101 protein-coding genes (2 of these 101 running past the window's edge) are annotated in these 115,343 nt (G+C 63.9%); 63 read left to right on the top strand and 38 right to left on the bottom strand.

The features are described 5' to 3' along the window. From CSQ92_RS17750 to CSQ92_RS17715, 8 genes are all read left to right on the top strand, one after another. Positions 1–396, top strand: partial view of an amidohydrolase gene (locus CSQ92_RS17750; RefSeq protein WP_099394929.1) — the end only. Its footprint begins 1,278 nt before the window's first position; the window shows 396 of its 1,674 coding nt (coding positions 1,279–1,674); its start codon lies off the left edge, out of view; its stop codon occupies positions 394–396. 106 nt (positions 397–502) lie between these two features. Continuing rightward, a complete protein-coding gene (gene hutU, locus CSQ92_RS17745; protein WP_034780490.1) occupies positions 503–2,206 on the top strand; it encodes a urocanate hydratase in 1,704 nt (567 codons plus the stop codon). Between the two features lie 19 nt (positions 2,207–2,225). After that, the gene (gene hutH, locus CSQ92_RS17740) at positions 2,226–3,785 is read left to right on the top strand and encodes a histidine ammonia-lyase (RefSeq protein ID WP_099394928.1); all 1,560 of its coding nucleotides are present in this window, start codon (positions 2,226–2,228) and stop codon (positions 3,783–3,785) included. A gap of 20 nt (positions 3,786–3,805) precedes the next feature. After that, positions 3,806–4,594: an N-formylglutamate deformylase gene (gene hutG / locus CSQ92_RS17735; protein WP_099394927.1), complete on the top strand. Its 789-nt coding sequence runs from the start codon at positions 3,806–3,808 to the stop codon at positions 4,592–4,594. Next, on the top strand, positions 4,579–5,955 hold the full coding sequence (locus tag CSQ92_RS17730; RefSeq protein WP_099394926.1) for a formimidoylglutamate deiminase: 1,377 nt from the start codon (positions 4,579–4,581) through the stop codon (positions 5,953–5,955). The genes hutG and CSQ92_RS17730 overlap by 16 nt, the downstream gene beginning before the upstream one ends. Continuing rightward, positions 5,955–6,530, top strand: coding sequence for a HutD/Ves family protein (locus CSQ92_RS17725; RefSeq protein ID WP_099394925.1), 576 nt, complete (start codon positions 5,955–5,957; stop codon positions 6,528–6,530). Before CSQ92_RS17730 ends, CSQ92_RS17725 begins: the two co-directional genes overlap by 1 nt. A 12-nt stretch (positions 6,531–6,542) precedes the next feature. Beyond that, positions 6,543–7,769: an imidazolonepropionase gene (gene hutI / locus CSQ92_RS17720; RefSeq protein WP_099394924.1), complete on the top strand. Its 1,227-nt coding sequence runs from the start codon at positions 6,543–6,545 to the stop codon at positions 7,767–7,769. Positions 7,770–7,859: 90 nt separating this feature from the next. After that, on the top strand, positions 7,860–9,290 hold the full coding sequence (locus CSQ92_RS17715; protein ID WP_099395101.1) for a glycine betaine ABC transporter substrate-binding protein: 1,431 nt from the start codon (positions 7,860–7,862) through the stop codon (positions 9,288–9,290). Positions 9,291–9,301: 11 nt separating this feature from the next. Here the strand turns inward: CSQ92_RS17715 and CSQ92_RS17710 are convergent, their stop codons facing one another. After that, the gene (locus tag CSQ92_RS17710; RefSeq protein WP_034746290.1) at positions 9,302–9,481 is read right to left on the bottom strand and encodes a hypothetical protein; all 180 of its coding nucleotides are present in this window, start codon (positions 9,479–9,481) and stop codon (positions 9,302–9,304) included. 218 nt (positions 9,482–9,699) lie between these two features. Between CSQ92_RS17710 and CSQ92_RS29085 the strand changes: the two genes are divergently transcribed. Further along, complete coding sequence (locus tag CSQ92_RS29085) at positions 9,700–9,837, top strand: hypothetical protein (RefSeq protein ID WP_157751284.1); 138 nt, start codon at positions 9,700–9,702, stop codon at positions 9,835–9,837. Positions 9,838–10,158: 321 nt separating this feature from the next. Here CSQ92_RS29085 and CSQ92_RS17705 read toward each other — a convergent pair whose 3' ends face one another. From CSQ92_RS17705 to CSQ92_RS17690, 4 genes are all read right to left on the bottom strand, one after another. Next, entirely contained in the window at positions 10,159–10,665 is a 507-nt protein-coding gene (locus CSQ92_RS17705) for a GNAT family N-acetyltransferase (RefSeq protein WP_034780453.1), read from the bottom strand. After that, positions 10,662–11,606, bottom strand: coding sequence for a DMT family transporter (locus tag CSQ92_RS17700; RefSeq protein WP_070254602.1), 945 nt, complete (start codon positions 11,604–11,606; stop codon positions 10,662–10,664). Before CSQ92_RS17700 ends, CSQ92_RS17705 begins: the two co-directional genes overlap by 4 nt. A gap of 320 nt (positions 11,607–11,926) precedes the next feature. Next, positions 11,927–12,376 carry a glycine zipper 2TM domain-containing protein gene (locus CSQ92_RS17695; protein WP_034780449.1) on the bottom strand — a complete coding sequence of 150 codons (450 nt, stop codon included), beginning with the start codon at positions 12,374–12,376 and terminating at the stop codon, positions 11,927–11,929. Between the two features lie 153 nt (positions 12,377–12,529). After that, positions 12,530–12,958 carry an Mpo1 family 2-hydroxy fatty acid dioxygenase gene (locus CSQ92_RS17690; RefSeq protein WP_034780447.1) on the bottom strand — a complete coding sequence of 143 codons (429 nt, stop codon included), beginning with the start codon at positions 12,956–12,958 and terminating at the stop codon, positions 12,530–12,532. A gap of 95 nt (positions 12,959–13,053) precedes the next feature. Between CSQ92_RS17690 and CSQ92_RS17685 the strand changes: the two genes are divergently transcribed. Further along, positions 13,054–13,575 (top strand): DNA-deoxyinosine glycosylase, encoded by a 522-nt coding sequence (locus CSQ92_RS17685; protein ID WP_099394923.1) that lies wholly within the window; start codon positions 13,054–13,056, stop codon positions 13,573–13,575. A 9-nt stretch (positions 13,576–13,584) separates the two neighbouring features. On the opposite strand, the gene CSQ92_RS17680 is transcribed toward CSQ92_RS17685, so the two are convergent. From CSQ92_RS17680 to CSQ92_RS17670, 3 genes are all read right to left on the bottom strand, one after another. Further along, positions 13,585–14,247, bottom strand: coding sequence for a hypothetical protein (locus CSQ92_RS17680; RefSeq protein WP_099394922.1), 663 nt, complete (start codon positions 14,245–14,247; stop codon positions 13,585–13,587). 103 nt (positions 14,248–14,350) lie between these two features. Continuing rightward, positions 14,351–15,559: a hypothetical protein gene (locus CSQ92_RS17675; protein ID WP_099395100.1), complete on the bottom strand. Its 1,209-nt coding sequence runs from the start codon at positions 15,557–15,559 to the stop codon at positions 14,351–14,353. 106 nt (positions 15,560–15,665) lie between these two features. Next, positions 15,666–16,532, bottom strand: coding sequence for an HDOD domain-containing protein (locus tag CSQ92_RS17670; protein ID WP_034780441.1), 867 nt, complete (start codon positions 16,530–16,532; stop codon positions 15,666–15,668). A 290-nt stretch (positions 16,533–16,822) separates the two neighbouring features. Between CSQ92_RS17670 and CSQ92_RS17665 the strand changes: the two genes are divergently transcribed. Next, positions 16,823–17,401 carry a DNA-3-methyladenine glycosylase gene (locus CSQ92_RS17665; protein WP_099394921.1) on the top strand — a complete coding sequence of 193 codons (579 nt, stop codon included), beginning with the start codon at positions 16,823–16,825 and terminating at the stop codon, positions 17,399–17,401. Here CSQ92_RS17665 and CSQ92_RS17660 read toward each other — a convergent pair. Both CSQ92_RS17660 and CSQ92_RS17655 read right to left on the bottom strand, forming a co-directional pair. Then, positions 17,398–19,092: a methyl-accepting chemotaxis protein gene (locus CSQ92_RS17660; RefSeq protein ID WP_099394920.1), complete on the bottom strand. Its 1,695-nt coding sequence runs from the start codon at positions 19,090–19,092 to the stop codon at positions 17,398–17,400. The two genes, CSQ92_RS17665 and CSQ92_RS17660, sit on opposite strands and share 4 nt — an antisense overlap. Before the next feature lie 69 nt (positions 19,093–19,161). Beyond that, positions 19,162–19,620, bottom strand: coding sequence for a cache domain-containing protein (locus CSQ92_RS17655; RefSeq protein ID WP_034780434.1), 459 nt, complete (start codon positions 19,618–19,620; stop codon positions 19,162–19,164). Positions 19,621–19,902: 282 nt separating this feature from the next. On the opposite strand from CSQ92_RS17655, the gene CSQ92_RS17650 reads away from it, so the two are divergent. From CSQ92_RS17650 to CSQ92_RS17630, 5 genes are all read left to right on the top strand, one after another. Then, positions 19,903–21,267, top strand: a complete 1,365-nt coding sequence (locus CSQ92_RS17650; protein WP_257219259.1) for a KamA family radical SAM protein — start codon at positions 19,903–19,905, stop codon at positions 21,265–21,267. A gap of 2 nt (positions 21,268–21,269) precedes the next feature. Next, positions 21,270–22,610 carry an MFS transporter gene (locus CSQ92_RS17645; protein WP_257219258.1) on the top strand — a complete coding sequence of 447 codons (1,341 nt, stop codon included), beginning with the start codon at positions 21,270–21,272 and terminating at the stop codon, positions 22,608–22,610. Beyond that, positions 22,555–23,403, top strand: a complete 849-nt coding sequence (locus CSQ92_RS17640) for a fumarylacetoacetate hydrolase family protein (RefSeq protein ID WP_034746323.1) — start codon at positions 22,555–22,557, stop codon at positions 23,401–23,403. Before CSQ92_RS17645 ends, CSQ92_RS17640 begins: the two co-directional genes overlap by 56 nt. Continuing rightward, complete coding sequence (locus tag CSQ92_RS17635; RefSeq protein ID WP_099394918.1) at positions 23,403–23,969, top strand: carboxymuconolactone decarboxylase family protein; 567 nt, start codon at positions 23,403–23,405, stop codon at positions 23,967–23,969. Before CSQ92_RS17640 ends, CSQ92_RS17635 begins: the two co-directional genes overlap by 1 nt. 95 nt (positions 23,970–24,064) lie before the next feature. Continuing rightward, a complete protein-coding gene (locus CSQ92_RS17630; RefSeq protein WP_225317427.1) occupies positions 24,065–25,618 on the top strand; it encodes a S1C family serine protease in 1,554 nt (517 codons plus the stop codon). A 56-nt stretch (positions 25,619–25,674) separates the two neighbouring features. Here CSQ92_RS17630 and CSQ92_RS17625 read toward each other — a convergent pair whose 3' ends face one another. From CSQ92_RS17625 to yjgA, 3 genes are all read right to left on the bottom strand, one after another. Next, positions 25,675–26,343, bottom strand: coding sequence for an alpha/beta hydrolase (locus CSQ92_RS17625; protein ID WP_099394916.1), 669 nt, complete (start codon positions 26,341–26,343; stop codon positions 25,675–25,677). Then, positions 26,340–26,969: a molybdopterin adenylyltransferase gene (gene mog, locus CSQ92_RS17620; protein ID WP_099394915.1), complete on the bottom strand. Its 630-nt coding sequence runs from the start codon at positions 26,967–26,969 to the stop codon at positions 26,340–26,342. The genes CSQ92_RS17625 and mog overlap by 4 nt, the downstream gene beginning before the upstream one ends. Before the next feature lie 73 nt (positions 26,970–27,042). Continuing rightward, positions 27,043–27,642, bottom strand: coding sequence for a ribosome biogenesis factor YjgA (yjgA, locus tag CSQ92_RS17615; protein WP_092607599.1), 600 nt, complete (start codon positions 27,640–27,642; stop codon positions 27,043–27,045). A gap of 92 nt (positions 27,643–27,734) precedes the next feature. Here yjgA and pmbA point away from each other — a divergent pair, with 92 nt between their 5' ends. Next, complete coding sequence (gene pmbA, locus CSQ92_RS17610) at positions 27,735–29,087, top strand: metalloprotease PmbA (RefSeq protein WP_099394914.1); 1,353 nt, start codon at positions 27,735–27,737, stop codon at positions 29,085–29,087. A gap of 66 nt (positions 29,088–29,153) precedes the next feature. Here the strand turns inward: pmbA and CSQ92_RS17605 are convergent, their stop codons facing one another. Further along, complete coding sequence (locus CSQ92_RS17605) at positions 29,154–30,155, bottom strand: hypothetical protein (RefSeq protein WP_143450383.1); 1,002 nt, start codon at positions 30,153–30,155, stop codon at positions 29,154–29,156. 398 nt (positions 30,156–30,553) lie between these two features. On the opposite strand from CSQ92_RS17605, the gene CSQ92_RS17600 reads away from it, so the two are divergent. Both CSQ92_RS17600 and CSQ92_RS17595 read left to right on the top strand, forming a co-directional pair. Further along, a complete protein-coding gene (locus tag CSQ92_RS17600; RefSeq protein ID WP_218964077.1) occupies positions 30,554–32,965 on the top strand; it encodes a TonB-dependent receptor plug domain-containing protein in 2,412 nt (803 codons plus the stop codon). 11 nt (positions 32,966–32,976) lie between these two features. Next, positions 32,977–34,290, top strand: coding sequence for an aminotransferase class V-fold PLP-dependent enzyme (locus CSQ92_RS17595; protein ID WP_099395097.1), 1,314 nt, complete (start codon positions 32,977–32,979; stop codon positions 34,288–34,290). A 51-nt stretch (positions 34,291–34,341) separates the two neighbouring features. Here the strand turns inward: CSQ92_RS17595 and CSQ92_RS17590 are convergent, their stop codons facing one another. Further along, on the bottom strand, positions 34,342–35,466 hold the full coding sequence (locus tag CSQ92_RS17590) for a M14 family metallopeptidase (protein ID WP_099394912.1): 1,125 nt from the start codon (positions 35,464–35,466) through the stop codon (positions 34,342–34,344). 141 nt (positions 35,467–35,607) lie between these two features. Here CSQ92_RS17590 and CSQ92_RS17585 point away from each other — a divergent pair, with 141 nt between their 5' ends. Next, complete coding sequence (locus CSQ92_RS17585) at positions 35,608–35,868, top strand: hypothetical protein (protein ID WP_034780410.1); 261 nt, start codon at positions 35,608–35,610, stop codon at positions 35,866–35,868. A 111-nt stretch (positions 35,869–35,979) separates the two neighbouring features. Here the strand turns inward: CSQ92_RS17585 and paaX are convergent, their stop codons facing one another. Then, positions 35,980–36,909, bottom strand: coding sequence for a phenylacetic acid degradation operon negative regulatory protein PaaX (gene paaX / locus CSQ92_RS17580; protein ID WP_034780406.1), 930 nt, complete (start codon positions 36,907–36,909; stop codon positions 35,980–35,982). Between the two features lie 267 nt (positions 36,910–37,176). Between paaX and paaA the strand changes: the two genes are divergently transcribed. The 20 genes from paaA (at position 37,177) to CSQ92_RS17480 (ending at position 57,583) form a co-directional block, all read left to right on the top strand. Further along, positions 37,177–38,166: a 1,2-phenylacetyl-CoA epoxidase subunit PaaA gene (gene paaA, locus CSQ92_RS17575; RefSeq protein WP_058048221.1), complete on the top strand. Its 990-nt coding sequence runs from the start codon at positions 37,177–37,179 to the stop codon at positions 38,164–38,166. Positions 38,167–38,194: 28 nt separating this feature from the next. Continuing rightward, positions 38,195–38,479, top strand: coding sequence for a 1,2-phenylacetyl-CoA epoxidase subunit PaaB (gene paaB, locus CSQ92_RS17570; protein WP_034746356.1), 285 nt, complete (start codon positions 38,195–38,197; stop codon positions 38,477–38,479). Between the two features lie 14 nt (positions 38,480–38,493). After that, a complete protein-coding gene (gene paaC / locus CSQ92_RS17565) occupies positions 38,494–39,261 on the top strand; it encodes a 1,2-phenylacetyl-CoA epoxidase subunit PaaC (protein WP_099394911.1) in 768 nt (255 codons plus the stop codon). Beyond that, complete coding sequence (gene paaD / locus CSQ92_RS17560; RefSeq protein ID WP_070281626.1) at positions 39,261–39,794, top strand: 1,2-phenylacetyl-CoA epoxidase subunit PaaD; 534 nt, start codon at positions 39,261–39,263, stop codon at positions 39,792–39,794. The genes paaC and paaD overlap by 1 nt, the downstream gene beginning before the upstream one ends. A gap of 40 nt (positions 39,795–39,834) precedes the next feature. Continuing rightward, on the top strand, positions 39,835–40,914 hold the full coding sequence (gene paaE / locus CSQ92_RS17555; RefSeq protein WP_099394910.1) for a 1,2-phenylacetyl-CoA epoxidase subunit PaaE: 1,080 nt from the start codon (positions 39,835–39,837) through the stop codon (positions 40,912–40,914). Between the two features lie 50 nt (positions 40,915–40,964). After that, the gene (paaG, locus tag CSQ92_RS17550) at positions 40,965–41,756 is read left to right on the top strand and encodes a 2-(1,2-epoxy-1,2-dihydrophenyl)acetyl-CoA isomerase PaaG (protein WP_034780396.1); all 792 of its coding nucleotides are present in this window, start codon (positions 40,965–40,967) and stop codon (positions 41,754–41,756) included. Between the two features lies 1 nt (position 41,757). After that, entirely contained in the window at positions 41,758–43,326 is a 1,569-nt protein-coding gene (gene paaH / locus CSQ92_RS17545; protein ID WP_099394909.1) for a 3-hydroxyacyl-CoA dehydrogenase PaaH, read from the top strand. A 10-nt stretch (positions 43,327–43,336) separates the two neighbouring features. Further along, entirely contained in the window at positions 43,337–43,762 is a 426-nt protein-coding gene (gene paaI, locus CSQ92_RS17540) for a hydroxyphenylacetyl-CoA thioesterase PaaI (RefSeq protein WP_370385414.1), read from the top strand. A 68-nt stretch (positions 43,763–43,830) separates the two neighbouring features. After that, positions 43,831–45,159 carry a phenylacetate--CoA ligase PaaK gene (gene paaK / locus CSQ92_RS17535; protein ID WP_070254579.1) on the top strand — a complete coding sequence of 443 codons (1,329 nt, stop codon included), beginning with the start codon at positions 43,831–43,833 and terminating at the stop codon, positions 45,157–45,159. Between the two features lie 26 nt (positions 45,160–45,185). After that, a complete protein-coding gene (pcaF, locus tag CSQ92_RS17530; RefSeq protein WP_099394908.1) occupies positions 45,186–46,391 on the top strand; it encodes a 3-oxoadipyl-CoA thiolase in 1,206 nt (401 codons plus the stop codon). 73 nt (positions 46,392–46,464) lie between these two features. Further along, positions 46,465–47,616, top strand: coding sequence for an ABC transporter substrate-binding protein (locus tag CSQ92_RS17525; RefSeq protein WP_034780388.1), 1,152 nt, complete (start codon positions 46,465–46,467; stop codon positions 47,614–47,616). Between the two features lie 72 nt (positions 47,617–47,688). Beyond that, entirely contained in the window at positions 47,689–48,567 is an 879-nt protein-coding gene (locus CSQ92_RS17520; protein WP_034780386.1) for a branched-chain amino acid ABC transporter permease, read from the top strand. Beyond that, positions 48,564–49,568 (top strand): branched-chain amino acid ABC transporter permease, encoded by a 1,005-nt coding sequence (locus tag CSQ92_RS17515; protein WP_099394907.1) that lies wholly within the window; start codon positions 48,564–48,566, stop codon positions 49,566–49,568. The genes CSQ92_RS17520 and CSQ92_RS17515 overlap by 4 nt, the downstream gene beginning before the upstream one ends. Position 49,569: 1 nt before the next feature. Continuing rightward, the gene (locus CSQ92_RS17510; RefSeq protein WP_099394906.1) at positions 49,570–50,325 is read left to right on the top strand and encodes an ABC transporter ATP-binding protein; all 756 of its coding nucleotides are present in this window, start codon (positions 49,570–49,572) and stop codon (positions 50,323–50,325) included. Beyond that, on the top strand, positions 50,325–51,056 hold the full coding sequence (locus CSQ92_RS17505; protein WP_099394905.1) for an ABC transporter ATP-binding protein: 732 nt from the start codon (positions 50,325–50,327) through the stop codon (positions 51,054–51,056). The genes CSQ92_RS17510 and CSQ92_RS17505 overlap by 1 nt, the downstream gene beginning before the upstream one ends. Before the next feature lie 102 nt (positions 51,057–51,158). Further along, entirely contained in the window at positions 51,159–51,773 is a 615-nt protein-coding gene (paaY, locus tag CSQ92_RS17500; protein ID WP_099394904.1) for a phenylacetic acid degradation protein PaaY, read from the top strand. A gap of 32 nt (positions 51,774–51,805) precedes the next feature. Continuing rightward, a complete protein-coding gene (gene paaZ / locus CSQ92_RS17495; RefSeq protein WP_099394903.1) occupies positions 51,806–53,857 on the top strand; it encodes a phenylacetic acid degradation bifunctional protein PaaZ in 2,052 nt (683 codons plus the stop codon). Positions 53,858–54,262: 405 nt separating this feature from the next. After that, a complete protein-coding gene (locus tag CSQ92_RS17490) occupies positions 54,263–55,525 on the top strand; it encodes a hypothetical protein (RefSeq protein WP_099394902.1) in 1,263 nt (420 codons plus the stop codon). Positions 55,526–55,535: 10 nt separating this feature from the next. After that, positions 55,536–55,943 carry a hypothetical protein gene (locus CSQ92_RS17485; protein ID WP_070281618.1) on the top strand — a complete coding sequence of 136 codons (408 nt, stop codon included), beginning with the start codon at positions 55,536–55,538 and terminating at the stop codon, positions 55,941–55,943. A gap of 65 nt (positions 55,944–56,008) precedes the next feature. Further along, positions 56,009–57,583, top strand: coding sequence for a methyl-accepting chemotaxis protein (locus CSQ92_RS17480; protein ID WP_092607645.1), 1,575 nt, complete (start codon positions 56,009–56,011; stop codon positions 57,581–57,583). A gap of 70 nt (positions 57,584–57,653) precedes the next feature. On the opposite strand, the gene CSQ92_RS17475 is transcribed toward CSQ92_RS17480, so the two are convergent. From CSQ92_RS17475 to CSQ92_RS17420, 12 genes are all read right to left on the bottom strand, one after another. Continuing rightward, on the bottom strand, positions 57,654–58,877 hold the full coding sequence (locus CSQ92_RS17475) for a M24 family metallopeptidase (RefSeq protein WP_099394901.1): 1,224 nt from the start codon (positions 58,875–58,877) through the stop codon (positions 57,654–57,656). A gap of 45 nt (positions 58,878–58,922) precedes the next feature. Next, positions 58,923–59,459, bottom strand: coding sequence for a type II secretion system protein (locus tag CSQ92_RS17470; RefSeq protein WP_244517464.1), 537 nt, complete (start codon positions 59,457–59,459; stop codon positions 58,923–58,925). Next, positions 59,446–59,829, bottom strand: a complete 384-nt coding sequence (locus CSQ92_RS17465; protein ID WP_099389305.1) for a type II secretion system protein — start codon at positions 59,827–59,829, stop codon at positions 59,446–59,448. The genes CSQ92_RS17470 and CSQ92_RS17465 overlap by 14 nt, the downstream gene beginning before the upstream one ends. A gap of 5 nt (positions 59,830–59,834) precedes the next feature. Beyond that, entirely contained in the window at positions 59,835–60,305 is a 471-nt protein-coding gene (locus CSQ92_RS17460) for a type II secretion system protein (protein WP_257219256.1), read from the bottom strand. Continuing rightward, positions 60,302–62,185 carry a secretin and TonB N-terminal domain-containing protein gene (locus tag CSQ92_RS17455; RefSeq protein ID WP_099394900.1) on the bottom strand — a complete coding sequence of 628 codons (1,884 nt, stop codon included), beginning with the start codon at positions 62,183–62,185 and terminating at the stop codon, positions 60,302–60,304. The genes CSQ92_RS17460 and CSQ92_RS17455 overlap by 4 nt, the downstream gene beginning before the upstream one ends. Positions 62,186–62,202: 17 nt before the next feature. After that, a complete protein-coding gene (locus CSQ92_RS17450; protein WP_099394899.1) occupies positions 62,203–62,739 on the bottom strand; it encodes a hypothetical protein in 537 nt (178 codons plus the stop codon). Then, positions 62,736–63,356: a type 4a pilus biogenesis protein PilO gene (pilO, locus tag CSQ92_RS17445; RefSeq protein ID WP_099394898.1), complete on the bottom strand. Its 621-nt coding sequence runs from the start codon at positions 63,354–63,356 to the stop codon at positions 62,736–62,738. Before pilO ends, CSQ92_RS17450 begins: the two co-directional genes overlap by 4 nt. Then, entirely contained in the window at positions 63,344–63,886 is a 543-nt protein-coding gene (locus CSQ92_RS17440) for a hypothetical protein (protein ID WP_034780361.1), read from the bottom strand. The genes pilO and CSQ92_RS17440 overlap by 13 nt, the downstream gene beginning before the upstream one ends. After that, a complete protein-coding gene (locus tag CSQ92_RS17435; protein ID WP_099394897.1) occupies positions 63,877–64,665 on the bottom strand; it encodes a hypothetical protein in 789 nt (262 codons plus the stop codon). The genes CSQ92_RS17440 and CSQ92_RS17435 overlap by 10 nt, the downstream gene beginning before the upstream one ends. Next, entirely contained in the window at positions 64,652–66,349 is a 1,698-nt protein-coding gene (locus tag CSQ92_RS17430; RefSeq protein WP_099395095.1) for a GspE/PulE family protein, read from the bottom strand. The genes CSQ92_RS17435 and CSQ92_RS17430 overlap by 14 nt, the downstream gene beginning before the upstream one ends. Before the next feature lie 25 nt (positions 66,350–66,374). Further along, on the bottom strand, positions 66,375–67,568 hold the full coding sequence (locus tag CSQ92_RS17425; RefSeq protein WP_099394896.1) for a type II secretion system F family protein: 1,194 nt from the start codon (positions 67,566–67,568) through the stop codon (positions 66,375–66,377). A gap of 250 nt (positions 67,569–67,818) precedes the next feature. Further along, positions 67,819–70,350: a M4 family metallopeptidase gene (locus CSQ92_RS17420; protein ID WP_099394895.1), complete on the bottom strand. Its 2,532-nt coding sequence runs from the start codon at positions 70,348–70,350 to the stop codon at positions 67,819–67,821. A gap of 671 nt (positions 70,351–71,021) precedes the next feature. Here CSQ92_RS17420 and CSQ92_RS17415 point away from each other — a divergent pair. Further along, a complete protein-coding gene (locus tag CSQ92_RS17415; RefSeq protein WP_034780353.1) occupies positions 71,022–71,678 on the top strand; it encodes a hypothetical protein in 657 nt (218 codons plus the stop codon). 51 nt (positions 71,679–71,729) lie between these two features. On the opposite strand, the gene argH is transcribed toward CSQ92_RS17415, so the two are convergent. Further along, positions 71,730–73,127, bottom strand: a complete 1,398-nt coding sequence (gene argH, locus CSQ92_RS17410) for an argininosuccinate lyase (protein WP_099394894.1) — start codon at positions 73,125–73,127, stop codon at positions 71,730–71,732. A gap of 273 nt (positions 73,128–73,400) precedes the next feature. Between argH and CSQ92_RS17405 the strand changes: the two genes are divergently transcribed. Both CSQ92_RS17405 and CSQ92_RS17400 read left to right on the top strand, forming a co-directional pair. Beyond that, a complete protein-coding gene (locus CSQ92_RS17405; protein ID WP_092607672.1) occupies positions 73,401–73,607 on the top strand; it encodes a hypothetical protein in 207 nt (68 codons plus the stop codon). 183 nt (positions 73,608–73,790) lie between these two features. Continuing rightward, positions 73,791–74,216, top strand: coding sequence for a GNAT family N-acetyltransferase (locus tag CSQ92_RS17400; RefSeq protein ID WP_099395094.1), 426 nt, complete (start codon positions 73,791–73,793; stop codon positions 74,214–74,216). Positions 74,217–74,221: 5 nt separating this feature from the next. Here the strand turns inward: CSQ92_RS17400 and CSQ92_RS17395 are convergent, their stop codons facing one another. Together CSQ92_RS17395 and CSQ92_RS17390 are read right to left on the bottom strand one after the other, a co-directional pair. Beyond that, the gene (locus tag CSQ92_RS17395) at positions 74,222–75,610 is read right to left on the bottom strand and encodes a YfcC family protein (protein ID WP_083299835.1); all 1,389 of its coding nucleotides are present in this window, start codon (positions 75,608–75,610) and stop codon (positions 74,222–74,224) included. A gap of 17 nt (positions 75,611–75,627) precedes the next feature. Next, a complete protein-coding gene (locus CSQ92_RS17390) occupies positions 75,628–76,764 on the bottom strand; it encodes a succinylglutamate desuccinylase/aspartoacylase family protein (RefSeq protein ID WP_099395093.1) in 1,137 nt (378 codons plus the stop codon). A gap of 201 nt (positions 76,765–76,965) precedes the next feature. Between CSQ92_RS17390 and CSQ92_RS17385 the strand changes: the two genes are divergently transcribed. The 3 genes from CSQ92_RS17385 (at position 76,966) to CSQ92_RS17375 (ending at position 82,222) form a co-directional block, all read left to right on the top strand. Further along, positions 76,966–77,967: a MurR/RpiR family transcriptional regulator gene (locus CSQ92_RS17385; protein WP_070281602.1), complete on the top strand. Its 1,002-nt coding sequence runs from the start codon at positions 76,966–76,968 to the stop codon at positions 77,965–77,967. 31 nt (positions 77,968–77,998) lie between these two features. After that, a complete protein-coding gene (locus CSQ92_RS17380; protein WP_099394893.1) occupies positions 77,999–80,791 on the top strand; it encodes a TonB-dependent receptor in 2,793 nt (930 codons plus the stop codon). A gap of 177 nt (positions 80,792–80,968) precedes the next feature. Continuing rightward, positions 80,969–82,222, top strand: a complete 1,254-nt coding sequence (locus tag CSQ92_RS17375; RefSeq protein ID WP_034780338.1) for a cyanophycinase — start codon at positions 80,969–80,971, stop codon at positions 82,220–82,222. A gap of 144 nt (positions 82,223–82,366) precedes the next feature. On the opposite strand, the gene CSQ92_RS17370 is transcribed toward CSQ92_RS17375, so the two are convergent. Beyond that, positions 82,367–83,575: a DUF418 domain-containing protein gene (locus CSQ92_RS17370; protein ID WP_180277045.1), complete on the bottom strand. Its 1,209-nt coding sequence runs from the start codon at positions 83,573–83,575 to the stop codon at positions 82,367–82,369. An 8-nt stretch (positions 83,576–83,583) separates the two neighbouring features. Beyond that, positions 83,584–84,186, bottom strand: coding sequence for a TetR/AcrR family transcriptional regulator (locus CSQ92_RS17365; protein WP_099394891.1), 603 nt, complete (start codon positions 84,184–84,186; stop codon positions 83,584–83,586). Positions 84,187–84,395: 209 nt separating this feature from the next. Here CSQ92_RS17365 and CSQ92_RS17360 point away from each other — a divergent pair, with 209 nt between their 5' ends. The 13 genes from CSQ92_RS17360 (at position 84,396) to CSQ92_RS17305 (ending at position 102,169) form a co-directional block, all read left to right on the top strand. Continuing rightward, on the top strand, positions 84,396–85,838 hold the full coding sequence (locus CSQ92_RS17360) for an IgA Peptidase M64 (RefSeq protein WP_099394890.1): 1,443 nt from the start codon (positions 84,396–84,398) through the stop codon (positions 85,836–85,838). A gap of 428 nt (positions 85,839–86,266) precedes the next feature. Continuing rightward, entirely contained in the window at positions 86,267–86,452 is a 186-nt protein-coding gene (locus tag CSQ92_RS28795) for a hypothetical protein (protein WP_139144132.1), read from the top strand. Next, positions 86,449–87,234 carry an enoyl-ACP reductase FabI gene (gene fabI, locus CSQ92_RS17355; RefSeq protein WP_170846361.1) on the top strand — a complete coding sequence of 262 codons (786 nt, stop codon included), beginning with the start codon at positions 86,449–86,451 and terminating at the stop codon, positions 87,232–87,234. Before CSQ92_RS28795 ends, fabI begins: the two co-directional genes overlap by 4 nt. Positions 87,235–87,244: 10 nt before the next feature. Continuing rightward, positions 87,245–88,693 (top strand): efflux transporter outer membrane subunit, encoded by a 1,449-nt coding sequence (locus CSQ92_RS17350; protein WP_099395092.1) that lies wholly within the window; start codon positions 87,245–87,247, stop codon positions 88,691–88,693. An 18-nt stretch (positions 88,694–88,711) separates the two neighbouring features. After that, complete coding sequence (locus CSQ92_RS17345; protein WP_099394889.1) at positions 88,712–89,785, top strand: HlyD family secretion protein; 1,074 nt, start codon at positions 88,712–88,714, stop codon at positions 89,783–89,785. A gap of 2 nt (positions 89,786–89,787) precedes the next feature. Further along, positions 89,788–92,532, top strand: coding sequence for a ribosome-associated ATPase/putative transporter RbbA (gene rbbA, locus CSQ92_RS17340; RefSeq protein ID WP_099394888.1), 2,745 nt, complete (start codon positions 89,788–89,790; stop codon positions 92,530–92,532). A 1-nt stretch (position 92,533) separates the two neighbouring features. Next, positions 92,534–93,658, top strand: coding sequence for an ABC transporter permease (locus CSQ92_RS17335; RefSeq protein WP_034780330.1), 1,125 nt, complete (start codon positions 92,534–92,536; stop codon positions 93,656–93,658). Between the two features lie 47 nt (positions 93,659–93,705). Further along, positions 93,706–95,970 carry a DUF3141 domain-containing protein gene (locus tag CSQ92_RS17330; protein ID WP_099394887.1) on the top strand — a complete coding sequence of 755 codons (2,265 nt, stop codon included), beginning with the start codon at positions 93,706–93,708 and terminating at the stop codon, positions 95,968–95,970. A gap of 9 nt (positions 95,971–95,979) precedes the next feature. Further along, on the top strand, positions 95,980–97,395 hold the full coding sequence (locus tag CSQ92_RS17325; RefSeq protein ID WP_099394886.1) for a bifunctional enoyl-CoA hydratase/phosphate acetyltransferase: 1,416 nt from the start codon (positions 95,980–95,982) through the stop codon (positions 97,393–97,395). Beyond that, the gene (locus CSQ92_RS17320) at positions 97,392–98,609 is read left to right on the top strand and encodes an acetate/propionate family kinase (protein ID WP_099394885.1); all 1,218 of its coding nucleotides are present in this window, start codon (positions 97,392–97,394) and stop codon (positions 98,607–98,609) included. Before CSQ92_RS17325 ends, CSQ92_RS17320 begins: the two co-directional genes overlap by 4 nt. Before the next feature lie 215 nt (positions 98,610–98,824). Beyond that, entirely contained in the window at positions 98,825–99,301 is a 477-nt protein-coding gene (locus tag CSQ92_RS17315) for a hypothetical protein (protein WP_034780321.1), read from the top strand. 166 nt (positions 99,302–99,467) lie between these two features. Continuing rightward, positions 99,468–101,789 (top strand): M43 family zinc metalloprotease, encoded by a 2,322-nt coding sequence (locus tag CSQ92_RS17310; protein WP_218964076.1) that lies wholly within the window; start codon positions 99,468–99,470, stop codon positions 101,787–101,789. Positions 101,790–101,815: 26 nt separating this feature from the next. Continuing rightward, the gene (locus CSQ92_RS17305) at positions 101,816–102,169 is read left to right on the top strand and encodes a hypothetical protein (RefSeq protein WP_139179220.1); all 354 of its coding nucleotides are present in this window, start codon (positions 101,816–101,818) and stop codon (positions 102,167–102,169) included. On the opposite strand, the gene CSQ92_RS17300 is transcribed toward CSQ92_RS17305, so the two are convergent. The 5 genes from CSQ92_RS17300 to CSQ92_RS17280 all read right to left on the bottom strand — a co-directional run bounded on the left by CSQ92_RS17300 (position 102,160) and on the right by CSQ92_RS17280 (position 110,472). Then, positions 102,160–102,348, bottom strand: a complete 189-nt coding sequence (locus CSQ92_RS17300) for a helix-turn-helix domain-containing protein (protein ID WP_099394884.1) — start codon at positions 102,346–102,348, stop codon at positions 102,160–102,162. The two genes, CSQ92_RS17305 and CSQ92_RS17300, sit on opposite strands and share 10 nt — an antisense overlap. A gap of 199 nt (positions 102,349–102,547) precedes the next feature. Beyond that, positions 102,548–104,902, bottom strand: a complete 2,355-nt coding sequence (gene parC, locus CSQ92_RS17295) for a DNA topoisomerase IV subunit A (RefSeq protein WP_034780316.1) — start codon at positions 104,900–104,902, stop codon at positions 102,548–102,550. A gap of 48 nt (positions 104,903–104,950) precedes the next feature. After that, positions 104,951–106,753, bottom strand: a complete 1,803-nt coding sequence (locus CSQ92_RS17290; RefSeq protein WP_143450382.1) for a J domain-containing protein — start codon at positions 106,751–106,753, stop codon at positions 104,951–104,953. Between the two features lie 12 nt (positions 106,754–106,765). Continuing rightward, entirely contained in the window at positions 106,766–108,475 is a 1,710-nt protein-coding gene (locus tag CSQ92_RS17285) for a molecular chaperone HscC (RefSeq protein WP_034780312.1), read from the bottom strand. Next, complete coding sequence (locus tag CSQ92_RS17280; protein WP_034780309.1) at positions 108,475–110,472, bottom strand: DNA topoisomerase IV subunit B; 1,998 nt, start codon at positions 110,470–110,472, stop codon at positions 108,475–108,477. Before CSQ92_RS17280 ends, CSQ92_RS17285 begins: the two co-directional genes overlap by 1 nt. 462 nt (positions 110,473–110,934) lie before the next feature. On the opposite strand from CSQ92_RS17280, the gene kdpF reads away from it, so the two are divergent. The 4 genes in view from kdpF to kdpC are tightly spaced (at most 10 nt apart) and all read left to right on the top strand, a layout consistent with a single transcriptional unit that may run on beyond the window. Further along, positions 110,935–111,024, top strand: a complete 90-nt coding sequence (gene kdpF / locus CSQ92_RS17275) for a K(+)-transporting ATPase subunit F (protein ID WP_034746483.1) — start codon at positions 110,935–110,937, stop codon at positions 111,022–111,024. Continuing rightward, complete coding sequence (gene kdpA, locus CSQ92_RS17270; protein WP_099394882.1) at positions 111,024–112,829, top strand: potassium-transporting ATPase subunit KdpA; 1,806 nt, start codon at positions 111,024–111,026, stop codon at positions 112,827–112,829. Before kdpF ends, kdpA begins: the two co-directional genes overlap by 1 nt. A gap of 9 nt (positions 112,830–112,838) precedes the next feature. Further along, positions 112,839–114,917, top strand: a complete 2,079-nt coding sequence (kdpB, locus tag CSQ92_RS17265; RefSeq protein ID WP_099394881.1) for a potassium-transporting ATPase subunit KdpB — start codon at positions 112,839–112,841, stop codon at positions 114,915–114,917. 10 nt (positions 114,918–114,927) lie between these two features. Further along, positions 114,928–115,343: the 5' portion of a potassium-transporting ATPase subunit KdpC gene (gene kdpC / locus CSQ92_RS17260; RefSeq protein ID WP_099394880.1), read on the top strand. It continues 160 nt past the right edge of the window; the window shows 416 of its 576 coding nt (coding positions 1–416); its start codon is at positions 114,928–114,930; the stop codon falls past the right edge of the window.

Below are 115,343 nucleotides of genomic sequence, written 5' to 3'. Positions count from 1 at the left end.
CGCGTGGGCCACGAGCGCATCAAGGGCGCGTATGCGTGGCGCACCTTCCTCAAGCAGGGCTCGCGCATCGCCTGCGGTTCCGATTTCCCCATCGAGTCGCCGAACCCGTTCGAGGGCATCCACGCGGCCGTGACGCGGCAGAATAGCGAAGGCTTCCCTGCCGGTGGCTGGTACCCGCAGCAAGCGATGACGGTGACGGAAGCGCTGCGCTGCTTCACCCTCGACGCGGCTTGGGCGGCGCACCAGGAAAAGGTCATCGGCACCCTGGAAGCGGGAAAGTGGGCGGATTTCGTCGTCGTCGACCAGGACCTGTTCAAGGTCGAACCCAAGGCCATCGGCAAGACGCAGGTGCTGCAAACGTGGGTGGCGGGCAAGCGCGTGTTCGAGAAAAAATAGCGACATTGGGCCTGCAAAAATCTGTTGACTTGGTTGTATAGACAACCTATGCTGGTAGCACCAGAGCGGGCCAAGTACGCCCGCTCGCACCCTACGAGGAGACAGCATGAACAGCACAATGGACACCGATCCACGCTTTGATGCCAGCCGTACCATCCGCGCCCCGCGCGGCACGGTCATGGCTTGCAAGAGTTGGCAGGCCGAGGCGGCCTACCGCATGTTGCAAAACAACCTGGACCCGGAAGTGGCGGAAAATCCGCAGCACCTGGTCGTCTATGGCGGCATCGGTCGCGCCGCCCGCAACTGGGCCTGTTTCGACCAGATCCTCGCCTCCTTGCGCGAGCTGGAAGACGACCAGACCTTGCTGATCCAGTCCGGCAAGCCGGTGGGCGTGTTCCAGACCCACGCGGATGCGCCGCGCGTACTGATCGCGAACTCCAACCTGGTGCCGAAATGGGCCAACTGGGAACATTTCAACGAACTCGATCGCCAGGGCCTGTTCATGTACGGCCAGATGACGGCCGGCAGCTGGATCTATATCGGCACGCAGGGCATCGTGCAGGGCACGTATGAAACCTTCGCCGAAGCGGGCCGCCAGCATTTCGGCGGCGACTGGGGCGGGCGCTGGATCCTGACGGCGGGCCTGGGCGGCATGGGCGGCGCGCAGCCGCTGGCCGCCACCATGGCGGGCGCCGTGTCGCTCAATATCGAATGCCAGCAAAGCAGCATCGATTTCCGTTTGCGCACGCGCTACCTGGACAAGCAGGCGGCCAGCCTGGACGAAGCCCTGGAGCTGGTCAAGTACCATACGGAGCGCAAGGAAGCCATTTCCATCGGCTTGCTGGGTAACGCGGCCGAAGTGCTGCCGGAACTGGTGCGCCGCGCGAAAGCGGGCGGCCTGGTGCCGGACCTGGTGACGGACCAGACGTCCGCGCACGACCTGGTCAACGGTTACCTGCCGCGCGGCTGGAGCGTGTCGGACTGGAAGGCGGCGCAGCAGGACCCGCAGCGCCATGCGCGCCTGACGGTGGCCGCCGCCGATTCCTGCGCCGCCCACGTGCAAGCCATGCTCGATTTCCACGCCATGGGCGTGCACACCGTCGACTATGGCAACAATATCCGCCAGGTGGCGTTCGACCAGGGCGTGCAGAACGCGTTTGATTTCCCTGGCTTCGTGCCCGCGTATATCCGCCCGCAGTTCTGCGAGGGACGCGGCCCATTCCGCTGGGTGGCCCTGTCGGGCGACCCGGAAGACATCTACAAAACGGATGCGAAGATCAAGGAGCTGTTCCCGCACCATAAACAGGTGCACCACTGGCTGGACATGGCGCGCGAGCGCATCGCCTTCCAGGGCCTGCCGGCGCGCATCTGCTGGCTGGGACTGGGCGAGCGCCACATCGCCGGCCTGGCCTTCAACGAGATGGTGCGCACGGGCGAGCTGAAGGCGCCCATCGTCATCGGCCGCGACCACCTGGACACGGGTTCCGTCGCCAGCCCGAACCGCGAGACGGAAAGCATGAAGGACGGCACAGACGCCGTTTCCGACTGGCCGCTGCTGAACGCCATGCTGAACACGGCCGGCGGCGCCACCTGGGTTTCGCTGCACCATGGCGGCGGCGTGGGAATGGGGTATTCTCAGCATGCGGGCATGGTCATCGTGGCCGACGGCAGCGAAGCGGCGGCGAAACGCCTGGCCAGGGTACTGGTCAACGACAGCGGCTCTGGCGTGATGCGCCATGCCGATGCCGGCTACGAAACAGCGGCCGCCTGCGCCAAGCGCAACGGCCTGATTCTTCCCATGCTTCCTTGAGACTTAGACGCGAATGACTATGACACAGCACTCCAAAAGTTGGACGTTAAAACCCGGCGCGATGACCCTGGCCGACCTGCGCGCCGTCTGGGCCGCGCCGGCAAAATTGACCCTCGCCGCCGAGGCCTATCCCGTCATCGAAGCGTCGGCCGCCGCCGTGCAAGCCATCGTCGCCAAGGGCGATGCGGCGTATGGCATCAACACGGGTTTCGGCTTGCTCGCCAAGACGCGCATCCCCGATGAAAAGCTCGAGCAATTGCAGCGCAACCTGATCCTGTCGCACTCCGTCGGCACGGGAGAACTGCTGTCGGATGCCGTCGTGCGCCTGATCATGCTGATGAAGATCGGCAGCCTGGCGCGCGGTTTTTCCGGCGTGCGCCCGCTGATCGTCGATACCCTGATCGCCCTGTACAACGCGGGCATCATGCCGGCCATTCCCGCCAAGGGTTCCGTCGGCGCCTCGGGCGACCTGGCGCCGCTGTCGCACATGACGCTGGCCATGCTGGGCGTGGGCGATGTGCGCGTCAACGGTGAATTGATGGCGGCTCCCGAAGCGCTGGCGCAGGCGGGCATCGCGCCCGTGGTGCTGGCGGCGAAAGAGGGCCTGGCGCTGATCAACGGCACGCAAGTGTCGAACGCGCTGGCGCTGCATGGCCTGTTCATGGCCGAGCGCCTGCTGGAAGCGGCCATGGTGACGGGCGCGCTGTCGCTCGACGCGGCCAAGGGCAGCGATGCGCCGTTCGACGCGCGCGTGCATGCCGTGCGAGGGCAGCCGGGCCAGATACTGGCCGCGCAGATGTACCGCCAACTGGTGGCGCACAGCGCGATCCGCGCCTCGCACCTGGAAGGCGACGAGCGCGTGCAGGACCCTTACAGCCTGCGCTGCCAGCCGCAAGTCATGGGCGCCTGCCTCGATTTGATCGTCAACGTCGGCCGCACCCTGCTGATCGAAGCCAATGCCGTCACGGACAATCCGCTGATCTTCCAGGATGGTCCCAACGGACAGGCGGAAATCGTCTCGGGCGGGAACTTCCACGCCGAGCCGGTGGCCTTTGCCGCCGACACCCTGGCGCTGGCGATTTCCGAAATCGGCGCGCTGGCCGAGCGCCGCATCGCGCTGCTGATCGACGCCACCCTGTCCGGCCTGCCGCCCTTCCTCGTGCGCGACCCGGGCGTCAATTCCGGCTTCATGATCGCCCACGTGACGGCTGCCGCGCTGGCATCGGAAAACAAGTCGCTTGCCCATCCGGCCAGCGTCGACAGCCTGCCGACTTCCGCCAACCAGGAAGACCATGTGAGCATGGCCACGTTCGCCGGGCGCCGCCTGGACGACATGGCGCACAACACGGCCGTCATCGTTGGCATCGAGCTGCTGGCCGCCGCGCAGGGCATCGATTTCCACCGTCCGCTGAAAACCTCGCCGCACCTCGAGCATGTCCACCAGCAGCTGCGCCAGAGGGTGCCGTTCTTCGACGCCGACCGTTTCTTCGCGCCCGATATCGAAGCGGCCAAGCAGATGGTGCTGCAGGGTGAGTTGAGCAGCACGTGCAAGAATTTGTTCGCCCCGCTGTACGCCTGAGCGGGAGCAAGGAGACAAGCATGGATTTTCGCTTCAACGAAGGCAGCATCCCGCTGCTCGTGTCGATGCCCCACGTGGGCACCGACATACCGGACGATATCGCCGCGCGCATGACGCCGCAGGCCTTGATCAAGGCCGACACGGACTGGCATCTGCGCGAGCTGTATGGCTTTTTGCAGGAGATGGATGCGTCCGTGCTGTCGGCGCGCTGGTCGCGCTACACCATCGACTTGAACCGCCCGCAGGAAGACACGAATCTGTATCCGGGCCAGGATACGACGGGCTTGCTGCCCAACGATACCTTTCACCGCGAGCCGCTGTACCTGGCTGGCCGCGAACCCGATGCGCAGGATGTGCGGCAGCGCTTGCAGCGCTACTGGGCGCCGTATCATGCGCAGCTGCGCGCGGAACTGGACCGTCTGCTGCGCGTGCATGGCGCCGTGGTGCTGTGGGATGCCCATTCCATCGCCTCGCGCGTGCCGCGCTTCTTTGACGGCAAGCTGCCCGACCTGAACTTCGGCACGGCCGATGGCGCCAGCTGCGATGCGGGCCTGACCTCCGCCGTGGTCGATATCGCGCGCGCGCAGGATGCCTTTACCGTGGCGCTGAACGGCCGCTTCAAGGGCGGCCATATCACGCGCCATTACGGCCAGCCGGCAAGCCGCGTGCATGCGATCCAGCTGGAGATGTGCCAGTGCCTGTACATGGATGAGGCAGCGCCATTTGGCTACCGGCCCGACCTGGCGGCGCAAGTGCAGCCGCTGCTGCGCCAGATGATGGAAGCGGCCGTGGCATGGGTGGCGCGTTGAGCGGCTGGCTGTTCGCGCGCCACGCGCTGCTGCCGCAGGGCTGGCGCCGCGACGTGCTGCTGGAGTGGGACGCGGCCGGCGATTTGACGGCGGTGGCGGAAAACGCCGCGTCGCCTGCCGGCGCCGAAGTGGCCGAATATGTCTTGCCCGGCATGGTCAACCTGCATTCGCATGCCTTCCAGCGGGCGCTGGGCGGCATGACGGAAGTCGCGGGGGATGGGCCGGACAGTTTCTGGACCTGGCGCGACCTGATGTACCGTTTCGCGCGCCACATCACGCCGGAGCAGATGGAAAGCATCGCCGCGCAACTGTTTGCCGAATGCCTGCGCCATGGCTACACGGCGGTGTGCGAATTCCACTACCTGCAGCGCGATATGGCCGGTGTGCTGTATGCGCGTCCCGCCGAAACGGCAGAACGGGTGCTGGCCGCGGCACGCATCAGCGGCATCGGCATGACCATGTTGCCCGTGCTGTACAGCCATGCAGGCTTCGGCGAACAGGCGTTGAACGCGGAGCAGGCGCGCTTCCGCACCGATGCGCAAGATGTGCTGCGCATCGTCGAAGCGCTGGCGCCGCAGCGCGGCGGGCAGGTGGAGGTGGGCTTTGCGCCGCACTCGCTGCGGGCCGCTGGCGTGGCGCAGATCCGCGAAGTGGCGCAAGCGCTGCCCGCGGATCGCCCCATCCACATCCACATCGCCGAACAGCAGGGCGAAGTGCGCCAGAGTCTCGATTACAGCGGCCGGCGTCCGGTGCAGTACTTGTACGATCAGGTCGACGTCGATGCGCGCTGGTGCCTCGTGCATGCCACGCATGTGCAGCCCGATGAAGTGGCGCTGATGGCTACGAGCGGCGCCGTGGCGGGCCTGTGCCCGACGACGGAAGCAAACCTGGGCGACGGCCTGTTCCCGCTGGCCGAATTCATCGCCGCCGGCGGGCGGTTCGGCGTTGGCAGCGACAGCCATGTATCGCAGTCGCCCGTCGAGGAATTGCGCTGGCTCGAATATGGCCAGCGCTTGCAGCGCCAGCAGCGCAATGTGGCCGCCACGCCGGACCAGCGCCATGTGGGCGACTACCTGTGGCAGGCGGCCTTGCAGGGCGGCGCGCAGGCGGCCGGGCGCAAGCTCGGTGCCCTGGCGCCGGGCTGCCGCGCCGACTTGCTGGTGCTCGACGAGACGCATGTGAACCTGTGCGGCGTGGCCATCGAAAATGTGCTGGGCGGCGTGCTTTTCTGCGGCAACGACAACCTGGTGCGCGACGTGCTGTGCGGCGGCCAATGGCAGGTGCGCGACGGGCGTCATGTGGCGCAGGACGCCATCGCGGCCGGCTACAAGCGCACCCTGGCGCAACTGAGGGCGCTCTGATGGCGACCTTCATCCCGCAGGAATGCCTGCGCGCCGCGCCGTGGAAAAATGGCGGCGGCAGCACGATGGAAATCGCCATTTCGCCGCCCGGTGCCGGTCTGATGGAATTTGACTGGCGTATCAGCCTGGCGACGATCACGGCCAGCGGGCCATTTTCCAGCTTTCCCGGCATCGACCGCAGCCTGATGCTGGTCGATGGCGACAGCGTGCAGCTGACGCTCGATGGCGCGCGCAAGGTGACCTTGAGCGCGGCGCAACCGATGCTGTGGTTTCCCGGCGAAGCGGCCGTGCTTGCGCAGGTCAGGGGGACGACGACGGATTTCAATGTGATGACGCGGCGCGACCGCTGCCGCCACCAGCTGGAAAAGATCACGGCGCCGGGCAAACTGGCGCGCCGCAGCGCGGCGACCCTGCTGTTTGTCGCCGGCGAAGGCCACGTGCTGGCGCGCGGTGGCGAGCAGCAGTTCGCGCTGGCCCGCCACGATGCGCTGCTGCTGGACGCCGACGATGCGCAGGAATGGCGGCTCGACGCCTTGCAGCGTTCGGCCGTCTTGTGCGTCGACCTGTTTACCTAGGGAGGGAAAGCGATGCAAGACTGGGATCTGGTCATCCACAACGTCCATTTGGCCACCATGGAGCAGGGCTATGGCGAGCTGCTGGACGCGGCCATTGCCGTCAAGGATGGCCGCATCGCGTGGTTCGGCCCCGGCGACGAGCTGCCGGCCAGTAGCGCCGTGCTGCACGACGGCCAGGGCTGCTGGCTCACGCCCGGCCTGATCGACTGCCATACGCACATCGTCCACGCGGGCAACCGCAGCGACGAATTCGAGGCGCGCCTGAATGGCGCCAGCTATGAAGACATCAGCCGTGCCGGCGGCGGCATCATGTCCACCGTACGCGCCACGCGCGCGGCCAGCGACGATGAATTGCTGCGGCAAAGCCTGCCCCGCGTGCTGGCGCTGCTGGCCGAGGGCGTGACCACCCTGGAGATCAAGTCCGGCTATGGTCTCGACGCGGACAGCGAGGCGAAGATGCTGCGCGTGGCACGCCGCATCGGGCAAGAGCTGCCCGTGTCCGTGCGCACCACCTTCCTCGGCGCGCACGCGCTGCCGCCCGAATATGCGGGCCAGGCCGACGCCTACATCGAGCTGCTGTGCGCGCAGATGCTGCCCCAGCTGGCTGGCGATGGACTGGTCGACGCCGTCGATGCGTTCTGCGAGCGCATCGGCTTTACGCCGGCGCAAACGCAGCGCATGTTTGACGCGGCGAGGGCGCTGGGCCTGCCCGTCAAGCTGCATGCGGAGCAGCTGTCGGACCTGGGCGGTGCTGCGCTGGTGGCGCGCTACGGCGGCCTGTCGGCCGACCACCTGGAATTCCTGTCGGACGAGGGCATCGCCGCCATGGCGCAACATGGCACGGTGGCCGTGCTGCTGCCTGGCGCGTACTACTTTTTGCGCGAGACGCAGCCGCCGCCTGTCGCGGCATTGCGCGCGGCCGGCGTGCCGATGGCCGTGTCCACCGATTGCAACCCGGGCACGTCGCCCATGACGTCCCTGCTGCTGGCGATGAACATGGCGTGCACCCTGTGGCGTCTCACGCCGCAGGAAGCGCTGGCTGGTGCTACCTGCCACGCGGCGCGCGCGCTGGGCTTGCAGGACCAGACGGGCAGCCTGGTGGTGGGCAAGCGCGCCGATTTCGCCCTGTGGCGCATCGCGCGCCCGGCCGACCTGGCGTATGCGCTGGGACTGAACCCGTGCGCGGGCGTGGTGCATGGCGGTGTCTGGCGCGCGCCGGTGGTAAGCTTGCCGGATTGATCATCCGTCCTGGAGCGCCGCGTGCGTGCTGCTTGTTTGCTGTTTTATCTGCTGTTGTCGCTCCTCTTCGCCGCCGCGCCTGCGCATGCCATGGATGGGGGCACCTTGAAGGTGGGCTCGAAGCGCTTCACGGAATCGTATATTCTCGGCGAAATCCTCCAGCAGAGCGCCGCGCCGCACGTCAAGGCGCAGCACCGCCAGGGCCTGGGCAACACGGCCATCGTGCTCGCTGCGCTGCAGGCGGGCAGCATCGACGTATATGCCGAATACATGGGCACCATCGCCAGCGAAATCCTCAAGCACGACAAGGCCATCGATCTGGCGCAGATGCGGCGCGAGCTGGCGGCGCTGGGGCTGGGCGTGGCCGTGCCGCTGGGCTTTAACAATACGTATGCGCTGGCCATGCGCGCTGATGAAAAATCCATCGCCAGCCTGGGACAGCTGGCGCAACATCCGGCCCTGACATTCGGCCTGTCGCATGAATTCATCGGCCGGGTCGATGGCTGGCCGGGCCTGGCCGCGCGCTATGGCTTGCCGCAGCGCCCGCGCGGCCTCGATCACGGCATTGCCTATGAAGCGCTGGCGCAGCGCCAGGTGGACGTGATCGACATTTATTCCACGGACGCGAAGATCCGCCAGTACGGCTTGCGCGTGCTGGCCGACACGCAGCAGTATTTCCCCCGCTACGACGCCATGCTCCTGTACCGGCTCGACGTGCCGCAGCGTTTTCCCTCCGCTTGGCAGGCTTTGCTGCGGCTGCAGGGACGCATCAGCGAGGGCGACATGATCGCCATGAATGCGGCCGTGGAAATCGATGGCAAGACTTTCTCTGACGTGGCGCGGCAGTGGCTGGCATCCGGCACGCAGGCGAACAAACCGGCCGCCGCGCGCAGCAATCTGCTCGATAAAATCATCGGCGACGACTTGTGGACCCTGACGCGCCAGCATCTGACCCTGGTGCTGCTGTCGGTGGCATTGGCGTGCGTGATCGGCATTCCGCTGGGCGTGCTGGCGGCGTTTTCGGCGCCGCTGCGGCAAACGGTGCTGGCCTTCGTCGGCGTGCTGCAGACGGTGCCGTCGCTGGCCCTGCTGGCGATATTGATCCCCGTGCTGGGCATGATCGGCACCGTACCGGCGCTGGTGGCCCTATTCGTGTATGCCTTGCTGCCCATCGTGCGCAACACGTGCACGGGCATCCTGCAGGTGCCGCAAGGCTTGCGCATGGCGGCGCTGGCGCTGGGCTTGAACAAGCGCGACCGCCTGCTGCACGTGGACTTGCCGCTGGCCTTGCCGGTGATGCTGGCGGGCGTGAAAACGGCGGCCGTGATGAGCGTGGGCACGGCCACCATCGCCGCCTTCATCGGCGCGGGCGGTTATGGCGAGCGCATCACCATCGGCCTGGCGCTGAATGACAACGACATGCTGCTGGCCGGCGCGATCCCCGCAGCCGTGCTGGCCCTGCTGACGCAAGGCTTGTTCGAGCTGGTGGAGCGCTGGGCCGTGGCCGGCCGGCAGCACTGACGGCATCACGGTTACAGCGAGTGCAGTTTGGAGCGCACCGAGACGACGGCCTGGTGCAGGATGCGTTCAGCCTGGAAATCGTTCTCGCGCTGTTCGGCGATGGCTTGCAAGTCGCGCGTATAGCGTTCCAGGCGGGAGCGCAGGTAGGCGCGGTAGATTTTCATGACGAGCGGTTTGGCAGAGACATTCATGATGTGGCTCCCAGGTGCGTAATGATGCGTTCATTTTGTGTGAGCGGAATGCCGCCACTTTGCGCCATATCAAATGCCATGACCTCGTCAAATTGGCGCGTTTGACATTGCACAATGCCCCCCAGACCTAAGATGCCACACTGAATCTTCCCTGCTCGCCTGGTCATCATCAGTCGTCGCAGGCCCTGATTCCCTCAAGCATACTCAAGGAGCGTCGCATGGTCATTTTTGCCGTGGTTGCTGGCTGCATCGCCTGTTTGACAGTGTACCAAATCTATAAAAATGCGCAGGGTGGCAGTGGGGTTGCGCAACAACATATCGGTTTGCACGGCACATTGATTGAACCACGGAAATAATCAGTGTCTTTCAAGCGACACTCGGTGACACTTGGTTGGCAGATTTAAGTCAAATGTAAGGCCCGGTAAGCAAATGTAAAGGTCGGCGTGTTGGCAAGCGGCAGCGTTTATATTGATAACCGTTGATTGCATTCTCCCCCCTCCCACTTGACAATGGGTTCACCCCGCGGTGCCGCTAGCCCGCGGGGATTTTTTTGGAACTTACTGCGCGGCGCGCCTTGCGGCCTGCGATGCTCACTGTACCTCGCGTACAGTTCCGCTTCTCGGCCACAAATCGCATCCGCTCGCTACAGTTCCCCTTCCTTGCAGTTCCCGCTCCAATCAGGCCGGCTTTGGCGTACCTGCCGACAATTGCGTCAAGGCATCGCCAGCGACCCGGCAGATCCGCCAGTCCGGCATCACGTCCGCGCCCATGCCCTTGTAGAAGTTGATCGCGTTTTCATTCCAGTCCAGCACCGACCATTCGAAGCGGCCGCAATCGCGTTCGACGGCCAGTTGCGCCAGCGCCACCAGCATCTGCTTGCCATAGCCCTTGCCGCGCACCGATTGCTTCACATACAGGTCTTCCAGGTACAAACCCTTGCGGCACAGGAAGGTGGAAAAATTATGGAAGAACAGGGCGAAGGTCACCACTTCACCATTTTCTTCGCCGACCAGCGCTTCGCATGCGGGATGGGCGCCGAACAGGCTGTCGTGCAGCATGGATTCCCTGGCGATCATCATGTGTTCGAGTTTTTCAAACACGGCCAGTTCATGGATCATGCCAAAGATGGCAGCCACGTCGGATGCGGTCGCGGGACGAATGGCGAGGGAGGAAGAGGTGCTCATGTTGCCTTTGTTGGTGAAGTGGTGGAAAGGGAAGCAATGGTACTTGTCTTGCGCGCGCCCGACGTCAGGGCCCAGGCCACGCTGGACAGGCACAGCACCATGCCCGCCCATTCGATGGCGGCGGGCCGGTAGTGTTCGAACTGCACCGACAGCAGTACGGAAATGACGGGCGTGACGACGCCGATGTACACGGTCTTTTGCGTGCCGATGCGGGCGATTAACGTGAAATAGGCGCTGAAGGCGATCACCGAGCCGAAGATGGCCAGGTACAACAATCCCATCCAGTAACTGGGGCGCGCGGGCAACTGCCAGGACTGCCCCGTGGCGATGGCCCAGACGGCCACCATCAAGGTGCCCCACAGCATGGTCCAGGCCATGGTCAGCATCACGTTGCCGGAATGTTCGCGCACTTTCATGACGAGGGCGTTGCCCACCGTGCTAGACACGGTGGCCACCAGGGCCAGCATGAAACCGAGCAGGAAATGGCCATTCCCGCCGCCCAGAATATCGTGCAGCGCCGCGCCGATGGACTGGTAAAACAGCAGCACGATGCCGCAGATGGCGACAAATGCCGCGCAGCAGGTACTCCAGGTGATGGGCGTGCCGAAGGCGATGCGGTTGAGCAATGGCGTCCAGAAGACCATCAGGGCAAACAGCACGCTGACGAGGGCCGACACCAGGTATTGCTCCGAGCTGTACGTGCACACATAGCTGAGGGCAAACGAGGCCAGTCCCTGCAGCAGCATCCATTGCTGCGCGCGCCAAGGCAGGCGCAAGCGGTCGCCGCGCAAGGCGCACCAGGCAAACAGGGTGGCGGACGCGAGGCCGAAGCGGTAGACCACGGAAACGGCGGGGGCGACATCGCCCAGCTGCAAGGTGATGGCCCAGAAGGTGGAGCCCCAGATCAGGCAGGCAATGATGAACAGGAGAGGAGAGGACATCGCGCAAGTATACGGATATCGCGCGGGGATGGCGAGTCCCGGCCGGGCTTGCCCAATGTGCCATCAGGAGACACGCGGGATTGAGCCAGCGCAGTGCTTCTGGAAAATATTGAATTTATGAAAATATTTACATTAATATCAAGTAAATATTTTCTGAATTGCATCTTTGAAGGGGAGACGCCATGCCAGCCTCACTGCAGATCAAAGTATGGAGCGTGCTTGTGTATGTCGTCGTGACCGCTGTGCTTGCCATCTGGCTGCACCCTTCCGCCTTGCTCGCTGCCGGCGCATTCGGCTGAGCGCATGCGCCGGCAAGCAGATCAATGCGTGACGCGGGTCTTGCGGCCATCGGACAGCAGGCGCACGCGCTCGCCCGGGCGGAACAGTTCGTCGGCATCTTGCACGATGGCGCGCATGTCGCCATTGTCCAGGCGCACGGTGATTTCCAGGCCGGGTTTGTTCGAGGCATTCGCTTCGATGCTCTTGCCGGCCATGCCGCCCGCGACGGCGCCGAGGATGCTGGCCGCGATGGCGCCCTTGCCGCCACCGACGGTCGAGCCAGCCACGCCGCCCAGCGCCGCGCCGGCCAGCACGCCCGTGCCCGTTTCACCCTTGTCGATGGTTACCTGGCGCACGGATTCAACCGTACCCATGCGAACCGATTGTTCATTCTGCGCCTGGCGCGCATTGTAGACATTTGCCGAGTTCGGTTGTACGGCGCAGCCGGCCAGGGTGGCGAGCAATGCCACTGCAATAATTGGTGCTTTCATATGGGACTCCCTTGGACAAAAGTTGGTTGCCGATTGCGTCGACCGGCAGATGATGACTTATCATAAGGACACTTGCCTCAGATAACTAGTTGCGAATAGTAAAAATCTGTTACCGGCGCAGCGTAACCACATGACTACATGAGCACTTGCCGCTCAATACGCCAGCCGCAGGCGCCGGTACAAAAATCCCAGCACGAACAGCGGCCCCACCAGTAAAAAGCGCAAGTCGTCCAGAAACGACGGTTTCTTGCCTTCGATCTGGTGGCCGATGAACTGGCCTATCCAGGCCAGCACGAACAGCGCCAGCGACACGGGCAGGATGGTCAGCGCCGGCATGAGCAGCAGCAGGCCCAGCATGGCGGCCAGCATCGCCAGCATGCCCGCAGCAAACGGACGTGACAGCTTGTAATAATAGTATAAGGCCAGAATACTGCCGAGCAGCGCCACGCTGGGGTGTATGCTCCACAGCAGCCCCAGCAGGCTGAAAACGATCAGCGGCACGCACACGATGTGCACCCATTCATTGACATGGTTGCGGTGGCTTTCGCCATACTGGGCCAGCAGGGTGTCGATGGTGCGCATGGGCGGTCTCTTGTATAGGGATGGTTGTCCGGGAATTCTACACCGTCGCGTGGCCGGGTAAAATGGCCCTTCATTTCCCCTTCCGGACCGCTCATTTGAATAGCCCAGCCTTCTTGCCAGACGTGGCCGCCGACCCGCGCAAGCGCTGTTTCGATCCCGTCGTCGACGCCGATACGCGCTTGCTGATACTGGGCAGCCTGCCCGGAGAAAAATCGCTGGCGCACAGCCAATACTATGCGCATCCGCAAAACAAGTTCTGGAGGTTGCTGGGCGAAGTGCTGGGCGTGGATCTGACCAGCCTGCCTTACGCAGTTCGCTTGAGTACCTTATTGGCGCGCGGCGTGGGCCTGTGGGACGTGGTGGCGCAGGCGCAGCGCACGGGCAGCCTGGACAGCAATATCCGCGCCCGCGACGACAACGACCTGGTGGCCCTGGCCGCCAGCCTGCCGCAATTGGACACGATCGCCTTCAACGGCGGCACGGCCGCCAAGCTGGGCATCAAGGTGCTGGGCGAGCACGCGCAGCGCTACCGCATCGTCAGTTTGCCGTCGAGCAGCCCCGCCTACACCTTGGCGTATGCGCAGAAATTGCAGGCGTGGCTGGTTTTGCGCCGGTGAGATGGCATGTCAGGCGGCAAGCCTATGCATGAGGCGCTGCGCCTGTTCCTGCCGGTACTGGCGCCGCCAGAACCAGGCGATGCAGATCAAGCCCAGCAGGGATGGCGCCAGCTGCGTCCAGGGCTGGCCCATGCGCAGCAGGTTGCCCGCGGCGGCCGAAAGCATGGCGAACAGCGAGGCGAGCAGCTTGTAGATATGTTCATAGCGCCACAACATGCCATGCCAGCGGCGGGGAAAGAGCCAGCGCGCGCTGTCGTAGACGAGGATGGTGGCCAGGCCGCCCAGCGATGACAGCACGACGATGGTTTGCTGTCCGGAAGCATCGTGCTGCAGGCGCAAGAGGATCATCCCGCCCGCCGCCAGCGCGGCTGCCGTCATCGCGCCATCGACGGCTTGCGGACCGGCATCGCGCGTGTACACGGCGCGCCAGCCGCTCAGCAGCTGGTACAGCACCAGCACCGTCAGCACGGCAAAGACGGGGCGATAGTCAAACAGCAGATTGCCGATGGCGGCCGTGGCGCAGACCAGCAAGGTCAGCCACGCGAACAGCCTGCCGCGGCGGCGGTGCTGCGGCGTGCCCTTGGCCGTGGTCAGCAGGAACAGGCCCAGGCCGATGGCGGCGCTGCCGGCCAGCACATGGGTGACAATATTGATCAGTTGCGGCTGGGGCATGCGCATCTCCGGAAGGTGCGCCAGGCTGGCGCGCGCTCGCGGAGATGGTATCTTGATAATTGCCGCTTGCCAAGATGGCAGGCGACGGGGGAGGCGACGGGACTTATGCCGGCGCGTACGGCTGCGCTTCCAGCGGCTGTCCCTTGGCGTCGAATTTCAGCGCCACGGACAAGCGGGTCACGCCGATAGTGGCCAGCGCATCGCAGATGTCGTCGACTTCGTCCTGCAGGTCGGCGGCCAGGTCCAGCGGCTTGTCGGCGCTGTGCAGCAGCTCGCCGCCCGCCGTGCTGACGTTGACGCGCAGCAGCATTTCGCCGTGTTCATCGGCCGGGCCGACGACCACCGAGACGTCGCCGGCATCCACGTTGTTTTCCGCCAAGGCATGGTTGATGCCGGACATCATCTGCAGCATCGCATACTCGCTCATGCCTTGTTCCTTACCGCCGTGGAACAGATCCTGATAGAGGAAACTCACTTCCAGGGCGTTGCCGGCCGGCGCCAGGCAGCGTTTCACCAGATCACCCACTTCCGTCGTCCATTGCTGGTAGCGGGCCATGCGCGCATCGAACCAGGCGTCGAGCGCCGCTTCGTCCTTCGGTTCCGCATAGAACGGGTCGTCCACGCGTTTCAAGGCAAAGCCCAGCAGGAAGCGCAGCTCGACGGCCGTGTCCTGCGGGCCGAAGGCCGTCTCGCTCCAGCCGACGATGCTGCTTTCCAGGCCCGGCGTGGCGACGATCTTCTTGTCTGTCATCGACGCGTAGGCATCGCGCACCATCTCGTGCAAATGGCTATAGGTGATGCGGTCGATTTCATCGAGGTCGTAGGCATGGCTCATCAAGACGACCTTGGCCTTGGCGCTTTCCAGTTCTGCCTGCTGGAAACTCTTCACTAGCGCTTCGAAAGCGTCCTGGTCCTGGAAGCTGTCCGCTTCCGTCAGGCCGCCCGTGCTTTGCACCAGCAGGGGCACGACAAAGGCGTTGATTTCCATGGCCGGGGCATTCTCGCGGCGGATCACGGAAATGGACGCCGCTTCCTCGATATGGCTGCGCAAATACTGGTAGGCGCCCACGTCTTCGTACTTGGCGCGCTCGATGGCGTCATACAGGATTTCATCCTTCTTTTGATTCAAGGCCTTGCGGATCAGGCGGCCGAACTCGACGGCTTGCTCGGCCAGCACCGTGCCTTGCGATTCGCTGTCTTCCTGCTCCGCCAGGTTCAGGGCCATCGTGCACAGCATGCGCGTGACGGACTCGTCCTTGTCTTCAGGCGTGTTGGCGGATTTACGGGGGACAGGGCGCTTATTTTTGGGCATGGCGATCAACAGGTTAAGAAATACGGGTCAGGCAAACGGAAACGGGCGCCAGGGCTATGCCAGACGCCGGAGCAGATCATACAGGCGGCCGCGGCCGCCCGATACATCAATGGTCGGTATCGAACATCTCGTGCAGTTCGTCGAGCAGGTCGGCAGCTTCTTCCTGCGACAGGCCGAGATGCTGGCAGGCAAGTTCTCCGCCCTTGTCCCACTCCAGCGAGGTACTGTTGCCATGGTAGCGCTGAATGCCCTTTTCGGCCAGCAGCGACAGGGCGACGAGCGAGCGGATGGCGTCGTCCGTGGACGGGTCGGCCAGCACCGTGTAGTCGTGGTGGTGCAGGATGGCCCACGAGACGTCCGAGGACAGGCCCCAGTTGCGTGCCAGCAAGCAGCCGATGGCCGCGTGGTTGGTCTGGTGGCGCGCGTCTTCCAGGGTCGTAAAACAATTGTGTGCATCGTTGGCCGCCGCCGCGTAGGTATTGACGTAGTCGGGAAAACGGTTCATCAGCAGGGGCACGCCGATGTCGCAGAACAGGCCGAAGGTATGGGCGATGTCGGGCGGGGCGATGCGCAGCTTGCGCGAGGTAAATACCAGCGCGCGCGCGCGTTTGGCCGACACATCCCAGAAGTTGGTCAGTTCCACGCCTTCCGCTTCCAGCGCCTGGCGTGCCAGCAAGCCCGTCATCATGGCGCTGCACTGGTTGATGCCGAGAAAGTTGATGCCTTGCTCGACGGACTTGGCCTTGCGCGCGGCGCCATAGAAGGGCGAGTTGGCCAGTTTCAGCAGGGCGCCGGACATGCCGACATCGTCGGCGATGATGCGCGCGATGCGGCGCGGCGACGGGTCTTGCTCCGCCAGTTCGCGCTGCAAGTCGACCAGCAGGCTGGGACGCGGCGGGATGCGGATGGAACGCATCAAGGCGTCAACCGGATCTTCCTGCTCTACCTGCTTTTGCGCTGCCGCTCTCATCATCACGCTTTCATCATCATTTTTGTGCCCGGTGCTTATTCTGTCGTGCGCTGCCGCTGCCCGCTTCATGAGCGTCTGGCGCAGTGCCCGACGATTATCGCTGTTTATGCATGGCAATAGTTCATATCTGCAATATATTGTCGCAAAAATTCCCGTTTTGGCCTGGACTCGCCGCCATTTTCGTCATTTTACGACGCTGCCCATCCTGATATTCATGATGAAAAGATCAAGTTGTATTTGTTTTCAAGGCGGGGCAAGGCGTGCGGCGGGATGTGCGGCAGTACAATTGCCGGATGAAAAAAATCCTTGCGGGTATCGATTTTGCGGACGATTCCAGCAGCGTGGCGCGCCAGTTGATCGGCGTGACCGTTCTGGTCGACGGCGTCGGCGGGCGTATCGTGGAAACGGAAGCGTATGACCGGCTGGACCCCGCTTCGCACACGTATGGCGGCATGACGCCGCGCAATGCGGCCATGTTCGGCCCGCCCGCGCACGCCTATGTCTACCGCTCGTACGGCATCCACTGGTGCCTGAATTTCGTGTGCCGCGAAGCAGGGCATGGGGCGGGCGTGCTGATACGCGCGATTGAACCCGTGGCGGGACTCGATGCCATGCGCGAGCGGCGCGGCGTCGAGGATGCGCGGCTGTTGTGCTCGGGGCCGGGCAAGGTGTGCCAGGCGCTCGGCGTGAGCTATCTGCAAAACCGCCTGGCGCTCGATGCCCCGCCGTTCATGCTGCTGGCCCGCGAAGAAGAGGTGACGGTGCAGGCGGGCTCGCGTATCGGCATTTCCAAGGCGATGGAGACGCCGTGGCGTTTCGTGCTGGCCGGTTCGCGCTATCTGAGTAAACCGATGCGCGTGCCCGCCATCTAGCTGCGCTGGCGCCGCGAGGCATCCTTGGCGGCACGTAGGCCGGGCATGCGGCGTAGCGGGCTATGCAGTGCGCGCCGCTCCTGTTGCGCACTGGCAGGTTGCCGGAACGCTTCTTCTTCGGTATGGCCGCTCGGCGCGGCCGGGCGCTCGTCCAGGGTGAACACGGCCACGGCCGCCGACAATTTGACGGCCTGGTCCTGCAAGCTGGCCGCCGCCGCTGCCGCCTGCTCCACCAGGGCCGCATTTTGCTGGGTGACGTCATCCATTTGCGCGACGGCCTGATTCACTTCCGTGATGCCCGAGGCCTGCTCGGCGCTGGCCTCTTTCACGCGCTGGATGATCTCGTTGACTTGCTGCACCGAGGCCACGATGGCGTCCATGCTGTCGCCCGCCTGCTGCACGGCTACGCTGCCGCCATCGATGGTGGTGACCGAGGTGGCGATCAGGGTCTTGATTTCCTTGGCCGCCTGGGCCGAGCGCTGCGCCAGGGTGCGCACTTCGGACGCCACCACGGCAAAGCCGCGGCCCTGTTCGCCCGCGCGCGCCGCTTCTACCGCCGCATTCAGCGCGAGGATATTGGTCTGGAAGGAAATACCATCGATCACGCCGATAATGTCCACGATCTGGTGCGAATTGGCCCGTATTGTCGCCATCGTCGTCACGGCTTGCTGCATCGACGCGCCCCCTTGCACGGCCAGGGTCGATGCTTGCCCCGCCAGCTCGCAGGCCAGCTGGGCGTTGTCGGCGTTGTCATTCACGGCTTGCGTCAGCGTTTCCATGGCGCTCGACGTTTCTTCCAGCGAACTGGCCTGCATTTCCGTGCGCGCCGACAGATCCAGGTTGCCGGTGGCAATTTCGCGCGAGGCCGTGTCGATCGATTGCACGGCGCCCATGATGGTGCGCAAGGTCTGGTTCAGGTGGGCGATGGTCTGGTCCAGCACGCGCGACGTGGCGGCGATTTCATCATTGCCTTGCTTGGGCGCACCGGCCATCAGCTTGCCCGCCGCCAGGTCTTGCACGGCGTCGGCAATGCCGCGGATTTCCACCAGCATGGCGCGCCGCACCAGCATGGTCACCACGATGGAGACGAGGATCGACAGCAGCACCGTCAACAGCAGGCTCCAGCCCAAGGTGCGGAACTCGGCGCTGGCCGTCGCATGGGCCTGGCTGCTGAGCGTCGTTTCCAGCGCGGACAGTTGTGTCAGCTGCGTATTGAACTGGACGAATTGGGTTTCCGCCTTGAGCATGGAATTGGTGGCGATCGACTGGTCCATCTGCGCCATTTCCATGGTTTCCAGCACCGCCTTGCGATAGCCGGCCAGGGCCGTGATGGCCGCATCGACCAGGGTGCGTTCGGCGCCCGTGGCCGTGGCGCGCAGCGTGGCCAGCTGGGTGCCGATGGCCGCATGGCGCGCCTTGATCTGTTGCTCCAGCGTATCGAGGCGGGCCTTGGCGAAGCTGCCATTCGTCCACGACAGCAACTGGTACATATTGCCGTGCACATGCCTGGCCTCGCCTAGTACGTCGGCGGCCGCCTTCAAATGCGTGATGCGTACCCGTACCATGTTTTCCAGTGAGGCATTTTGCCGCACCATGCCATACCAGGCGCCGGTCGAGCTGAGTATCAGCAGCAGCAGGACCAGGGTGGGCGCCAGCAATAATTTTGGTCCGATGCGTAATCGATTGAGCATGCTTGACTCCCTGGCTATGGCTGTTCCAACCGCAGGCGGCGCGCGGCGTTCGTGCGCGCCGCCCTTGCCCTATTTCTTGTAGATCCCCGCTTCCAGCACCACATCGTTGACGCGCAGGATGTACGTGGTCTTCGGCTCGATCTTGCCGCTGGTGGGATTCTTGTACTGGTAGTCGACCCAGCCCTTGCCCTGCTTTTGCGCCAGCTCGATGATTTCACGGCGATATTTCTTGCCATTCGCGTCAGGGACATCCGTCAAATCCTTGCCCACGATGGAAGGATTGATGGGGTGGGCCAGCACGATGCCCGTCTTGATGTCGCGCATGTCCACATACAGCGAGCCCTGCACGAAGTCCGGGTCTTTCGCCGTGATTTTCTTCATCATTTCTTCCTTGCCATGCGCCTTCATGAAGGCGGCGCCCCGTTCGGCCATGGCGATGGCGTCTTTTTCCGTTGGTTCGACCGCGGCGCTGACGCTGCCGCCGGCAAATGCCAGGCACAGCAGGCTACCCGTGAATAAGCGTTTCATGAAAGCTCCTTGTGGTATCGAGGGATGTGTTGCCAAGTCGTAATTTACGTCGCCGGCGGTCCCATCAAATTGCGATGGAACAAACTACGGTGTTGCTTGTCGGCAGCATGCAACGTATCGACGGCTTGTTGATATGTAGCAATTTGGTTCCAGGCAGCAAGAACTATGATGACTTTCACAGCATGCCGAGCTGGCCGGGTATGGGGGAGGAAGAAGCTGGAATTGGCCGATATGGGGCTGGTTTCATGAAAGTTATCGCTATTTACAGGCAAGGAGCAGATCGTGTCCGCACCCATTACCGAGCCGTTTTCACCCAAGTTCAAGCCGTATACGCGGCACACCATTCAACAGGCGCGGCAGTGGGAATGGCTGCCGGAAGAGCAGCGCGAAGCCGTGCAAGTGGTGTCGCACGTCTTGCCATTTCGCACCAATGCCTATGTGCTCGATCAGTTGATCGACTGGAACAACATCCCGGACGACCCCATCTACCGCCTCGTCTTCCCCCACCGCGACATGCTGCCGCCCGAGCAGTACGCGCACTTGCGCGAGCTGGTGCTGGTGCAGCGCGACAAGGCGGCCATCGACGCCTATGTGCATGGTTTGCGCCTGGGCATGAATCCCCATCCAGCCGGCCAGATGACGCACAACGTGCCTCGGGTCAACGATGCGCCCGTGCGCGGTTTGCAGCATAAATATGCGCAAACGGTGCTGTTTTTTCCCAGCGCGGGACAGACGTGCCACGCGTATTGCACCTTCTGCTTCCGCTGGCCCCAGTTCGTCGGCATGGACGACATGAAGTTCGATGCGCACGAGTCGCATGAACTGGCCGCCTACCTGCAACTGCATCCGGAAGTGACGGACGTGCTGATCACGGGCGGCGACCCGATGATCATGAATACGCGGCAACTGGCCGCCTACCTGGAGCCGCTGCTGGCGCCGGGCCTGGAACACATCCAGAACATCCGCATCGGCACCAAGGCGGTGGCGTATTGGCCGCAGCGCTTTGTCTCGGACCGCGATGCGGACGACTTGATGCGCCTGTTCGAGCGCATCGTCAAGGCGGGCAAGAACTTGGCCGTGATGGGCCATTACAGCCATGCCGTCGAGTTGCGCCAGGACATCGCCCAGCAAGCCGTGAAACGCATCGTCTCCACGGGGGCCACCTTGCGCATGCAGGGGCCGCTGATCCGCCACATCAACGAAGACCCGGCAAGCTGGGCCGAGCTGTGGCAGACGGGCACGCGCCTGGGGGCGATTCCGTATTACATGTTTGTCGAACGGGACACGGGCCCGCGCGCCTATTTCGAGTTGCCCCTGGCGAAGGCGCACGAGATTTTCCAGGCCGCCTACCAGATGGTGTCCGGCCTGTCGCGCACGGTGCGCGGACCGTCCATGAGCGCCTTCCCCGGCAAGATCGTCATCGACGGCATCGTCACCATCCATGGCGAAAAACTGTTTGCCCTGCAATTTTTGCAGGCGCGCAACCCGGACTGGGTGCGCCGGCCGTTTTATGCCAAGTTCGATGCGGAAGCGACGTGGATGGACGATTTGAAGCCAGCCTTTGGCCAGGAGAAATTCTTCTTCGAAACGGATGAACCCATGCCGCACGTGCCGCATAAAATCATCCGCCTGGCACAGGCCGCCTGAGCATGCACGGCGCCGGCGGCTCTTCCCGCTCCGGCGTGGCCGTGTTTTGCCTCGTGTTCCTGCCGTTCGCGCTCGGGCACTACCTGTCGTGCCTGTTGCGCGGCGTCAATGCCGTGCTGACGGCGGAATTACTGGGCGCCATCGCCCTGACGCCAGCCCAGCTAGGCCTGCTGACCAGCGCCTTCTTTCTCGCCTTTGCTCTGGTGCAATTGCCAGTTGGCATGGCGCTCGACCGCTACGGCCCCCGCACGGTGCAACTGTGGCTGCTGGCGCTGGCCGCCCTGGGCGTGTGGCTGTTCAGCCGGGGCCACAGCTTTGCCGAACTGATGTGGGCGCGCGCCCTGATGGGGGCGGGCCTGGGCGGCTGTTTCATGGCGGCCGTGAAGGCGATCTCGTGCGCCATCGCGCCATCGCGTCTGCCTTCCGTGCATGGCTACCTGATCGCCGTGGGCGGCCTGGGCGCGGCCACGGCCACCATGCCCGTCAAGCTGGCCCTGCACTACACGGACTGGCGCGGCGTCTTCCTGGGCCTGGCGCTGGCGGCGCTGGCCATCGGCTTGCTGATCCGTCTGCTGTCGCCGGCCCTGCCCCTGCCTGCCGTGGCCATGAGCAAGGTCAGCGTGTGGAGTGTCTACCGTGACCGGGCCTTTCGCCGCACCATCGCGCTGATCCTGTTGCCGCACACGGTGTTCTTTGGCGTGCAAGGCTTGTGGGTGGGGCGCTGGCTGGCCGACGTGGGCGGCATGTCCGATGACAGCGTGGCATATCTGTTGTACCTGGGCATGGCGGCCGTCATCTTCGGCGCCATCGGCATGGGCATGCTGACGGAGTGGGCCGGGCGGCGCGGTATTGCACCCATGCAAGTGGCGGGCGTGGGCATCGTCCTGTTTGTCGCCGTGCAAGTGGCGATGGCATGCAATGTGGTGCCCAGCCTGCCTTTGCTATCCGTGCTGTTTACCCTGCTGGGCACGGTGACAGGGCTCGAGTATGCGATCGTCGCGCAAAGCATGCCGGCCAGCTTGACGGGCAGGGCGGCCACCTGCCTCAATTTGCTCATTTTCACGGGCGCCTTCCTGGTGCAGGCGGGCTTTGGCTTGATCCTCGGCTGCTGGCCACTGAACAGCCAGCAGCAGTATCCGCCGCAGGCTTACCAGGCGGCGTTTGGTGTGCTGGCGGCCTTGCAACTGCCGGGACTTGCGATGTTTTTCATTCACCGCTACAGGCGTGCCGGACCATCCGGTAAAATGGCAGCCTGCACAGCGGCAATGATCAACTCCAAGGAAGACTATGAAACTCGTTCGTTATGGACGTCCAGGCAAGGAAAAACCGGGCCTGATCGATGAAGAAGGCAAACTGCGCGACCTGTCCGGCGTGATTGCCGATATTGACGGCGCGCAACTGTCCGACAAGGCACTGCGCAAGCTGGCCAAGCTGGACGAAAAGACGCTGCCCCTGGTGCGCGGCAATCCACGCTTCGGCGTGCCGCTGGCGAAAGTCGGCAAGTTCATCGGCATCGGCCTCAATTACGCGGATCACGCGGCCGAGTCCGGCATGGCTATCCCGGCCGAGCCCATCGTCTTCATGAAGGCCATTACTTGCCTGAATGGCCCGGACGACAATGTCGTGCTGCCGAAAGGCTCGAAAAAGACGGACTGGGAAGTGGAGCTGGGCGTAATCATCGGCACGCGCGCGCAATACGTGAGCGAAGAGGATGCCCTGAAATACGTGGCCGGTTACTGCGTCGTCAACGACATTTCCGAGCGCTCGTTCCAGCTGGAACGGGGCGGCCAGTGGGACAAAGGCAAGGGCTGCGACACCTTCGGCCCCGTCGGCCCGTGGCTGGTGACGCGCGATGAAGTCATCGACGAGCAGGATCTGGACCTGTACCTGGAAGTCAATGGCAAGCGCATGCAGACGGGCAATACGCAAACCATGATCTTCACGGTGGCGCAGATCGTCAGCTACCTGTCGCAATTCATGACCCTGGAACCGGGCGACGTCATCGCCACGGGCACGCCGCCGGGCGTGGGCCAGGGCCGCAAGCCGCAGCGCTTCCTCAAAAAAGGCGACAGCATGCGCCTGGGTATCGCCGGCCTCGGCGAACAGCAACAGGACGTGGTCGCCTGGACTGCCTGATGGCCGGTAGCGATATCGACCGTTTGCCGCCGCTGCCGCTGAACCAGCTCGACGCCCAGCAGCGCGCGGCCGCGCAAGCCATCATCGATGGTCCGCGCGGCGCCCTGTACGGCCCCTTCGTGCCGCTGATCCGCAGTCCCGAACTGATGGAAACGGCGCAGCGCATGGGCGAATATTTGCGCTACCGCAGCGCCATCGGCACGCGGCTGTCGGAACTGGCGATTCTGGTGACGGCGCGCCAGTGGGACCAGCAAGTCGAGTGGGCCATCCACGCGCCGCTGGCCGTGCAGAACGGCATCGCGCAAGCGGCCGTGGACGCCATTGCCGCGCGGCGCATGCCGCTTGCCCTGAAAGAAGATGAGCAAGCCGTGCACGACTTCTGCGTCGAGTTGCAGCAGAACAAGCGCGTCAGCGATGCCACGTATGCGCGGGCGCTGGCGCTGTTTGGCGAGCATGGCGTGGTCGACTTGATGGGTATCAATGGCTACTACACCTTCCTGGCCATGGTGATGAATGGCGCGCAGACGGCCGTGCCGGCATTGGGCGTGCCGCCCATGCCCGCCTGATGAGAGGAGTTTTTCTGGCAAAGATGGACAAAGTGTAATGAAGTTGCAATTATTCAATATATAATTTTACTTCCCTTCCATTGCCAACAAGCTCAATGAAAACTCGTCCGTGCTTCACCCTGATGGGCCGCGCCTTCCTGGCGCTGGCCCTTTCTTTTTGTCCCTTGATGACGGTGCGTGCGCTTGCCGCCGAGACGGCCGCCAGCGCCAGCGCTTCCGCCCTGGAAAATTCCGTCGTCAAGGTGTTTTCCACCCTGCGCGGGCCCGATCCGTATAAACCGTGGAGCAAGGCGGCGCCGCAAGAAGTGACGGGCTCCGGCGTCGTCATCGAAGGCCGCCGCATCCTCACCAATGCGCATGTGGTCGGCTATGCCAGCCAGGTGCAGATTCAGGCGAATGGCGCGGGCGACAAGATCCCGGCGACCGTGCTGGCCATCTCGCGCGGCATGGACCTGGCCTTGCTGAAAATCGATGACGACAGTTTTTTCGCCAGCCACAAAGCGGTGCCGCGCGCCAATGTCTTGCCGGACGTGCGCGATGCCGTGCTGGCGTATGGCTATCCGACGGGCGGCACGTCCTTGTCGATCACCAAGGGCATCGTCTCGCGCATCGAATTCGTGCGCTACAACTTTCCTGTCTCCGGCCTGCGCATCCAGATCGATGCGGCCATCAACCCGGGCAATAGCGGCGGCCCCGTGATTGCCGGCGACAAGATGATCGGCCTGGCCTTTGCCGGCATGCTCAATGCGCAAAACATCGGCTACATCATCCCCAACGAGGAAATCGAGCTGTTCCTGCGCGACCAGGACAGTGGCGCGCCCAAGGGCAAGCCGGCCATGCGCGACGTGACGCAAACGCTGGAAAACCCGGCGCTGCGCACCTACCTGAAGCTGGCCAAGGGCGTCGAGGGCGCCGTCGTGATGTCGCCGGCCAGCAAGGATGCCGCCTATCCGCTCAAGGAGTGGGATGTCATCACGCATATCGGCGATTTTCCCATCGATAACCAGGGCATGGTCAAGCTGAATGCCAACAGCCGCGTGCGTTTCCAGTACCGGGTGCAGCAACTGGCGAAAGATGGCGAACTGCCGTTGACGGTGGTGCGCCAGGGCGCGCCCCTGAAAATCAAGGTGCCCGTCTCTGCCGCGCACCCGATGCTCATTGCCGGCCTGCAGGGCAATTACCCATCCTATTTCATCTTCGGCCCCATGGTGTTTTCGCGCGCCACCACGGAATTCATGGCGGCGCCGAATGGCAACCCAACGATTTTGGGCGGCATGGCGTTTGCCGGCAATCCGCTGGCCACGCGGCGCGGCGATGCGCCCGATAGCGAGCGCGAAGAGCTGGTGGTGATTGCCGCGCCGTTCTTCCCGCACAAGCTGATGAATGGCTACAGCACCCGTTTCTTCTCGGTCGTCGATTCCGTCAATGGCGTGCGCGTGCGCAGCCTGGCGCACCTGGTGGCCTTGCTGCGCGACCAGACGGATGAGTTGCTGACGTTCCGTTTCCAGCAGCGCGATGCGGAATTGGTCGTCGTGCCCCGCAAGGACATGCTGGCAGCGACGGAATCGATACTGACGGATAACGGCATCCGTTCGGAAGCCTCGCCCGACATGCTGAAAATCTGGAATGAAAAAACGCCGGCGAACTGATCGTTCCCGGCGTTTGGCAAGACAACAGGCGCGGCGCATACCGCGCCTGTTTTGTTTTATGCCAGCACTTTTTTCAGCCACGCGCCGATGGCGTCGATCTCTTCCTGGCACAGCGAGTGCTGCATCATGTACTCGTGCCATTCCAACTTGTAACCCATGCCTGTCAGCAAGTCGCGCGACTGCTGCGCGCGGGCGATCGGTACCACGGGATCGGCCGTGCCGTGCGCCATGAAGATCGGCGTCTGCAGGCTCGCCGGCGTACGTTCGGTCGCCGTCTTGTCGGCCAGCGGCAGGTAGCCTGACAGGCACATCAGGCCAGCCAGCGGTTCCGCGTGGCGCAAGCCCGTTTGCAAGGTCATGGCGCAGCCTTGCGAGAAGCCGGCCAGGATGATGCGGCTGGCGGGAATGCCGCGCGCCTTTTCGCGCGCGATCAGCGCTTCGACCTGTGCCTGCGAGGCGCGCAAGCCGCCTTCATCTTCGCGGCGCACGAGGTCGCTCACGAGGATGTCGTACCAGGCGCGCATCACATAGCCGTTGTTAATGGTGACGGGCATGGTGCCGGCGCTGGGGAAGATGAAGCGGATGGCGGGGCAGCCGCGCAAATCGAGTTCCTTCACCAGGGGCACGAAGTCGTTACCGTCCGCGCCCAGGCCGTGCATCCAGATGATGGAGACGGTGGGATTCGGTGCGCTGTCGAGTTCTATGGTTTCCAGCAAGGTGCTCATGTATTTTCCTCAGGTAAAGGTTGCGCCGGACGCAGCGCCGATTTGGGACGGAAGGCCTTGCAGATGGCCGGGTCGGTTTCCATGTAGGGGCCGCCGATGAGGTCGATGCAATATGGCACGGCGGCAAAGATACCGTTGACCAGTTGCACGCCGTCGGCATCCTTCAAGCCTTCCAGGGTTTCCTTGATGGCTTTCGGCTGGCCCGGCAAGTTCATGATCAGGGCGGCACGCTCTGGCGTCTCGCGGATCACGGCCACCTGGCGCGAGAGGATCGCCGTCGGCACGAAGCGCAGGCTGATCTGGCGCATCTGTTCGCCGAAACCGGGCATTTCCTTGGTCCCGACGCTGAGCGTGGCATCCGGCGTCACATCGCGGCGCGCCGGGCCCGTGCCGCCCGTCGTCAGGATCAGATGGCAGTGGCTCAGATCGACCATGTCGATCAGGGTGTTTTCAATTTGCGAGCGCTCGTCCGGGATCAGCCGTTTTTCCAGGCGGAATGGCGTGCGGATGGCGGCGGACAGCCAGCTTTCCAGGGCCGGGATGCCCAGGTCTTCATACACGCCGCCGCTGGCGCGGTCCGAGATCGACACAAGGCCGATAATCAATTCGTCTTCTATCGTGGTCATGGGGCACCTGTCTATGTCGTAAAAAAACCGGGCTGATCCCGGTTTTTGTCAACCCAAGCCCTGGAGCTGGGGTTTATTCGTCGTCTTCTTGCTCAACGTCATCTTCATCGGCATCTTTCTTGCCGCTGTTGTTCTTCTTGGCGATCTCTTTCAAGATCTGGAAGATTTCACGGTAAGCTTTTGGTGGCTTGTTCTCGGCCTGCTCCTTGCGGGCATTGCGGATCAGGGTGCGCAGGTGCTGCACGTCCAGTTCCGGGTTTTCCGACAGCAAGACGGTCAATGCCTTGTCATCCGTCAAGAGTTTGTCGCGGCGGCGCTCCATCGCGTGCATATTGGCCGTGTCGGCTTTCGACAAGCCTTTCCAGCTATCGATGGTGCGTTGGATGGCGGCAACTTCTTCTTCATCCAGGGTACGCATCTTCTTGCCCACGTATTGCAGCTGGCGGCGGCGGCCTTCGTGGTCCTTGATTTGCTGGCATTCGAGAATGGCGTCGCGCACGTCTTCCGGCATCGGGACGCGCTTGACGCGGTCACGTGCCTCATTGACGAGTTCTTCGCCCAGCTTTTGCAGGACGGTCATCTGGCGCTTGAGTTCCGACTTCGAAGGACGTTCATATTCCTGTTCGAATTCGGTCGATTGGAAGCCGCAAGCTCCCCGGTTTGGATTTGGCATGATAAGGCGGGATTGGCCGCGTAGGCCGCACCTGTAAACTGTAAACGACTGCTATGATAACCTTTTTAGCGGCTTTCCGAAGAAAACAGCGCATGAACGACTCCGTATTTACCCATAGTCAAGAGCAATTGCAGCAACTAGCCCGTGATGTGTTGTCTTTTGCGCGGGAAGCGGGCGGCACCGACGCTGCCGTCGAAGTCAGCGAAGGCGGTGGCCTCTCCGTTTCTGTCCGAAAAGGCAAGATCGAAACGATCGAGCAAAACAAGGACAAGGGCATGGGCGTGACCGTGTTTGTGGGCAAGAAGCGCGGCAATGCCAGTACCTCCGATTTCTCGCCGTCCGCCCTGCGCGCCACGGTGGACGCCGCCTACAACATCGCCCGTTTCACGGCCGAGGACGATTGCGCGGGACTGGCCGACGCCGACATGCTGGAAATGGCCCCCCGCGATTTGCAACTGTTCTATCCCTGGCTCATTTCCGCCGAGGAAGCCGTCGTGCTGGCCCAGCGGGCCGAAGCGGCCGCGTTTGCCGTCGATCCGCGCATCACGAACAGCGAAGGCGCCGGGGTGCACGTGCAGCAATCGCACTTTGTGTCCGCCAATTCGCGCGGCTTCATCGGCGGCTACCCGTTTTCGCGCCACACCCTGTCCGTGGCGCCCATCGCCGGCAAGGGCGCCAAGATGCAGCGCGACGACTGGTATTCGTCCGTGCGCGACGCCTCCAAGATGTCGAGCCCGGAAGCCATCGGCCGCTACGCCGCCGAGCGCGCCCTGTCGCGCCTGAACGCGCGCAAGCTGGGCACGCGCACCTGTCCCGTGCTGTTCGAGGCGCCGCTGGCGGCCGGTTTGCTCGGTACCTACGTGCAAGCGACCTCGGGCGGCGCCCTGTACCGCAAGTCCACTTTCCTGAACGATTCCCTGGGCACGCAAGTGCTGCCGTCGCACGTGCAGATCTTCGAAGACCCGCACGTGATCGGCGGCGTCGGTTCGGCCCCGTTCGACGAGGAGGGCGTGAAAACCGTCAGCCGCGACGTCGTCAAGGATGGCGTGGTGCAAGGCTATTTCCTGTCGACTTACACGGCCCGCAAGCTGGGCATGCAGACGACGGGGAACTCGGGCGGCTCGCACAATCTGTACCTGACCTCGAAGCAGACGGCTGCCAGCGACGATTTTAGTGCCATGCTGAAAAAGCTGGGTACGGGCTTGCTGGTGACGGAACTGATGGGACAAGGAACCAATTACGTGACGGGCGACTATTCGCGCGGCGCGGCCGGTTTCTGGGTGGAAAACGGCGTGATCCAGTATCCGGTGGAAGAAATCACCATCGCCGGCAACATGAAGGACATGCTGCGCAACATCGTGGCCGTGGGCGCAGACGCCTTGCGCCGCGGCACCAAGGAAACCGGCTCCATCCTCATCGAGAGCATGGTGGTGGCGGGCGGTTAAGCCCCGCCCTGACACACCCCGGCCAGCGGCATGGTTGCTGGCAGGCCGGGGGACTACCTTACCGTTCTACGTCGTTTTGACGTTGACGCACATCCACGCAATATTCGAGGCGTCCCAGGTGGCTTTCCAGTTAATTGCCGTCTGGTCCCTGCATGCTTGCTCGGATGCAAATTTGCTATCCTGGTAGCGCTGGTAGACATAGCCGTCTTGCGGACGCCATACGGCGCCGTACCAATAGTTGTTGGCATCGACGGCGGTTCCCAATTGTTCCACCGGTTTATTCAGGACCGTGTTCTTGTAGTCGATCGCGACACTGCCGTCCTCGTTGTAAAGTCGGACCCATGCGGAATTATTCTGCGTGCCGGCCGCATCGACTGGAACGCACATCCGCGTCTTGGTCTTGGACATGCTGCCAGGCATGGTCAGGCAGAAATAGGGATTTGGCGAACCTGCCGCAACCGACCATTCCACATTGGTGGTCGTGGTGGCGCTGGGGTCGCAGTAATTCGCGTACTTCCCGGCTTTGAAACCTTCGACATACGCCGACGTTTGCACGCCCGAAAAATACGTGCCGGATGCATTGCTGAGAGCGGGCAATGCTTCGTGGCCCGTGACGGACATGCACGCTTTGTAGCCGGCATCGGCATAGCCGAGTGCCATGCCGATGGGCTGCATGTTTGCGTCCAGATGCAGTTTCCAGGTGTTCCGGTATAGCAGCTTGCCGCTGGCATTGCTGCGCAGCAGTGAAATGACTTTGACGGACGCTGCTTGTTGCGATACGCCATTGGTAATGAATGGTGCAGGCTGTCCGAATTCCTGGCTGACGATTAACGTCGCCGACCCCAGATAGCCATCATTGGAGGCCAGATTCGAGATGGTCAGGTCGCTGCCCAGGAATTTCTTTAATGCATCTGCGGCATTGATGGATGCCAGCACCGGTGTCGGCGGCACCACCGGTTTAGGATCCGGATTGCTGCCATTCCCGCCGCTACCTCCGCTACCGCCGCCGCCGCAAGCGGAGAGGGTGAGCAGGCTGACGAGCGCGCACAGTATGGTTTGTTTCTTCATCTTCACAACCTAATATAGCGACAAGCATGCGTGTCGTTGCGCGGTCGCATTATAGGGAGTGTTGATTGTAGGAAATCTATCGAATTGTCTCGTTGTTGCCCCCATTTCTCCTCTCGCTGCCACCGCATGTTTCTCTCTGCGCGCGAATGCAAACTGGCGGTCAGGGGAATGCCAGTCGCCGCCGGCCGCCGGGGCAGTGTGCATGCGGCGGCTTGGTAGTAGTGATCAGCTCGTCATACGGATGAAATATTGCCTTCGTATGATGTCGCCATCTGACGTTATCTGCGCTATTTAGATGCTTTTAATGTAAGTAAGCCGAACTTCGTGATATTTCATGCAAGATGCGAGTCTTGCCGTGACGCGTTGTTGTTGATCCAACCTGCATAGTGACCCTCTCCATGACCTACTCCCGTACCCGCATCGCCCGCGCGGTGGCCCTGTTGTGTGCCATGAACGCCCTGTTCGCCCATCCGGCCCAAGCCCATGGTGCCGCGCCCGCTGCGCCAGCTTCCGCCAGCGACGCCAGTGAAGCCCCGCAAGCCGTCATCGTCACGGGCACGCGCGGCAGCAACCGCACGCAGTTCGACACCATGGCGCCCGTGGATGTGTTCAACCGCGAAGATATCGGCGCCGTTGAATCGTCGGACTTGAACGATGTGCTGGCGCAACTCGTGCCTTCATATGTGGTGCAGCGTCTGCCGATGGCTGACGGGCAAGTGTTCGTGCGTCCCGCCACCTTGCGCGGCCTGTCGCCGGACCAGACCCTGGTGCTGGTCAATGGCAAGCGTTTCCACCGCAGCGCCTTGCTCGGCGCGCGTGGCGCGCAGGCGCCGGACCTGGCGCAGATTCCCGCCTCCGCCATCAAGCGCATCGAGGTGCTGCGCGACGGCGCCTCTGCCCAGTACGGCTCCGACGCGATTGCCGGCGTGATCAACATCATTCTCGACGATACGCTCGGCACGGAGGTCTCCTTGCACCATTCGCAATATTCGGAAGGCGACGGCAAGGGCAATGAAGTGAACCTGAAGACGGGCTTTGCCTTTGGCGAGACGGGCAAGGCGACGATTTTCGGCGCGCTGGCCAAGTCCGACCCCACGTCGCGCACGCGCCAGCGGGCCGACGCCATCGCTTTCCAGAATGCGCATCCGGAACTGAAGGTGCCGAATCCCGTGCAGCGCTGGGGCCAGCCTGAACTCGACAGCAAGCGCATCGGCTTCAACGCCAGCATGGCCCTGTCCGACACGACGGAACTGTACGGTTTCGGCCTGTTCAGCCGCAGTGACGGCACCTCGGATTTCAACTGGCGCAACCCGGACACGAGCACGGGCGCGTATAAAACCAGCAGCCTGTTCCCTGGCTGGGACTTGCGCAGCATCTATCCGCTGGGCTTCAGCCCCAGCTATTCGAACGAGCAGGATGATGTACAGGTGGTGGCCGGCGTGCGCGGCCATTTCAACGACCGCTTCGGCTGGGACGTGAGCGCTTCCTGGGGCCGCAACCGCATCGATTACAACCTGGCCAATTCCATCAACGCCTCGATGGGACCGGGCAGCCCGACATCGTTTTACCTGGGCCAGTTGTCGCAGGTGGAAAAGATTCTCAACGCCAACTTCAACTATGAATTGCCCGTAGCGTCCCTGCCGCAACCGGTCAACATCGCCTTCGGCGCGGAGGCGCGCAATGAAACCTATGGCGTGAAGGCGGGCGACGTGGCGTCCTGGACGGTGGGGCCGGGCGCTGCCATCGGCCTCGACGCGAATGCGAATGGCGCGCCAGGCTTCAGCGACCGCCAGGCGGGCAGCTGGGGCCAGGACAGCTATGCGGCCTACCTGGACGTGGAAGTGCCCGTCACGAAGGCCCTGAGCCTGGGCGGCGCGGCCCGCTATGAACATTTCTCGGAATTCGGCAGCACCGTCAACGGCAAGTTGTCGGCCCGCTATGCCTTGAGCGAAGACATGGCCTTGCGCGGTTCCTACTCGACAGGTTTCCGTGCGCCAACGCCGGGCCAGTCGAACACCAACAGCACGAATCAAGGCCTCGACACCAAGACCCTGCTGCTGTTTACCAGCGGCCGCCTGGCCAACAACGATCCGCTGGCCATCCTGCTGGGCGCCAAGGCATTGAAGCCGGAAAAATCGAAAAACCTGTCGCTGGGCTTTACGTGGAAAACGCCGGCGGGCTTCTCCGGTTCCGTCGACGTATATGACATCAAGGTCAGCGACCGCTTCAGCACGTCCGCCGCGTTTGCCGTGCCGGCCGGCGTGGTCAATCCGCTGCGCTACACCTCGGTCAGCTACTTCACGAATGACTTCGACACCACCACGCGCGGCATCGATATCGTCGGCAGCCACCTGAGCCGTATCGGCGACGGCAAGCTGAACCTGACCCTGGCCTACAACTACAACACGACGAAAGTCGACGACGGCAAGTCCAGCCTGGTGACGAATGCGGCCCAGCGCCAGGTCTTCGAGGAGCGCTTGCCGCGCCAGAAAGCCACCATCAGCGGCAACTATGACCTGGGCAACTGGAATACCCTGGCCCGCGTGCGCTATTACGGCGCGTGGACGGACAATTCCGGCAATGCCACGGGCGATATCTTCCAGCGTTTTGGCGCCATGCAATTCCTCGACCTGGCGGCCAGCTACAAGATCAGCGACAAGCAGTCCGTGCGCGTGGGTATCGACAACGTGCTGGACAAGTATCCTGACGAAGCAACCTTCCAGGCCAGCCGCGGTCTGATCTATTCGCGCAATGCGCCGTACGACACGGACGGGCGTAACCTGTACGTCGAGTACAAAGTGAAATTCTAAGGGAGATGACGATGAATCCACAACGCCGCGCCCTGTTGCGCGCGGGTTCGCTGGCGGCAGCGCTGCCCATGGCGGCGGGCGCAGGATCGGCTGCGGCAGCATCTGCCGCCCTGCCTCCGTCCTTGCCATCGGTGCCGGCCGGCACCACGCCGGATGCCCTGGCCAGCAACCAGGCTTACTGGCAGGCCGTGGCCGCGCAGTACGACACGACCGATGCCATCGTGCAACTCGACAATGCTTTCTGGGGTTCGATGGCCAGGCCCGTGCTGCGCCACTACGAGCAGCAGCTGGCCATGGTCAACCGCGACAACGCCTGGTATGCGCGCATGCGCTTTCCGGCCGATTTCGAGGCGGCGCGCGCGGCGGCGGCCAGGGCGCTGGGCGTGGGCATCGATGAAATCGTGCTGACGCGCGGTGCCACGGAAGCGCTGCAAGTCCTGATCGCCGGCTACAACCGCCTGCGTCCCGGCGACACGGTGCTGTACGCGGATATCGATTACGACAATATGATCACCGTCACGCGCTGGTTGCAGCAGCGGCGCGGCGCCCAGGTCGTGTCGATTGCCATGCCGGAACCGTTTACGCATGATGGCGTCATCGCCGCCTATGTTGCTGCCATGGAACGCCATCCGACCTTGAAACTGATGCTGCTCACGCACGTCAATCACCGCAACGGCATGGTCTTGCCCGTGGCCGAGATCAGCCGCCTGGCACGCGCACGGGGTATCGACGTGATCGTCGATACGGCGCACGGCTTCGGCCAGCTGGACATGACGATTCCTGACCTGCAGGCGGATTTTGCCGGCATCAACCTGCATAAATGGATAGGCGCGCCTGTTGGCGTGGGTGCTGCGTATATCAAGCGGGGCAGGGTGGTTGATATCGACGCATATATGGGAGAAAAGACGGGCGACGATATCCGCACGCGCGTGCACACGGGCACGGTCAATTTCGCTGCCTATCTGAGTTTGCCGGTGGCGCTGGACTTGCATGCGCAGATCGGCGTGGCCAACAAGCAGGCGCGGCTGCGACTGCTGCGCAACCGCTGGGTGGAAGCGGCGCGCGCCATCGAGGGCATCGAGGTGCTGGCATCGGCCGATCCGCGCCTGACGAGCGCCATCGCTTCGTTCCGCCTGAAGGGCAAGACGAGCGTGGCCGACAGCTATGCGCTGTCGAAAAAGCTGGTACAGGAACACGGCATCTTGGCCGTGCCGCGCGACGGCCTTGCCAGTGGCGCGTGCGTGCGCGTCACGCCGGGCATCTTTACGCCCGAGTCGCATCTGGACCGGCTGGTGGAAGCCTTGCGCAAGGTAGCCAAGGGCTGAGAGAAAAGCACGGCCCGCCTGCGAGGTCGGGCCGCGTGACTGCGGTAAGGCTTAAGCGCGCAAGGTGGCCAGGATCGGTTGCAATACGGCAACGCCCAGGGCGGCGCTGCGGGCGCCGCTCCAGCCCGTTTGCGGGTCGGGATCGTTGGCGTTGTCCTTGAACGGCAGTTCCAGGGTCAGCGACAGGCAGCCGAAGGCGTGGGTGATATGGGGCGAACCCATGGTCAGCACTTCCGGCGTGAACGGGCCGTCTTCATAGCCGTGTTCATCCTGGAAGTCGGGGCTGGCCACCTTGAAGTCGGCGATGAAGCGGTCTTGCTCGGCCTTTTGTGCCGGCGTGAAATTTTCCAGCGCATCGCTGCCAGCCACGAAGACGTAAGGCAAGCCTTCGTCGCCATGCACGTCGAGGAACAGGTCGCAGCCGATTTCATGCATTTTTTGTTTCACCAGGAACACTTCCGGGCTGCGTTCCATGGTAGGCGTCATCCATTCGCGGTTCAGGTTGGCGCCGGCCGCGTTGGTGCGCAGGTTGCCATGCACGGAACCGTCCGGGTTCATGTTCGGCACCACATAGAAGACGGCGTCCTGCAGGCACTGGCGGGCAAACGGATTGGCCTGGTCCAGCAAGGCTTCGAGCATGCCTTCAACAAACCATTCGGCCATCGTTTCACCGGGATGCTGACGCGCGATGACCCAGACTTTCTTCTCTGCATCGGCGTCACCGACCACCAGCAGGTTCATGTCGCGGCCTTCCACGGTGCTGCCCAGGTCGATCAAGCGCACCAGCGGCGACGCTTGCGCGCTGTCGATCAGGGCCAAGTGGCGGTCCCATGGATATGGCTCGAAGTAGGCGTAGTACACGCTTTCTTCTTCCGGCGTGTGTTCGATAGTCATCACGGTGCCATCAAAGCTGGTGGGCACGCGGAACCAGGTTTCGCGGTCGTAGCTGGCCACGGCCTGGTAATCTTTCCAGCCGTCCGGATAGGCCGATTTTCCGGCATTCATGAAGCGGATCGTGCACGCCTCGCCTTGCGCGCCTTGCAGGCGGAAGTAAAACCACTGCGTGATGTCGGCGTGGGAATCCTTGCGGATGTTCAGCTCGATGGATTGGGCATCGTCGGCGCGCAGCACCTCGATCGCGCCGGCATCGAATTGCTGGCTGATTTTAATGGTCATGTGTGTTCCTGATAAAAACGTATGGGTTTTGCATCGTGTGCAATGGCGCGATGATACCTGTTTTGCAGTAGTCTTTGTGCTGGCGCAAACGACGATGGACGCGCTTTGCTAACGTGATAGCTTCAATACGGGGAGAGCATCATGGATGACAACGGCAAACACATACGCGAACTGGAAAAGAAAGTCAGCGCCCTCAGCGATGCCCTGGCGCACCTGGGCAAGGGCACGACCTTGCAGGAATTGCTGCGCATCATACGTTTCCCCGGCTATACCACGCCGGCCGAATTCACCTTCAATGCCGCCATCCTCGACACCATGCTGGTGCAGGCCAATGCGCTGGAAAAGCTGGGGCAGGATTTGTTGGCGGGGGCCAAGCAGGTCGTCGCCATGAACAAGCAGTGAACGCAGTAGTGAGCAAATCCTGAACGCCTGAAAAATGGCCAGGGCAAGGTGCAGGGCCGCAGGCAGTACGAACGTACGCCCAGGCCCTGCAACGCCGCCATGGACGTTTTGTCAGGTGTTCAGTCCGCCGAAACGTTCAAAAAACCATGGCTCGACAGATGCCGCCTGCTCATCCTCGCGCCGCAGGGTGGCCAGGATATGTTCCTCTGCCGCCGCGTAGGTAAGGCGGTAGAGGTCGCGGGCCAGCGCATACGCTTGCGTGCCGGGCCACGGCTCGGGCAGCAGTTCGACGGGCAGTTGCGGGTCGTGCAACTGCACACGGCGGTAGGCGTGCGTCAGCAGCGAGCGGATGACGAACGCTTGCTCCGCATCGAACACGGGCGCTTCTTGCAGCAGGGTCAGCAGCGGCTGGAAGCTGGCGATGAATTTTTCGTAGCCAGCCATCACTTCCGACAAGTCCCAGCAGTCGCCCACCATGTCGCGCAGGGGACGCGTGCTGACGCCCGGCAACTCTGTTGTGTGGCAAACATACAGCTTGCCCTGCACCTCATTGCGCACGAGGATATCTTCCAGCGCCTCCGTATTGCTGGCAGGGTGGCCAAAGATACCCGGTGAAATCAGGCCATAGCCGGCCCATAATAATTCCTTGCGCAGCGCCCCCCGCTCGGCAGCGCCGATGCTGCCGGCCGGCCCGATCACCAGAGTCCAGCTGCCATCCCAGTGCACGACCAGCGGCGCATAGATGCGGCGGTAGGCGCGTTCGAAGCGGGCCAGCGCCTCCGGGCGTATCGTATAGGCGCTGCGGCGGCCATCGCGCTGCGAGCTGAGCCAACCTTCCTGCGCCAGGCGGAACACGCTGGTACGCAATAAACGGTCATTGACGCCGAATGGCGCCAGCAGTTCGATCAGGCTGCCCAGCCAGATGGCGCCGCCGCGCGGCACGATGGCGTCGCCAAAGATGGTCATCACCAGGGACTTCGAGCGCGGTGGGTCGCTTTCCAGGAAATCGGCTATCCATGCCGTGCAGCGGGTGTTCTTCATGTGGTTCCGGTCTGGCCGTGTTGCGGTCGAATCAATAAAAGCAGCAGTTTACTTGGCTGCGCGGGTAGCGCGGCAATAATTTGCCGGAAGCGCTGGTGGCGCTCTGTAGTGTTTTCTCATAAGCAATATCATACGCACAAAAAAGCTGCACAAGATACGAATTTTTAAAATGATTCATATCAAGTGTATGCAAATCGTTTTTTGTATCGTATTATCTGTTCATCGCACCGCGTTGCTGCGCAAAATCAAAGACATGGGAGACAGATCATGTACGCACAAATGGTTGAAACCGGCCTCAAGAACGTCCGTTCCCTCGACGACATGGGCCAGGAAGAGCGCGCTTTCCAGGCACGCATCGACGAAGGCATCAAGATCGAGGCCAAGGACTGGATGCCGGACGCCTACCGCAAGACCCTGATCCGCCAGATTTCGCAGCACGCGCACTCGGAAATCGTCGGCCAATTGCCAGAAGGTAACTGGGTCACGCGCGCGCCGACCCTGAAACGCAAGTCCATCCTGCTGGCCAAGATCCAGGACGAAGCGGGCCACGGCCTGTACCTGTACAGCGCCGCGGAAACCCTGGGCGTGTCGCGCGACGACTTGCTGGCCGCCTTGCACTCGGGCAAAGCCAAGTATTCCAGCATCTTTAATTATCCGACCCTGTCGTGGGCCGACATGGGCGCCATCGGCTGGCTGGTCGACGGTTCCGCCATCATCAACCAGATTCCCCTGTGCCGCTGCTCGTATGGGCCGTATGCGCGCGCCATGATCCGCGTCTGCAAGGAGGAATCGTTCCATGCACGCCAGGGCTACGACATCATGATGTCGCTGTGCAAGGGCACGCCGGCGCAGAAAGCCATGGCGCAGGATGCGCTGAACCGCTGGTGGTGGCCATCGCTGATGATGTTCGGCCCGTCCGACGCCGCCTCCGTCAACAGCGCCCAATCGGCGCAATGGCGCATCAAGCTGTTCTCGAACGATGAATTGCGCCAGCGAATGGTCGACCAGACCGTGCCGCAAATCGAATACCTGGGCCTGACGGTGCCCGATCCTGACCTGAAATTCAATGCGGAAACGGGCCACTATGAATTCGGCGAGATCGACTGGTCCGAGTTCAACAATGTCCTGAAGGGCAATGGCCCATGCAACCGCGAACGCCTGCAAACGCGCGTGAAAGCGTATGAAGACGGCGCATGGTTCCGCGATGCCTTGGTCGCGTATGCAGACAAGCAAGCTGCTAACAAAGCGGCAGCGTAAATACATAAGACAGATAGGGGATAGCAACATGAGCAAAGAATGGCCTTTGTGGGAAGTTTTCATCCGCAGCCAGCACGGCCTGGCGCACAAGCATGTGGGCAGCCTGCACGCTTCCGACGCCACCATGGCGGTCAACCATGCGCGCGACGTCTACACGCGCCGCAATGAAGGCGTGAGCATCTGGGTGGTACGCGCGGCCGATATCGTCGCCAGCAGCCCCGGCGACAAGGGCGCCCTGTTCGAGCCGTCGAACAGCAAGGTGTACCGCCATCCCACCTTCTTCCCGATGCCGGAAGAAGTCAAGAACCTGTGATGGGAGCGCCTGCAATGGATGACAAGGTCACTCAACAAAAGTTCGATTACCTGCTGCGCCTGGGCGACAATGCCCTGATCCTCAGTCAGCAGCTGTCGCAGCTGTGCGGCAAGGGTCCGGCGCTGGAAGAAGACATGGCGCTGACCAACGTGGCGCTGGACTTGCTGGGCCAGACGCGCTTGTGGTTCAGCTACGCGGCCGAACTGGAAAACGCGGGCCGCGACGAGGACGATATCGCCTTCCTGCGCGACGCCCACGATTTCAAGAACTGCCTGCTGGTCGAACAGCCGAACGGCAATTATGCCGACACCATGATGCGCCAGTTCTTCTTCGACAGCTGGCACTACTTCCAGCTGCTGGAACTGACGAAATCGACGGATGCGCGCATCGTCGAGGTGGCGCAAAAGTCGATCAAGGAAGTGACCTATCACCTGCGCCGCAGCGGTGACCTGATCGTGCGCCTCGGCGACGGCACGGCCGACAGCCATGCCAAGACGCAGGCTGCCGCCGACAAGCTGTGGATGTACACGGGCGAGATGTTCCAGTACGACGCCGTCGACCAGGCCATGGTCGCCGCCGGCATCGCGCCGCCATCGGACGTGCTGCGCCGGGCTTTCCTGGAGCACGTGGCCGAGATCTTCGCCGAGGCGACGCTTGTCATGCCGGCGCCCGACGCCTGGATGCAAAAGGGCGGCAAGCAGGGCACGCACACGGAGCACCTGGGGTTTATCCTGGCCGAGATGCAGTTCCTGCAGCGCGCCTATCCCGGGGCGGAGTGGTAATGAACACGGCCGCTGGCGCTGCGGCGCTGGACGCCGCCCAGGTCTGGGCCTGGCTCGGCGACGTCGCGGACCCGGAAATCCCCGTCATTTCGGTGGTGGACCTGGGCATCGTGCGCGCCGTCGAAGTCACGGATGGCGACGCATGCATCGTGACGATCACGCCCACGTATTCGGGCTGCCCGGCCATGCAAGTGATCGCCGACGCCGTCACGGATGCCTTGCGCAGCCATGGCGTGGCCAAGGTGACCCTGGTGAACCAGCTGGCGCCCGCATGGACCACGGACTGGATGAGCGAAGCGGGCAAGGCCAAGCTGAAAGGCTATGGCATCGCCCCGCCGCAGCAGCAGGTGATCGACATCAGCGGCTTGAAGGGTGGCGTAAAACGTCAAGCGATGCCAAAGCTGGACGTGATCTGCCCGAACTGCGGCTCGACGCATACGCAACTGACCAGCCAGTTCGGCTCCACGCCGTGCAAGGCCCTGTACAAGTGCCTGGCTTGCCGCGAACCGTTTGACTACTTCAAGTGCCACTAAAAAAATCAGGCACACGTTCCGAAGAAACTGGAGATGAAGCATGAGTAAATTTTATCCGCTGTGCGTAGCGAATGTGCGCAACGAAACGCGCGACACCATCGCCGTCACGTTCGACGTGCCAGCCGAGCTGCAGCAGCAGTTCCGCTTCCAGCAGGGCCAGCACCTGACCCTGCGCGCCAATATCAATGCGGAAGACGTGCGCCGCTCGTATTCCATCTGCTCGGCGGTGCAGGACGGCACCCTGCGCGTGGCCATCAAGCGCACGCCGGGCGGCGCGTTCTCCACCTGGGCGAACGATACCCTGAAAGCCGGCGCCACCATCGAGGTGATGCCGCCCATGGGCCACTTCAACGTGCCGCTCGACTGCGTCAACCGCAAGCACTACCTGGCGTTTGCGGCCGGCAGCGGCATCACGCCTATCCTCTCCATCATCAAGACCACCCTGCTGACGGAACCCCTGAGCCGCTTCACCCTGTTCTACGGTAACCGCGCCTCGTCGTCCGTCATCTTCAAGGAAGAATTGACGGACTTGAAGGACTTGTACCTGGAGCGTTTGAACCTGGTCTACGTGATGAGCCGCGAGCAGCAGGACATCGAATTGTTCAACGGCCGCATCACGCAGGAAAAATGCGAGCAATTCCTGCAGCACTGGATCAAAGTCGAAGACTACGACAACGCCTTCATCTGCGGCCCGGAAGACATGATGCTCGGTGTCTCCGCTGCCCTGCAGGCTGCCGGCATGCCCAAGCAGAATATCAAGATTGAACTGTTCGCCGCCAGCATCCCGAAAAACGCCCACAAGCCGCGCGCGCAGCTCGACGCGGGCGTGGTGCAGGAAACGGAAGTGACCGTCATCATGGATGGCAACCACACCACCTTCACCATGGACAAGGACAAGGAATCCATCCTCGACGCGGGCCTGCGGCAGGGCATCGACATGCGCTACTCCTGCAAGGGCGGCGTGTGCTCCACCTGCCGCTGCAAGATCCTCGACGGCAAGGTTGAAATGGACGTCAACTACGCGCTGGAAGACTACGAAGTGGCGCGCGGCTTTGTCCTCAGTTGCCAGAGTTTTCCTCTCACAGACAAGGTCGTGGTCGACTTCGACCAGGCTGAATAAGCTGGTGCAGGGCACGGGCCCTGCCTTACCTATTACACAAGCGAGACGCCATGACCTACCAAAACATCCTCTTCACCATCGAGCAGGGCATCGCCACGCTGACCCTGAACCGTCCCGACAAACTCAATAGTTTTACGCAAGCCATGCACGAGGAAGTGCGCGACGCGATTGCGAAAGTCAATGCCGACAGCACCGTGCGCGTCTTCGTGCTGACGGGCGCGGGCCGCGGCTTTTGCGCGGGCCAGGATTTGTCCGACCGCGCCGTGGAACCCGGCTCGAAGGGCGTGGACCTGGGCGAGTCGGTGGAAAAGAACTATGCGCCGCTGGTGCTGGCCCTGAAAGCGCTGCCGATGCCCGTGATCTGCGCCGTCAACGGCGTGGCCGCTGGCGCGGGCGCCAACCTGGCGCTGGCTTGCGACATCGTCATCGCCGGCAAGTCGGCCAGCTTCGTCGAAGTATTCTGCAAGCTGGGCCTGATCCCGGACACGGGCGGCACCTTTTTCCTGCCACGCCTGATCGGTTCCGCGCGCGCCATGGGCCTGGCCATGCTCGGTGAAAAACTGACGGCGGAAAAAGCGGAAGACTGGGGCTTGATCTGGAAATGCGTCGAGGATGCCCAACTGGCGGAAGAAACGCGCAAGCTGGCCGTGCACTTTTCCACGGCGCCGACCAAGGGCCTGGCCTACACCAAGCAGGCACTGGCCGCCAGCGGCGCCAATACCTTGCCGCAGCAGCTGGCGCTGGAAGCGCGCATGATGAGCGATCTCGGTAACAGCGACGATTACCGCGAAGGCGTTGCCGCCTTCATGGAAAAGCGCGCACCGCAATTCAAGGGACATTGATATGGCAGCTTTGGACAACAACAGTATCGTCGCCGTCATCGGCAGCGGCGCCATGGGCGCCGGCATCGCGCAGGTGGCCGCCGCCGCCGGTTACCGCGTAAAACTGTACGACACGCGCGCAGAAGCCGTCAGCAAGGCGCTGGCCGATATCGGCAAGATGTATGCGAAGCTGGCCGAGAAGGGCCGCATGACGTTTGACGAAGCTACTGCCGCCACGGCGCGCCTGCAGGCGGCTGGCAGCCTGGCCGATGTGAGCGATGCATCCCTGGTGGTGGAAGCCATCGTGGAAAATCTCGACGTCAAGCGCGGTCTGTTCGCGGAACTGGAAGCGCTGGTCGGCGACGACTGCATCCTGGCGACGAACACGTCGTCGATTTCCGTCACGGCCATCGCCGCCAAGCTGCGCCGCCCGGAACGCCTGGTCGGCATGCATTTCTTTAATCCCGTACCCCTGATGGCGCTGGTCGAAGTGATCAGTGGCCTGGCCACCAGTGAGCAAGTGGCCGCCACCGTGTATGACACGTCGATTGCCTGGGGCAAGAACCCCGTGCATGCAAAATCGACGCCCGGATTCATCGTCAACCGTGTCGCCCGTCCCTTCTATGCGGAAGGCTGGCGCCTGCTGAACGAACAGGCGGGCGACGCCGCCACCATCGACGCCGTGCTGCGCGAAGCGGGCGGTTTCCGCATGGGGCCATTCGAGCTGATGGACCTGATCGGCCACGACGTCAATTTCTCCGTCACGCAATCCGTGTTCGGCGCCTATTTCAACGATCCGCGCTTCACGCCGTCCGTGCTGCAGCAGGAAATGGTCAACGCCGGTTTCCTCGGCCGTAAATCGGGCCGCGGTTTTTACCTGTATGGCGAAGGCGCCGTTGCCCCCGTGGCGCAGGCGGAAGGCGCGCAGGCCAAGCCCGAATTCGTCGCCCTGTCGGCCGCCATCGGTGGCGATGGCCGTGGCCACAGCGGCATCATCCACAGCCTGGTGCAGCGCCTGGAGCAGGCGGGCATCACCGTCAGCCGCCGCGTGACGCAGGAAGGCCAGGCGCACGACGAGGCGCCGGCCCTGCATTGCCATGGCGCCGCGATTTACCTGACCGATGGCCGCAGCGCCACCCAGCGCGCGCACGACAACCAGCATCCGGACACGGTGCTGTTCGACCTGGCGCTCGATTACGCCGGTGCCCGGCGCATTGCCGTGGCCCGTGCGGACCAGTGCAGCGACGCCGCCTATGCGGCTGTCGTCGGCCTGTTCCAGGCGGCCGGTTTCATCGTCACGCGCCTGGACGACGTGCCTGGCCTGGCCGTCATGCGCACTGTCGCCATGCTGGCCAACGAGGCGGCCGACGCCGTCAACCAGGGCGTGTGCACGGTGGCCGCCGTCGATATCGCCATGCAGAAGGGCGTCAATTACCCGCGTGGCCCGCTGGCCTGGGCCGATGCCGTCGGCGTCCAGCACATCGTGTCGGTGCTGCACCACCTGGCGCAAGGCTATGGCGAAGACCGCTACCGGGTCTCGCCGCTGCTGCGCCGCAAACTTGCCAATGGAGATCGCTTCCATGCCGAATGAAGACCATAACATGACCGCACAAGCCCTGGCCGAAGCGGCCGCTGCCTCCATGCTGTCGCGCGATAACGCCACCGCCGCCATGGGCATCGCCCTGGCCGAAGTGGGACCCGGCCATGCGCGCATGACGATGACGGTGCGCCCGGACATGCTCAATGGCCACCAGACCTGCCATGGCGGTTTTATCTTTGCCCTGGCCGACAGCGCCTTCGCGTTTGCCTGCAACAGCTACAACATGAACACCGTGGGAGCCGGCTGCACCATCGATTACCTGGCGCCGGGCCGCGAAGGCGACGTGCTGACGGCGCACGCCGTCGAGCAGGCGCTGGCCGGCAAGAGCGGCGTCTACGACGTCAAGGTCAGCAACCAGGAAGGGCGCGCCATTGCGCTCTTCCGTGGCAAGTCGATTCGCGTGGCGGGTGAAGTCATCAGCAATTGAAGGTACAAGAGCAGGCTTGAACTGCCGGAACGAATTACATAGTTATAGAACCGAATCAGGAGACAGAGATGGTCCAGAGAACCCCAGCACCGAATGACCTCGAGCCGATCGAGCGCGCCAGCAAGGATGAACTGCAGGCGCTGCAGCTCGAACGCATGAAATGGACGCTCAAGCACGCGTATGACAACGTGCCCCATTACCGCGCCGCTTTTGACGAAGCGGGCGTGCATCCGGACGACCTGAAATCGCTGTCCGACCTGGCCAAATTCCCGTTCACCGATAAAAAGGTCTTGCGCGACAATTACCCGTTCGGCCTGTTCGCCGTGCCGCGCGAGCAAGTGGTGCGCATCCACGCGTCCAGCGGCACCACGGGCAAGGCCACGGTGGTCGGCTACACGCAGAACGACATCGATACCTGGGCCAACGTGGTGGCGCGCTCGATCCGCGCCGGCGGCGGCCGCGCGGGCGACATGGTGCATATCTCCTACGGCTATGGCCTGTTCACGGGCGGCCTGGGCGCGCATTACGGCGCCGAGCGCCTGGGCTGCACGGTCATTCCGATGTCCGGCGGGCAGACGGAAAAGCAGGTGCAACTGATCCAGGATTTCAAGCCGTCGATCATCATGGTTACGCCATCGTACATGCTCAACATCATCGAGGAATTCACGCGCCAGGGTCTGGACCCGGCCGAATCGTCGCTGAAGGTGGGCATCTTCGGCGCCGAGCCATGGACGGACGCCATGCGCTCGGAAATCGAGGCGCGTGCCGGCATCGACGCCGTCGACATCTACGGCCTGTCCGAAGTGATGGGCCCTGGCGTGGCATCCGAATGCATCGAAAGCAAGGACGGTCCCGTCATCTGGGAAGACCATTTTTACCCGGAAATCATCGATCCGGAAACGGGCGAAGTGCTGCCGGACGGCGAAGAGGGCGAGCTGGTGTTTACCTCGCTGTCGAAGGAAGCGCTGCCCATCATCCGCTACCGCACGCGCGACCTGACCCGCTTGCTGCCGCCGACATCGCGCTCGATGCGCCGCATCGGCAAGATCACGGGCCGCTCGGACGACATGCTGATCATCCGCGGCGTGAACGTCTTCCCCACGCAGATCGAAGAGCTGATCCTCAAAATGCCGAAGCTGGCGCCACAGTATCAATTGGTGGTCACGCGCGACGGCCACCTCGACAAGCTGGAAGTGGTCGCCGAGCTGCGTATCGACCTCACTGCCACCATCTCGGCCAGTGAAACGGACGCGCTGGCGCGCGAGCTGGAACACCGCATCAAGACACACGTGGGCGTGAGCACGCGCGTGCGCCTCGTGGCCGCCGCCGGCATCGAACGCACCCTCACGGGCAAGGCCCGCCGCGTGGTTGACCAGCGCCCGAAGATTTTTTCCTGATAGCCCGCCCGAACAAGGAACCAGACATGAATGACGCTTTTATCTGTGACGCCGTACGCACTCCGTTTGGCCGCTATGGCGGCGCGCTGTCCAGCGTGCGCGCGGACGACCTGGGTGCGCTGCCGATTGCCGCGCTGATCGCCCGCAACCCGTCCGTCGACTGGGCCGCCATCGACGACGTGTTCTACGGCTGCGCCAATCAGGCGGGCGAGGACAACCGCAACGTGGGCCGCATGGCTGCGCTGCTGGCCGGCTTGCCGGCGGCAGTGCCCGCCAATACCATCAACCGCCTGTGCGGCTCCAGCCTGGATGCCGTCGGCATGGCTGCCCGTTCCATCAAGGCGGGCGAGGCGGAACTGATCATCGCCGGTGGCGTGGAAAGCATGACGCGCGCGCCTTTCGTGATGGGCAAGGCCGACAGCGCGTTTTCGCGCGCGGCGAAAATCGAAGACACGACCTTGGGCTGGCGTTTTGTGAACGGCAAGATGAAGGCGCAGTACGGCATCGACACCATGCCGGAAACGGCGGAAAACGTGGCCGTGGAATTTGGCATCAGCCGCGCCGACCAGGATGCGCTGGCCCTGCGCAGCCAGCAGCGCTGGGCGTCCGCCCACGCGGCAGGCGTGTTCGAGCGCGAAATCGTGCCCGTCGCCGTGCCGCAAAAAAAGGGTGAGCCGAAGATGGTCACCAGCGACGAACATCCGCGCCCCGACACCTCGCTGGACATGCTGGCAAAGCTCAAGGGCGTGGTCAAGCCGGACGGCACGGTCACGGCCGGCAATGCCTCGGGCTTGAACGATGGCGCCTGCGCCATCCTGCTGGCGTCCGCCGCCGCCGTCGACAAATACAAACTGACGCCGCGCGCAAAGGTACTGGGCATGGCCACGGCCGGCCTGGCGCCGCGCATCATGGGTTTTGGTCCATCGCCCGCGTCGCGCAAGGTGCTGGCGCAAACGGGATTGAGCATCGAGCAGATGGACGTGATCGAACTCAATGAAGCGTTTGCGGCGCAGGCACTGGCGGTGACGCGCGACTTGGGGCTGGCGGACGATGCGGCCCACGTAAATCCGAATGGCGGTGCGATCGCCATCGGCCACCCGCTGGGCGCATCGGGCGCGCGCCTGGTGATGGCGGCCCTGAACCAGCTGGAACGCACGGGCGGGCGTTATGCGCTGTGCACCATGTGCATCGGCGTGGGGCAGGGTATTGCCGTCGTTATTGAACGCGTATAAAAGCAGTATATAAAACAAGGTGCAAGATAGCACCACCCAATTTGACCGTAGTGCCAACCTGGTGGAGACCACAATGATTGCCAATATCTTCAAGAAAACCCTGATCGCCGGCGTGCTGGCCATGTCCGCCGTGGGCGCGTATGCGGCCGATAACATCAAGATCGGTTCCGTGCTGTCCGTCACCGGGCCTGCCGCCTTCCTGGGCGACCCGGAACTGAAAACCCTGCAGCTGTATATCGAGAAGATCAACGCGGCCGGCGGCGTCCTGGGACGCAAGCTGGAACTCGTGCATTACGATGACGGCAGCGATGCCGCCAAGGCCAACGGTTTTACCAAGCGCCTGATCGAGTCCGACAAGGTCGATGTACTGATCGGCGGCACCACCACCGGCGCGACGATGGCGATGGCGCCGCTGGTGGAGCGCGCCAGCATGCCGTTCATCTCGCTGGCCGGCGCCGTGGTCATCATCGATCCGGTCAAGAAATGGGTGTTCAAGACGCCGCATACGGATCGCATGGCGGCAGAGAAGGTGTTCGAGGACATGAAGAAGCGCGGTATCAGCAAGGTGGGCCTGCTGTCGGAAACGAGCGGCTTTGGCGCTTCGGGCCGCAAGGAATCGCAAATCGTCGCCTCGAAATACGGCATCACGCTGGTGGCCGATGAAACCTACGGCCCGAAAGACACGGACATCACGGCGCAGCTCACGCGCATCAAGAATACTGCTGGCGTGCAAGCCGTCTTCGTCTTCGGCCTGGGCCAGGGCCCGGCGGTCGTGACCAAGAACTATGGCCAGCTGGGGATGGCCGCGCTGCCGCTGTACCAGTCGCATGGCGTGGCGTCCGACGAATACCTGAAACTGTCGGGCAAGGCCGCCGAAGGCGTGCGTCTGCCGACGCCAGCCCTCCTGATCGGCGCCATGCTGCCGGACAGCGACGCGCAAAAGGCGATCGTCGTCGGCTACGACAAGACGTATAAGGACCGCTACAAGATCGACCCATCGACCTTTGGCGGCTATGCGCTCGACGCCCTGAACCTGTCGGTCGACGCCATCAAGCGCGCCGGCGGCACGGACCGCGACAAAGTGCGGGCGGCGCTGGAGTCGACCAAGGGTTTTGTCGGCACCACCGGCGTCTTCAACATGTCGGCCAAAGACCACATGGGCCTGGATCTGTCGGCTTTCCGCATGGTCGAAGTGAAGAACGGCGAATGGCAATTGTCGAAATGATGTAAGCCAGAAGTACCTGCGCGGGCCGCCCTCGAAGGCGGTCCGCGCATAGCCGAACATAATGGAGACACCATGGAAGTCGCACAATTTCTACAATTTCTGTATTCCGGGATGACGGTCGGTTCCGCCTACGCGCTGGCGGCGCTGGGCTTCACCATCATCTACAACACCAGCGGCGTGATCAATTTCGCCCAGGGCGAATTCATCATGCTGGGCGGGATGCTGGCTGCCGTGATGTCGGCCGCCGGCGTGCCGCTGCCGCTGGCCATCATCCTGGCCGTCATCGCCACCGGTATCGTTGGCCTGCTGATGGAAAAAACCGTGATCGAACCGGCGCAAAATGCACAGGTCATCACGCTCCTGATCATCACCATTGGCGCCTCGCTCGTGCTGCGCGGCCTGGTGCAAATCTGGCTGGGCAAGGACACGCATTCGCTGCCCGCGTTTTCCGGCGACGCGCCGATCGAATTCCTGGGTGCCAGCCTGCTGCCGCAAAGCCTGTGGGTGCTGGGCGTCACCGTCGTCATCGTGCTGGTGCTGGGCTGGTTCTTCGGCCGCACGCTGATGGGCAAGGCCATGCTGGCCACCTCCCACAACAAGCTGGCCGCGCAACTGGTGGGCATCAACACGCGCAAGGTGCTGCTGTTCTCGTTCGGCCTGTCGGCCCTGCTGGGCGCTGCCGGCGGCATCCTCGTTGCACCGATCACGTACACCTCGTATGACGCGGGCATCATGCTGGGCCTGAAAGGCTTTGTCGCCGCCGTCCTCGGTGGCCTGGGCGGTGGCGCGGGCGCGATTGCCGGTGGCCTGATCCTCGGCATCGCCGAAGCCATGACGGCCGGCTACATCTCGTCGGCTTATAAAGATGCCGTCCCCTTTGTGCTGATTTTATTGATCCTGTTCTTCCTGCCGCAAGGCTTGTTTGGCGCTAAAAATTCGGAGCGTGTATGAAGAGTTTCTTTGCCCGCTCACGCCACGGTGGCCTGTTGTTGCTGGCCCTGGTGCTGGCCATCCTGCCCCTGTTCCTCACCAATGCGTTCTACTATGACGTGGCGATTCGCATTGCCCTGAACGCCATCGTTGTCATCGGCCTGAACCTGCTGATGGGCTATACGGGCCAGATCAGCCTGGGCCACGCCGGTTTCTACGGCCTGGGCGCGTATGCGTCTGCCGTGCTGACCACGCACTACAACTGGCCGCCGCTGGCCGCGCTGGCCGCAGGAGCGGTTGCCACGGGCTTGCTTGCCCTGCTGCTGGCGCGTCCCGTGCTGAAACTCAAGGGCCACACCCTGGCCATGGCGACCCTGGGCCTGGGCATCATCATTTCCATCGTCATCAACAACGAGACGCAGTGGACGGGCGGCCCGGACGGCATCGGCGTGTCCGCCTTCTCGGTCGCCGGGCTAGAAATCGCCGGCGAAAAATCGTGGTACATCCTGTGCGCCGTGCTGCTGTTGCTGGTGACGTGGCTGGCCCTGAACCTGATCGATTCGCCTGTCGGCCGCGCGCTGCAGGCCATCCACGGTTCGGAAGTGGCGGCCCGCGTGGTCGGCGTCGATACGACCCGCTTCAAGGTACGCGTGTTCGTGCTGTCGGCCGTCATTGCCAGCATCGCGGGCAGCATCAGTGCCCATTACATCGGTTTCATCACGCCCAACCTGGCGGGCTTCTTCCACTCGATCGAGCTGGTGACGATGGTGGTTGTGGGCGGCATGGCGTCGATCTTCGGTTCCATCATCGGCGCGGCCCTGCTGACGATCCTGCCGCAGCTGCTGTCCAGTTTTGAAGGCTGGGAAACGGTGGTGTTTGGCGTGATCCTGATGGCGACCATGATCTTCATGCCGAAAGGCCTGGTGCCCAGCCTGGCCAGCCGTTCGCGCAAACGGGCAGGGGTGCCGCAGGCGCCCAGGGCCCCCGAAGGCGCGGCAAAACCACCGGCGCAGGAGGTATGAGATGTTGACGATTAACAATCTGAGCAAGAGCTTCGGCGGCGTGCACGCGGTGCAGGATGTGAGCTTTACCGTCAAGGAGGGTAATATCCACTCCGTCATCGGGCCCAATGGCGCCGGCAAGACGACCCTGTTCAACCTGATCACGGGCGTCTACACGCCGAGCAAGGGCGAAATCCTGCTCAATGGCGAGAACGTGGCCGCCATGCCGCCCGATGCGCTGGCGCGGCGCGGCATGAGCCGCACCTTCCAGAACCTGCAAGTGTGCATGAACATGACGGCCATCGACAATGTGATGGTGGGCGCGCATCTGCGCCTGAACCAGAATCTGTTCGCTTCCATGCTGCGTTTGCCGTCCGTGCGCCGCGCGGATGCGGCTTGCCGCGACGAGGCGGCGGGCCTGATGGAATTCGTCGGCGTGGGTCGGCATATCGATGACGAGGGGGGACAGATGTCGTATGGCGCCTTGAAGCGCCTGGAAATTGCCCGCGCGCTGGCGGCCAAGCCGAAAGTGCTGCTGCTCGATGAACCGGCCGCGGGCCTGAACCACACGGAAACGGGCGAGATCGAAGCGCTGATCCGCAAGGTGGCACAATCGGGCGTGACGGTGGTGCTGGTCGAGCATGACATGAAACTGGTGATGAATCTGTCGGACCATATCCTGGTGCTCGACTATGGCAAGAAGCTGGCCGAAGGGACCGCCGCCGAAGTGCGCGCCAATCCCGACGTGGTGGCGGCATATCTGGGGGTGGCGGCATGATGACAATGGAAAAACCTCAGACTCCGCTGGTGCTCGATATCGCCGGCCTGACCAGTCATTATGGCCGCATCCAGGCCTTGCACGGCATCGACCTGCAAGTTCGTCAGGGCCAGCTGGTGGCGCTGGTGGGCGCGAATGGCGCAGGCAAGACAACCCTGCTGCGGGCGATCTCCGGCGTGCAGCCGATCAGCGCCGGCAGCATCGCCTTCGCCGGCCAGGACGTCAGCCGCATGAGCGCCGACAAGCGCGTGCGCGCCGGCATCTGCCAGGTGCCGGAAGGGCGGCAAGTGTTCGGCCCCATGACGGTGGAAGACAACCTGCGCCTGGGGGCTTTTACACGCCCACCGCAGGACGTGGCCGGTGACATGGAGCGCATGTACGGCCTGTTCCCGATCCTGAAGGAAAAGCGCTTGCTGCTGGCCGGGACGTTATCGGGCGGACAGCAGCAGATGCTGGCCATGGCGCGCGCGCTGATGGGCCGCCCGCAACTGCTGCTGCTCGATGAGCCGAGCATGGGCCTGGCGCCGCTCCTGATCGCGGAGATATTCCGCATCGTGGCCGAGCTGCGCGACCAGGGCATCACCATCTTCCTCGTCGAGCAGAACGCGCACGCCGCCCTGTCGATCGCCGACGTGGGCTATGTGATCGAGACGGGCGCCATCACGCTGTCCGGTCCGGGGCCTGAATTGCTGCATAACGAGCAGGTACAAAGTGCCTATCTGGGCATGTGAAAATCCGGGGTCAGACCCATCGGGACCCGGCGTCCCCGTCTGACCCCAGCTCTACGTTGCGTTTAGAAATAGCTTGCGCAACATGTGTATTGGAAAGTGAGTATGGTCAAAGTCTACGAAATCAACGGCGTCACCCCCGTCGTCCACCCCAGCGCCTATGTGCACCCATCGGCCGTGCTGATCGGTGACGTGATCGTCGGTCCGCGCTGCTATATCGGTCCGCTGGCCTCGATCCGCGGCGACTTCGGCCGCCTGATCCTGGAGGAGGGCGCGAACCTGCAGGACACCTGCGTCATGCACGGCTTCCCCGGCTGCGACACGGTGGTCGAAGTCGACGGCCATGTCGGCCATGGTGCCGTGCTGCATGGCTGCCGCATCGGCCGCAATGCGCTCGTCGGCATGAACGCCGTGGTGATGGATAACGCCGTCATCGGCGAGGAATCCATCGTCGCGGCCATGAGTTTTGTGAAGGCGGGCATGATCGTCGCGCCGCGCAGCATGGTGGTGGGCACGCCGGCCAAGATCATCCGCGCGCTGACCGACGATGAAATCAAATGGAAAAGCTCGGGCACGGGCCAATATCACGAACTGGCCGTGCGTTCCATGCAGACGATGCGCGAGGTGGAGGCCCTGACGGAAGTCGAGGCCGGCCGCCAGCGCCTGAATTTCGAATCCGCCTTGCCGCTGCATTTGCACAAGAACGCAGCAGCGCAGTAAGCACGCAGTAAACCAACATAGGAGTAAACCACATGGCTCATATATCCACCCTGCAAAGCCTGATCGCCGGCCGCTGGCTGGGCGAAGGCGCTGCCGTGCCCTTGCACAGCGCCTTGAACAACCGCGTCATCTATCACACGCATGCGGAAAAGATCGACTTCGACGAAGCCGTCACGTATGCCCGCAAGACGGGCGTGCCGGGCCTGATGGCGCTGGACTTCCAGCAGCGCGCCGCGCGCCTGAAGGCGCTGGCCCTGTATCTGGTCGAGCGCAAGGAAGAACTGTATGCGATTTCGCACCTGTCGGGCGCCACGCGTGCCGACAGCTGGGTCGATATAGAAGGGGGCACGGGTACCCTGTTCGCCTACGCCAGCATGGGCAGCCACGAGTTGCCGTCGTCGAACGTGCTGCACGAAGGCCCGGCCATCGCGCTCGGTAAAAAAGGCGGTTTCGCCGGCACGCACATCCTGGTGCCGCGCGGCGGCCTGGCCGTGCACATCAACGCCTTCAATTTCCCCATCTGGGGTTTGCTGGAAAAATTCGCGCCCAGCTTCCTGGCGGCCATGCCCTGCATCGCCAAGCCGGCCACGGCGACCAGTTACCTGACGCAGGCCGTCGTGCGCATGATGCATGAATCGGGCTTGCTGCCGGCTGGCAGTTTGCAGCTGGTGATCGGTTCCACGGGCGACTTGCTGGACCGCCTGAATGGCCAGGATTTCGTGACATTCACGGGATCGGCCGCCACGGCCGCCAAGCTGCGCACGAATCCGAACCTGATCGCCCAATCCGTGCCCTTCAACGGCGAAGCCGATTCGCTCAATTGCGCCATCCTGGCTCCGGACGTCACGCCAGACGACGTGGAATTCGACCTGTTCGTTAAGGAAGTCGTGCGCGAGATGACGGGAAAATCGGGCCAGAAGTGCACGGCCATCCGCCGCATCATCGTGCCCGAGCACCTGATGGACGCCGTCGGCACGCGCCTGCGCGAACGCCTGGCCAAGGTGGTGGTGGGCGATCCGTCCATCGAGGGCGTGCGCATGGGCGCGCTGGCGTCAAAGGAACAGCAGAACGACGTGGTTGAACGGGTCGCCACCCTGTCGCAGGGTAATGAAGTGGTGTTCGGCGCGGCCGACGGTTTTAGTCCTTTGGGCGATGGTGCCCTTGACGGCAGCTTCTTCTCGCCGACCCTGCTGCTGTGCCGCGACGCCTTCGGCAACGATGCCGTGCATGACGTGGAAGCGTTCGGCCCCGTCAGCACCATGATGGGCTATAAGGACATCGATGAAGCGCTGGCCCTGGCCGCGCGCGGCAAGGGCAGCCTGGTGAGCACCCTGGTGACGCGCGATCCGAAGATCGCCGCGCGCGTGGTGCCGCAAGTGGCGGCCACGCATGGCCGCGTGCATGTGCTCGAGCGCGTGGCGTCCGTCGATTCGACGGGCCATGGCTCGCCGCTGCCGCAACTGAAGCACGGCGGCCCTGGCCGCGCGGGCGGCGGCGAAGAGCTGGGCGGCGTGCGCGCCGTGCGCCACTACCTGCAACGGGCGGCCGTGCAAGGCTCGCCGACCATGCTGGCGGCCATCACCGGCGAATACGTGCGCGGCGCGGACGTCAATGAAAGCCCGATCCACCCGTTCCGCAAGCACTTCGAGGACTTGAAGACGGGCGACTCGCTGCTCACGCACCGCCGCACCGTCAGCGAAGCGGACATCGTCGCCTTCGGCGGCATTTCGGGCGACTTCTTCTACATGCACTTCGATGAAATCGCGGCCAAGGAATCGCAGTTCGGCAAGCGCATCGCCCACGGCTACTTTGTGCTGTCGGCCGCCGCCGGCCTGTTCGTCTCGCCAGGCGTCGGTCCTGTGCTGGCCAACTATGGCCTGGACAACCTGCGCTTCGTCGCGCCGGTGGCGATTGGCGACACCATCCGCGCCCGCCTGACGTGCAAGCGCAAGGTCGACCGCAACCGCAAGGACGTGTTTGGCGTGGGCCAGGGCGTGGTCGCGTGGGACGTGCAGGTGACGAACCAGAACGAGGAACTGGTGGCCAGCTACGACATTCTGACCCTGGTGTCGAAGCGCGAGTAAGTCCGAGAGTAAGCGTCTCTGGCAGGATTGGTTTGAACGGCGCCGCCCGCGATCATCGCGCGGGCGGCGCTTTTTTTTATGCGGATTCTTTTCGTCTTGAATTATCCATAAGTGTATGAAAAATATAGCCTAAGTGTGGTTTTGCACGGCGTGCTATTTAGATAAACTCCTCTAGAACGCGTGCTTTTTTCATGGAAATGGGCGAATTCGCTCATTGCCTCAAGAAAACTTTCCAACGTAAAACCTTTTCTCTGTAGCATGGTTTTACTCACTGGTCACGCCGCCATGGACGCCCAAGGCGATGGCGGCGCGAAAAAAACGGACCCGGCCTTTTACGGCCGGTGAGCCATCGACCGCGAGTCCCATTCCACGATTAACGTTCACCGCTACGGGTATTTAATTACTATGAATAAACACGTCCTGATTTTCCTGCTGGCCATGCCCCTGGCCATCAGCCATGCCTATGCCGAAGAGGCCCCTGGTCCCGCGGTCAAGATCAGCGGTTACGGCACCGGCGCCATGACCATGGCCGATACCGACAGCGCGCAGTTCGCGCGCCCGAACCAGGCTGCCGGCGCAGGCCGCACCGCCCGCACAGGCGTCGATTCCAACCTGGGCTTGCAGGCCAATGTCACCGTCAATCCCTGGCTGTCGGCCACCGTGCAAGGGCTGGCGCGCAAGGATGGCGAAGACGATTTTGGCGCCGAACTGGCGTGGGCCTTTGCCAAGGCCAAGGTATCGGACAGCTTCAGCGTGCGCGTCGGCCGCATGGGCCTGCCTGTCTTCATGATTTCCGATTACCGTAACGTCGGCTATGCCAACACCATGCTGCGTCCGCCCGGCGAAATGTATTCGCAGGTTCCCCTGAACAGCATCGACGGCATCGATGGCACCTACCAGTTCAGCGCGGGCGACACCAGCATCACCACGCAGCTGGCGCTGGGCCGCACCAAGGCCACCCTGGCCACGGGGCCTGATTCGACCGTGCAGGTGGAAGGCAAGTCCATCGTCGCCCTTAACGTGGTGGCCGAACATGGTCCCGTCACCGTGCGTTTCGGCCGGGCCGAGACCAAGCTGACGATCAACGATTCGCCCAGCCTGAATACCTTGATGGGCAGCTTGCGTGCGGCCGGCAGCGGCTACAGGATCGCCCAGTTGGGCGCCCTGGCCGATGCGCTGGAAGTCAAGGACAAGAAGGCATCGTTTACGTCCGTGGGCCTGGGCCTGGACTGGAACAATGTGCTGCTGCAGTCCGAATATGCGAAGCGCAAGACGGACAGCTATGTCAGCGACAGCACCTCGTGGTACGTGATGGGCGGCTACCGCATCGGCGCCTTCCTGCCGTACTACAGCCACGCCAGCCTGAAGGCCGATGGCCGCGTGAACAACACCGTGCCCGCATCCTGTCCTGCCGGTTATCCAGCCGCCTGCACGCCGACCTTGCGCGCCCTGTCGGCCGGCGTCGACACCCTCGCATATATGCGCAATCAGCTGGAGCAATCGACGGACAGCATCGGCGTGCGCTGGGACTTTCACCGTTCGGCCGCGCTGAAAGTGCAGATCGACCGCATCAAGCCGAAGAATGGCCCGGGCCTGTTCGTGCAAGCCAAGCCGGGTTTCCATGGCCCCGTCACGGTGGCTGCCGCCGCCATCGATTTCGTTTTCTAAGGAGCGCCGCATGAAACCATTGATCTTGAATGTGGCTGCCTTGCTGGCGCTGTCGACCGCTGTTCCCGCCATGGCCGAAGTGGTCGTGGTGGTCAATCCGAAGAGCGCCGCCGGCGCCATGACGAACGAACAGGTGGCGCAATTCTTCCTCGGTAAATCGACGGCCATGACGCCGGTCGACCAGCCGGAAAGCGCCCCCGTGCGCGCGGAGTTCTACAAGAAGGTGACGGACAAGGAGCCGTCGCAGGCGAAGGCCCTGTGGTCCAAGCTGGTTTTCACGGGCAAGGCGACCTTGCCGAAGGAAGTGGCCAATAGCGCCGACGTGAAGAAGGCCGTGGCCGCCGATCCGAAAGCCATCGGCTATATCGAGAAGAGTGCCGTCGACGGCACCGTCAAAGTGGTGCTGACGACGCCATAAGGCCGCCATGACGGCATGCGGCGACGCATGCCGTCTTTTGCACGAGATAACATCAGGAGACAGCAATGAGCATCAAACGCAAGATATGGGCGCTGCCTGTCGTCTCGGCCGTGATTTTCGGGCTGGGGCTGGCCGTCAGCGCCTACCTGTCCACGGCCACGCTCAATTCCATCCACGCCACGGAAAGTGCCGACTATCCCGTGCTCGACATGGCCAAGTCGCTGACCCTGGACGTGGCCGCCGTCGGCGACGCCCTGCGCGATGCCGTCAGTGAAGGCGACAAGGAGCGTATCGGGCAAGTCGGCGGCCAGGCTGTCAAGCTGCGCGCCAGGCTGGGCGACTTCGCGGCGATCCCTGGCCAGCGCGAGCAGGGCCTGCGCCTGGCCAGGGAATTCGATGCCTACTATGCGCCGGCCCTGAGTGCGGCGCGCATCATGCTGGAAATGGAAGAGGGCGACCCGCAGGCGACCGTGGCGCGCATGCAGGGGGCGCTGGCGGTGCTCAACACGGACCTGGCAAAGACCAACGAACAGGCGCAATTGCAATTCAAACAGGGCATCGAACGCAGTGCGGCCAATGTGCGCAATGCGCTCAATACCAGCATCGCCGTGGCGCTGGCCGTCATCGTCTGCCTGGTGGCCGTGTCGCATTTCGTCGTGCGCGCCATCTGGCAGCAGCTGGGCGGCGAACCCGAATATGCGCGCCAGATCGCGCGTGCCGTGGCCGATGGCGACCTGTCGATGGAGATCGCCACCGAGGCGGGCGACCAGGCCAGTCTGCTGGCGGCATTGAAGGAGATGCGCGGCCGGCTGGCCGGCATGGTGTCCGGTATCAAGGCGTCGGCCGAAACCATCCAGGTGGCCAGTGCCGAAATCGCCCAGGGCAATGCGGACCTGGCCGCGCGCACGGAATCGCAGGCGGGCAGCCTGGATCAGACGGCGCGCAGCATGGACAGCCTGACCTCCACCGTGCGCGACAACGCCGCCAACGCGGGCCAGGCGCATGAACTGGTGGTGTCGGCATCTTCGGTTGCTGTGAAGGGCGGGCAGGTGGTCAGTCAGGTAGTCACCACCATGGGCGAGATCAACGATTCGTCCAAGCGCATCGTCGACATCATCGGCGTCATCGACGGCATCGCCTTCCAGACGAATATCCTGGCCTTGAATGCGGCCGTGGAAGCGGCGCGCGCGGGCGAGCAGGGGCGCGGCTTTGCCGTGGTGGCGTCCGAAGTGCGCAACCTGGCGCAGCGCAGCGCGGCAGCGGCGCGGGAAATCAAGCAATTGATCGGCGATTCGGTGGCCAAGGTGAATGTCGGCTCGAAGCTGGTCGACGAGGCGGGGCTGACCATGGGCCAGATCGTCGACTCCGTGAAAAAGGTGGCCGACATCATGGCCGAGATCAGTACCGCCAGCCAGGCGCAAAGCGCCGGCATCGGCGATATCGGCGTGGCCATTGGCAGCATGGACCAGATGACGCAGCAAAACTCCGCGCTGGTGGAAGAGGCGTCGGCGGCCGCCGAATCGCTGCAGGAACAGGCCGTGCAGCTGGGCACGGCGCTGGCCGTGTTCAAGCTGGCGCAGGGAAGCGCTGTGTCGGATTACGCGCAGGGCGCTGATCCGACCTGCCTGGCATTGCGGTGATACCAGCTTGACCTGCCTGGCATGGCGTAGGTTGGATTAGCGCAGCGTAATCCAACCCAAGGGCATCTGCTTACGCGTGCAAGCCGAACGGATCATCGATGCTGTGCGCCGGCTGCGTGAACCAGCGCGGACCGTCATCCGTCATGTAGAAATGGTCTTCATGGCGGATGCCGAATTCGCCGGGGATGCAGATCATCGGCTCGTTCGAGAAGCACATGCCCACGTCGAGCGGCGTCGTGTCATTGCCCACCAGGTAAGGCCACTCGTGGATATCGAGGCCGATGCCGTGGCCCGTGCGGTGCGGCAGGCCGGGCAGCTTGTAGCCGGGGCCGAAGCCATCCGCCTCCAGCGAGACGCGCGCGGCGCGATCCACGTCGCCGCAGGGCACGCCCAGCTGCGCGGCCGCGAATGCGGCGGCCTGCGCCGCCTTTTCGCTGTTCCATACGGAGCGCTGGCGCTCGCTGATGGCGCCAAACACATAGGTGCGCGTGATGTCGGAGATGTAGTTCATCACCTGGCAGCCCGTATCGATCAGCACCGTATCGCCCATTTTCAAGGTTTGTACGTAGTTGACGCCATGCGGGTAGGCCGTCGCTTCGCCGAACAGCACGATGCAAAAATACGAGCGGGGCGCGCCCACCTTGCGGTGCGCGCGCTGGATGAATTCTTCCACTTCCACCGTCGTGATGCCTTCGTACAGCATGCTGGCCGTGGCCACGTGCACGGCCAGGGTCATGTCCATTACGCGCTGCATCAGGGCGATTTCCGCCGGTGACTTGCGGCTGCGGCAGTACGCGGTGACGGCGCGCGCGTTTTCCAGCGCGTAGCCGGGAGCCAGCGGCTTGATGCCGTCGTAGATGAAGAAGGCGGCGCTTTCGCAGATGCCCACGCGCGGCGGCGCAGCTTCATCCTGAGCTATCCCCATGCGCGCCAGCACGTCGACGAACAGCTGGTACGGGCTTTCATGCTCTTCCCAGCAATTGACCTTGCCTTCGATGAGCATGAAGCCTTGCAAGGTGCTTTTCTCGAAGGCGGGGGCGATGTATTCGATCTCTCCGCTGGCCGGCAGGATGGCGCCCACCATGCGTTCGCTGGCATACCATTTGGTGCCAGTGAAATAGGTGAGATTGGCGCCCGCGTTCAGGTAGACGGCGGCGATGCCCTGTGCGCGCATGAATGCCTGCGCCTTGGCGATGCGTTGCGCATGTTCGTCCTTGCCGATGGCAACCATGCCGCCCGTCATGTCCGACAGCGATGCCAATGCCTGTTCGATGGAAGTGCCACCTATGCTCATGCCTGCTCCTTTGCTCGATGCTGAATATGGAATGCGGGCATGATATCAGTTTGCGCCTTTCGGCTTGAGCCCGGGCGCGCCGCCGGCGGCATCGGGCGGGGCCAGCACCAGGTCGTGCGGATACGTGAAGTGCCAGTCCGCGTAGCGCTGCTTGCGGCGCAGGCTGGCGTCTTCGTCGAGAAAATTGTCCTGCTTGATGGGGAGCTGTGGCGACAGCGAATGGATGCCGACGATGCGTCCCTCCTGCCGCAGCACTCCCCATTCCGCCTTGCCCGTGACAGGGTCCGCATACAGGCGGCGCAAGTGCCGCCGGGCGTTGGCAAAGCGCGGGTCGCGCAGCAGTTCCTGCAAGGTCAAGGGATAGCGGGGCCGCCCGTCGCCCGGCGTGCTGTCGTAGTAGCGGCCCAGCGCGTTGCGGAATTCATGGCCGATGAACAGCAGCTCACGCTCCTTGTCGCGCCGCGCTGCCGTGGCAAACAGTTCGCTGGCCAGCACCAGGCCCACGCCCATGAAAGCGACCAGCATCAGGGTCCAGATATACGCGAAGCCCCGTGCGCGGCGTTGAAAATCAGAGCTGCTCAAAGGGGATGCCCTCGCGCGTCTTGCCCTTGGCGCCGCTGCGCACGTCGGCCACGCCGCCGATCTCGCCATTGGGCGAAGGGATCAATTGCCAGGTGGCGCTGGACTCCGTGACGGGGTCCAGCGGCACGCTGCGGAAGTAATGGTGGGTCACGAGGTCGTCCAGGGCGGCCGGATACTCGCCCTTGTCGGCATAGTATTTATCCAGGCCGCTCCTGAGCACTTGCAGGTTTTCCTTCAGGGCGACTTCCTTCGACTTTTCCACGGAACCGAAATAGCGGGGAATGGCGATCGTCAGCAGCAGCGAGATGATCGCCAGCACCACCAGCAGTTCGACCAAAGTAAAGCCGCGGCGTGAGATAGAAGCGGGCATCAAGTTCACCATTGATTGAGCGGCACGCCGTTCAGGCCCACCTTGGTCGAGCGCGAGGCGACGTCGAACACGTCCTCGCCTTCGCTGGGATTGTCGGGCGGCGAGGCATAGGCGCGCTTGCTCCAGCTGTCGGCGGCGCTGCCTTCTTCCCTGGGCTGGAACGGGTCGCGTGGCAGACGGCGCAAAAAATAGATGTTCTGCTTCGAGACGCTGCGCTGATCGGGCACCCCCTCGACCAGTTCCTCGAGTTTTTTCGGATAGCCAGATCCTCCCAGCGACAGCTTGATGCGGCCATTGTCCGAAGCGCGCTTGTAGGCATCGATGGCCTCGCGCATCTCGATCAGGGCGCTGCGCAATTGCTGTTCCTTCGCCCGTTGCAAGGCCACCTGCGCCATCGGCACGGCCACCGTGGCCAGGGTCGCCATGATGGCCAGGGTGATCATCAGCTCGATGAAGGTAAAGCCCCGCTCTTTCACTGGCCACCCTTGACAGTGGCCTTGTCGCCGGCGGCAGGCGCTTCGTCGCCACCCGTCATGGGCGAGCCGGTGCGCGGCGCGGCCTGTTCTGGCGCGGCGATGGCCTCGGGGGAGCCGCCCACGCTGGCGCGGCCGCCCACGGATGTCTCGGTGCCGGAATTGAATTCGGCCGTCGTCAGGTCCGGGCGGCGGATGCTGCGCAGCAGGCGCGGCGTGATCGACAGTACGATCTCGCTGCGCATGGCGTCGTCCTTCTGGCTGCCGAACAGGCGGTTCAGCACGGGCAGCTCGCCCACGCCGGGCACCTTGTTGGCCGTACCCCGGTCTTCGTCGCTGATCAGGCCGGCCAGCACCTGTGTCTCGCCATCCTTCAGGCGCAGCACCGTGGAAGCGCTGCGCGTGCCGATCTGGTAAGCCTGCGTGCCCGTCTTGCTGATCACTTCCTTGACGACGTTCGACACTTCCAGGTTGATCTTGATGGCAACTTCGTCGTCCAGGTAGACGTTCGGTTCGACGTCGAGCTTCAAACCCACGTCGATGTAGTTGACGCTGTCGGAACTGACACCGTTATTCGTCGTGACGGTAATGACGGGCACGCGGTCGCCGATGAGGATCTTCGCCTTTTCCTTGTTGCGCACGCGGATGCGCGGATTGGCCAGGATATTGCTGTCGCTGTCCGTCTTGTTGGCGTTCAGGGTGACGCCGCCGATGCCCAGGTTGATATTGTCGCCATTGATGCGGTGCAGGTCGGCCACTTTCAAGCCACCGAGTCCTCCCGTGCTACCTGCGACGCCGGCCAGTGTCAGGCTGGCCTGGTCCGGCCAGCGCACGCCCAGTTCCATCAGGCGCGTGCGCTTGACTTCCAGCACCTCGACTTCCAGCATCACTTCCGGGTCGGCAAGGTCTTGCACGTTGATGATGCGTTCGGCCATGCGCACCATTTCCGGTGTATCGCGCAGCATGATGATGCCCAGGCGTTCATCGGTGACGACGTCCTTGGCCTTGAGCAGGGTCTTGATGGAGAACGCCACCGTCTTGACGTCGGCATTGGCGAGGAAGAAGGTGCGCACCACGAGCTGCTGGTAATCCTTCACCTTTTGCGGCGTGTTCGGGTAGATCGTGATCGACTTGTCGCTGGTGACGCTTTGTTCCAGCTGGTTGGCGCCCAGCAGCATGGCAATCGCCTCTTCGATGCTGGTGTCGCGCACGGAAATGGTGGCGCGCAGGGCGGGATCGACTTCCTTGTCGAAGACGAAGTTCAGGCCCGACACCTTGCTGATGAAATCGAACACGGAACGCAGCGGCGCGTCGCGAAATTCCAGGGTGACTGGTTTCCTGTAGGCGGCCGCCAGCTTGCCGCCGGCCGGCAGACTTTTGGATTGCGCCTCGCCGATGCGGCTTTTCAGGGCCAGCGCCTCGCGCTGTGCGGGGCGCTCCTGCAGCACCTGGCGCAGGGCTTCCTGCGCCTGCGCGATATTCGCTTCGCCGCCGCGCTGGTAGCTGGCCTGCGCTTCCTGCACCAGCTTGCGGTGCCGTTCATCCTGTGCCACGCCGGCCAGGCCCCGCTGCGCCACGTCGTTGCTGGCGTCCAGCGCGAGCGCCTGCTGGTACAACGCCTGCGCTTCGGGCAGCTTGCCCTGCTGGCGCAGCGCCTCCGCAGCGCCATTCAGCTTGTTCAGCGCGCGCATCCTGCCATTCGTGACGGCAATACGGTACTTGGCGTTGGTCGGCTCGGCCTGCGCCGCCTGTTCCAGCAGGGCCAGCCCCTGTTCCGTGCGGCCCGCGCCCAGCATGGCCTGGCCATCGTTATAGGCCTGGTTGCCGGCGCAGGCGGCCAGCAGGGACAGCACCGGCAGCAAGGTGAGGATAGTACGAGACATACGTGCGGCGCGTCGTTTCAATTTAGGTCCCCTACGGCGAGTGTCTGTTTCAGGTTGAGCGGCAGATAGGTAAATTGCAGAGAACCCTGCACCACGCCATCGAAGCGATAGCGCTCTTCGAGCGTGTCGCCGGGGCGCGCCACCACGTTGCGTTCGCCCGCCTGCAGGAAGTAGGCGGCCTTGCCTTCGTCGATAAAGCGGCCCAGGAATTGAAATGGCAGCGGTGGCGGCGCGTTTGCATCCACGCGGGCTGCGGGTAGTGCCGCCTGGGCTGCCTGCTGGTCGAGCATGATCTTCTTCGGCGTCTCCGGCTGCCAGCTCTGCTTGGCGAACAGGGTCGCTGCTTCGTCGTCATCGAGCCCCCGGCGCGGTTCGATGGCCAGCGCACGATTGGTTTGCGCAACGGCGGCTGCGGCGAGGGGGGCTGGTGCCACCCGCTCCACCTGGCGCGTGGTGGCCGTGGCCGGTCCCACGATGCTGCCTTCATCCTCGGGCGCGAAGAGGGCGGCCAGCAAGGTCGCCACGGCGGCGCCTCCCAGTACGGCTTTTTTCATCGGCGCACCTCCGCCTTTTTCACCAGCAGGATGAACTGGATGCGCGCGTCGATCTCGCCCGCCTCGATCTGCTCGCGCTTGAACAGCACGGAGTCGAGCGTCAGGGTGGGCAGCGCCTGCAGGGCATCGACGATAAAGGTCTGCAGCTGCGCGTATTCGGCTTTGACGGGCAGCGTGATCTGGTAGCGCAGGAAGGCCGTGTTGCCATCTTCCTGCGGCTTGTAGTCGGCCTTGGCCAGGGTGACACCGCTCTTTTGCGCCACTTCCAGCAAGGCCTTCAATTGGTCGGGAATGCTGTCATGCGCGGGCAGGTAGGCGTGAAAGGCGGCCAGGCTGTCCGCATCGGCATCGAGCGTGATGGGTGCCGGCGGCAGCGCCGACTGTCTGGCAGCAGCGGCCAGTTGCGCCGCCAATTGCTGCTGGCGTGCGGCCAGCGCATCGCCCTGCTGCATGGCGAAAGCGGCCAGCGCCAGGCAGGCCGCGCCGAGGGCGCTGGGCCAGCCGAGGGTGCGCCACAGCCGTTGCGCTTCCCACGCCAGGCGCGGCGGCATGCGCAGCTGCAGGCGCGCGCGGGCCACGGGCGTGCTGGCGTTGAATACGGGTTTTATTGCCGCCATTGCGCCTCCAGCTGAAAACGGTAAGGGTGTTCGGGGGCGTTCGCGTTCATTTCATGCTTGAGCAGATACACGGAGCTGAACATGGGCTGCTGGTTCAGGAAAGCCAGGTAGTTGAGCATGTCCTGCGGCGTTTCCGCCTCGGCGGCGATTTTCAGGACGCTGGCGCCATCCTGTCCCTGCTGCGCGTTCAGGTCCAGCCCCAGCAAGGCCACGCGCACATCGCGCGGCGCCTGCACGGTTTTGACCAGGCGGGTGACGGGCAGGTTAAGCTGGCGCACGGCGGCGGCCACCTGTTTCAGTTCGATGTCGCGTTCGCGCTGCTGGCTGGCGGACAAGGGCGCGCGCACGGGACGCGCGGGCTGCAGCTGCGCCAGCTGCGCTTCCAGGCGCCGCGTTTCCTGCGCCTGCACCAGCCAGTACACGGCGGCAGGCAGCAGCAGCAAGCCGCCCGCCAGGCACAGGGCCAGGCGCCAGCCCTTGAACGTCTGCACTGCGCCGGGCGCCAGCAATTCCAGGCGGCTCAGGCCCATGCGGCCTCCCGCATCAGGTGAGCGGCGCCGGCCACGGGAAGGGACTGGAAGCGCGCCGGCAGCTCGTCCTGCGGCATGCCGCTCAAGTCGAGCAGCGCCACGTGTTCGATCGCGTCCAGCTGTGGTGCGCGCAAGTTCCAGCGCCGCCACGCCCGATCCAGTTCGTCGCCCCAGGCGGCGCCGCAGGACTGGCTATGCAGACCCGTGATGCGCCCGCCGCTCGTCGTTGCCAGCAGCAGCCGTCCCGCTTCCACCAAGGCGAAGGCGGAAGGTTTGCCGCCGGCGATGCTGCGCCAGGCCGGCCCGACGATGGGTTCGAGGGACAGGCAGCGCCGTCCATGCGCGGCCGCCGCATCCTGCACGCCTTGCAGCAGGGCCGCATCGATGCCGCAGGCCAGGCGTGGCTTGCCATAGGGCGCATCGTCGGCAGCCAGGCGCCAGGCGCGCGCGCCATCGCCGTAGACGGCAGCGAACTGGCTATGCAGGAAGCGCTGCGCGCTGGTTCGGTCGAGCAGGGCGCCGCTCCACGGCACCATCAGCATGGCGCACCAGCGGCTGGCCAGGCTGACGGCCAACGGCAGTTTTTTTTCATTGTGCTGTTCCAGCCAGCCGCGCAGGGCGGCCAGCGCCACTTCCCAGCTGGCGTCGGGGTTCGCAATGGGCAGGTGGAAGGCGCTGTCGGGCACGGGACGGCCGGCGCGGCGCAGCACGCCGTGCAGCCCGTGCGGCGCCAGGTGCAGGCACAGGGTGGCGCGGGTAAGGCGTTCAATAAGTGACACGATTGAGCTCCGCTAAAGTGGTTTCGCCGCGCCGCACCAGGTCCAGGCCCGCTTCGCGCGCCAGGCGAAAGCCGTTGCGCGCCGCTTCTTCCTTCATCTGGCTCAAGGGCGCCCGCGTGCAGATCATTTCGCGCATGGCGTCGCTGAGCATCAGCACTTCGGCGACGGCCTTGCGGCCCTTGTAGCCGGTGCCGCGGCAGTGGCCGCAGCCCTTGCCGGCCATGAAATGCCAGTCCTGCACCTGGTGCAGGGCCAGGCCGCTGTCGCGCAGCTGCTGCGCATCGGCCAGCACCTCGGCGCTGGCATCGACGGCGCAATGGGCGCAATTGAGGCGCAGCAGGCGCTGCGCCACGATGCCGTTCAGGGCCGCCGCAAAGCTGTAGGCATCGACGCCCATGTGCAGGAAGCGCCCGACCACATCAAAGACGTTATTCGCGTGCACGGTGGTAAACACCAGGTGGCCCGTGAGTGCGGCCTGCACGGCGATCTGCGCCGTCTCGTCGTCGCGGATTTCGCCGATCATGATCTTGTCGGGATCGTGGCGCAGGATGGAGCGCAGGCCGCGCGCGAACGTCAGCCCCTTCTTTTCATTGACGGGGATCTGCAGCACGCGCGGCAAGCGGTATTCGACGGGGTCTTCGATGGTGACGATCTTGTCGCGGCCCGTATTGATTTCCGTGATGGCCGCATACAGCGTGGTGGTCTTGCCGGAACCGGTGGGCCCGGTCACCAGCAGCATGCCGTGCGGCTTGGCGGCCAGGCGGCGTATCTGCTCGATGGCGTCCTCGTTCAGGCCCAGGCTTTCCAGGCGCAGCGCTTGCGCCGCTTCCGTCAGCGCGCGCCGGTCCAGCAGGCGCAGCACGGCGTCCTCGCCAAAGATATTCGGCATGATGGAGACGCGAAAGTCGATCTCCGCCCCTTTCACGCGCACCTTGAAGCGGCCGTCCTGCGGGATGCGGCGCTCGGCGATGTCGAGATCGGCCATGACCTTGATGCGCGAGATGATCTGCTCGGCCATCGCCAGTCCCTGTACCTGGCCCGCCTGCACCAGCACGCCGTCGACGCGGTATTTGATGACCAGGCTGGCCACGTCGCATTCGAGGTGGATGTCGCTGGCCTGGAATTTCAGGGCATCGTAGATGGTGGAGTTCACCAGTTTCACCACCGGGCTGCTGTCTTCGCTGATGCGGATCAGCGAGATATCCTCGATACTCTGGTCCAGGCCCGGCACGTCATCCCCATGCTGCATTTCCTGCATCGCCTGCTGCACGCTTTCCTGCTGCAGCAGATAGGCGGCCAGGTCGTCCGGCTGCGCCAGCGCCACCGTGAAGGGCGTGGACAGGGCGAAGTCGGCCCACTGCAGCAGGTCTTCCGCAAACGGGTTGCCGACGACGAGCACGGGCGGCGCGCCGGGCACGCCCGGCTGCAGCAGCACGCAGTCGCGCTGGGCGCAATCCGTGTAGGGCAGCAGGGCAAAGGCGGGCAAGGCGGCTTGCAGCTCGGCCATCGTCCAGGCCGGGTAGCGAAACAGGGCGGCCAGCTGGCGCAAAAAGACTTCGGGCGGCAAGGCCGCCGTTTCCTGCAGCACGGCCATCCGCGGGCGGCCCTGTTCCAGCGCGCTGGCGTGGGCCCGGCGCAGCATGGCAGCATCAAGCACGGCCCGTTCTTCGTCGCGCGCGTTCATGGCAGGCACCACATGGTAAAAACCGTCACGATAAGCTCCCGGCCAGTTCAAAGATCGGCATGTACATCAGCACCACGACGCCGCCGATGACGACGCCGATGATGGTCATCAAGAGCGGTTCGAGCAGACGCGAGGCCCAGTCCACCCAGCGGGCGAATTCCTCGTCGTGGAATTTGGCCGAGCGTTCCAGCATGTCGCCCAGGCGGCCCGTGTTCTCGCCCACTTTCAGCAGCGATTGCGCCACCGGCGTGGCCATGCCGGCGTGTTCCAGCGCGGTGGAAAACGGCATGCCCTCCTGCACCGCGCGGCGCGCCTGCGCCAACTGCTCCTGCTGCGCCGGCAGCAGCATGGGCGCGACCATGGCCAGCGCCTTGTGCAGGGGGATGCCCGCATGCAGCAGCAGGCTGAGAGCCCGGTAGAAGCGGGCCAGGCGGAATTCGGCAGCCTTCTCCGCCAGCACGGGCAGGCGCAGCAGGCGCAAGACCAGGGCCTGGCGCGCGCCGGCATTGGCGATGCCGAAGACCACGGCGGCCACCACGGCGGCCAGCGCGCTGGCGCACAGCAGCGGATGCGCGGCCAGGGTCTGGCCAAAGCCGAGCAGCATTTGCGACATCCAGGGAATCTCGCGGCCCGAGCTTTCGTAGACGACGCTGAATTTGGGCACCACGTAGCCGAGCAGGAACAGGGTCACCAGGCCGCCGACGACGAGCAGCATGCACGGGTAGATGGCGGCGGAAATGAGTTTCTTGCGGATGGCGTCGAACTGCAGCTGGTAGCCGACGAAGCGCGCCAGCGCCTCGGGCAGGTTGCCCGAGCGTTCGGCCGCATGCACGGTGGCGATGTAAATGTCGGGGAAGATGTCGGGGAAACCGGCCAGGGTGTCGGAAAAGCTTTGCCCTTGCTGCAGGGTGAGCACGATGGCGGCCAGCGTGGCCTTTGCGCTTGGCCGCGTTTCCTTGTTATGCAGGGTGGCCATGGCCTCGCCCAGGTTCAGGCCCGCTTCGAGCAGGGCCAGCAGCTCCTGGCTGAATTGCAGCAGAGGCAGGCCCTGTTTGCCGGGACGCAGCGCGACGCCCGTCTCCTGCGCAGCGCCAGCGTCGACGGCCAGCACGCGCCAGCCGCCGCGCACGGCCGCGCGGATCGCTTCGGCCTCGCTGGCGGCGTCGATGGCCAGCGCCTGGCTGCCCGCCGGGCCCTGCACCTGAAGGTGGAACTGCATCGTCGGCTCAGGCGAGCATGGCGAGGGCCTGGGGCGTGAAAATGGGGTAAGCGGAAGAAGGGAATGCGCGTGCGGACAAGGTCGAAGTAGGCATCGGTCAGGAACAATCCAAAAAAAAATTCAATTCGTCGCGGGTACCAGCAGCAGGCAAGATGCAATCACTGCCTCAGGGTAGACTGGAATTGCCAGGAAATCAATCGTGCCGTGCGGGCAAGCCTTGTCGCGATGGCTTGCCCGCATGTTCAGCCGCTTACTGGGTGACCAGGCTGACCTTGTCGATCACGAACGAGGTTTGCAGCGATGCGTCCTCGGTCGCGGCAAACGAGATCTGCACGGTCTGGCCCTTGTAGGCGATCAGGTCAAACGTGCGGATCTGGTAGCCGGCAGCCTTGTTCACGTTCGAGTACGAGGCCAGGGTGCCCAGCACCGTGCCGGCGCTGTTCTTCACGGTGACGACCAGCTTGTCGTACACGGTATTGCCCGTTTCCGCCGTGTCGATATGCAGCGCGAAGGTCAGGCTGGCCGAGGTGGCGGCGGCCGGAATGGCCACGCTTTGGGTCAGCGATTCGCTGGCCGTGGTGCCATTGCCGCCCAGCCAGGCGTACTTCGTGCCTTCGTACGCGGTTTGGCCCGTGAAGGTGCCGATGGCGCCCGTGGTGCCGCTCCAACCCGTGGCGCCGGACTCGAAGCCGCCGTTCGTCACGCGTTCGGTGGCGCTGCTCGTGCCCACCGTCAGCGTGGCGTTGTTCGACGTGGCCGTTACGGCAGGCGAGGACGAATCCGTCACCGTGGCCTTGAAGACGGCGCCGCTGTCGGCCGCTACGGTCGTGAAACTGTAGGCGGGCGACGTGGCGCCGCTGATCACGGCGCCGTTGCGGTACCACTTGTAGGTGTACGGTGCCGTGCCGCCGCCCGCGCCCACGGCGAACGAGGCGGTGGCGCCCGGTGCGACGGTGATGCTGGCCGGCTGGCTGGTGATGGTCACCGCGCCGCCCGTCGTCGATTCATCGACGTCGGCGCCCACGTTGATGGCCGCATACGCGCGCTTGACGGCGATCGCCTCGGCGCTGCCCACGCCATACAGTTCCTCGGCTGCCAGCAGCACCTTGTTGCGCGCGTCGGCGTAGTTGGTCGACGAAGTGAACTTGGTGGTGGCGGCCTTGAACCAGATGCGGTAAGCCTTGTCGCTGCCGATACCGGTCATGGCCAGCGGGCTTTTGTTCAGGTAGGAGCTGTAGTAGTCGCTGCTGGACGTGGAGTTCGACCCTTGCGACAGGAAGTAGAACATGCGGTTGTTCGGGCCGCTGCTGTAGTGGACGTCGAGGTTCTTGATGGTGCTGCTCCACGCATTCGGGCTGCTGCCATCCTTGCTTGGCTTGTACAGCCAACGCAGCGGCTGGCCATTCTTGGCGATTTCCTTGCCCGTCATCCAATCGTTGCCCGTGTTGGGGATCGTGGTGCCCGTGCCGCCGGCGCGCGCATACGCTTCCACCATTTCACCGGCGATGTCCGAGCTCGATTCGTTCAAGCCGCCCGACTCTTGCGAGTAGATCAGGCCCGAGGTGGCGTCGGTGATGCCGTGGCCCATTTCGTGGCCGATCACGTCGATGGAACCGAGGTTGTTGAACGAGCTGCCGCCGTCGCCGATGTACATGCACTTGCAGCTGCTGTCGTAGTAGGCGTTGTCGTAGGCCGTGTTGACGTGGGCGGCGATGTGGGTAGCCGTGTTGTTGCCGTCCAGGCTGGACCAGCCCAGCACATTCTTGTGCGTGTCGTAGGTGTTCATCAGGCCCCACATCGCGTTCACGGCCGCCGTCTGGCCATTGGCGTTGGTGGTGCTGCCGCCGTTGATGTATTGCTGGCCGTCGCCCCAGGTATTGCTGGTGCTGCTGTACACGCTGCCCGAGCTGGTGCCGTGATTGGCATTCGTGATGGCCATGCCGCCGAAGCTGCCGCCCGTGCCGCGGCTGGGGTCCTTCATGGTGTAGGTGCTGCCCGTGAGCGTGGTGTTGAGCGGTACCTGGCCGTTGTACTGGCTGTTGCCGATGCCGGCCACGGTTTTCAGGGCTTTCCATTGACGCAGGATGCGGCCATCCTTGGCGCTGACGACGGTGTCGTAGTAGACGGGCTTGTTACCGCTGATCATGCGCGTCTGCACCAGATAGGCCAGCTCGTAGTGGTCGACCACGTCCTGCACGTCGAGGGCGTTCAACGCGGCTTCCGATTTGTTCTCGGCGCCGGCCACGCGCACGGTTTTCATGACGGGGTAGATCAGCAGTTGCGCATGCGGCGGCACGTGGTCGACGGCGCGCACGCCAATGCTGTCCACGGCGGCGGCGATGGCTGCCGCCGCGCTGATGGCGGGCGTGGTGTCGATATCGGTGGTGGCGCTGCGGGTGACGGAATTGACACCGCCGCTACCGAGGCCGGAAGCGCGGTCCGACACGGATTCGCTGACGATGTCGCCGGCGCTGTTGCTGACCACGACCGTTTCGGAACCGAAGACGGGCAAACCCTTGTAGGTGTGCTGCACGCGGCTCACGCGTGTGCCGCTGACGCCAGGATGCTGGGCGCCGACGGCAAAGCCATGTTCGGTATTCAGGCCGCGGCTGCGCGCCTGCGCAGCCAGCTTGTTGACCAGGCTGGCGGTCTCTTGTGGAGAAGCCAGGGCGACCGGGGCGGCCATCAGGGTCTGTGGCAGCGGCGTGGCGGCGTCTGCCGTGGTAGCCATCAGCGGCAGGGCGGCGATGGATGCGGCAACTATCGTCAAACGTAAATTCATTTCTGCTCCATGGTATCGGTTAAGGAAATGGTGAATGAGCTGGCCGCGATGCCTGATGGCCACCCCGGCGTGCCTGACAGGCGGATAGCCTGCCGTTTTGTGGTGGCATGACGCCGGGTAGGGGGACACTAAACTTGTCGATATCGCCATGTCAAAAAATTCAAGAAATGGGTCACTACGCGAATTTTTGTTAAGAATTGAACATTTATCGGTGCTACATCAGCGCAAAGTTTGATCTACCACAAGCTGTAACTTTTGTTTTGGACTACTTCCCCTAATGGCGCGTTCTGTTGGAAAAACACTGTTGCATTTTCTAAATGTTGCGATCTACACTAGGTATTCGCGTGGCCCCAACGGACCAGGCGAAGACAAAAAAAGCGCACGCGGCAATGACCGCGTCCAGATACAGCGCATCGGGAAAAAAATTCGGGAGTTTCACATGACGTCAGTTCTGTTTTCTGCTGTTGGTTTCAGCCATTTCCCCTCTGGAGCGGCATTCATGCTGCATCCGCCTTCCTAGCCGCCGCCAGCCGGTTCTTCCCCCCGCGAGGGGGTTCTTTTCCGCGAGTCCGACCGCGCCGCCCGGCGCGGCCGCTGGCGCAGTGCATCCTTTTTTCAGGAAGGGTTGCCGGCTCCTGGTGCGTGCACCGGAATCACCGGCCCGACGAACTATGCTTTCGATAGCGACCAAAGTGGAACAGATCGTGATGGAATCGGCCTTTCTCAGCGAGGGATTGGGCCGCGGCTTGCTGAACCTGTCGGAACTGGCGCGCCAGCTGCAGCCGCAATTGCAGAGCGACTTATGGAAACCGGTGGGGCAGGCCGCCGTGGTGATGGCGCTGCGCCGCCTGGCCGAACGGATGCCGCAGCAGAAAAGCGGCGAAATCGTGCTGGCGCACCGCGCGGGAGAACTTTCCACGCGCAGTGAATTGATGATTTTTACCTACCGCTATTCCGACCAGACCTATGACTGCCAGCGCCAGTTGCTGGCGCTGGCCGCACCCCAGCGCGGCACCTTCATCACGGTCACGCGCGGCGTCAACGAGGTGATGGTGATCTGCAGCCGCAGCCTGCACGCGCTGGTGGAAGAGGTCTTCGGCGGCGAGCAGGAACTGGCGCGCCTGGAGCGCGTGACGGCCGTGACCCTGCACCTGGCGCCCGAGACCTGCTATACGCCAGGCGTGTATCACGCCATCCTCAAGCGCCTGGCCTGGGAGCGCATCAATCTGATCAATATCATCTGCACCTACACGGAACTGACCTTGCTGCTGGAAGCATCGCAGACGGGGGCCGCCTTTTCCGTGCTGTCGAAGATCGTCGCGCAATGAAAAACGCCCCGCTGCAGCGCTGCAGCGGGGCGTTTGCGGGATGGACGCCGCTTATTTTTCCAGCTGCGTGCGCACGCGGGCGATCGCGGCGCGCACCTGGTTTGGCGCGGTGCCGCCCACGTGGTCGCGCGCGGCCACGGAGCCTTCCAGGGTCAGTACTTCAAACACGTCTTCGCCCGTCAGCGGCGAGAAGGCGCGCAACTGCTCCAGCGACAGGTCGGCCAGGTCGCAGCCCGCATCGACGCAGGCGCGCACGGCCAGGGCCACGGCTTCATGGGCGTCGCGGAACGGCAAGCCCTTCTTGACCAGGTAGTCGGCCAGGTCGGTCGCCGTGGCATAGCCCTGCAGGGCTGCCGCGCGCATCGCTTCCGGCTTCACCGTGATGCCGCCGGCCATGTCGGCGAAGATGCGCAGGGTGTCGATGACGGTGTCGACGGTGTCGAACAGCGGTTCCTTGTCTTCCTGGTTGTCCTTGTTGTAGGCCAGCGGCTGGCCTTTCATCAGGGTCAGCAGGCCGATCAGGTGGCCGTACACGCGGCCCGTCTTGCCACGCGCCAGTTCCGGCACGTCCGGGTTTTTCTTTTGCGGCATGATCGACGAGCCGGTGCAGAAGCGGTCGGCGATGTCGATGAAACCGATGCGTGGGCTCATCCAGATCACCAGTTCTTCGGCCATGCGCGACACGTGCATCATCAGCACGGCGGAGGCGGCACAAAATTCGATGGCGAAATCGCGGTCCGAGACGGCGTCGAGCGAGTTGTGGCACACGTCGTCAAAGCCCAGCGTTTTTGCCACGCGCAAGCGGTCGATGGGGAAGGTGGTGCCGGCCAGCGCGGCGGCGCCCAGCGGCAGGCGGTTGACGCGCTTGCGGCAGTCGGCCATGCGCTCGGCGTCGCGGCCGAACATTTCAACATACGCCAGCATGTGGTGGCCAAAGGTGATCGGCTGGGCCACCTGCATGTGGGTAAAGCCCGGCATGATGGTGTCGGCATGCTGCTCGGCCAGGTCCGTCAGCGCGCTGCGGAACGTCGCCAGCAGGGTGGTGATGTCGTCGATGGCGGCGCGCACGTACAGGCGGATGTCGGTCGCCACCTGGTCGTTGCGCGAACGGCCCGTGTGCAGGCGCTTGCCCGCGTCGCCTACCAGTTCGGTCAGGCGTTTTTCGATATTCAGGTGGACATCTTCCAGGTCCAGCAGCCATTCGAACTGGCCGGCGGCGATTTCCTGCGAAATTTGCGCCATGCCGCGCTGGATTTCCGCGTAATCGGCCGGGCTGATGATGGCTTGCGCATGCAGCATTTCCGCATGGGCCAGCGAACCTTCGATGTCGAACAGCGCCAGGCGCTTATCAAAAAATACAGAAGCTGTGTAGCGCTTGACGAGGTCCGAGACCGGTTCGGAGAACCGGGCCGACCAGGCTTCGCCCTTTTTGGAGAATTGATCAGTCATGAAAGAAGTCCTTTAGTGTACGGCGATTATAAACAAGGTTGGCCGGCGGTAGGGCTTTTAGGACCTTGCAGGGCGCTGAAATGGCCAGGAATGGGGCTGGCAAGCCTCAAATGCCACGACGCGGGCACGTTGTGCGTTCCATCCGGGCTTTTTGTATTCTGTCCCGCGAATCGTGCGTTTGGTCGCAATCCGATGGCAGTTCAGGGGGGATCGGCCTACAGTTCAATCATCGCAGGACAAACAGCAACGCCCCTCAACCTCAAGGAAAATATCATGAACATCGCTAAAAACATGGAAGCCATCTTCGTCGCCATCATCGCCATCGCCGCCGCCACCAGCCTGGCCACCGCCGCCGTGCCGAAGTTCCGCGCCGCGCCAGCCGCTTCCGTCACCTTCGTCGCCAGCGCCGATCAAGCCACCATGCACACCGTGTATGTCAGCGCCAAGCGCCTGAGCGCCGAAGAAAAAGCCGCCCTGTAAGCGCGGCCATGCCATGCACGCAGTATCGGTAACAGCAGTAGCAGCACCGTACCTCGCAGCACCTTGCAGTATCTCATCACGGGCAATTCGAACGGGCGGCGCCCCCGTTTCTCTCCCGCCCAGGTGACAGCAGCGCGCAAATCGCCGATGATCAGTTTTTTTCCACGACAGGCGGACAGCGTGATGCCACACTTGAAGATCAGTAGCGACAAGGCGGAACTTGACGTTCCGGCCATTCACCATTTTCTCAGTACGCAATCGACATGGGCCATCGGCATCGCGCAGGCCACCGTACAGCGCGCGATCGACCATTCGCTATGCTTCGGCGGCACGCTGGACGGCCGTCAAGTGGCATTCGCCCGCGTGGTCAGCGACTACGCCACGTTTGCCTATCTGGTCGACGTGTATGTGCTGGAAGAGTGCCGCGGCCGCGGCTACAGCAAGCGCCTGATGGAGGCCGTGATGGCGCATCCCGACTTGCAGGGGCTGCGCCGTTTCATGCTGGCCACCAGCACGGCGCATGGCTTGTATGCGCGTCACGGCTTTACGGCGCCGCTCAGGCCGGAGACGCTGATGGAGCGGTATGTGCCGAACATCTACCTGCGCTGACTGGCTTACTGCCAGTGCATCAGACAGGGCGGAATCAAGAGCAGCAGCGCCAGCACCAGGTAAATCAGCTGCAGCGGGATCATCCACTTGGCCCACGTAATCCAGGGCACGCGCGCCAGCGCCAGCACGCCGACGGTGATGCCGGAAGTGGGGATCATCGGCGTGGTGAATTCGCCGAACTGGAAGGCCAGGATGGCGGTCTGGCGCGTCACGCCCACCAGGTCGGCCAGCGGCGCCATGATCGGCATGGTGAGAGCCGCCTGGCCGCTGCCCGAGTGGATGAAGAAGTTGATCACCGACTGCATGAAGAACATCTTTTGCGCGGCGAAGACGGGACTCGACGACGCCACCAGGGGCGTCAATGCGTGCAGCATGGTGTCGATGATCTGCGCGTCGCGCGCCAGGATCATGGTGCCGCGCGCCAGCGCGATGACCAGCGCCACGCTGACCATGTCGCGCGCGCCCTGCACGAACGACGCCACCAGGCTGTCCATGTCGAGCCGGCCGACCAGGCCGACGACGATGGCCATCACCAGGAACAGGGCGGCGATTTCATCGATGAACCAGTCGTACTTGACGACGCCGACGACCATCGTCAGCAGGGTTGCCATGAAAATCCACAGCACCGCGCGGTGCGTGCGCGTCATGCCGGCAAAGCTGTTCAGGTCCAATGTGTGCTCGCTGCGCTTTTCGATATCGAGCAGGTAGGTCGGGCTTTTTTCCGGATGGCGCTTGATGCGCGCCGCGTACCACATCAAGAACACGATGCTGACCGCCGTGGCGATGGCCCACACGATCAGGCGGTAGCCGATGCCGGAAAAGATCGGCACCCCGGCGATGCCCTGCGCGATGCCGACGTTGAACGGGTTCAGGAAGGCGGCGGAAAAGCCCACTTGCGAGCCGATGAAGGGAATCGACACTCCCGTGATGGTGTCATAGCCCAGGGCCAGGGCCAGCGGCACGAAGATCAGGATGAAGGGAATCGCTTCCTCGTTCATGCCGAAGGTGGCGCCGCCCAGCGAGAACATCGTGAAGAAGACGGGGATGATGGCGGCGCGCACGAAGCGCGAACTGGTATGTGCCTTGGCGATGGCCTTGATCAGCGAATCGAAGGCTTCCGTTTTTTGCAGCACGGCGAAGGCGCCGCCGACGATCAGCACGAAGCCGATGATCAGGCTGGCGTCGACGAAGCCCTTGATGGGCGCCATCATCAGCGCGGCGAGTCCCTGCGGCTTGTTGTCGACATAATGAAACGTGCCGGGGATGATCAGCTGCTTGCCGTTCACCAGCTGGGTATCGAATTTCCCGCCCGGCACCAGCCATGTCGCCAGGGCGATCATGGCCAGGATGCCGCACAGCAGGACGAAGGTATTGGGGAGCTTGAATTTTCTCATGGCGCTTTTTGTGACATTTATTGGCTCAGCAGGCTGCCGCCGCGGAAGGCGACGGCGCCGGCGACCTTGCCGACGTTCATGCCCCGCAGGACGTGGCGGTGGGCGCTGCGCGCAAAAAAGACGCCGGCCACGGTGCAGCGCAAGGTTGTCGTCTCGCCGCTGACGGGGTCGATCAGGTCGGCCACGGCGTCGCCGGCGGCCAGCACGTCGCCCATTTCGCGCAGATACACCAGCACGCCATGATGCGGCGCAAGGATCGGTTCCACGCCGGCCAGCGGCGTCGGTTCGCATTGCGGCGCGGGCAGATCGTCGCCGGCGCCGGCTATCTCCAGCACGCCCTCGATGGCGAGAAAGCGCAGCAGGGCGGTGGCGTCGCGCTCTGCCAGGGCGTAGCTCACTTCCACTTCGCCGCGCAACTCGACCGTGGTCGACAGGCAGGCGGCGGGAATCGGATAGCGTCCGCCGAAGTGCGCGTCGAGATCCCACCACAACCGGCTGCAGGCTTCATCGAACGGCTCTTCGCCAGCAGCCAGTTCCAGCAGCACGGCGCGCGCGCCCAAGAGAGCGGACAGGGGCGCGATCTGCGCCGCCAGCGGCGTGCCCGTATAAATGTGCAGGGCCGCCTCGTTATCGCAATGCAGGTCGAGCACGATGTCGGCGTCGATGGCCATGCCCAGCAGGGTTTTCTTCAAGGTCTCCGCATCCGTGCCCGGCCGCCAGGCGGCGACGGCCGCGCGCGCATGCTCGCGTATCAGCGCCACGTTGGCTTGCGCATCCTGTCCCAGCTGGCCATCGAGCGTGGTTTTCAATTCATCGGCCACGTGGCGGTAGGCGCGGTTGAAGTTGATGCCGGTGGTCAGGTCGAAGCGGCCGAACGGCGCGCCATGGATGGCTTGCGCCAGGCCGATCGGATTGGCGGCCGGCACCAGGATGATTTCGCCATGCACCTTGCCCGCCGCCTCCAGCGCCAGCAGTTCGCGGCGCAGGAATTGCGACACCAGCATGCCCGGCACTTCATCCGCATGCAGCGCCGCCTGGATGTAGACCTTCTTGCCGCTGCGGCTGTTGGCTGCCGCGGTGCCGAAGTGAAAGCTGCTCAATTGGCACGCTACGCTGGCGTGCGCGGTGGAGATGGGGTGCTGTTGTACTTGCATGGTGAATTCGCCCCAAAACGGGGCGCGGTTGATGGATTTCGGTCGATTATGTAGCAATATTTTCACGAAGTAAATCAATGAAAATCCTTTTACAAATATTTGTTGAGTTTTCTTTTTGATATGAGTACAGTAAGTTCCAGCGACCCGATTTCGCCTTCCGCCAGTGATCCGCAGTGCCCCAGAATACAGGCCGCCAGTGATATGAGAGCATCCGCCAATCCTGCACGCAGCAGTCCCCACACGCCACGGGCTGGCACGCTAGCGTCGCCCGATGCCGCGTTCGCGCAGTCTCCGCTGGGGCAGGCGCTGATGCACGTGCTGGCCGGCGGCTCGGCTTCGCAGCGGCAGATCGCCGACTACCTGCTGCGCAACCAGATGCGGGTGACGGCGCTGGGCATCGAGGAACTGGCCGACAGCTGCCAGGTATCGACGGCCACCATCAGCCGCTTCGCGCGCGACATCGGCCAGAAGAATTATTCGGCCATGCGCGGCGCCATGGCCGAAACCCTGCAATCGCTGTTGCAGCCAGTCGACAAATTGCGCCGCACGATAGAGCGCCGCGCGCGCACCACGTCGCCCATCACGGAAAGCCTGGAATATGCGGCCGCGAATATCGCCGCCACGTCCGCTGCCCTGTCGCCGCACGCCATGCAGGCCGTGGTACGCCGCCTGACGCGCGCCAGGGTGGTGTATGTGATGGGTTTTGGCCTGTCGGCCAACCTGGCAGGCATGCTGGTGCAGCATCTGCAGCCATTTTGCCCGCATGTGGTGGAGGTGGTGGGCATCGGCGGCTCGGAAGTGGCGGCCGGCCATTTGGTCAACCTGACGGCGCACGACGTGCTGGTGGTGATCTCGTTTCCCCGCTACACGCTCGACTGCATCGGCCTGGCCAGCTTCGCGCGCGACCGCGGCGCCTGCATCGTGGCGCTTACCGATTCGCCCGCCTCCCCCCTGGCCGAACTGGCCGATCACGCGCTGTATGCGCAAAGCACACACCCCGTCCTGCCCAGCAGCGCCAGCACGGCGCTGGCCATGATCGAGGCGCTGGCCGTGGCGCTGATGGTGTCGAACAAGAAGAACGTTGAAAAAGCGGCCCGTCTGAGCGAAGTCATCGCCGCCTATCTGTACGGCGGCGAGCATGGCGTGCAGGGACCCCGGAAAACAGCTTCAAAGCAACGCAAGGCAGTCTCAAAGTCATTATAAAAATCAGGCATCATCATTGGGGAGAGTGGCAATGCACATGAAAAGACAAGACGGCGGCTCCTTGCCACGCGAGTCGGTGCTGGCGCAAGGCGTGCGACTGGCGCTGGGCGCCCTGAGCGTGTCGGCGGCGCTGGGCATGCTGGCCGGCGGCGCGCAGGCGCAGGAGCAGGTGCAGGACGGCGACGCCGCGCCGAAAAAAATGCAGCGCGTGGAAATCACGGGGTCGGCCATCAAGCGGCTGGAATCGGAGACGGCGCTGCCGGTGCAGATCATCACGCGCGCCGAGATCGAAAAGGCGGGCGTGACGACGGCGGCCGAGCTGATGGCGCGCGTGTCGGCCAACGTGGGAGGCCTGACGGACGGCGCCAGCATCAATATTGGCGGCGACCAGCGCGGCTTCAACAGCGCCAACCTGCGCGGCGTGGGCACGTCATCGACCCTGGTGCTGCTGAATGGCCGGCGCATGGCCAACTTTGCCTCGCCCGGCGACGATGCGGGCGTGGATCTGAATAATATTCCCGCCGCCGCCCTGCAGCGCGTGGAAGTGCTGCTCGATGGCGCCTCGGCCCTGTATGGCACGGACGCCATCGGCGGCGTGATCAATTTCATTACGCGCAAGGATTACCAGGGCGTGGAGCTGAACGTCTACGGCAGCCGCACCGATGAAGGCGGCGCCGGCAAGCGCACGGCCAGCATCACGGCCGGTACTGGCGACCTGGGTACGGATGGCTACAATATCTTCGCCGTGGTCGACCTGCAAAAAACCGACCGCCTCAGTTCCTCGCAACGCAAGTTCATTCCGAACCTGCAGGTTCCGCAGCGCCTGGGGCATTTGCTGTCGAGTTTTACCAGCCCGGCGAATATCCGCCTGTCGGGGGAGCAGCGCGACTATTTGCAGGAACAGGGCTTCCTGCTCAATGGCCAGCCGATCAGCGGCCGGCAGATCAATCCGTCGATCCCGAACTGTTCGCCGCCGGCCAATCTGTACCTGCCAGCGGGAACGGGCGGCGTCGATGCCTGTACCTACGATTACATGGGCGACACGGAGCTGTATCCGAAGACGGACAAGCAGAACCTGCTCACGCGCGGCGTACTGAAACTGAATAACGAGCACCAGCTGTACGCGGAAGTGGCGCTGAGCCGTTCGCGCAGCTATTACGTGGGCTCGTCGGCGCGCGTGATCGGCTATCTCGATTACAGCAAGGTGCCGCAGCTGGCCAATACCGGCCTCGATAGCATCGTCGATGAAGACGGCAATCCGACTGCGCGCGAACTGGAGCTGCGCATGCGGCTGAACGAGGCGGGCATGCGCACCAGCCAGTTGACCAGCGAGAGCCAGCGTTTCGTGGTGGGCGCCAGCGGCACGCTCGCCGGCTGGGATTACGACGTGGGCTTCAATCACAGCGTCAACGTCGTGAAGGACCGCGACACGCATGGTTATGTCCTGTACGACAAGCTGTTGGAAGGCATCGCCTCCGGCGACATCAACCCATTTGGCCCATCGGGCGCGAAGGGCAAGGCGCTGCTCGACAGCATCCAGGTCAATGACGAAGTACGGCATGCGCGCGGCACCATGGATGCGCTCGACTTCAAGGCATCGCGCGCGCTGATGGCCTTGGGTGGTGGCGACATGGCGCTGGCCGTGGGCGGCGAAGTGCGCCGCGAGCGCACCGAGTTCCGTCCCTCGGCGTTGCTGATGAGCGACAACATCAACAACGACGCGGCGCCCGAAGGCGGCGTGGCCACCAGCGACAGCCGCAATGTGCAAGCCATCTACAGCGAATTGCTGCTGCCGTTTACCAAACAGTGGCAGGCGCAGTTGTCGGGGCGCTATGACCATTACCAGCAGGTGGGCGGCGCCCTCAGTCCGAAGATCGGGCTGACCTATATGCCCAGCAAGCAGGTGCTGCTGCGCGCTTCGGCAGGCAAGGGCTTCCGCGCGCCATCCATGTCCGACCTGCACCGGCCCACTGCCTACAGCAGTACGGCGACGCTGCCGGATCCCGTGTATTGCGCGAGCGAGAACAATGATTACTCCGTCTGCGCCGATAATTGGGATACGCGCCGCTACAGCAACGACAAGCTGAAACCGGAGCGCAGCCGCCAGTTCACGGCCGGTCTGGTGCTTGAGCCCAGTCGGCACTGGACCTTCAGTGCCGACTACTGGAACATCAAGCGCACGGACCTGATCAGCGAAATCGGCGACGACATCATCCTGGGCAACCTGGCCAAGTATGGCGACCTGGTGCACCGCGACGAAGACAATGAAATCGACTACATCGAGCTGCGCAAGGAAAACCGCGGCGCGCAAAAGGCGGCGGGTCTCGACATCACGGCGGACCTGCATGGCGTGCAAATGGCGTGGGGACGTTTCGGCGCCCACCTGAGCGGCACCTACGTGCTCGATTCGAAAATCCAGACCAGCCCCGGCGACGTCTTTATCAGCAACCTCAATAAATTCGTCACGGAAGGCGTGGTGCAGCGCTGGCGCCATACGATCACGCTCGACTGGGACAATGGCCCGTATTCGGCCAGCCTGTCGAACACGTATTCGAGCGGCTACGATGACCAGAACTCGGCCATCAACACGGATAACGGCAGTGTCGTCAAGCCGAATCGGGTGAAGGCGTACACGCTGTGGGACATGTCGGGCGCGTATGCCGTCAGCAAGCAGTTCAAGCTGCGCGCGGGCATACAGAATCTGTTCAATACCAGCCCGCCATACTCGAACCAGGCCTACTTTTTCCTGTCCGGCTATGACCCGACCTACACGGATCCGCGGGGCCGGCGCTTCTATGCGAGCGCCAATTACAGCTTCAAGTAAGCAGTTTTACATAGAAGCGTGGAGATACCGCAACAACGCCGTCATCTGCGGCGGGTAGCATCGTAGTGTGATGGCGCTGGGTTGCAAGCAGCAGTATTGCAAGCAGCAGTATTGGCAGCAAGGGCGCGTGCCTGCATCAACAAGCGTGCGCCACTTTTCTTGTATTTGAAAGGCACCATGAAATCATCCGCAAGCCTGTATCACACCTTCCGCGCCGCGCTGCTGTTTGCGCTGGCATTGTGCAGCGTCCATGCCGTGGCGGCGCCGGGCGGCAGTGCCATCGGCAGCGCGCCGCAGGGAACGCTCGTCATCATCGGCGGCGGCCTGCGCGCCGATAATGCCGAAGTCTGGCAGCGCATCGTCAAGTTGTCGGGCGGGCCAGGCGCGCGCATCGCCGTGCTGGCCTCGGCCGCGATGAACCCGGAAAAATCGGGCGAAAGCATCATCAAAAAGTTGAACCAATATGGCGCCGATGCCTTTTTCGTGCCGCTGGCCGTCAAGCTGCCGAACAGGGATTACCGCAAGGCCGCCGAAGACCCGGCCATCGTCACGCAGATCAAGTCGGCCAGCGGCATTTATTTTGCCGGCGGCGACCAGGGACGCATCACGCAAGCCTTGCTGCGTCCGGACGGCAGCCGTACGGCAGCGCTGGAAGCCATCTGGTCGGTCTACCGCAACGGCGGCGTGATCGCCGGTTCCAGCGCCGGTGCCGCCATCATGAGTACCACCATGTTCTACGACGCCAAGCCCGTACTCGACATGCTCAAGATGGGCGTCACGGATGGCCGCGAGATCGCGCCTGGCCTGGGCTTCATCGGCAGCGATGTCTTCGTGGACCAGCATTTGCTGGTGCGCGGCCGTTTCGCCCGCATGATTCCCGTGATGCTGAAAAAAGGCTATCACCTGGGCCTGGGCATCGATGAAAACAGCGCCATGGTGGTCGACGCCATGCGCGACGTGGAAGTCATTGGCTACAGCGGCGCCTTGCTGATCGACCTGTCGGGCGCCATCAGCGACCGTGGCGTGAAAAATTTCAATATCAGCAATGCGGCCATCAGCTACCTGGACCGGGGCGACAAATTCAACCTCGTCACGCGCGTGTTTACGCCGTCGCCGGACAAGGCCGACAACAAGCTCGATCCGAACCAGCCCGACATGCGCGAACCCGTGTTCACCAACGATATCCTCGGCAATAACGCCGTGCTGGACCTGATGGGCAACCTGATCGACAACGCGCAGCAGGAAGCCATCGGCATCGCCTTCGGCAATCCGCGCGATCCGTATCCGGACCTGGGCTTTGAATTCCGCTTCAGTAAAACCGTCAACAGCGTCGGCTACAGCTCGACCGAGGCGGAAGCGTATTCGGTGCTGAAGCTGCGCCTCGATATCCGCCCCATCCAGTTGCGCCAGCCGCTGTACCGCTACAAGTAGGCGCCGCGCTAAGTAATCCTCAGGAAATTATTGTGAATTTATGACGAACAGAACTGGATGCTATGCAAGGCGCCTGCTGCGACGCAGTGCGAGCACTGCTAACAGCGGGCAACGCCGCAGAGCGCCGGTTATGGAAGTCAGAAATCACAATAATTTATTGGGGGTTACTTGGCGCCGCCAGCGCGGCCACGCGGCGATCGTCAAGGCCCTGAGCAGCCACTCGACGGGGCCATACGCGTGGCCGCGCAGCCACCAGCGGCTCAACGGCAACTGCACGCAAAAGATGATGAGCGCCAGCGCCAGGGCACCGAGCGGCGAGACGCTGCCCATCAGCCGTGCGCCATACGCGAGGAACAGCATGGCGCAGATGGCCGACTGCAGCAGGTAGTTCGACAGGGCCATGCGGCCCGTGTCGGCCAGCAGCGCAAACAGCGTGCCGTCGCGCAGGCGCTCGAACAGGGCCAGCGCCAGCGCCACATAAGCGCCGGCCAGCAGCGGCGCGCTTGCCAGGCCCACGGCCAGTCCCGCCACCTGCCATGCCTGGCTTTGCGCATACACGGACGTCCACGCATAGAAGGCGGCGCCAGGCAGTCCCGCCAGCGCGCCGGCCCACAGCAGGCGGCGGCGCAGCGGCAGGTAATCGCTGGCGTGCAGCAGCATCTCGCGCTTGCCGGCGGCCAGGCCGCACAGGAACATGGCCAGCGCACACGGTGCCTGCACCAGCAGCAGGACGATCCAGATTTCACGCAGTTCGCGCAGGTGCTGCTTGACGACGGCGGCCGGCGTGGCGTGGTAGGCGGCCAGCGCGCTTGCCGCCTTTTGTGCCATCGCCACGGCGTTGTCCGCGACGTCGCCCGCCGGTTGCAGGCTTTGCAGCCACGCCATGCCGGCCCAGAATGCCACGCAGACGGTGACGAGGATGCCGGCCAGAGTGAGTGCCTGGCGTTCGCCGCAGCGGTGCAGCGCCAGCAGCACGATGCCCAGCACGGCGTAGGTGGTGAGTATGTCGCCATGAAACAGGAACATGGCATGCAGGGCGCCGATCAGCCACAGGCCCGCTTGCCGGCGCAGCATGCGCGGCACGAACGGCGCGTCGGTGCGCGCCGCCGCCTGCATCTGCAAGGTGAAGCTGTAGCCGAACAGGAAGGAAAACAGCAGGTAGAACTTGGTCTCGAACAGCAGGGCGACGAGAAAGTGCGTGGCGCGGTCCACGCCGCCGTGAAAGGCCGGATCGGTTAAGCCCAGGCCGAACCAGGGCGTGGCGAAGGCGCCGATATTGACGACCAGGATACCGAACAGGGCGCAGCCGCGCAGGGTGTCGACGTCGGCGATGCGCGCGGACGGGGTTTTCATGGCGCCGCTCATGCCACGGCAGGGCGCAGGAAGCGCGCCAATAACAGGTGCAGGCTGGCCCGCTGCGCCAGCGGGGCGTATTGGGGATCGACGGCGACCCGGTTGAAGATGCCGTCGATTAGCGCGGCGATCCAGCTGGCCGTCTGCGCGGCGTCCAGCGCGGCGTCGGCCTGGCCCGCTGCGGCCGCCTCTTCCAGCAAGGTTTGCAGGCCGCCGCGCAGGGTAGCGTCGTTGCGCGCCACCCTGGCCGCGATATCCGTGTCGCGCATCGCCTCGGCGGAAATGTCCAGCGCCAGCCCCGCAAAGTCGCCATCGGCCGCCAGCGCCAGCACCAGGTCCATGAAATCGAGCAGGGCGCCGTAGGCATCGGCACTGCCTTGCACGCCGGCGAAATAGGCGGCCGTCTCGCTGCCTTCCTGGTCGACGATGGCGGCGATGATGGCTTGCTTGGTGGGGAAATAATGAAACAGGTTGCCGGGACTCATGCCCGCTTGCGCGCAAATGGCGGCGGTGCTGGTCTGGTGAAAGCCCTTGCGCGCAAAGCAGCTGCGCGCGGCGGCGAGAATGGCGTCGCGGCGGGCCGCGTGTTTGCCGGGATCGATGGTGCGCATGGTTCTGTCCTTTTATAAATCGACTAGTCGATCTAATATAAGGCGATTGCATCGCCTGGTCAAGCGCATCGTCTGAAATGGGCGCTTTGCACGCTCCCTTCCTGTCGCTACAATGTGCCGCAGCGGTTTTTCCCGCGCCTGCCGGCTGGCCCGCCGATTGTTTGGAAAACCGATCCCTTCACCTGTTTTTCTACCGTTTTAGGAATAACATGCAGCAGACCCCGATTCGATCCTTCCTCTGCGCGCTGGCGCTGGCCGCCGGCATCGTCCCTGCCGCGCAGGCGGACAACGCGCCACTGCCGGCCACCATGCGCCTCGATTACCAGCACAGCGGCAATGCGCTGGGCGAGCATTATGCGGTCGAGCGCGTGCTGGTCGAGCCCCTGCCATGGCCGGGCAACCTGGCGCGTCCCATCGATGACAGCAATCGTGGCAACAACCTGCTGGAAGTGGTCGACATCAAGTCGGGCAAGGTGCTGTACTCGCGCGGTTTTTCCACCATCTTCGGCGAATGGGCCAGCACCGATGAAGCGAAAACCACCACGCGCGCCTTCCAGGAATCCGTGCGCTTCCCGCAGCCCGAGCACCCCGTGCGCGTGCGCATCCTCAAGCGCGACGAGCGCGGCCTGTTTTCCATCGTGTGGAGCACCGATGTCGACCCGGCGGCGCAGGACGTGATCCGCAAGCAGCCGCCGGCGCCCGTCAAGCCTATCCCGATCCGCATCAGTGGCCCCTCGTCCGGCAAGGTTGACCTGCTGATCATGGGCGATGGCTATACGGCCGCCGAAATGGGCAAGTTCGAGGCGACGGCGCGCAAATTGGCCGAGCACCTGTTTACCGTCTCGCCATTTCGCGAGCGGGCCAATGACTTCAATGTGTGGGCCATGGCCGCGCCGACGCAGGAATCGGGCGTGTCGCGTCCATCGACGGGTGTGCATCACGCCTCGCCGCTGGGTACGCGCTACGACATCTTCGGCAGCGAGCGCTATGTGCTGACGACGGACAACCGCGCGCTGCGCGACCTGGCGCAATATGCGCCGTATGAATTCATCGAAATCCTCGTGAATAACGATACCTACGGCGGCGGCGGCATCTTCGGCCAGTTCAGCACGGCGGCAGCGAACAGCGACTGGGCCAATTACCTGTTCGTGCATGAATTCGGCCACCATTTCGCCGGCCTGGCCGACGAGTACTACACCTCGCCCGTGGCCTACCAGTCGAATGGCGAGCGCCAGGAGCCGTGGGAGCCGAACGCCACGGCGCTGCGCGATCCGGCCAGGCTGAAATGGAAGAACCACGTCAAGGCGGGCACGCCGCTGCCCACGCCATGGCCGAAGGAAGCATACGACAGCCATGCGCGCGAATACCAGAAGCAGCGCGCGGCCCTGCGCGCGCAAAACCGCCCGGAAAGCGAGATGAGCGACCTGTTCAAGGCCGACCTGGCGTACACGCAGCAGCTGTTCTCGAAGGCGCCGCAGCGCCATGCGGTGGGCGCCTTCGAGGGCGCGAACTACGAGTCGTCCGGCTACTACCGACCGGAGATGCAGTGCATCATGTTCGACCGCAGCGAGACGTTCTGCTCCGTATGCCAGGATGGCATCAGCACCATCATCGACCTGTATTCGCGTCCCGCACCGGCGCCGGAAAAATAAGACCGTTCAAGTCTGTCCTGTAATGCATGGTGGGCCATGTTGCAACGCAATAGCATGGCCCCCTTTCTGCCTCGTCCTGCCGCCTGCCTTCCACCACTGCCCAGATCCGCTTGTTTTTCAGGCAATATGCATCTGCGCCCGCATGCCGTCTTTTCTTCCCGTCAGCCCGGTAGTATTATCAAATACATACGCTCGCACGCTTGCCTGAAAAATATTTCATTTAGATAATATTGCGGTAAAATTTGATTTACATCAATGTTGCATTGCCGCAATCGCACTTATAGTTGACCTAGCTCAAAACGATAAGCATGTGGACCGGACTCATCGCGAATCACGTATCTAAATGCTGTAGAGTAATTTTCGCCCTGTACCAGTTCCCCGAGAATGCACTGGTGCCGGCCTCGAATTTCAGTGACGGAAGCCGATTCATGAAGATGCAGACCCCCGCGCCTGACGCGTGCAGTACCTTACACCCCCACACTCCGATAGCCTTGCCGTATGCGCGCGCCGGTGGCGTCACCCTGGCCATGTGCGCCGCCGCCATGCGCGCCGGCGCGGTGCGCTGCGTGCATGCGGCCACGCCGTGGCCCGCCCTGCGTCCAGTCCAGGCATGATGGCCGCCTTGCCGCAGCACTTGCCTTTGCAGGGCAAGCGGGGCCTGGTGGTGGGCATTGCCAATGGGCAAAGCATCGCCTGGGGTTGTGCCAGCGCCCTGCGCGCGGCCGGCGCCGAACTGGCCGTCACCTGGCTCAATGACAAGGCCAGGCCGCACGTGGAGCCGCTGGCGCAGCAAGTGCAGGCGGCCATCATGGCGCCGCTCGACGTGGCCGTGCCGGGCCAGCTCGAAGCGCTGTTCGCGCAGATCGAACGGCAGTGGGGGCGGCTCGATTTCGTCGTCCATTCCATCGCCTACGCGCCGAAGCAGGACTTGCATGGCCGCGTGACGGACAGTTCCGCCGACGGCTTTGCGCAGGCCATGGATGTCTCCTGCCACTCCTTCATGCGCATGGCGAAACTGGCCGAACCGCTGATGCCGGACGGCGGCAGCCTGATGACCATGAGCTATTTGGGCGCCGAAGAAGTCATCGCCGACTATGGCCTGATGGGTCCCGTGAAGGCGGCGCTGGAAGCGTCGGTGCGCTACCTGGCCGCCGAACTGGGGCCGCAAGGCATCCGCGTCAACGCCATTTCGCCGGGGCCACTGGAGACGCGGGCCGCTTCCGGCATTGCTCATTTCGACCGCCTGATGGCTGACGCCATCGAACGCTCGCCCATGCGCCGCCTGGCCACCATCGAGGACGTGGGCGCGCTGTGCGCCTTCCTCGCCGGCGACGGCGCGCGCGCCATCACGGGCGGCACCCTGTATGTCGATGGCGGCTACAACATTCTGAATTGACTGGAAGATGATGACCATGGCTGTTTCTACTTTGCCCAACCGCGCCAGGATGGCCGCGCTGGCCACCATGCTGGCCCTGGCCGGCTGCGCCTCGATGGCGCCGCCGTACGCGCCACCGCCGCTGCCGGTGGCGGCGCAATATCCGGAAACCGATCCGCCCGGCGCGCACGCCCCCGACGTCGCCTGGCAAGCCTACTTTGCCGACCCGCGCCTGCAGGCGCTGATTGCGCAGGCGCTGGCCAGCAACCGCGACATCCGCATCGCCGCCCTGCGCGTGGATGAGGCGCGCGCCGCGTATGGCATCCAGCGCGCCGAACAATTTCCCGCCATTGCGCTGGGCGCCTCCGGCAGCCGCGCGCGCGTGCCCGGTGACCTGAGCGTGACGGGCCGCCCCATGACGAGCGCGCAGTACCAGGCGGGCTTGAACGTGAGTGCCTGGGAGCTCGATTTCTGGGGCCGCGTGCGCAGCCTGAAGGACAGCGCGCTGCAAACCCTGCTGGCCAGCGACGAGGCGCGCCGCGCCGTCGGCGTGGCCCTGGTGGCGCAGGTGGCGAATGGCTACCTGGGCTTGCGCGAACTCGATGAACGGGTGGAACTGGCGCGTGCCACGGTCGACAGCCGCGCCGAATCGCTGCGCATCTTCACGCGCCGCTTCGAGGTGGGGGCGATTTCCAAGCTGGACCTGACGCAGGTGGAAACCCTGCTCAGCCAGGCCTTGTCGCTGTCGGCCCAGCTGGAACAGGCGCGCGCCGTACAGGCGCACGCGCTGGCCCAACTGGTGGGCGGCCCCGTCGACCTGACGCCGGTGGCTGGTGAGGTGCGCCGCTTCGACGACGCCAGCGTTCTGCAGCCGCTGCATGCGGGCCTGTCCTCGGCTTTGCTCACGCAGCGTCCCGACCTGATGGCGGCCGAACACCAGCTGCGCGCCGCGCAAGCCAATATCGGCGCCGCGCGCGCCGCCTTCTTCCCGACGATTTCGCTGACGGCGGCTTACGGCACGGCCAGCGCGGAATTGAGCGGCTTGTTCGATTCGGGCAGCGGCGCGTGGAATTTCGCGCCGCGCCTGGTGCTGCCGATCTTTGACGCGGGCCGTATCCGCGCCAATATGGACCTGGCCGAGGTGCGCCGCGACGTGGCCGTGGCCAATTATGAAAAGAGCGTGCAGGGCGCCTTCCGCGAAGTGGCCGACGCGCTGTCGAACCGGCGCTGGCTGGCGCTGCAGGTCGACATCGGCAAGACGACTTTGGCCGCGCAGAGCGAACGGGCGCGCCTGGCCAAGCTGCGCTACGACAATGGCGCAGCGCCCTACCTGGAAGTGCTCGATGCACAGCGCGACTTGCTGACGGTCGAGCAGCAACTGGTGCAGACGCGCCGCGCGCTGCTCTCCAGCCAGGTCAGCCTGTATGCGGCGCTGGGCGGTGGCGCGCCAGCCACTTCCGCCGCCGCTTCCACCCACTAATTTGATCGCCCCGATACCATGACTCCACAACTGAAGAAAAAACTCATCCCCGCGGCGCTGGTCGTGGCCGTTCTCGTGCTGGGCTATGTGGCCTGGCAAAAAATGCGTCCCACGGGCCCTGGCGAAGGCTTTGTCAGCGGCAATGGCCGCATCGAAGCGACGGAAATCGACGTCGCCACCAAGCTGGCGGGAAGGGTCAAGGAGATCCTCGTGCGCGAGGGCGACTTCGTCAAGGCGGGCCAGCCGCTGGCCACCATGCAGGTCGATTCGCTGACGGCCCAGCGCGACGAGGCGCGCGCGCGCCAGCAGCAGGCGTCCGACGCCGTGGTCGGCGCGCAGGCGCAAGTGGCCGTGCGCGAGAGCGACAAGGCTGCCGCGCTGGCCATCGTGGCGCAGCGCGAAAGCGAACTCGATGCGGCGCGCCGCCGTCTGGCCCGTTCCGAAACCCTGTCGAAAGAGGGCGCTTCCTCGGTGCAGGAACTCGACGACGACCGTGCCCGCGTGCGCAGCGTGGCCGCCGCCCTGAATGCGGCCAAGGCGCAGGTGACGGCGGCGCAGGCGGCCATCGACGCGGCCCGGGCGCAGGTGGTCGGCTCGCGCTCCGCCGTCGTCGCCGCCGAGGCGACCACGGCGCGCATCGACTCCGACCTGGCCGATGGCCAACTGACGGCGCCGCGCGACGGCCGCGTGCAATACCTGGTGGCGCAGCAGGGCGAAGTGCTGGCCGGTGGCGGCAAGGTGCTCAACCTGGTCGACCTGTCGGACGTCTACATGACCTTCTTCCTGCCCGAGACGGCGGCCGGCAAGGTGGCGATGGGCGGCGAGGTGCGCATCATCCTCGACGCGGCGCCCAACTACGTGATTCCGGCGAGGATCTCGTTTGTCGCCGCCAGCGCGCAGTTCACGCCGAAGACGGTGGAAACGGCCAGCGAACGCCAGAAACTGATGTTCCGCGTGAAAGCGCAGATCAGCCGCGAGCTGCTGCAAAAGCACCTGGCGCTGGTGAAAGTGGGCTTGCCCGGCGTGGCCTGGGTGCGTCTCGATGCGAAGCAGGCATGGCCCGCTGAACTGACGGCGAAGGTCCCGCAGTGACCATGGGCGTGAACAATTTCGTCGTCAGCATCCGGGGCGTCAGCCAGCATTACGGCAAGACGGTGGCGCTCGACGGCATCGACCTCGATGTGCCGGCCGGCCGCATGGTGGGCCTGATCGGGCCCGATGGCGTGGGCAAATCGAGCCTGCTGTCGCTGGTGGCCGGCGCGCGCGCGGTACAGGAAGGCAGCGTCATGGCGCTGGGCGGCGACATGCGCGATGCGCGCCACCGCGACGACGTCTGCCCGCGTATCGCCTACATGCCGCAAGGCCTGGGCAAGAATCTGTATCCGACCCTGTCGGTCGAGGAAAACCTGCAGTTTTTCGCGCGCCTGTTCGGCCACGACGCGGCCGAACGCCGCCGCCGCATCGACCAGCTGACCCGCAGCACGGGCTTGCAGCCCTTCCTGGCGCGTCCGGCCGGCAAGCTGTCGGGCGGCATGAAGCAGAAGCTGGGCCTGTGCTGTGCGCTGATCCACGATCCCGACCTGCTCATTCTCGATGAGCCGACCACCGGCGTCGATCCGCTGGCGCGCGCCCAGTTCTGGGACTTGATCGCCGGCATCCGCGTGCAGCGCCCGCAAATGAGCGTGATGGTGGCCACCGCCTACATGGACGAGGCGCAGCGCTTCGATTGGCTCGTCGCCATGGACGACGGCAAGGTGCTCGACACGGGCACGCCGGCCGAACTGCTGGCGCGCACGCAGAGCGGCAATCTGGAAGCGGCCTTCATCAAACTGCTGCCGGAAGCCAAGCGCGCGGGCCACCAGCCCGTGGTCATCACGCCGCTGGACGCTGCCAGCGCGCAGGACGTCGCCATCGAGGCGCAAGACCTGACCATGCGCTTTGGCGATTTTACGGCTGTCGACCATGTGAATTTCCGCATCGGCCGCGGCGAGATCTTTGGTTTTCTCGGCTCGAACGGCTGCGGCAAGTCGACCACCATGAAGATGCTCACGGGCCTGCTGCCGGCCACCGAAGGCAAGGCCTGGCTGTTCGGCAAGGAGGTCGACTCCAGCGATATCGACACGCGCCGCAGGGTCGGCTACATGTCGCAGGCATTCTCTCTGTACAGCGAGCTGACGGTGCGCCAGAATCTGGTGCTGCATGCGCGCCTGTTCCACGTGCCCGACGGTGAAATAGGGGCGCGCATCGACGAAATGGCGCAGCGCTTCGACTTGCGCGCGGTGATGGACGACTTGCCCGACAGCCTGCCGCTGGGCATACGCCAGCGCCTGTCGCTGGCCGTGGCCATGGTGCACAAGCCGGAAATGCTGATCCTCGACGAACCGACGTCCGGCGTCGATCCGATTGCGCGCGACAATTTCTGGCGCCTGATGATCGAGCTGGCGCGGCGCGACCGCGTCACCATTTTCATTTCCACCCACTTCATGAACGAGGCCGAGCGCTGCGACCGCATCTCGCTGATGCATGCCGGTAAAGTGCTGGTCAGCGATGCGCCGGCCGAACTGGTGCGCAAGAAGGGCGCGCCGTCGCTGGAAGCGGCTTTCATCGCTTACCTGGAAGAGGCGGGCGGCGGCACGGCGCCGGCGGAGCAGGAAAGCGAGGTGCCCGCGCAGAAGGCTGAAGTGGCCGCACCGCAGCAGGAACACCGGCGCAGCCGTTTCAGCCTGAGCCGCATGCTCAGCTACATGTGGCGCGAGACACTGGAACTGCGGCGCGACCCCGTGCGCCTGACCCTGGCGCTGGGCGGCTCCGTGTTGCTGCTGTTCGTCATCGGCTTCGGCATCAGCCTGGACGTCGAAGACCTCAGTTATGCGGTGCTTGACCACGACCAGACCACCCTGAGCCAGAATTACACGAACAACCTGGCCGGTTCGCGCTACTTCGTCGAACGTCCGCCCCTGCGCGACTATGCCGATATCGACAAGCGCATGCGCAGCGGAGAATTGTCGCTGGCCATCGAGATCCCGCCCGGCTTCGCGCGCGACGTGCAGCGCGGCGCGCCGGCCCAGGTGGGCGCGTGGATCGACGGCGCCATGCCGATGCGCGCCGAAACCGTGCAGGGCTACGTGCAGGGCATGCACCAGCTGTGGCTGGCCGACCAGGCCTTGCACCGCTATGGCATCACGATGAACAACCCCGTCGCCATCCAGACGCGCTACCGCTACAACCCGGACGTGAAAAGCCTGCCGGCCATGGTGCCGGCCGTGATTCCCCTGCTGCTGCTGATGCTGCCGGCCATGCTGGCGGCGCTGTCCGTGGTGCGCGAAAAGGAACTGGGCTCCATCATCAACCTGTACGTGACGCCCGTGACGCGCCTGGAATTCTTGCTCGGCAAGCAGGTGCCGTACGTCGTGCTGGCCATGTTCAACTTCGTCCTCATGGCGCTGCTGGCCGTCACCGCCTTTGGCGTGCCGATCAAGGGCAGCTTGCCGACCCTGATCGGCGCCACCTTCATCTTCAATATCTGCGCCACCGGCATCGGCCTGTTCGCCTCGACGTTTACGCGCAGCCAGATCGCGGCCCTGTTCGTGACCATGATCGGCACCATGATCCCGGCCATCCAGTTTTCCGGCCTGCTCAATCCCGTCTCGTCGATGGAAGGCGTGGGCAAGGCCATCGGCCTGATGTACCCGGCCACGCACATGCTCAATATCAGCAGGGGCGTGTTCAACAAGGCGCTGGGCTTTGGCGATCTGCATGCCTCGTTCTGGCCCCTGATCGTGGCCATTCCCGTGATCCTCGGCGTGACGGTGGCGCTGCTGAAGAAACAGGAGAGCTGATATGCGGCATCTTGAAAATATCTACCGCCTGGGCGTGAAGGAAATCTGGAGCCTGATCCGCGATCCGATGATGCTGATCCTGATCCTCTACACGTTTACCTTGGCGATCTACGTGGCCGCCACGGCCAAGCCGGAAACCCTGCACATGGCGTCGATCGCCATCGTCGACGAGGATGGCTCGCCCCTGTCCGGGCGCATCGCCTCGGCCTTCTTCCCGCCGCAGTTCACGCCGCCAGCCATGATCAACCAGAGCCAGGTCGATGCGGGCCTGGACGCGGGCCAGTACACCTTCGTGCTGACGATACCGCCCAAGCTGCAGGCGGACGTGCTGGGCGGGCGCCAGGCGGAATTGCAGCTGAACGTGGATGCCACGCGCATGAGCCAGGCTTTCAGCGGCAGCGGCTACATCCAGCAGATCGTCGCCGGCGAGGTGTCCGAATTCGCCAAGCGCTATCGGGGCGCGACCGTCTCGCCCGTGGAGCTGGTGATGCGCGCGCGTTTCAATCCGTCGCTGAGCCAGGCCTGGTTTGGCTCGCTGATGGAGCTCATCAACCAGGTGACGATGCTGTCGATTATTCTCACGGGGGCGGCCCTGATCCGCGAGCGCGAACACGGCACCATCGAGCATTTGCTGGTGATGCCGGTGACGCCGGCCGAGATCATGCTGGGCAAGGTCTGGTCGATGGGCCTCGTGGTGCTGCTGGCTGCCGCCCTGTCGCTGAACCTGGTGGTGCGCGGCATGCTGCACGTGCCCATCGAGGGTTCCATCGCGCTGTTCCTGTGCGGCGCGGCGCTGCACCTGTTTGCCACCACCTCGATGGGCATCTTCCTCGCCACCGTGGCGCGCAGCATGCCGCAGTTCGGCATGCTCCTGATCCTCGTGCTGCTGCCGCTGCAGATGCTGTCGGGCGGCAGCACGCCGCGCGAAAGCATGCCCGAACTGGTGCAGAACATCATGCTGATCGCCCCGACCACGCATTTCGTCGAGTTGAGCCAGGCGATTCTGTACCGGGGTGCCGGCATCGACGTGGTGTGGAAACCGTTCCTGGCCTTGCTGGCCATCGGCACGGCCCTGTTTACCTTCGCGCTGGCGCGCTTTCGCAAGACCATCAGCCAGATGGCGTAGCCCCCGCGCCGGAATGGTCCGGCGTTTTTTGCATGAAAAGGATAGCCATGAAGATCGAAGCTGCACCATTTTTCTCCACCGGCGGCTTGCCGTCGCTGGGCGTGCTGGGCGACTATGCGCGCGACTCGTGGCAGCGCATCGTGCTGTATGCGGACGTGATGCGCCGGCGCGGCAACCAGTACCAGGAGCACATGGCCGAGGAAGTGCCGAACGTGCTGGACTTCCCCGCCGAACTGGTGATGTCGGGCCTGGACCTGGCGCGTCCCGTCAACTACGGCCTGGCGCGCATCTTGACGCCCGATGCGCCGGAGCCCGATCCATCGAAGCGGCCATTCGTCGTCGTCGATCCGCGCGCCGGACACGGTCCCGGCATCGGCGGCTTCAAGGCGGAAAGCGAGATCGGCGTGGCCCTGCGCGCCGGCCACCCGTGCTACTTCATCGGCTTCCTGCCCGATCCCGTGCCGGGACAGACGGTGGAAGACGTGATGCACGCCGAGGCGGCCTTCCTGGAAAAAGTCATCGCCCTGCATCCGCTCAGCGAAGGCAAGCCCGTCGTCATCGGCAATTGCCAGGCGGGCTGGCAAATCCTCATGACGGCGGCGATGCGCCCGGAATTGTTCGGCCCCATCATCGTGGCCGGCGCGCCCGTGTCCTACTGGGCCGGCTGGCATGGCCGCAACCCGATGCGCTACGCGGGTGGGCTGATGGGCGGAAGCTGGGCCACGGCGCTGGCGGGCGACCTGGGCAACGGCCGCTTCGACGGCGCCAGCCTGGTGCAGAATTTCGAAAAGCTCAACCCGGCCAATACCCTGTGGAGCAAGCAGTACAACCTGTATGCGAACATCGATACGGAAGCGCCCCGCTACCTGGAATTTGAAAAATACTGGGGCGGCCATGTCTTCCTCAACGACGTCGAGATGCAGTACATCGTCGACAATCTGTTCATCGGCAACCGCCTGGCCACGGCGGAATTGATTACCTCCGACGGCGTGCGTCTGGACTTGCGCAATATCCGTTCGCCCATCGTCGTGTTCTGCTCGAACGGCGACAACATCACGCCGCCGCCGCAGGCGCTGGGCTGGATCACGGACCTGTACCGCGACGACAAGGATGTGCTGATGCACGACCAGACCATCGTATATGCCGTGCATGACAGCATCGGCCACCTGGGTATCTTCGTCTCGGCCAAGGTGGGACACAAGGAACACCAGAAATTCGCCAGCAATATCGACCTGATCAACCTGCTGCCGGCCGGCATCTACGAAGCGAGGATCGTCGACAAGACGCCCGATACGCCGAACGCGGACCTGGCCAGCGGCGACTATGTGCTGCAGGTCGAACACCGCGGCATCGACGACGTGCGCGCCATCGTGCAGCCAAGCGTGGAAAACGACCGCAAATTCGCCGCCGCCGCGCGCGTGTCCGAAGTGAACCTGGCCCTGTATCGCACGTTTGCGCAGCCGTGGGTGCGCGCCATGGTCACGCCGCAGACGGCGCGCTTCCTGCAGCTCGCGCATCCGCTGCGCGTGTCGTACGAGCGCTGGACGGACCATAATCCGCTGGCCAGGCTGGTGGCCAAGGAGGCGGAAAAAGTGCGCGCCCACCGCCAGCCGGTATCGCCCGACAACCCGCTGCTGGCCATGCAGGAAGCCATTTCCGGCGCCATCACGGCCGGCTTGAACAGCTGGCGCGACTGGCGCGATACGCTGCAGGAAACCACCTTCGACCTGGTGTATGGCTCGCCGCTGGTGCAGGCGCTGACGGGACAAGCCATCGGCGATACGGCGCCGCCGCGCCCCCATCCCGGCATTTCGCCCGAGCATTGCGAATACGTGCGCTGCGAAACGCGCAAGATGGACGAGGACATGCAGCGGGGCGGCCTGGTGGAAGCGGCCGTGCGCGCGCTGTTCTACATCTACCGCTTCCGCATGATCGCCGACGAGCGCAGGGTCAACCTGGCCCTGAAACTGATCAAGCCGCAATACCGGCAGGATATCGGCATGGAGGAATTCCGCGGTATCGTGCGCCAGCAGGCGCGCTTGATGCTGCATGATTTCGATGCGGCCATCGCGGCCTTGCCGACCTTGCTCTCTCGCGCCGACCCGGACGACATCGGCGCGCTGGCCGAGTGGCTGCAGCAAGTGCTGCAAGTGCCCGAGGCGCCGACGCCGGACGAGGAGGCGAGCCTGCAGCAGATGCTGGACGTCTTCGACCGCGCGGTCAAGGCGCAAGCGAAGGCCTTGCCGTCGGACGCGGGCGCATCCCCTGCCGGGCCAAAAGCCAAGCCGGCCAAACACATTACCCCTGTATAGAAGACCACGATGACCACTACCCAAGACGATGATTTGCATATCGTGCGTAACCGCACCTTCGACCAGATCGCCATCGGCGACACTGCCAGCATCACGCGCACCCTGAGCATGGACGATATCGCCCTGTTCGCGGTGATGTCGGGCGATGACAACCCGCAGCACCTCGATACCGAATTTGCCGCCGCCACCCGCTACCAGGGCGTGATCGCGCACGGCATGTGGGGCGCGGCCCTCATTTCCGCCGTGCTGGGCACGCGACTGCCCGGCGCCGGCACCGTCTACACGGGCCAGACTCTGCGCTTTCTGCAACCCGTGCGCGTGGGCGATACGCTGGCCATCAGCGTCACCGTCACGGCGCTCGAGCCGCGCAGCCGCCACGTGACGCTGGCTTGCCGCTGCGTCAACCAGCAGGGTGCCGTGGTGCTCGATGGCGAGGCGCAGGTGATCGCGCCCGCCGAGCAGATCGAACGCAAGCGCGCCACCTTGCCCGAAGTGCGCCTGCATAACGGCGACGGCACGCGGCGCCTGCTGGAACACGCGCGCACCCTGGGGCCGATCAGGGTCGCCGTGATCCACCCTTGCGATGAACTGAGCCTGTCGGGCGCGCTTGACGCCTACGCGGCAGGCTTGATCACGCCCGTGCTGGTGGCGCCGCGCGCGCGCCTGGAGGCGGTGGCGCTGGAGGCGGGCCTGAGCCTGGAAGGCATCGCCATCGAAGACGTCGAACATAGCCATGCGGCCGCCGCGCGCGGCGCCGAACTGGCGGGCAAGGGCGAAGTCGAGGCGCTGATGAAGGGCAGCCTGCACACGGATGAGCTGATGTCGGCCGTGCTGTCGGCCAGCGCCGGCCTGCGCACCAAGCGCCGCATCAGCCACTGCTTCCTGATGCAGACGCCCGCGTATCCGCGTCCCTTCATCATCACGGACGCAGCCATCAATATCGCGCCGAACCTGGCCATGAAGGCCGACATCGTGCGCAACGCCATCGACCTGGCGCACGTGATCGGCGTGGCCTGCCCGCGCGTGGCCATCCTGGCCGCCGTGGAAACGGTGAATGCGGACATGCCGGCCACCCTGGATGCCGCCGCCCTGTGCAAGATGGCCGACCGTGGCCAGATCACGGGGGCGATCCTCGACGGCCCGCTGGCCTTCGACAATGCCGTGTCGATCGCCGCCGCCACCGTCAAGGGCATCGTCTCCGAGGTGGCGGGCCGCGCCGACATCCTGCTGGTGCCCGACCTGGAAAGCGGCAACATGCTGGCCAAGCAGCTCGAATACATGGGCGACGCGGACAGCGCCGGCATCGTGCTGGGCGCGAAGGTCCCCGTCATCCTGACCAGCCGCGCCGATTCGCGCGCCAGCCGCATCGCCTCATGCGCCATCGCCGTGATGCTGGCCAACCATTACCGGAGCACGCCGCCATGAATGAAGCACTCCAACATGCCGACGGCACCCTGATCCTGGTGCTCAATTGCGGCTCGTCGAGCATCAAGTTCGCCCTGTTCGAGCAAGCGGGCGGCGTGCTGCCGCAGCAGGCGCAATGGAGCGGCAAGGTAGAAGGCATCGGCCGCGAAAACGCCACGTACCGCGCCGGCGGCCTGCCGGCAATCGCCTTGCAGCTCGATGCAGAGCAGCCGCATCACGCGGCCCTCGAATACATCCGCGCGCAAGTGGTGGCGCAGCTGGCCGGGCGTCCGCTGCGCGCCGTGGCGCACCGCGTGGTGCATGGCGGCAGCAAGTATTTCGCCCCCGTGCGCATCGATTTCAAAGTGCTGGCCGACCTGAAAAGTTTTGTGCCGCTGGCGCCCCTGCACCAGCCGTTCGCGCTGGAGGCGATCGAGGTGCTGCTCGAATCGCGCCCCGACATCGCCCAGGTGGCGTGCTTCGACACGGCCTTCCACCACACGGTGCCGCAGGTCGAGCAGATGCTGGCCCTGCCTTACGATGCGTGGGAGCGGGGCTTGCGCCGTTACGGCTTCCACGGCCTGTCGTACGAATACCAGTCGCTGGTGCTGGAGCAGCGCTTCGGTGCCGTCGCGCGCGGCAAGGTCATCGTGGCCCACCTGGGCAGCGGCGCCAGCCTGTGCGCCATGGAGAACCTGCACAGCGTGGCCACCACCATGGGCTTTTCCGCGCTCGACGGCTTGATGATGGGCACGCGCTGCGGTTCGCTCGATCCGGGCGCCGTCATCTATCTGATGGAGATCGAAAAGCTGTCGCTGGAAAAAGTGGCGCATGTGCTGTACCACGAGTCGGGCTTGCTGGGCGTGTCGGGCGTGTCGGCCGACCCGCCGGTCTTGCTGGCGCAGCAGGACCGGCAGGATGCCACGGGCGAGCGTATCCGCGCCGCGCTGGCCTTGTATATCCGCCGTATCGTGCGCGAGATCGGCGCCCTGACGGCCGTGCTGGGCGGACTGGACATGCTGGTGTTTACGGCAGGTATCGGCGAACACAGCGCCGAGCTGCGCCAGCGCATCTGTGCCGAGCTGGGCTTTATTGGCCCCGTGCTCGATGCGGATGCCAATGCGCGCAACGCCAGCCGTATTTCCACCGATGCCAGCCGCATCGTGGTGGGCGTGGAGCCGGCCAACGAGGAGTGGGTGGCGGCGCGCCACGCGGCGCTGGCCGTACGGGCATGAGGTCCTGAAGCGTACAGCCGCGCTCGATGGGAAATTTGCCGAATTGCACATATTTTCCGTTGAGTGCGCTAACGCACTGTGTGGTTTGCCAGTTATCTTTACTATGAAGTCATGCCATTGCGCTACATCAAGAAACAGCGCGATGCCTGGCAAATTTTGAACATTTTGCCCGCCTTTAGTAAGAATAAAATTAAACCATATTGAAAGGTCTCATCATGAACAAATTACTCGCCGCCCTGATCGCTACCCTGTTTGCCACCGCTGCCATCGCGCAAACGTCGCCAGTCACCCCAGCCGTTGCCAGCGCCCAGGCGTCTGCGCAGCATGACATCAACAAGGCTGCCAACAAGGAAGCCAAAGTCGATGCCAAGGCTGACGCCAATGTCGCCAAGGCTGAAATGAAGGCTGACGAAAAGAAAGCCGACGCCCAGCACAAGGCGAACAAAACCAAGGCCAAGGCCCACGACAAAGTGGCCGATGCCGATCCGGAAGACAAGATGAAGGCGCAAGCCAAGGCTGACAAGGCTGCCGCCAAGGCCGATGCGAAAGCAGGTAAAACCTCCGTGAAAGCGGATGCCAAGGTCGCCAAGGAAAAAGTGGAAGCGAACGCCGATAAAGCCATCGCCGCCACCAAGACGGAAGAAGCCAAGGCCAAGGCCGACGCTGAAGTCAAGGCCGCCGCCGCCAAGTAATCCCCTGTTTGCGGGCCACGGCCTGCAAGCCCAAAAGACAGCTTCGGCTGTCTTTTTTTTTCGTCTGCCACTTTTCTTTTGCACCGCTTGCCAGTCTTGATCTGGCGCAAATGCTCCTCTTTTCGCCGTGCCATAGTGAATTGGCAAACAGACGAAGGGAGATATCATGAGCACCGCTAAAACGAAAAAAACGCCGGCTACCGGTTCGGCGGAAGGCGCGCCTGCCGTGTCCGCCATGCAGCCCATGCCGGTCGAAGGCGACATGCAGGCTGGCGACGCTGCGGCGGGCGGCGACGCCATGGCTGGGCCGCGCCTGGGCGTGTCGTATGCCGACCAGGCTGCGCTTACCCAGGGTACGGCCGCCGCGGATGCCGGCGCCATGCCGGGCGGCGGCATGCAGCAGGCACCGCAGGGCATGGCGGCCACCAGCTGCATGCAGCTTGGGGCTGGCGGTGGCATGGGTGGCGATGGTGGCGGTGGCGGTGGCATGGGGGGCAGCGACGGTGGACAGGGCGGCGGTACACCGCAGAAGCGCACCTGCGCCACGATGGACGTGCATCGCCGCCTGCTGAGCGAAGATCCATCGTATGCGAACGTGCGCGCCGATATCGAAAACCTGGCCGGGCTCTACGAGGGCGACGGCAGCATTGCCGGACGTTCCGGCGTGACGCAGATACCGGTGGTGGTGCACGTGGTGTGGAATACGGCCGCGCAGAATATTTCGGATGCGCAGATCGCCAGCCAGATCGATGTGCTCAATCGTGACTTCCGGCGCGTCAACCCGGATGTCAACAGCACGCCGGCGCCATTCCTGCCCCTGACGGCCGATGCGCGCGTGGAGTTCGCGCTGGCCACGACCGATCCGCATGGCGCGGCCACCAGCGGCATCGAGCGACGCCAGACGACGGCGGCTTCGTTTGGCGCGGACGATGCCGTCAAGTCGCAGGCGACGGGCGGCATGGATGCCTGGCCGGCCGACAGCTACCTGAATATATGGGTGTGCCAGCTGGGCGGCGGCTTGCTGGGCTACGCGCAGTTTCCCGGCGGCCCGGCCGCCACCGACGGCGTGGTGATCCTGCAATCGGCCTTTGGCACGACCGGCACGGCGGCGCCGCCGTTCCACCTGGGGCGCACGGCCACGCATGAAATCGGCCATTGGCTGAATCTGAACCATATCTGGGGCGACGACGGTACCGGGTGTTCGGGCACGGACAACGTGGCCGACACGCCGAACCAGGGCGGGCCGAACACGGGCCAGCCCTCGTTTCCGCAGGTGTCCTGCAGCAACGGGCCGAATGGCGACATGTTCATGAACTATATGGATTACGTCGACGATCCCGCCATGTTCATGTTCACGGCGGGACAGGTGGCGCGCATGCAGGCCTGTCTCGATGGCCCGCGCGCCAGCATCGGCACGGGCGGCACAGGTGCAGGCGCCACGCCGCGCCAGAGCTCGTCTCCCGTCGTGGCCTGGGGCGCGACCCGCCTCGACGTGTTCGTGCTGGGCACGGACCGCGCGCTCTACCACAAGGCCTGGAATGGCACGGCCTGGGCGCCGTCCGTCACCGGCTATGAAGGGCAGGGCGGCATTTGCACCAGTGCCCCGCAGGTGGTGTCGTGGGGGCCGAACCGGCTCGACGTTTTCGTCACGGGCACCGACAGCGGCTTGTTCCACAAGTGGTGGAATGGCACGGCCTGGGGGCCGTCGCTGACCGGCTATGAAGCGATGGGCGGCTTGTGCGTGGGCGACCCGCGCGCCGTGGCCTGGGGACCGAACCGCCTCGACGTGTTTGTCGTCGGCACGGACCGCGGCCTGTATCACAAGTGGTGGAACGGAGCCGCCTGGGGGCCGTCCTTGACGGGGTACGAAGCCATGGGCGGTATCTGCCTGGGCCAGCCGGAAGCCGTGGCCTGGGGGGCGAACCGCCTCGATGTCTTCGTCGTCGGCACGGACCGGGCCCTGTACCACAAGTGGTGGAACGGCACGGCCTGGGGACCGTCGCTGACGGGCTATGAACGCCTGGGGGGCATCTGCACCTCGGCGCCGAAGGCCGTGGCGTGGGGACCGAACCGCCTCGACGTCTTCGTCACGGGCACCGATGGCGCCCTGTACCACAAGTGGTGGGATGGCGCGAAATGGGGGCCGTCCATCGACGGCTTCGAGCGGCTGGGCGGTATATGCGTGGGCGAAGTGGAAGCCGTGTCGTGGGGTGCCAACCGGCTCGACCTGTTCGTCATCGGCACGGACAGCGCCCTGTATCACAAGGCGTGGAATGGATCCGCCTGGTCGCCATCCGTGACTGGCTTTGAAAGCCTGGGCGGCATATGCACCTCGCGTCCGCGCGCCACGGCCTGGGCGCCGAACCGCCTCGACGTCTTTGTCACGGGCACGAATGGCGCCCTGTTCCACAAGGCGTGGAACGGCACGGCCTGGTCGCCTTCCGTGAGCGGCTATGAAAGCCTGGGCGGCGTGGTATCGTGTTTCTGACATCCATGGTTGACACGGGAGGCGGCATGCACGGCATGACAACGGCACTGCCCAGCGGCAGCTGGACGCATTCCTTCGAGGAGGATGCAGACGGTATCGAGGTGTACCGGCCCACGGCCACGTTCGTCTTTCCTCCCAGCCGCAAGGGGCGCAAGGTGCTCGAGTTCGGCGCGCCCGCCGGCGCCACGGCGCAAGGGGAGGCGACATTGACGTCCATGGCGCCCGGCCCCGATGACCGCCCCCGCGCCGGTCCCGTGACCCGGCTGGTACCCGTGGGCATGGGCCGCTATGCGCTGGGCGATGCTGGCGGGGCGCAGGACGTGATCGACATCGTTGAAGCGACGCCTGAGATGCTGCGCCTGTCGCGGCGTCAAGGATGACCCAGGAGCTTGTGCGCGAGCGCCGTGCGGTTGCCCACGCCCAGTTTCTGGTAAATCGCATGCAGCTGGTTGCGCACGGTGGCCGGCGACTTGCCCAGTTCCCTGGCGATGCTTTTATACGGCAATCCTTCGGCCGCCATGGCCGCCACCAGCCGTTCGGCCGGGGTCAGGCGCTGCATGGCAGCCTGCCTGAAACCTTGTTTGTCATCGCTGTTCTCCTGTCGCTGGGCGGCGTGCCGGTGGCATGCCTGCAGGGATAACGGGAGCGCGGGACATATCTGTCAAATTATCTGTGAAATGTTTTTTCCTGTGCGGCTGCGCGGCGATGGGCGAAAAAAAAGACAGGCGAACCTGTCTTTTCGTATGGCCGGGTGCCGATCAGCCGATGGCCGCCATGGAGACCGGTTTCAGCTTGGCCGCCAGCGCCTTGCCTTTCTTGGCGCGCTTGCCGAAGTGTTCGGCCAGGGCCGTGGCGCCCAGCGATGCATCCTGCGGTTTCGAAGCCCTGCCGATGCCCGAGACCACCACGCCGCGCTGGGTGATCGGCTGCACGGCCAGCAGCTTGTCTTTCGCATCGAGGTCGATCAGCTTGACGCCGGTGCCGCCCTTGGACAGGGTTTTCATTTCATCGAGGCCGAACACCAGCAGGCGTGCGCCTTCCGTCAGGCAGGCCAGGGCGCTGGCCGCCTCGGGGATGACTTTCGGCGCCAGAGGCACGTCGCCATCGTCCAGGGTGATGAAGGCCTTGCCGCCTTTCAGGCGGCTCGTCATGTCGCCCGCCTTGGCGATGAAGCCGTAGCCTGCGCTCGACGCCAGCAGCAAATTGGTGGCGCCATTGCCCGCAAAGTAATGGAGGATGCGCACGGCGTTGCCCGGCGTGCCGCCGCTCAGGTCGCACAAGGTCGTGATCGGCACGCCATCGCCGCGCGCGTTGGGCAGCGCGGAGACGGGAACCGAGTAAATCTTGCCGTTGTTGCCAAAGCCCAGCAGGGTGTCGACCGTGCGGCACTCGAAGGCGCCATGCAGGGAGTCTCCCGCCTTGAACGTGAACTGCGCCGCATCGTGGCCGATGCCGGTACGCGCGCGCACCCAGCCTTTTTCCGAGATGATGACGGTGACCGGTTCATCGACCACCTTCTGCTCCGCCACGGCTTTCTGCGCTTCCTCGATCAGGGTGCGGCGCGCGTCGCCGAACTGCTTGGCGTCCGCCTCGATTTCGCGGATGATGGCGCGCTTCATCGAACCCGGATTGTCGAGCAGGTCTTGCAGCGATTTTTCTTCCTTGCGCAGCTCGGCCAGTTCCTGCTGGATCTTGATCGTTTCCAGGCGCGCCAGCTGGCGCAAGCGGATTTCCAGGATGTCGTCGGCCTGGCGTTCGGACAGCTTGAACGCTTCGATCAGGGCCGCCTTCGGTTCATCCGAATTGCGGATGATCTGGATCACCTTGTCGATATTGAGCAGGATCGCTTCGCGCCCTTCCAGGATATGGATGCGGTCCTTGACCTTGCCCAGTTTGTAGCCGGTGCGGCGCGTGACGGTCTCGAAGCGGAAGTCGATCCACTCGCGCAGGATGTCGCCCAGGCCTTTCTGGCGTGGACGGCCATCGCCGCCGATCATCACCAGGTTGATCGAGGTCGACGATTCCAGCGAGGTGTGCGCCAGCAGCATCAGCATGAATTCCGTCTGGTCCTGGTTCTTCGACTTCGGTTCGAACACGAGGCGCACGGGCGCGGCGCGGCCCGATTCGTCGCGGATGGTGTCGAGCGAATTGAGGATCAGCGCCTTCAGGGCCACCTGGTCCGGCGACAGCGCCTTCTTGCCCAGCTTGATCTTCGGATTCGTCAGTTCCTCGATTTCTTCCAGCACCTTCTGCGACGAGGTGCCTGGCGGCAGTTCCGTCACGACGGCTTGCCACTGGCCGCGCGCCAGTTCCTCGATCTTCCAGCGCGCACGCACCTTCATGCTGCCACGGCCGCTCGCGTACATGTCCTGGATCTGCGATGGCGGGGTGATGATCTGGCCGCCGCCGGGGAAGTCGGGGCCGGGAATGATGGCCATCAGCTCGGCGTGCGTCATCTTCGGATCGCGGATCATGGCGACAGCCGCTTTCGCCACTTCCGCCAGGTTGTGCGACGGGATTTCCGTCGCCAGGCCCACGGCGATGCCGGAGGCGCCGTTGAGCAGCACCATCGGCAGGCGCGCCGGCAGCAGCTTCGGTTCTTCCGTCGAACCGTCGTAGTTGGGCTGGAAGTCCACCGTGCCCATGCCGATTTCATCCATCAGCAGCTTGGCGATCGGCGTCAGGCGCGCTTCCGTGTAACGCATGGCTGCGGCGCCATCGCCATCGCGCGAGCCGAAATTGCCCTGGCCATCGATCAGCGGATAGCGCAGGGAGAAATCCTGCGCCATGCGCACCAGCGCGTCGTACACGGACTGGTCGCCGTGCGGATGCAATTTACCCAGCACGTCGCCGACCACGGCCGCCGATTTGCGGGGCTTCGCCGTGGAATTGAGCCCCAGCTCATTCATCGCATACAGGATGCGGCGCTGCACGGGCTTCTGGCCATCGCACACGTCGGGCAGGGCGCGGCCCTTGACGACGGAGATGGCGTAATCGAGATAGGCGCGCTCGGCAAAGGTGGACAGGGTCAGCGCTTCGCCGTCGAATACCGGTTCATCCGGCTCGATCGGCTCAGGCTGGGCATCGTCAAATAAATTGGTTTGTGTGGACATGGCGCTTGTTTCGGTGTTAAGTGGTTGCGGTTGAATTCGTGGGGTTGATTATGACAGCCCGGGTTTGGAAAAAGACTTGCTATACGTCAGATACATGTAGCGCAAGGTCAGATACAGCACGGCCAGGGCCAGCTCGACACTGTTATGCATCATCGGCATGGCGCGGATGGCCGGGGCGTGGCCGGCCAGCACGAAGCTGGCGAGCGACGGCACCAGCACCACCGGCCAGATCGTCTTCCATTTGAAATCGGTGGGGGAAAACAGCAAGCCGGCGCACGACCAGGCATACAGCGCGGCGCCGACGAGGGCGGCCGGCAGCAGTTGCAAATACAGTTGCAGCAGCAAGCCCGCGCAACCGATCAGCCATGCCGCGCGCAGGCGGGGCAAGAGCGCCTCGGGGAAGCCGCAATCGCCATACAGGCCGGTGGCGCTGCGCAGGGCCAGCGCCGCCAGGCAGAATATCAATGGCATGGCCTCGCCGATGGCCAGCGCCGCAGGGCCTTTGCCGCTCATGAACATGGCGGCGAACAGCGACAGGCCGAGGCACAGGAGCAGCAGCATGCCATGCAGCAGTTGGCGGTTCATCGCGTACGCGAGCAGGGCCGACGCGCACAAGCCGGCCGCGGTAACGAGGCGCATGGTCTCGCTGCGTTCGGGCAGGAACAGCAGCAGCGCCAGCACGAGGTAGGGCACGATCCAGCCCAGTTGCCGCAAGCCTGGCCGCTGCCACAGCGTGGGCAGGCGTTCCTGCAGTGCTTCCTGCAGCGTGTCGAACCGCGCGAACAGGGGTGCCGGCCAGCGCAAGGCATGCATGGCCAGCAGAGCAAAGGCGAGCGCCTGGAAGCCCAGCAGGCTGGCATAGGCGGCCGTGTCGCCAAGCTTGAAGCCGGCCGCATCGAGCACGCCAGCGAGCATGAAGTGCAGCACGAAACCCAGGCCGCCCGAGGCCAGCGCCGTCTGCTTGAAGTAGCGCTTGGCATGGACGGCCTGCTCCCATTGCTCGAACAGGTCCGTATCGAGCTTGTAAGCCAGCATTTCGCCGTGCTGCCAGCGTATCGCGTGCAGCAGTTCGCGCAGCTGCAGGTTGAATTTTTGATCGAACAGCTGGCGCGCGTAGGCCGATGGCGGCTGCTGCGACATGATGCAGTCCAGGCCGGGATAGCTGTCGCGGTTGTCGCTGAAATGGGCAAACGAGTGGTCGGCCCGGTAGCGCTGCACGGCGCCGCGCACCAGGTCCGCATGGCTGCGCGCCAGGTAGGAAAAATCGTGGTCCCAGCCCAGCTGCTCGAACAGGGCCTGGCGCAGCGGCAGCGTATAGCCGGCGCTGGCGCAATAGCGCAGCGCGCACAGGTCGAATTCCTCGCGCACGTCGAGGTTCAGCATGGCGTCGTCCTGCAGTATTCCCGCCAGCACCTCGCTGGCATCCGCGTGCCGCGTCTGCGCCAGGCAGCCTTGCCACAGGTTGGCCGCTTCCTGCGCCGGATCGATGGCGATCACGCCCCATTGTTCTGGCGGCGGCGTCTGCTCCTGGGCTATGACGCCCCACAGTTCTGCGGGCGGCTCCTGCGCGGGTTCATCGATGACGCCCCACAAGTCGGCCGGTTCCATCGGCGGTGCTTCTGGCGCTTCCGCTTCCGCTTCGGCCGCTGGCGGTTCCGGTAATTCCTCGGCAAACAGGTGCGCATGGCGCAGCGCGTATTCATACGCTTCGCGCAGTTCCTGGAAGGCGGCCGGATCGTCTTCGGGACGCGTCACCTTCAGACGCTTCGCATACGCGCGCTTGAGGGCGCGCTCGTCGCCGGTCGGCTCCGTGCCCAGGATTGCCCACAGGCTGCGCTGTCCGTTGTCCATGCCGCCGTCCATTTACAGGAAGCTCTCGCTCTCGACCTGGCGCAACACTTCGTCGAGCGCCTGGCGTGCCTTGCGGATGGTGTTCGGGTCCTGCGTTTCCAGCGCGGCCTGGAAGTTGGCCGTGTGCGCTGCCAGGTACTGGCGCACGTCGCCCAGAGACTGTTCGTACAGCCGGTCGGCGCGCGTGACCAGGGTGCGGTTTTCCATCTGCTCGCGCGGGTGGATCTTCAGGTCGGCCAGTTCCGCAAAGCGCTGCTCGATCTGTTCCGGCGTCATCACGCCCGCGTTGTCGCTGATGATCATCTTGTGCTTTTCCTGCGTGGCCAGCACTGTCACTTCCGCTTCCAGCACGCCGCTGACGTCGTAGGTGAAGCGCACGTCGATGCCGATTTCGCCCGCCTTTTTCGCGGGTATCGGGAAGCTGATCTTGCCGAGGAAGACGTTGTCGGCCACCAGGCGCGACTCGCCCTGGAAGATAGCCACGTTGATTTCCTTCTGGTTGTCGTGGATGGTGGTGATGTTTTCCGTGCGCGAGACGGGCACCACGGAATTGCGCTCGATGATGGGCAGGTAATGCCCGCCTTCATACTGGTTCGCGCCGACCTGGCGCGAAATGGAAATGCCCAGCGAGTACGGCGCCACGTCCGTCATGACCACTTCGTCGAGCGCCGCGTCGCGCATCTTGAGCCCCGCTTGCACGGCGGCGCCCAGCGCCACGGCTTCGTCCGGATCCAGGTGGATGGCGGGGAAGCGGCCGAACATGCGCGAGACGAGTTTGCGCACCAGCGGCATGCGCGTGGCGCCGCCGGCCAGCACTACTTCATTCAATTCCGCGGCGCGGATGGTGGCGTCGCGCAGCGCCCGTTCCACGGGCAGGCGCAGGCGGGCCAGCAGGGGCTCGCACAATTGCGCCAGTTTGTCTTCGCTGATCTCCCAGCTGTATTCCTTGTCCTGGTAGCGCGTGGCCATGCGCACGGATGGCTGGTCCGACAGCAGGCGCTTGACGCGCTCTGCCTCATCGCGCAGCAGCTGCTGCTGGCGCGGGTCGAACAGGCGGCTGCCGGCCGCATCGCGCAAGCCGCTGCCTTCCAAAAAGGCGTCGACCAGCACGGTGACGAAGTCTTCGCCGCCCAGAAAATTGTCGCCGGCCGAGGCGCGTACTTCCATCACGCCTTCGAACAGTTCCAGGATCGACACGTCGAAGGTGCCGCCACCCAGGTCGAAGACGAGGAATTTGCTTTCCTGTTCCTTGTCGCGGATGCCGTAGGCCAGCGCGGCGGCCGTCGGCTCGTTCAGCAGCCGCTCCACGCGCAAGCCCGCCAGCTGGCCGGCGATGCGCGTGGCCTTGCGCTGCGCATCGCTGAAATACGCGGGCACGGTGATGATGGCTTCCTCGACCTTGTGCCCCAAAAAGGCTTCGGCATCTTCCTTCAGCGCGCGCAGCACCATCGACGACAGCTCTTCCGGACGGAATTGCTGCGTGCCGAGGGTGATCTTCTTTTCACTGCCCATGTAGCGCTTGAAGACGGCCGCCGTCAGCTGCGGGTGCGTCTGCAGGCGCTCGCGCGCGGCGCGGCCCACCAGCACGGTGCCGTCGTCGTCGATGCTGACGCACGACGGCGTCAGGTGTTCACCGAGCGCATTCGGGATGATGGAAGCCTTGCCATCGCGCCAGATGGCGACCAGGCTGTTGGTGGTGCCCAGGTCGATACCGATGATCATCAGATATCCGCCTCCGCCTCATTGCCGTGTTCTTCGATCCAGGCGCGGCGTCCGGCCGCTTCGCCTTTGCCCATCAACATATTGAAGCGGGAGGCCGAGGCCATGTGGTCGACTTCACCGAGCGTGACGGGCAGCAGACGGCGCGTGTCCGGGTTCATCGTCGTTTCCCACAGCTGCTCGGCATTCATCTCGCCCAGGCCCTTGAAGCGCGAGATCGACCAGGCGCCCTGTTTCACGCCTTCCTTGCGCAGCTTGTCCTCGATGGCGAGCAGTTCGCCGTCGTCGAGCGCATAGATTTTCTGCATCGGCTTCTTGCCGCGCGCCGGCGCATCCACGCGGTACAAAGGCGGGCGGGCGATGCAGATGTGTCCCTTGTTGATCAGGGCCGGGAAGTGCTTGAAGAACAGCGTCAGCAGCAGTACCTGGATGTGCGAGCCGTCCACGTCCGCGTCGGACAGGATGCAGATCTTGCCGTAGCGCAGGCCGGACAGGTCGGGCGTATCGCCCACGCTGTGCGGATCGACACCGATGGCGACGGCAATGTCGTGGATCTCGTTATTCGCGAACAGACGGTCGCGGTCCGTTTCCCACGAGTTCAAGACCTTGCCGCGCAGGGGCAGGATCGCCTGGAATTCCTTGTCGCGCCCCATCTTGGCCGAACCGCCCGCCGAGTCGCCCTCGACGAGGAACAGTTCATTGCGCGCGATGTCCGACGATTCGCAATCGGTCAGCTTGCCGGGAAGGACGGCCACGCCCGAGGATTTTTTCTTTTCCACTTTTTGCAGCGAGCGCTGGCGCGACTGCGCCTGCTTGATCACAAGATCGGCCAGCTTCTTGCCGTAGTCGACGTGCTGGTTCAGCCACAGTTCCAGCGGCGGCTTGGTGAAGGTCGAGACGAGGCGTACGGCGTCGCGCGAGTTCAGGCGTTCCTTGATCTGGCCCTGGAATTGCGGGTCCAGCACCTTGGCCGACAGCACGAAGGAAGCGCGCGCGAACACGTCTTCGGGCAGCAGCTTCACGCCTTTCGGCAGCAGCGAGTGCATTTCGACGAAGTTCTTCACGGCGCCGAACAGGCCGTCGCGCAAGCCCGATTCGTGCGTGCCGCCATTCGAGGTGGGGATCAGGTTGACGTACGATTCGCGCACGATGGCGCCTTCTTCCGTCCACGCCACCACCCAGGCCGCGCCTTCGCCTTCGGCAAAGCCTTCCGAGTCCGGGCCCGCGTATTGCGCGCCTTCGAACAGGGGAATCAGGGTTTCGCCATTCGATACCTGCGCCAGCGTTTCGGTCAGGTAGCCGCGCAAGCCTTCCGCGTACTGCCAGGTTTGCGTGTCGCCCGTCTTCGCGTTGGTGAGCGTCACGGTGACGCCCGGCAGCAGCACGGCTTTCGAGCGCAGCAGGCGTTGCAGCTCCGTTTGCGAGATGTTGGGCGAATCAAAATATTTTGCGTCGGGCCAGGCCGTGACGCGCGTGCCCGACTTCTTGCCGTCGCGCGGGGCGGGGCGGGAATTCAAGGGCTCGATCACGTCGCCATTCGCAAACACCATGTGGTGCAAGCCGTTGCCGTCGCTTTCCTTGCGCCAGACGGTGATTTCCAAGCGCGTCGACAGCGCATTGGTGACGGACACGCCGACGCCGTGCAGACCGCCCGAGAACGCGTAGGCGCCGCCCGAACCCTTGTCGAACTTGCCGCCCGCGTGCAGCCGTGTAAACACGATTTCCACCGTCGGCACGCCTTCTTCCGGGTGCAGGCCGACGGGAATGCCGCGGCCATTGTCTTCGACGGTAATGCTGCCATCCGTGTTTTGCGTGACGGCGATATGCGTGCAATGACCGCCCAGCGCCTCGTCGGAGGCATTGTCGATCACTTCCTGAATGATGTGCAGCGGATTTTCAGTGCGGGTGTACATCCCCGGGCGCTGCTTGACGGGTTCCAGTCCTTTCAGGACACGGATGGATGATTCGCTGTAGTCGGATGCTGGTTTTTTAGTGGCCATACGTGTTCAAGCTAAGTAAAGACAGTGGTTGGAACGCCAGGCCAGGGCACTGCGGGCGCAATGACAGCGGCGGCGATAACTGTATGAATATACAGTATATCCCGTCCAGCGTCACTGGGGGAGGGCAGTGCGGCAGGCTTGGCGTCCTTGTGCGGACGCTCGCGCATTCTATCTTGATCGGCGGGCAATAGCGCTACTCCAAGGCAACAACAGTGCGCCGCGCGCGTGGTTTTGCGCCAATTGTGCTGGATTTTATGCGGTAAAGCCCCCGTTTTTACATCTTGTTTACAGCTGCCTCCCCAGTCTTTACGAATTTTTTAGACCCTTTTGGCTAATCTGCTCACTATCAAAACAAACCTGAATGAGGGTGGGAATGGATCTCGTGTATCTCGGCTTGATTGCCGTGTTTTTCGTCGTGGCGGCCGGCTTTGCCGTCGCCTGCGACAAATTAGGGAGCGTCAAATGAACGCGTTTTATGTGCTGGGCGCCGTCGTCTCGGCTGGCCTGCTCGTGTATTTGCTGGTGGCGCTGCTGAAGGCGGAGGAGCTGTGATGACGACGCAATCGATACTGTTATTGGTGGCTTTCCTGGCCGTGCTGCTGGCCGCCGGCTATCCGCTGGGTCTGTACATGGCCAGGGTGGCCGGCGATGGCCCCGTGCGCGGCCTGGGCTGGCTGCAAAAGCTGGAAAACCTGCTGTACCGCTGGTCCGGCCTTCCCGCCGACAAGGCCATGGGCTGGAAAAGCTATGCCATCGCCCTGATCGTCTTCAATACCGTGGGCGCCGTCTTCGTCTACGGCCTGCAGCGCCTGCAGGGCTTCCTGCCACTCAATCCGCAGGGACTGGGCGCCGTCAGCCCCGATTCCTCGTTCAATACCACCGTCAGCTTCGTCGCCAATACCAACTGGCAGGGCTACGGCGGCGAACAGACGATGAGCTACCTGACCCAGATGCTGGGCCTGGCGTGCCAGAACTTCTTTTCGGCGGCCACCGGCATCGCCGTGATCTTCGCGCTGGTACGCGGCTTCGCCTCGCGCTCGGGCAAGTCGATCGGCAATTTCTGGGTCGACCTGGTGCGCTCGACCCTGTACATTCTGCTGCCGCTGTCCCTGGCCCTGTCCGTCGTTTTCATGGGCGAAGGCATGATCCAGAATTTTTCCGCCTACAAGGAAGTGACCCTGCTCGACCACGTGGCGTATGAAACGCCGAAAGTGACGGCCGACGGCCAGCCCGTGCTGGATGCGGCCGGCAAGCCCGTGATGGAAGCGCAAGTGGCGACGACGCAGACGATCGCCATGGGCCCTGTCGCGTCGCAGGAGTCGATCAAGCTGCTGGGCACGAATGGCGGCGGCTTCTTCAACGCCAATTCCTCGCATCCGTATGAAAACCCCACCGTGCTGTCGAACTTCCTGCAGATGCTGGCCATCTTCATCATTCCCGCCGGCCTGTGCTTCACGTTCGGCCGCATGGCGGGCGACATGCGCCAGGGCTGGGCCGTGCTGGCCGCGATGACCCTGATCTTTGTCGTCATGACGGCCGGCGTGATGAGCGCCGAGCAGCAAGCCAATCCTGCCCTGCAGGCGCTGGGCGTGGACCAGCAGGCCAGCAGCCTGCAATCGGGTGGCAATATGGAAGGCAAGGAAACGCGCTTCGGCATCAGCTCCTCGACCCTGTTCGCGGCGGTGACGACGGCCGCTTCGTGCGGCGCCGTCAATTCCATGCACGACTCCTACATGCCCCTGGGTGGCATGGTGCCGCTGCTGCTGATGCAGTTCGGTGAAGTGATTTTCGGCGGCGTGGGCACGGGCCTGTACGGCATGCTGATGTTCGCCATCCTGGCCGTCTTCATCGCCGGCCTGATGATAGGCCGCACGCCCGAATATCTGGGCAAGAAAATCCAGGCCTATGAAATGAAGATGGTCTCGCTGGCCATCCTGGTCACGCCAGCCCTGGTCTTGACGGGCACGGCGATCGCCGTAATGGTCGAACCGGGCACGGTTGGCGTGGCCAATCCGGGCGCGCATGGCTTCTCGGAGATCCTGTACGCCTTCACGTCGGCGGCCAACAACAACGGCAGCGCGTTTGCCGGCCTGTCCGCCAACACGCCGTTCTACAACGTGATGCTGGCGATCGCCATGTGGTTCGGCCGCTTCGGCGTGATCGTGCCCGTGCTGGCGGTGGCCGGTTCGCTGGCGGCCAAGCAGCGCCTGTCGGCCAATGCCGGCACCATGCCCACGCACGGCCCCATGTTCATCGGCCTGCTGATCGGCGTTGTCGTGCTCGTCGGCGTATTGAACTACGTTCCCGCGCTGGCCCTGGGCCCGATCGTCGAACACCTGCAACTTTTCATCAAATAAGAGGCTACCATGTCACGCACAAGCCTGACTTTGTTCGATTCCGCACTGATCGGCCCCGCCGTCGTCGATGCGTTCAAAAAACTCGACCCCCGCACGCAGTGGCGCAGCCCCGTGATGTTCGTCGTCTACGTAGGCAGCATCATCACGACCTTGCTGGCCATCCAGGCCCTGAATGGCCAGGGCGAAGCGCCATTCGGCTTCATCGTCGCCGTCGCCGTGTGGCTGTGGTTTACCGTGCTGTTCGCGAATTTCGCCGAAGCGCTGGCCGAAGGCCGCAGCAAGGCGCAAGCCGCGTCCCTGCGCGCCCTCAAGCAAACGGTGATGGCAAAGAAAATGCAGACGCCGAAATACGGCACTTCCTGGCTGCCCACGCCGGCCACCGACCTGCGCAAGGGCATGACGGTGCTGGTGGAGGCGGGTGACGTCATTCCCGCCGACGGCGAAGTGACGGCCGGCGTGGCCTCCGTCGACGAGAGCGCCATCACGGGTGAATCGGCGCCCGTCATCCGCGAATCGGGCGGCGATTTTTCCGCCGTCACGGGCGGTACCCGCGTGCTGTCGGACTGGCTGCTGGTGCGCGTTTCCGTCAATCCTGGCGAAGCCTTCATCGACCGCATGATCGCCATGGTCGAAGGCGCCAAGCGCCAGAAGACGCCGAACGAGATCGCCCTGACGATTCTTCTTGTCGCCCTGTCGATCGTGTTCCTGATCGTCACCGTGACTTTACTGCCGTATTCGCTGTTTTCCGTGGCGGCGGCCGGCAGTGGCACGCCGGTGACCATCACCGTGCTGATCGCGCTGCTCGTGTGCCTGATTCCGACCACCATCGGCGGCCTGTTGTCCGCCATCGGCGTGGCCGGCATGAGCCGCATGATGCAGGCCAATGTGATCGCCACGTCGGGCCGCGCCGTGGAAGCGGCCGGCGACGTGGACGTGCTGCTGCTCGATAAAACGGGCACCATCACCCTGGGCAACCGCCAGGCTTCCAGCTTTGTGCCGGCGCCAGGCGTGACGGAGCAGCAGCTGGCCGATGCGGCGCAGCTGGCATCGCTGGCCGATGAAACGCCGGAAGGGCGCAGCATCGTCGTGCTGGCCAAGCAGAAGTTCAATATCCGCGAACGCGAGATGGCCAGCCTGCACGCCACCTTCGTGCCCTTCACGGCGCAAACGCGCATGAGCGGCGTGGATATCGCGGGCGAACAGCAGGTACGCCAGCTGCGCAAGGGCGCGGCCGACTCCATGAAGAAGTACGTGGAAGCGCTGGGCCAGCCGTATCCGACCGAGGTGGGGCGCGCCGTCGACGACATCGCCCGCCGCGGCAGCACGCCGCTGGTGGTGGTTGACGATGGCCGCGTCATGGGCGCCGTGGAGCTGAAGGATATCGTCAAGGGCGGCATCAAGGAGCGCTTCGCGGAATTGCGACGCATGGGCATCAAGACCGTCATGATCACGGGCGACAACAAGCTGACGGCAGCGGCGATTGCCGCCGAAGCGGGCGTGGACGATTTCCTCGCCGAAGCGACGCCGGAAGACAAGCTGAAACTCATCCGCAGCTACCAGGCCGAAGGCCGCCTGGTGGCGATGACGGGCGATGGCACCAACGATGCGCCGGCGCTGGCCCAGGCCGACGTGGCAGTGGCCATGAACTCGGGCACGCAGGCGGCAAAAGAAGCGGGCAATATGGTGGACCTGGATTCGAATCCCACCAAGCTGCTGGAAATCGTTGAAATCGGCAAGCAGATGCTGATGACGCGCGGTTCGCTGACGACGTTCTCGATCTCAAACGACATCGCCAAGTACTTCGCCATCATCCCGGCCGCCTTCGTGGGCACCTATCCGCAATTGAAGGCGCTCGACATCATGCACCTGGCCAGCCCGGCCTCGGCCATCATGTCGGCCGTGATCTTCAATGCATTGATCATCGTCGTGCTGATTCCGCTGGCGCTGAAAGGCGTGCAATACCGGGCCATCGGCGCGGCCAGCCTGTTGCGCCGCAACCTGCTGATCTACGGCCTGGGCGGCATCGTCCTGCCCTTCATCGGCATCAAGCTGATCGACATGCTGCTGTCCGCACTCAATTTAGTCTAAAGGAACCGTCATGAACACTATCGTACGTCCCGCCCTGGTCCTGTTTGCCGCGCTGACCGTGATCTGCGGCGTCGTCTATCCGTTTGCCACGGCCGGCATCGGGCAGCTGGCTTTCAACGATGAAGTCAACGGCAGCATCGTCGAGCGTGGTGGCAAGCTTGTCGGCTCGACCCTGATCGGCCAGTCCTTCACCTCGCCCAAGTATTTCTGGGGCCGCCCATCGGCTACCGCGCCGATGGCGAACAACGGTGCCGGTTCGGGCGGCTCGAACCAGGGGCCGACCAATCCGGCTCTGGTGGACGCAGTCAAGGCGCGCATCGCCGCCCTGCAGGCTGCCGATCCGGGCAACCGCAACCCGATCCCCGTCGACCTGGTGACGGCGTCGAGCAGCGGCCTGGATCCGGAAATCAGCCTGGCGGGCGCCCT

Source organism: Janthinobacterium sp. BJB446 (genome assembly GCF_002735655.1).
GTDB classification, from domain to species: Bacteria; Pseudomonadota; Gammaproteobacteria; order Burkholderiales; family Burkholderiaceae_D; genus Janthinobacterium; species Janthinobacterium lividum.
The sequence above is the reverse complement of the archived record's forward strand: the minus strand, read 5'-3'. Positions and strand labels throughout refer to the sequence as shown.

Bases quoted from the DNA above. Each gene is read 5' to 3' on its own strand.
- CSQ92_RS17475 (WP_099394901.1), bottom strand. From the start codon at position 58,877: ATGAGCATAGGTGGCACTTCCATCGAACAGGCATTGGCATCGCTGTCG.
- CSQ92_RS17605 (WP_143450383.1), bottom strand. From the start codon at position 30,155: ATGAAGAAACAAACCATACTGTGCGCGCTCGTCAGCCTGCTCACCCTC.
- paaE (WP_099394910.1), top strand. From the start codon at position 39,835: ATGAGTAAATTTTATCCGCTGTGCGTAGCGAATGTGCGCAACGAAACG.
- paaD (WP_070281626.1), top strand. From the start codon at position 39,261: ATGAACACGGCCGCTGGCGCTGCGGCGCTGGACGCCGCCCAGGTCTGG.
- kdpA (WP_099394882.1), top strand. From the start codon at position 111,024: ATGACGACGCAATCGATACTGTTATTGGTGGCTTTCCTGGCCGTGCTG.
- CSQ92_RS17385 (WP_070281602.1), top strand. From the start codon at position 76,966: ATGAGAGCATCCGCCAATCCTGCACGCAGCAGTCCCCACACGCCACGG.
- CSQ92_RS17725 (WP_099394925.1), top strand. From the start codon at position 5,955: ATGGCGACCTTCATCCCGCAGGAATGCCTGCGCGCCGCGCCGTGGAAA.
- kdpF (WP_034746483.1), top strand. From the start codon at position 110,935: ATGAACGCGTTTTATGTGCTGGGCGCCGTCGTCTCGGCTGGCCTGCTC.
- CSQ92_RS17595 (WP_099395097.1), top strand. From the start codon at position 32,977: ATGAATCCACAACGCCGCGCCCTGTTGCGCGCGGGTTCGCTGGCGGCA.
- CSQ92_RS17710 (WP_034746290.1), bottom strand. From the start codon at position 9,481: ATGAATGTCTCTGCCAAACCGCTCGTCATGAAAATCTACCGCGCCTAC.
- hutU (WP_034780490.1), top strand. From the start codon at position 503: ATGAACAGCACAATGGACACCGATCCACGCTTTGATGCCAGCCGTACC.
- paaB (WP_034746356.1), top strand. From the start codon at position 38,195: ATGAGCAAAGAATGGCCTTTGTGGGAAGTTTTCATCCGCAGCCAGCAC.
- CSQ92_RS17405 (WP_092607672.1), top strand. From the start codon at position 73,401: ATGAACATCGCTAAAAACATGGAAGCCATCTTCGTCGCCATCATCGCC.
- pilO (WP_099394898.1), bottom strand. From the start codon at position 63,356: ATGGCGGCAATAAAACCCGTATTCAACGCCAGCACGCCCGTGGCCCGC.
- CSQ92_RS17325 (WP_099394886.1), top strand. From the start codon at position 95,980: ATGACCACTACCCAAGACGATGATTTGCATATCGTGCGTAACCGCACC.
- CSQ92_RS17305 (WP_139179220.1), top strand. From the start codon at position 101,816: ATGCACGGCATGACAACGGCACTGCCCAGCGGCAGCTGGACGCATTCC.
- CSQ92_RS17440 (WP_034780361.1), bottom strand. From the start codon at position 63,886: ATGGGCCTGAGCCGCCTGGAATTGCTGGCGCCCGGCGCAGTGCAGACG.
- fabI (WP_170846361.1), top strand. From the start codon at position 86,449: ATGATGGCCGCCTTGCCGCAGCACTTGCCTTTGCAGGGCAAGCGGGGC.
- CSQ92_RS17585 (WP_034780410.1), top strand. From the start codon at position 35,608: ATGGATGACAACGGCAAACACATACGCGAACTGGAAAAGAAAGTCAGC.
- pcaF (WP_099394908.1), top strand. From the start codon at position 45,186: ATGAATGACGCTTTTATCTGTGACGCCGTACGCACTCCGTTTGGCCGC.
- CSQ92_RS17625 (WP_099394916.1), bottom strand. From the start codon at position 26,343: ATGAGCACCTTGCTGGAAACCATAGAACTCGACAGCGCACCGAATCCC.
- CSQ92_RS17690 (WP_034780447.1), bottom strand. From the start codon at position 12,958: ATGCGCACCATCGACACCCTGCTGGCCCAGTATGGCGAAAGCCACCGC.
- CSQ92_RS17350 (WP_099395092.1), top strand. From the start codon at position 87,245: ATGACCATGGCTGTTTCTACTTTGCCCAACCGCGCCAGGATGGCCGCG.
- CSQ92_RS17285 (WP_034780312.1), bottom strand. From the start codon at position 108,475: ATGATCATCGGTATCGACCTGGGCACCACCAACAGCCTGGTCGCCATC.
- CSQ92_RS17425 (WP_099394896.1), bottom strand. From the start codon at position 67,568: ATGCAGTTCCACCTTCAGGTGCAGGGCCCGGCGGGCAGCCAGGCGCTG.
- CSQ92_RS17645 (WP_257219258.1), top strand. From the start codon at position 21,270: ATGCACGGCGCCGGCGGCTCTTCCCGCTCCGGCGTGGCCGTGTTTTGC.
- yjgA (WP_092607599.1), bottom strand. From the start codon at position 27,642: ATGCCAAATCCAAACCGGGGAGCTTGCGGCTTCCAATCGACCGAATTC.
- CSQ92_RS17345 (WP_099394889.1), top strand. From the start codon at position 88,712: ATGACTCCACAACTGAAGAAAAAACTCATCCCCGCGGCGCTGGTCGTG.
- CSQ92_RS17375 (WP_034780338.1), top strand. From the start codon at position 80,969: ATGAAATCATCCGCAAGCCTGTATCACACCTTCCGCGCCGCGCTGCTG.
- CSQ92_RS17490 (WP_099394902.1), top strand. From the start codon at position 54,263: ATGAATAAACACGTCCTGATTTTCCTGCTGGCCATGCCCCTGGCCATC.
- paaY (WP_099394904.1), top strand. From the start codon at position 51,159: ATGGTCAAAGTCTACGAAATCAACGGCGTCACCCCCGTCGTCCACCCC.
- CSQ92_RS17450 (WP_099394899.1), bottom strand. From the start codon at position 62,739: ATGAAAAAAGCCGTACTGGGAGGCGCCGCCGTGGCGACCTTGCTGGCC.
- paaA (WP_058048221.1), top strand. From the start codon at position 37,177: ATGTACGCACAAATGGTTGAAACCGGCCTCAAGAACGTCCGTTCCCTC.
- rbbA (WP_099394888.1), top strand. From the start codon at position 89,788: ATGGGCGTGAACAATTTCGTCGTCAGCATCCGGGGCGTCAGCCAGCAT.
- CSQ92_RS17600 (WP_218964077.1), top strand. From the start codon at position 30,554: ATGACCTACTCCCGTACCCGCATCGCCCGCGCGGTGGCCCTGTTGTGT.
- mog (WP_099394915.1), bottom strand. From the start codon at position 26,969: ATGACCACGATAGAAGACGAATTGATTATCGGCCTTGTGTCGATCTCG.
- CSQ92_RS17715 (WP_099395101.1), top strand. From the start codon at position 7,860: ATGGATGGGGGCACCTTGAAGGTGGGCTCGAAGCGCTTCACGGAATCG.
- paaI (WP_370385414.1), top strand. From the start codon at position 43,337: ATGACCGCACAAGCCCTGGCCGAAGCGGCCGCTGCCTCCATGCTGTCG.
- paaH (WP_099394909.1), top strand. From the start codon at position 41,758: ATGGCAGCTTTGGACAACAACAGTATCGTCGCCGTCATCGGCAGCGGC.
- CSQ92_RS17370 (WP_180277045.1), bottom strand. From the start codon at position 83,575: ATGAAAACCCCGTCCGCGCGCATCGCCGACGTCGACACCCTGCGCGGC.
- CSQ92_RS17380 (WP_099394893.1), top strand. From the start codon at position 77,999: ATGCACATGAAAAGACAAGACGGCGGCTCCTTGCCACGCGAGTCGGTG.
- CSQ92_RS17660 (WP_099394920.1), bottom strand. From the start codon at position 19,092: ATGCTCAATCGATTACGCATCGGACCAAAATTATTGCTGGCGCCCACC.
- CSQ92_RS17485 (WP_070281618.1), top strand. From the start codon at position 55,536: ATGAAACCATTGATCTTGAATGTGGCTGCCTTGCTGGCGCTGTCGACC.
- CSQ92_RS17700 (WP_070254602.1), bottom strand. From the start codon at position 11,606: ATGTCCTCTCCTCTCCTGTTCATCATTGCCTGCCTGATCTGGGGCTCC.
- hutH (WP_099394928.1), top strand. From the start codon at position 2,226: ATGACACAGCACTCCAAAAGTTGGACGTTAAAACCCGGCGCGATGACC.
- CSQ92_RS17520 (WP_034780386.1), top strand. From the start codon at position 47,689: ATGGAAGTCGCACAATTTCTACAATTTCTGTATTCCGGGATGACGGTC.
- CSQ92_RS17665 (WP_099394921.1), top strand. From the start codon at position 16,823: ATGAAAAAAATCCTTGCGGGTATCGATTTTGCGGACGATTCCAGCAGC.
- paaK (WP_070254579.1), top strand. From the start codon at position 43,831: ATGGTCCAGAGAACCCCAGCACCGAATGACCTCGAGCCGATCGAGCGC.
- argH (WP_099394894.1), bottom strand. From the start codon at position 73,127: ATGACTGATCAATTCTCCAAAAAGGGCGAAGCCTGGTCGGCCCGGTTC.
- CSQ92_RS17670 (WP_034780441.1), bottom strand. From the start codon at position 16,532: ATGATGAGAGCGGCAGCGCAAAAGCAGGTAGAGCAGGAAGATCCGGTT.
- CSQ92_RS17280 (WP_034780309.1), bottom strand. From the start codon at position 110,472: ATGGCCACTAAAAAACCAGCATCCGACTACAGCGAATCATCCATCCGT.
- CSQ92_RS17315 (WP_034780321.1), top strand. From the start codon at position 98,825: ATGAACAAATTACTCGCCGCCCTGATCGCTACCCTGTTTGCCACCGCT.
- kdpB (WP_099394881.1), top strand. From the start codon at position 112,839: ATGTCACGCACAAGCCTGACTTTGTTCGATTCCGCACTGATCGGCCCC.
- CSQ92_RS17655 (WP_034780434.1), bottom strand. From the start codon at position 19,620: ATGAAACGCTTATTCACGGGTAGCCTGCTGTGCCTGGCATTTGCCGGC.
- CSQ92_RS17330 (WP_099394887.1), top strand. From the start codon at position 93,706: ATGAAGATCGAAGCTGCACCATTTTTCTCCACCGGCGGCTTGCCGTCG.
- CSQ92_RS17705 (WP_034780453.1), bottom strand. From the start codon at position 10,665: ATGAGCACCTCTTCCTCCCTCGCCATTCGTCCCGCGACCGCATCCGAC.
- CSQ92_RS17430 (WP_099395095.1), bottom strand. From the start codon at position 66,349: ATGAACGCGCGCGACGAAGAACGGGCCGTGCTTGATGCTGCCATGCTG.
- CSQ92_RS17515 (WP_099394907.1), top strand. From the start codon at position 48,564: ATGAAGAGTTTCTTTGCCCGCTCACGCCACGGTGGCCTGTTGTTGCTG.
- CSQ92_RS17390 (WP_099395093.1), bottom strand. From the start codon at position 76,764: ATGCAAGTACAACAGCACCCCATCTCCACCGCGCACGCCAGCGTAGCG.
- CSQ92_RS17415 (WP_034780353.1), top strand. From the start codon at position 71,022: ATGCTTTCGATAGCGACCAAAGTGGAACAGATCGTGATGGAATCGGCC.
- pmbA (WP_099394914.1), top strand. From the start codon at position 27,735: ATGAACGACTCCGTATTTACCCATAGTCAAGAGCAATTGCAGCAACTA.
- paaX (WP_034780406.1), bottom strand. From the start codon at position 36,909: ATGAAGAACACCCGCTGCACGGCATGGATAGCCGATTTCCTGGAAAGC.
- CSQ92_RS17420 (WP_099394895.1), bottom strand. From the start codon at position 70,350: ATGAATTTACGTTTGACGATAGTTGCCGCATCCATCGCCGCCCTGCCG.
- CSQ92_RS17400 (WP_099395094.1), top strand. From the start codon at position 73,791: ATGCCACACTTGAAGATCAGTAGCGACAAGGCGGAACTTGACGTTCCG.
- hutI (WP_099394924.1), top strand. From the start codon at position 6,543: ATGCAAGACTGGGATCTGGTCATCCACAACGTCCATTTGGCCACCATG.
- CSQ92_RS17590 (WP_099394912.1), bottom strand. From the start codon at position 35,466: ATGACCATTAAAATCAGCCAGCAATTCGATGCCGGCGCGATCGAGGTG.
- parC (WP_034780316.1), bottom strand. From the start codon at position 104,902: ATGTCCACACAAACCAATTTATTTGACGATGCCCAGCCTGAGCCGATC.
- CSQ92_RS17695 (WP_034780449.1), bottom strand. From the start codon at position 12,376: ATGAAAGCACCAATTATTGCAGTGGCATTGCTCGCCACCCTGGCCGGC.
- CSQ92_RS17730 (WP_099394926.1), top strand. From the start codon at position 4,579: ATGGGTGGCGCGTTGAGCGGCTGGCTGTTCGCGCGCCACGCGCTGCTG.
- hutG (WP_099394927.1), top strand. From the start codon at position 3,806: ATGGATTTTCGCTTCAACGAAGGCAGCATCCCGCTGCTCGTGTCGATG.
- CSQ92_RS17300 (WP_099394884.1), bottom strand. From the start codon at position 102,348: ATGCAGCGCCTGACCCCGGCCGAACGGCTGGTGGCGGCCATGGCGGCC.
- CSQ92_RS17310 (WP_218964076.1), top strand. From the start codon at position 99,468: ATGAGCACCGCTAAAACGAAAAAAACGCCGGCTACCGGTTCGGCGGAA.
- CSQ92_RS29085 (WP_157751284.1), top strand. From the start codon at position 9,700: ATGGTCATTTTTGCCGTGGTTGCTGGCTGCATCGCCTGTTTGACAGTG.
- CSQ92_RS17525 (WP_034780388.1), top strand. From the start codon at position 46,465: ATGATTGCCAATATCTTCAAGAAAACCCTGATCGCCGGCGTGCTGGCC.
- CSQ92_RS17365 (WP_099394891.1), bottom strand. From the start codon at position 84,186: ATGCGCACCATCGATCCCGGCAAACACGCGGCCCGCCGCGACGCCATT.
- CSQ92_RS17480 (WP_092607645.1), top strand. From the start codon at position 56,009: ATGAGCATCAAACGCAAGATATGGGCGCTGCCTGTCGTCTCGGCCGTG.
- CSQ92_RS17395 (WP_083299835.1), bottom strand. From the start codon at position 75,610: ATGAGAAAATTCAAGCTCCCCAATACCTTCGTCCTGCTGTGCGGCATC.
- CSQ92_RS17320 (WP_099394885.1), top strand. From the start codon at position 97,392: ATGAATGAAGCACTCCAACATGCCGACGGCACCCTGATCCTGGTGCTC.
- CSQ92_RS17510 (WP_099394906.1), top strand. From the start codon at position 49,570: ATGTTGACGATTAACAATCTGAGCAAGAGCTTCGGCGGCGTGCACGCG.
- CSQ92_RS17635 (WP_099394918.1), top strand. From the start codon at position 23,403: ATGGCCGGTAGCGATATCGACCGTTTGCCGCCGCTGCCGCTGAACCAG.
- CSQ92_RS17360 (WP_099394890.1), top strand. From the start codon at position 84,396: ATGCAGCAGACCCCGATTCGATCCTTCCTCTGCGCGCTGGCGCTGGCC.
- CSQ92_RS28795 (WP_139144132.1), top strand. From the start codon at position 86,267: ATGAAGATGCAGACCCCCGCGCCTGACGCGTGCAGTACCTTACACCCC.
- CSQ92_RS17290 (WP_143450382.1), bottom strand. From the start codon at position 106,753: ATGGACAACGGACAGCGCAGCCTGTGGGCAATCCTGGGCACGGAGCCG.
- CSQ92_RS17680 (WP_099394922.1), bottom strand. From the start codon at position 14,247: ATGCCCCAGCCGCAACTGATCAATATTGTCACCCATGTGCTGGCCGGC.
- paaZ (WP_099394903.1), top strand. From the start codon at position 51,806: ATGGCTCATATATCCACCCTGCAAAGCCTGATCGCCGGCCGCTGGCTG.
- CSQ92_RS17640 (WP_034746323.1), top strand. From the start codon at position 22,555: ATGAAACTCGTTCGTTATGGACGTCCAGGCAAGGAAAAACCGGGCCTG.
- CSQ92_RS17335 (WP_034780330.1), top strand. From the start codon at position 92,534: ATGCGGCATCTTGAAAATATCTACCGCCTGGGCGTGAAGGAAATCTGG.
- paaG (WP_034780396.1), top strand. From the start codon at position 40,965: ATGACCTACCAAAACATCCTCTTCACCATCGAGCAGGGCATCGCCACG.
- CSQ92_RS17465 (WP_099389305.1), bottom strand. From the start codon at position 59,829: ATGCCCGCTTCTATCTCACGCCGCGGCTTTACTTTGGTCGAACTGCTG.
- CSQ92_RS17455 (WP_099394900.1), bottom strand. From the start codon at position 62,185: ATGTCTCGTACTATCCTCACCTTGCTGCCGGTGCTGTCCCTGCTGGCC.
- CSQ92_RS17505 (WP_099394905.1), top strand. From the start codon at position 50,325: ATGACAATGGAAAAACCTCAGACTCCGCTGGTGCTCGATATCGCCGGC.
- CSQ92_RS17630 (WP_225317427.1), top strand. From the start codon at position 24,065: ATGAAAACTCGTCCGTGCTTCACCCTGATGGGCCGCGCCTTCCTGGCG.
- paaC (WP_099394911.1), top strand. From the start codon at position 38,494: ATGGATGACAAGGTCACTCAACAAAAGTTCGATTACCTGCTGCGCCTG.
- CSQ92_RS17675 (WP_099395100.1), bottom strand. From the start codon at position 15,559: ATGCCCAAAAATAAGCGCCCTGTCCCCCGTAAATCCGCCAACACGCCT.